The sequence below is a fragment of the Sulfitobacter sp. SBS6 genome (genome assembly GCF_048285585.1).
GTDB classification, from domain to species: domain Bacteria; phylum Pseudomonadota; class Alphaproteobacteria; order Rhodobacterales; family Rhodobacteraceae; genus Sulfitobacter; species Sulfitobacter pontiacus.
In genome coordinates this window covers 192,619-305,925 of sequence record NZ_JBLWBA010000008.1, presented here as the reverse complement: position 1 = coordinate 305,925, position 113,307 = coordinate 192,619, and the positions used below count along the sequence as shown (strand labels likewise).

105 protein-coding genes, 1 tRNA gene and 1 riboswitch (2 of these 107 cut by a window edge) are annotated in these 113,307 nt (G+C 61.7%); of the genes, 37 read left to right on the top strand and 69 right to left on the bottom strand.

Annotated features, from left to right (window positions below; genetic code table 11):
* On the top strand, positions 1-1,151 hold the 3' portion of the coding sequence (gene lpdA / locus ACNQ62_RS15195) for a dihydrolipoyl dehydrogenase (RefSeq protein ID WP_418095197.1). Its footprint begins 238 nt before the window's first position; the window shows 1,151 of its 1,389 coding nt (coding positions 239-1,389); its start codon lies off the left edge, out of view; the stop codon is at positions 1,149-1,151.
* Positions 1,152-1,259: 108 nt separating this feature from the next.
* Here the strand turns inward: lpdA and ACNQ62_RS15190 are convergent, their stop codons facing one another.
* Genes ACNQ62_RS15190 through ACNQ62_RS15180 form a run of 3 tightly spaced genes read right to left on the bottom strand, consistent with a single transcriptional unit; the run spans position 1,260 to position 3,570 of the window.
* Entirely contained in the window at positions 1,260-1,991 is a 732-nt protein-coding gene (locus ACNQ62_RS15190; RefSeq protein ID WP_132997166.1) for a lysophospholipid acyltransferase family protein, read from the bottom strand.
* Positions 1,991-2,896, bottom strand: coding sequence for a cell division protein FtsX (locus ACNQ62_RS15185; protein WP_005851493.1), 906 nt, complete (start codon positions 2,894-2,896; stop codon positions 1,991-1,993). The genes ACNQ62_RS15190 and ACNQ62_RS15185 overlap by 1 nt, the downstream gene beginning before the upstream one ends.
* On the bottom strand, positions 2,893-3,570 hold the full coding sequence (locus ACNQ62_RS15180) for a cell division ATP-binding protein FtsE (RefSeq protein ID WP_074636275.1): 678 nt from the start codon (positions 3,568-3,570) through the stop codon (positions 2,893-2,895). The genes ACNQ62_RS15185 and ACNQ62_RS15180 overlap by 4 nt, the downstream gene beginning before the upstream one ends.
* A gap of 165 nt (positions 3,571-3,735) precedes the next feature.
* On the opposite strand from ACNQ62_RS15180, the gene ACNQ62_RS15175 reads away from it, so the two are divergent.
* Complete coding sequence (locus ACNQ62_RS15175) at positions 3,736-4,644, top strand: zinc-ribbon domain-containing protein (RefSeq protein WP_418095196.1); 909 nt, start codon at positions 3,736-3,738, stop codon at positions 4,642-4,644.
* A gap of 52 nt (positions 4,645-4,696) precedes the next feature.
* Here the strand turns inward: ACNQ62_RS15175 and ACNQ62_RS15170 are convergent, their stop codons facing one another.
* The 5 genes from ACNQ62_RS15170 to argH all read right to left on the bottom strand — a co-directional run bounded on the left by ACNQ62_RS15170 (position 4,697) and on the right by argH (position 10,509).
* Positions 4,697-7,288 carry a TIGR02302 family protein gene (locus tag ACNQ62_RS15170; protein WP_418095195.1) on the bottom strand — a complete coding sequence of 864 codons (2,592 nt, stop codon included), beginning with the start codon at positions 7,286-7,288 and terminating at the stop codon, positions 4,697-4,699.
* 39 nt (positions 7,289-7,327) lie between these two features.
* Positions 7,328-8,593, bottom strand: coding sequence for a diaminopimelate decarboxylase (lysA, locus tag ACNQ62_RS15165; RefSeq protein WP_037943238.1), 1,266 nt, complete (start codon positions 8,591-8,593; stop codon positions 7,328-7,330).
* 148 nt (positions 8,594-8,741) lie between these two features.
* On the bottom strand, positions 8,742-8,945 hold the full coding sequence (locus ACNQ62_RS15160) for a hypothetical protein (RefSeq protein WP_005851483.1): 204 nt from the start codon (positions 8,943-8,945) through the stop codon (positions 8,742-8,744).
* Positions 8,942-9,121 (bottom strand): hypothetical protein, encoded by a 180-nt coding sequence (locus ACNQ62_RS15155; protein WP_005851482.1) that lies wholly within the window; start codon positions 9,119-9,121, stop codon positions 8,942-8,944. Before ACNQ62_RS15155 ends, ACNQ62_RS15160 begins: the two co-directional genes overlap by 4 nt.
* On the bottom strand, positions 9,118-10,509 hold the full coding sequence (gene argH, locus ACNQ62_RS15150; protein WP_243251207.1) for an argininosuccinate lyase: 1,392 nt from the start codon (positions 10,507-10,509) through the stop codon (positions 9,118-9,120). Before argH ends, ACNQ62_RS15155 begins: the two co-directional genes overlap by 4 nt.
* 22 nt (positions 10,510-10,531) lie before the next feature.
* Between argH and ACNQ62_RS15145 the strand changes: the two genes are divergently transcribed.
* The gene (locus ACNQ62_RS15145; protein ID WP_418095194.1) at positions 10,532-11,101 is read left to right on the top strand and encodes a TlpA disulfide reductase family protein; all 570 of its coding nucleotides are present in this window, start codon (positions 10,532-10,534) and stop codon (positions 11,099-11,101) included.
* A gap of 33 nt (positions 11,102-11,134) precedes the next feature.
* Here ACNQ62_RS15145 and ACNQ62_RS15140 read toward each other — a convergent pair whose 3' ends face one another.
* Positions 11,135-12,208 (bottom strand): Hint domain-containing protein, encoded by a 1,074-nt coding sequence (locus ACNQ62_RS15140; RefSeq protein ID WP_037943231.1) that lies wholly within the window; start codon positions 12,206-12,208, stop codon positions 11,135-11,137.
* 93 nt (positions 12,209-12,301) lie between these two features.
* Positions 12,302-13,219, bottom strand: a complete 918-nt coding sequence (locus tag ACNQ62_RS15135; RefSeq protein ID WP_418095193.1) for a lipid A-modifier LpxR family protein — start codon at positions 13,217-13,219, stop codon at positions 12,302-12,304.
* A 184-nt stretch (positions 13,220-13,403) separates the two neighbouring features.
* Here ACNQ62_RS15135 and ACNQ62_RS15130 point away from each other — a divergent pair, with 184 nt between their 5' ends.
* A complete protein-coding gene (locus tag ACNQ62_RS15130) occupies positions 13,404-13,928 on the top strand; it encodes a winged helix DNA-binding protein (RefSeq protein ID WP_174226595.1) in 525 nt (174 codons plus the stop codon).
* On the opposite strand, the gene eda is transcribed toward ACNQ62_RS15130, so the two are convergent.
* Positions 13,925-14,572 (bottom strand): bifunctional 4-hydroxy-2-oxoglutarate aldolase/2-dehydro-3-deoxy-phosphogluconate aldolase, encoded by a 648-nt coding sequence (gene eda, locus ACNQ62_RS15125; protein WP_005851466.1) that lies wholly within the window; start codon positions 14,570-14,572, stop codon positions 13,925-13,927. The genes ACNQ62_RS15130 and eda overlap by 4 nt on opposite strands.
* 21 nt (positions 14,573-14,593) lie before the next feature.
* Positions 14,594-16,396: a phosphogluconate dehydratase gene (gene edd, locus ACNQ62_RS15120; RefSeq protein ID WP_348002205.1), complete on the bottom strand. Its 1,803-nt coding sequence runs from the start codon at positions 16,394-16,396 to the stop codon at positions 14,594-14,596.
* 169 nt (positions 16,397-16,565) lie between these two features.
* Between edd and ACNQ62_RS15115 the strand changes: the two genes are divergently transcribed.
* Together ACNQ62_RS15115 and nagA are read left to right on the top strand one after the other, a co-directional pair.
* Positions 16,566-17,441 (top strand): BadF/BadG/BcrA/BcrD ATPase family protein, encoded by an 876-nt coding sequence (locus tag ACNQ62_RS15115; protein WP_005851462.1) that lies wholly within the window; start codon positions 16,566-16,568, stop codon positions 17,439-17,441.
* Complete coding sequence (gene nagA / locus ACNQ62_RS15110) at positions 17,438-18,568, top strand: N-acetylglucosamine-6-phosphate deacetylase (protein WP_418095192.1); 1,131 nt, start codon at positions 17,438-17,440, stop codon at positions 18,566-18,568. The genes ACNQ62_RS15115 and nagA overlap by 4 nt, the downstream gene beginning before the upstream one ends.
* A 71-nt stretch (positions 18,569-18,639) precedes the next feature.
* Here nagA and ACNQ62_RS15105 read toward each other — a convergent pair whose 3' ends face one another.
* The 10 genes from ACNQ62_RS15105 to ACNQ62_RS15060 form a co-directional block, all read right to left on the bottom strand.
* Entirely contained in the window at positions 18,640-19,161 is a 522-nt protein-coding gene (locus tag ACNQ62_RS15105; protein ID WP_258182285.1) for a UGSC family (seleno)protein, read from the bottom strand.
* A 24-nt stretch (positions 19,162-19,185) separates the two neighbouring features.
* Positions 19,186-20,775: a TlpA family protein disulfide reductase gene (locus tag ACNQ62_RS15100; RefSeq protein ID WP_418095191.1), complete on the bottom strand. Its 1,590-nt coding sequence runs from the start codon at positions 20,773-20,775 to the stop codon at positions 19,186-19,188.
* Positions 20,776-20,838: 63 nt separating this feature from the next.
* A tRNA-Sec gene (locus ACNQ62_RS15095) sits at positions 20,839-20,933 on the bottom strand.
* 41 nt (positions 20,934-20,974) lie between these two features.
* A complete protein-coding gene (gene selB, locus ACNQ62_RS15090; RefSeq protein ID WP_418095190.1) occupies positions 20,975-22,846 on the bottom strand; it encodes a selenocysteine-specific translation elongation factor in 1,872 nt (623 codons plus the stop codon).
* Positions 22,843-24,234 (bottom strand): L-seryl-tRNA(Sec) selenium transferase, encoded by a 1,392-nt coding sequence (selA, locus tag ACNQ62_RS15085; RefSeq protein WP_418095189.1) that lies wholly within the window; start codon positions 24,232-24,234, stop codon positions 22,843-22,845. Before selA ends, selB begins: the two co-directional genes overlap by 4 nt.
* Before the next feature lie 104 nt (positions 24,235-24,338).
* The gene (locus ACNQ62_RS15080) at positions 24,339-25,265 is read right to left on the bottom strand and encodes an MYG1 family protein (protein WP_418095188.1); all 927 of its coding nucleotides are present in this window, start codon (positions 25,263-25,265) and stop codon (positions 24,339-24,341) included.
* A gap of 332 nt (positions 25,266-25,597) precedes the next feature.
* Positions 25,598-27,205 (bottom strand): 5-guanidino-2-oxopentanoate decarboxylase, encoded by a 1,608-nt coding sequence (locus tag ACNQ62_RS15075; RefSeq protein WP_418095187.1) that lies wholly within the window; start codon positions 27,203-27,205, stop codon positions 25,598-25,600.
* Positions 27,202-28,389, bottom strand: coding sequence for a pyridoxal phosphate-dependent aminotransferase (locus tag ACNQ62_RS15070; RefSeq protein WP_418095186.1), 1,188 nt, complete (start codon positions 28,387-28,389; stop codon positions 27,202-27,204). The genes ACNQ62_RS15075 and ACNQ62_RS15070 overlap by 4 nt, the downstream gene beginning before the upstream one ends.
* On the bottom strand, positions 28,386-29,033 hold the full coding sequence (locus ACNQ62_RS15065) for a TetR/AcrR family transcriptional regulator (protein ID WP_418095185.1): 648 nt from the start codon (positions 29,031-29,033) through the stop codon (positions 28,386-28,388). The genes ACNQ62_RS15070 and ACNQ62_RS15065 overlap by 4 nt, the downstream gene beginning before the upstream one ends.
* Positions 29,034-29,268: 235 nt before the next feature.
* On the bottom strand, positions 29,269-30,216 hold the full coding sequence (locus tag ACNQ62_RS15060; protein WP_418095184.1) for a GlxA family transcriptional regulator: 948 nt from the start codon (positions 30,214-30,216) through the stop codon (positions 29,269-29,271).
* A gap of 73 nt (positions 30,217-30,289) precedes the next feature.
* Here ACNQ62_RS15060 and ACNQ62_RS15055 point away from each other — a divergent pair, with 73 nt between their 5' ends.
* The 6 genes from ACNQ62_RS15055 to ACNQ62_RS15030 all read left to right on the top strand — a co-directional run bounded on the left by ACNQ62_RS15055 (position 30,290) and on the right by ACNQ62_RS15030 (position 37,545).
* Positions 30,290-31,198: a 3-keto-5-aminohexanoate cleavage protein gene (locus ACNQ62_RS15055; protein ID WP_418095183.1), complete on the top strand. Its 909-nt coding sequence runs from the start codon at positions 30,290-30,292 to the stop codon at positions 31,196-31,198.
* Positions 31,195-32,613: a carnitine 3-dehydrogenase gene (locus tag ACNQ62_RS15050; RefSeq protein WP_418095182.1), complete on the top strand. Its 1,419-nt coding sequence runs from the start codon at positions 31,195-31,197 to the stop codon at positions 32,611-32,613. Before ACNQ62_RS15055 ends, ACNQ62_RS15050 begins: the two co-directional genes overlap by 4 nt.
* Positions 32,613-33,773: an acyl-CoA dehydrogenase family protein gene (locus ACNQ62_RS15045; protein WP_418095181.1), complete on the top strand. Its 1,161-nt coding sequence runs from the start codon at positions 32,613-32,615 to the stop codon at positions 33,771-33,773. The genes ACNQ62_RS15050 and ACNQ62_RS15045 overlap by 1 nt, the downstream gene beginning before the upstream one ends.
* Positions 33,774-33,783: 10 nt before the next feature.
* Positions 33,784-35,802 carry an acetate--CoA ligase family protein gene (locus ACNQ62_RS15040; protein WP_418095180.1) on the top strand — a complete coding sequence of 673 codons (2,019 nt, stop codon included), beginning with the start codon at positions 33,784-33,786 and terminating at the stop codon, positions 35,800-35,802.
* Complete coding sequence (locus ACNQ62_RS15035; RefSeq protein ID WP_418095179.1) at positions 35,799-36,581, top strand: carnitinyl-CoA dehydratase; 783 nt, start codon at positions 35,799-35,801, stop codon at positions 36,579-36,581. The genes ACNQ62_RS15040 and ACNQ62_RS15035 overlap by 4 nt, the downstream gene beginning before the upstream one ends.
* Positions 36,582-37,101: 520 nt before the next feature.
* A complete protein-coding gene (locus ACNQ62_RS15030) occupies positions 37,102-37,545 on the top strand; it encodes a class II aldolase/adducin family protein (protein WP_418095178.1) in 444 nt (147 codons plus the stop codon).
* A gap of 112 nt (positions 37,546-37,657) precedes the next feature.
* Here the strand turns inward: ACNQ62_RS15030 and ACNQ62_RS15025 are convergent, their stop codons facing one another.
* Positions 37,658-37,969 carry an ETC complex I subunit gene (locus ACNQ62_RS15025; RefSeq protein WP_005851432.1) on the bottom strand — a complete coding sequence of 104 codons (312 nt, stop codon included), beginning with the start codon at positions 37,967-37,969 and terminating at the stop codon, positions 37,658-37,660.
* Between the two features lie 140 nt (positions 37,970-38,109).
* Between ACNQ62_RS15025 and ACNQ62_RS15020 the strand changes: the two genes are divergently transcribed.
* Together ACNQ62_RS15020 and uvrB are read left to right on the top strand one after the other, a co-directional pair.
* The gene (locus ACNQ62_RS15020) at positions 38,110-38,394 is read left to right on the top strand and encodes an antifreeze protein (RefSeq protein ID WP_418095177.1); all 285 of its coding nucleotides are present in this window, start codon (positions 38,110-38,112) and stop codon (positions 38,392-38,394) included.
* A gap of 100 nt (positions 38,395-38,494) precedes the next feature.
* Positions 38,495-40,711, top strand: a complete 2,217-nt coding sequence (uvrB, locus tag ACNQ62_RS15015) for an excinuclease ABC subunit UvrB (RefSeq protein ID WP_037964938.1) — start codon at positions 38,495-38,497, stop codon at positions 40,709-40,711.
* Between the two features lie 9 nt (positions 40,712-40,720).
* Here the strand turns inward: uvrB and ACNQ62_RS15010 are convergent, their stop codons facing one another.
* Complete coding sequence (locus ACNQ62_RS15010; protein ID WP_005851426.1) at positions 40,721-40,906, bottom strand: DUF3008 family protein; 186 nt, start codon at positions 40,904-40,906, stop codon at positions 40,721-40,723.
* A 167-nt stretch (positions 40,907-41,073) separates the two neighbouring features.
* Between ACNQ62_RS15010 and ACNQ62_RS15005 the strand changes: the two genes are divergently transcribed.
* The gene (locus tag ACNQ62_RS15005; protein ID WP_005851424.1) at positions 41,074-41,328 is read left to right on the top strand and encodes a hypothetical protein; all 255 of its coding nucleotides are present in this window, start codon (positions 41,074-41,076) and stop codon (positions 41,326-41,328) included.
* Between the two features lie 97 nt (positions 41,329-41,425).
* Here ACNQ62_RS15005 and ACNQ62_RS15000 read toward each other — a convergent pair whose 3' ends face one another.
* Positions 41,426-41,704 (bottom strand): hypothetical protein, encoded by a 279-nt coding sequence (locus tag ACNQ62_RS15000; RefSeq protein ID WP_260004827.1) that lies wholly within the window; start codon positions 41,702-41,704, stop codon positions 41,426-41,428.
* 155 nt (positions 41,705-41,859) lie between these two features.
* Between ACNQ62_RS15000 and ACNQ62_RS14995 the strand changes: the two genes are divergently transcribed.
* Together ACNQ62_RS14995 and ACNQ62_RS14990 are read left to right on the top strand one after the other, a co-directional pair.
* Positions 41,860-42,045 carry a PLDc N-terminal domain-containing protein gene (locus tag ACNQ62_RS14995; RefSeq protein ID WP_005851419.1) on the top strand — a complete coding sequence of 62 codons (186 nt, stop codon included), beginning with the start codon at positions 41,860-41,862 and terminating at the stop codon, positions 42,043-42,045.
* A 125-nt stretch (positions 42,046-42,170) separates the two neighbouring features.
* Positions 42,171-42,845, top strand: a complete 675-nt coding sequence (locus tag ACNQ62_RS14990; protein ID WP_418095176.1) for a hypothetical protein — start codon at positions 42,171-42,173, stop codon at positions 42,843-42,845.
* Here the strand turns inward: ACNQ62_RS14990 and ACNQ62_RS14985 are convergent.
* From ACNQ62_RS14985 to ACNQ62_RS14975, 3 genes are all read right to left on the bottom strand, one after another.
* Positions 42,842-45,130 carry a glycosyl hydrolase family 28-related protein gene (locus ACNQ62_RS14985; protein WP_418095175.1) on the bottom strand — a complete coding sequence of 763 codons (2,289 nt, stop codon included), beginning with the start codon at positions 45,128-45,130 and terminating at the stop codon, positions 42,842-42,844. The two genes, ACNQ62_RS14990 and ACNQ62_RS14985, sit on opposite strands and share 4 nt — an antisense overlap.
* 160 nt (positions 45,131-45,290) lie before the next feature.
* Positions 45,291-45,704 carry a DUF4864 domain-containing protein gene (locus ACNQ62_RS14980; RefSeq protein ID WP_418095174.1) on the bottom strand — a complete coding sequence of 138 codons (414 nt, stop codon included), beginning with the start codon at positions 45,702-45,704 and terminating at the stop codon, positions 45,291-45,293.
* A 62-nt stretch (positions 45,705-45,766) separates the two neighbouring features.
* A complete protein-coding gene (locus tag ACNQ62_RS14975) occupies positions 45,767-47,347 on the bottom strand; it encodes a lysine--tRNA ligase (protein WP_418095173.1) in 1,581 nt (526 codons plus the stop codon).
* 119 nt (positions 47,348-47,466) lie between these two features.
* Between ACNQ62_RS14975 and ACNQ62_RS14970 the strand changes: the two genes are divergently transcribed.
* Positions 47,467-47,889 (top strand): tellurite resistance TerB family protein, encoded by a 423-nt coding sequence (locus tag ACNQ62_RS14970; RefSeq protein ID WP_037944901.1) that lies wholly within the window; start codon positions 47,467-47,469, stop codon positions 47,887-47,889.
* 15 nt (positions 47,890-47,904) lie between these two features.
* Here the strand turns inward: ACNQ62_RS14970 and ACNQ62_RS14965 are convergent, their stop codons facing one another.
* Complete coding sequence (locus tag ACNQ62_RS14965; protein WP_418095172.1) at positions 47,905-49,416, bottom strand: D-alanyl-D-alanine carboxypeptidase/D-alanyl-D-alanine-endopeptidase; 1,512 nt, start codon at positions 49,414-49,416, stop codon at positions 47,905-47,907.
* An 88-nt stretch (positions 49,417-49,504) separates the two neighbouring features.
* Here ACNQ62_RS14965 and ACNQ62_RS14960 point away from each other — a divergent pair, with 88 nt between their 5' ends.
* Entirely contained in the window at positions 49,505-50,329 is an 825-nt protein-coding gene (locus ACNQ62_RS14960; RefSeq protein ID WP_180828680.1) for a DMT family transporter, read from the top strand.
* On the opposite strand, the gene ACNQ62_RS14955 is transcribed toward ACNQ62_RS14960, so the two are convergent.
* The 3 genes from ACNQ62_RS14955 to ACNQ62_RS14945 form a co-directional block, all read right to left on the bottom strand.
* On the bottom strand, positions 50,294-50,923 hold the full coding sequence (locus ACNQ62_RS14955; protein WP_082896064.1) for a nicotinate-nucleotide adenylyltransferase: 630 nt from the start codon (positions 50,921-50,923) through the stop codon (positions 50,294-50,296). The two genes, ACNQ62_RS14960 and ACNQ62_RS14955, sit on opposite strands and share 36 nt — an antisense overlap.
* Positions 50,924-51,000: 77 nt before the next feature.
* Positions 51,001-52,554, bottom strand: a complete 1,554-nt coding sequence (locus ACNQ62_RS14950; protein WP_168592809.1) for an alanine/glycine:cation symporter family protein — start codon at positions 52,552-52,554, stop codon at positions 51,001-51,003.
* An 11-nt stretch (positions 52,555-52,565) separates the two neighbouring features.
* Positions 52,566-53,006 carry a universal stress protein gene (locus ACNQ62_RS14945; RefSeq protein ID WP_005851399.1) on the bottom strand — a complete coding sequence of 147 codons (441 nt, stop codon included), beginning with the start codon at positions 53,004-53,006 and terminating at the stop codon, positions 52,566-52,568.
* Positions 53,007-53,374: 368 nt separating this feature from the next.
* On the opposite strand from ACNQ62_RS14945, the gene ettA reads away from it, so the two are divergent.
* A complete protein-coding gene (ettA, locus tag ACNQ62_RS14940) occupies positions 53,375-55,030 on the top strand; it encodes an energy-dependent translational throttle protein EttA (protein ID WP_005851397.1) in 1,656 nt (551 codons plus the stop codon).
* Positions 55,031-55,129: 99 nt separating this feature from the next.
* Here ettA and ACNQ62_RS14935 read toward each other — a convergent pair whose 3' ends face one another.
* Positions 55,130-56,089 (bottom strand): response regulator, encoded by a 960-nt coding sequence (locus ACNQ62_RS14935; RefSeq protein WP_005851395.1) that lies wholly within the window; start codon positions 56,087-56,089, stop codon positions 55,130-55,132.
* Between the two features lie 395 nt (positions 56,090-56,484).
* Between ACNQ62_RS14935 and ACNQ62_RS14930 the strand changes: the two genes are divergently transcribed.
* Complete coding sequence (locus ACNQ62_RS14930) at positions 56,485-56,691, top strand: cold-shock protein (protein WP_005851393.1); 207 nt, start codon at positions 56,485-56,487, stop codon at positions 56,689-56,691.
* Positions 56,692-56,828: 137 nt separating this feature from the next.
* Complete coding sequence (locus ACNQ62_RS14925; protein ID WP_005851389.1) at positions 56,829-57,380, top strand: L,D-transpeptidase; 552 nt, start codon at positions 56,829-56,831, stop codon at positions 57,378-57,380.
* 102 nt (positions 57,381-57,482) lie between these two features.
* On the opposite strand, the gene ACNQ62_RS14920 is transcribed toward ACNQ62_RS14925, so the two are convergent.
* From ACNQ62_RS14920 to ACNQ62_RS14895, 6 genes are all read right to left on the bottom strand, one after another.
* Entirely contained in the window at positions 57,483-58,472 is a 990-nt protein-coding gene (locus tag ACNQ62_RS14920) for an ABC transporter substrate-binding protein (RefSeq protein ID WP_037964922.1), read from the bottom strand.
* Positions 58,473-58,519: 47 nt separating this feature from the next.
* Positions 58,520-59,359 (bottom strand): ABC transporter permease, encoded by an 840-nt coding sequence (locus ACNQ62_RS14915; protein WP_037943197.1) that lies wholly within the window; start codon positions 59,357-59,359, stop codon positions 58,520-58,522.
* Complete coding sequence (locus tag ACNQ62_RS14910) at positions 59,356-60,222, bottom strand: ABC transporter permease (protein WP_009826002.1); 867 nt, start codon at positions 60,220-60,222, stop codon at positions 59,356-59,358. Before ACNQ62_RS14910 ends, ACNQ62_RS14915 begins: the two co-directional genes overlap by 4 nt.
* A gap of 69 nt (positions 60,223-60,291) precedes the next feature.
* Positions 60,292-61,074, bottom strand: a complete 783-nt coding sequence (locus ACNQ62_RS14905) for an ABC transporter ATP-binding protein (protein WP_286697871.1) — start codon at positions 61,072-61,074, stop codon at positions 60,292-60,294.
* Between the two features lie 106 nt (positions 61,075-61,180).
* Positions 61,181-62,641, bottom strand: a complete 1,461-nt coding sequence (hydA, locus tag ACNQ62_RS14900; protein ID WP_037943194.1) for a dihydropyrimidinase — start codon at positions 62,639-62,641, stop codon at positions 61,181-61,183.
* A 93-nt stretch (positions 62,642-62,734) separates the two neighbouring features.
* Positions 62,735-63,985, bottom strand: a complete 1,251-nt coding sequence (locus ACNQ62_RS14895) for a Zn-dependent hydrolase (RefSeq protein WP_005851376.1) — start codon at positions 63,983-63,985, stop codon at positions 62,735-62,737.
* Positions 63,986-64,154: 169 nt separating this feature from the next.
* Between ACNQ62_RS14895 and ACNQ62_RS14890 the strand changes: the two genes are divergently transcribed.
* Positions 64,155-64,790, top strand: coding sequence for a TetR family transcriptional regulator C-terminal domain-containing protein (locus tag ACNQ62_RS14890; RefSeq protein WP_009825997.1), 636 nt, complete (start codon positions 64,155-64,157; stop codon positions 64,788-64,790).
* A 15-nt stretch (positions 64,791-64,805) separates the two neighbouring features.
* Here the strand turns inward: ACNQ62_RS14890 and preA are convergent, their stop codons facing one another.
* Entirely contained in the window at positions 64,806-66,110 is a 1,305-nt protein-coding gene (preA, locus tag ACNQ62_RS14885) for an NAD-dependent dihydropyrimidine dehydrogenase subunit PreA (RefSeq protein ID WP_005851372.1), read from the bottom strand.
* 20 nt (positions 66,111-66,130) lie between these two features.
* Positions 66,131-67,453: an NAD(P)-dependent oxidoreductase gene (locus ACNQ62_RS14880; protein WP_418095171.1), complete on the bottom strand. Its 1,323-nt coding sequence runs from the start codon at positions 67,451-67,453 to the stop codon at positions 66,131-66,133.
* Positions 67,454-67,737: 284 nt separating this feature from the next.
* On the opposite strand from ACNQ62_RS14880, the gene ACNQ62_RS14875 reads away from it, so the two are divergent.
* The gene (locus ACNQ62_RS14875; protein ID WP_005851368.1) at positions 67,738-67,944 is read left to right on the top strand and encodes a cold-shock protein; all 207 of its coding nucleotides are present in this window, start codon (positions 67,738-67,740) and stop codon (positions 67,942-67,944) included.
* A gap of 66 nt (positions 67,945-68,010) precedes the next feature.
* Here ACNQ62_RS14875 and ACNQ62_RS14870 read toward each other — a convergent pair whose 3' ends face one another.
* On the bottom strand, positions 68,011-68,661 hold the full coding sequence (locus ACNQ62_RS14870; protein WP_037964913.1) for an arylesterase: 651 nt from the start codon (positions 68,659-68,661) through the stop codon (positions 68,011-68,013).
* Positions 68,662-68,709: 48 nt separating this feature from the next.
* On the opposite strand from ACNQ62_RS14870, the gene ACNQ62_RS14865 reads away from it, so the two are divergent.
* From ACNQ62_RS14865 to ACNQ62_RS14855, 3 genes are read left to right on the top strand one after another with little or no spacing between them, the layout of a single operon-like run.
* Entirely contained in the window at positions 68,710-69,393 is a 684-nt protein-coding gene (locus ACNQ62_RS14865; RefSeq protein WP_289079867.1) for an ABC transporter ATP-binding protein, read from the top strand.
* Positions 69,390-71,918 carry an ABC transporter permease gene (locus ACNQ62_RS14860; RefSeq protein WP_418095170.1) on the top strand — a complete coding sequence of 843 codons (2,529 nt, stop codon included), beginning with the start codon at positions 69,390-69,392 and terminating at the stop codon, positions 71,916-71,918. The genes ACNQ62_RS14865 and ACNQ62_RS14860 overlap by 4 nt, the downstream gene beginning before the upstream one ends.
* A gap of 33 nt (positions 71,919-71,951) precedes the next feature.
* The gene (locus ACNQ62_RS14855; RefSeq protein ID WP_418095169.1) at positions 71,952-72,827 is read left to right on the top strand and encodes an inositol monophosphatase family protein; all 876 of its coding nucleotides are present in this window, start codon (positions 71,952-71,954) and stop codon (positions 72,825-72,827) included.
* A 66-nt stretch (positions 72,828-72,893) separates the two neighbouring features.
* On the opposite strand, the gene gcvP is transcribed toward ACNQ62_RS14855, so the two are convergent.
* The 3 genes from gcvP to gcvT all read right to left on the bottom strand — a co-directional run bounded on the left by gcvP (position 72,894) and on the right by gcvT (position 77,308).
* Positions 72,894-75,737, bottom strand: a complete 2,844-nt coding sequence (gene gcvP, locus ACNQ62_RS14850; RefSeq protein WP_418095168.1) for an aminomethyl-transferring glycine dehydrogenase — start codon at positions 75,735-75,737, stop codon at positions 72,894-72,896.
* A gap of 67 nt (positions 75,738-75,804) precedes the next feature.
* Complete coding sequence (gene gcvH / locus ACNQ62_RS14845; protein ID WP_037943184.1) at positions 75,805-76,164, bottom strand: glycine cleavage system protein GcvH; 360 nt, start codon at positions 76,162-76,164, stop codon at positions 75,805-75,807.
* Positions 76,165-76,183: 19 nt separating this feature from the next.
* A complete protein-coding gene (gcvT, locus tag ACNQ62_RS14840) occupies positions 76,184-77,308 on the bottom strand; it encodes a glycine cleavage system aminomethyltransferase GcvT (RefSeq protein WP_418095167.1) in 1,125 nt (374 codons plus the stop codon).
* 153 nt (positions 77,309-77,461) lie between these two features.
* A riboswitch (glycine riboswitch) is annotated at positions 77,462-77,548 on the bottom strand.
* 98 nt (positions 77,549-77,646) lie between these two features.
* Between gcvT and ACNQ62_RS14835 the strand changes: the two genes are divergently transcribed.
* Positions 77,647-78,255 carry a gamma-glutamylcyclotransferase family protein gene (locus tag ACNQ62_RS14835; RefSeq protein WP_009825989.1) on the top strand — a complete coding sequence of 203 codons (609 nt, stop codon included), beginning with the start codon at positions 77,647-77,649 and terminating at the stop codon, positions 78,253-78,255.
* Here ACNQ62_RS14835 and ACNQ62_RS14830 read toward each other — a convergent pair.
* The 3 genes from ACNQ62_RS14830 to ACNQ62_RS14820 all read right to left on the bottom strand — a co-directional run bounded on the left by ACNQ62_RS14830 (position 78,235) and on the right by ACNQ62_RS14820 (position 82,790).
* Positions 78,235-79,632 (bottom strand): MATE family efflux transporter, encoded by a 1,398-nt coding sequence (locus tag ACNQ62_RS14830; RefSeq protein ID WP_418095166.1) that lies wholly within the window; start codon positions 79,630-79,632, stop codon positions 78,235-78,237. The genes ACNQ62_RS14835 and ACNQ62_RS14830 overlap by 21 nt on opposite strands.
* A gap of 96 nt (positions 79,633-79,728) precedes the next feature.
* Positions 79,729-81,054, bottom strand: a complete 1,326-nt coding sequence (gltX, locus tag ACNQ62_RS14825; protein WP_005851347.1) for a glutamate--tRNA ligase — start codon at positions 81,052-81,054, stop codon at positions 79,729-79,731.
* A gap of 77 nt (positions 81,055-81,131) precedes the next feature.
* A complete protein-coding gene (locus ACNQ62_RS14820; RefSeq protein ID WP_418095165.1) occupies positions 81,132-82,790 on the bottom strand; it encodes an NAD+ synthase in 1,659 nt (552 codons plus the stop codon).
* 173 nt (positions 82,791-82,963) lie between these two features.
* On the opposite strand from ACNQ62_RS14820, the gene ACNQ62_RS14815 reads away from it, so the two are divergent.
* A complete protein-coding gene (locus tag ACNQ62_RS14815) occupies positions 82,964-84,487 on the top strand; it encodes an MORN repeat-containing protein (RefSeq protein WP_418095164.1) in 1,524 nt (507 codons plus the stop codon).
* Here ACNQ62_RS14815 and ACNQ62_RS14810 read toward each other — a convergent pair.
* Positions 84,484-86,013, bottom strand: a complete 1,530-nt coding sequence (locus tag ACNQ62_RS14810) for a cryptochrome/photolyase family protein (protein ID WP_418095163.1) — start codon at positions 86,011-86,013, stop codon at positions 84,484-84,486. The genes ACNQ62_RS14815 and ACNQ62_RS14810 overlap by 4 nt on opposite strands.
* Entirely contained in the window at positions 86,007-86,672 is a 666-nt protein-coding gene (locus ACNQ62_RS14805; RefSeq protein ID WP_418095162.1) for an SDR family NAD(P)-dependent oxidoreductase, read from the bottom strand. Before ACNQ62_RS14805 ends, ACNQ62_RS14810 begins: the two co-directional genes overlap by 7 nt.
* A 265-nt stretch (positions 86,673-86,937) precedes the next feature.
* Between ACNQ62_RS14805 and ACNQ62_RS14800 the strand changes: the two genes are divergently transcribed.
* Positions 86,938-88,509: a 2-isopropylmalate synthase gene (locus ACNQ62_RS14800; protein ID WP_418095161.1), complete on the top strand. Its 1,572-nt coding sequence runs from the start codon at positions 86,938-86,940 to the stop codon at positions 88,507-88,509.
* An 82-nt stretch (positions 88,510-88,591) separates the two neighbouring features.
* Here ACNQ62_RS14800 and ACNQ62_RS14795 read toward each other — a convergent pair whose 3' ends face one another.
* Both ACNQ62_RS14795 and ACNQ62_RS14790 read right to left on the bottom strand, forming a co-directional pair.
* The gene (locus tag ACNQ62_RS14795; protein WP_037943172.1) at positions 88,592-89,455 is read right to left on the bottom strand and encodes a porin; all 864 of its coding nucleotides are present in this window, start codon (positions 89,453-89,455) and stop codon (positions 88,592-88,594) included.
* 145 nt (positions 89,456-89,600) lie between these two features.
* A complete protein-coding gene (locus ACNQ62_RS14790) occupies positions 89,601-90,185 on the bottom strand; it encodes a VOC family protein (protein WP_418095160.1) in 585 nt (194 codons plus the stop codon).
* 174 nt (positions 90,186-90,359) lie between these two features.
* Between ACNQ62_RS14790 and ACNQ62_RS14785 the strand changes: the two genes are divergently transcribed.
* From ACNQ62_RS14785 to ACNQ62_RS14760, 6 genes are all read left to right on the top strand, one after another.
* Positions 90,360-91,406 carry a rod shape-determining protein gene (locus ACNQ62_RS14785; RefSeq protein WP_037944896.1) on the top strand — a complete coding sequence of 349 codons (1,047 nt, stop codon included), beginning with the start codon at positions 90,360-90,362 and terminating at the stop codon, positions 91,404-91,406.
* 69 nt (positions 91,407-91,475) lie between these two features.
* Entirely contained in the window at positions 91,476-92,381 is a 906-nt protein-coding gene (gene mreC / locus ACNQ62_RS14780) for a rod shape-determining protein MreC (RefSeq protein ID WP_009825979.1), read from the top strand.
* On the top strand, positions 92,378-93,013 hold the full coding sequence (locus tag ACNQ62_RS14775) for a hypothetical protein (RefSeq protein WP_005851327.1): 636 nt from the start codon (positions 92,378-92,380) through the stop codon (positions 93,011-93,013). The genes mreC and ACNQ62_RS14775 overlap by 4 nt, the downstream gene beginning before the upstream one ends.
* A gap of 10 nt (positions 93,014-93,023) precedes the next feature.
* Complete coding sequence (gene mrdA, locus ACNQ62_RS14770; protein ID WP_005851326.1) at positions 93,024-94,967, top strand: penicillin-binding protein 2; 1,944 nt, start codon at positions 93,024-93,026, stop codon at positions 94,965-94,967.
* Positions 94,964-96,103, top strand: a complete 1,140-nt coding sequence (gene rodA, locus ACNQ62_RS14765) for a rod shape-determining protein RodA (RefSeq protein ID WP_037943167.1) — start codon at positions 94,964-94,966, stop codon at positions 96,101-96,103. The genes mrdA and rodA overlap by 4 nt, the downstream gene beginning before the upstream one ends.
* Positions 96,104-96,110: 7 nt before the next feature.
* Positions 96,111-97,043 (top strand): 2-hydroxyacid dehydrogenase, encoded by a 933-nt coding sequence (locus ACNQ62_RS14760; RefSeq protein ID WP_418095159.1) that lies wholly within the window; start codon positions 96,111-96,113, stop codon positions 97,041-97,043.
* Between the two features lie 114 nt (positions 97,044-97,157).
* Here the strand turns inward: ACNQ62_RS14760 and ACNQ62_RS14755 are convergent, their stop codons facing one another.
* The 10 genes from ACNQ62_RS14755 to phnG all read right to left on the bottom strand — a co-directional run bounded on the left by ACNQ62_RS14755 (position 97,158) and on the right by phnG (position 106,688).
* Positions 97,158-99,173 carry a M3 family metallopeptidase gene (locus ACNQ62_RS14755; RefSeq protein ID WP_418095158.1) on the bottom strand — a complete coding sequence of 672 codons (2,016 nt, stop codon included), beginning with the start codon at positions 99,171-99,173 and terminating at the stop codon, positions 97,158-97,160.
* An 87-nt stretch (positions 99,174-99,260) separates the two neighbouring features.
* A complete protein-coding gene (locus tag ACNQ62_RS14750; protein WP_418095157.1) occupies positions 99,261-100,310 on the bottom strand; it encodes a HesA/MoeB/ThiF family protein in 1,050 nt (349 codons plus the stop codon).
* Positions 100,311-100,491: 181 nt separating this feature from the next.
* On the bottom strand, positions 100,492-101,634 hold the full coding sequence (locus tag ACNQ62_RS14745) for an alpha-D-ribose 1-methylphosphonate 5-triphosphate diphosphatase (RefSeq protein ID WP_418095156.1): 1,143 nt from the start codon (positions 101,632-101,634) through the stop codon (positions 100,492-100,494).
* Positions 101,631-102,206 carry a phosphonate metabolism protein/1,5-bisphosphokinase (PRPP-forming) PhnN gene (phnN, locus tag ACNQ62_RS14740; RefSeq protein ID WP_418095155.1) on the bottom strand — a complete coding sequence of 192 codons (576 nt, stop codon included), beginning with the start codon at positions 102,204-102,206 and terminating at the stop codon, positions 101,631-101,633. The genes ACNQ62_RS14745 and phnN overlap by 4 nt, the downstream gene beginning before the upstream one ends.
* A complete protein-coding gene (gene phnL / locus ACNQ62_RS14735) occupies positions 102,203-102,886 on the bottom strand; it encodes a phosphonate C-P lyase system protein PhnL (protein ID WP_418095154.1) in 684 nt (227 codons plus the stop codon). The genes phnN and phnL overlap by 4 nt, the downstream gene beginning before the upstream one ends.
* A gap of 5 nt (positions 102,887-102,891) precedes the next feature.
* Entirely contained in the window at positions 102,892-103,662 is a 771-nt protein-coding gene (gene phnK, locus ACNQ62_RS14730; RefSeq protein ID WP_005851310.1) for a phosphonate C-P lyase system protein PhnK, read from the bottom strand.
* Positions 103,659-104,528, bottom strand: a complete 870-nt coding sequence (locus ACNQ62_RS14725) for an alpha-D-ribose 1-methylphosphonate 5-phosphate C-P-lyase PhnJ (protein WP_005851308.1) — start codon at positions 104,526-104,528, stop codon at positions 103,659-103,661. Before ACNQ62_RS14725 ends, phnK begins: the two co-directional genes overlap by 4 nt.
* Complete coding sequence (locus ACNQ62_RS14720) at positions 104,525-105,673, bottom strand: carbon-phosphorus lyase complex subunit PhnI (RefSeq protein ID WP_418095153.1); 1,149 nt, start codon at positions 105,671-105,673, stop codon at positions 104,525-104,527. The genes ACNQ62_RS14725 and ACNQ62_RS14720 overlap by 4 nt, the downstream gene beginning before the upstream one ends.
* Positions 105,673-106,233, bottom strand: a complete 561-nt coding sequence (gene phnH / locus ACNQ62_RS14715; RefSeq protein WP_418095152.1) for a phosphonate C-P lyase system protein PhnH — start codon at positions 106,231-106,233, stop codon at positions 105,673-105,675. The genes ACNQ62_RS14720 and phnH overlap by 1 nt, the downstream gene beginning before the upstream one ends.
* The gene (phnG, locus tag ACNQ62_RS14710) at positions 106,233-106,688 is read right to left on the bottom strand and encodes a phosphonate C-P lyase system protein PhnG (protein WP_386170678.1); all 456 of its coding nucleotides are present in this window, start codon (positions 106,686-106,688) and stop codon (positions 106,233-106,235) included. The genes phnH and phnG overlap by 1 nt, the downstream gene beginning before the upstream one ends.
* A 102-nt stretch (positions 106,689-106,790) precedes the next feature.
* Between phnG and phnF the strand changes: the two genes are divergently transcribed.
* Positions 106,791-107,504 (top strand): phosphonate metabolism transcriptional regulator PhnF, encoded by a 714-nt coding sequence (gene phnF, locus ACNQ62_RS14705; RefSeq protein ID WP_418095151.1) that lies wholly within the window; start codon positions 106,791-106,793, stop codon positions 107,502-107,504.
* 12 nt (positions 107,505-107,516) lie between these two features.
* Here phnF and ACNQ62_RS14700 read toward each other — a convergent pair whose 3' ends face one another.
* The 7 genes from ACNQ62_RS14700 to coaBC all read right to left on the bottom strand — a co-directional run.
* Positions 107,517-108,131 (bottom strand): chloramphenicol acetyltransferase, encoded by a 615-nt coding sequence (locus ACNQ62_RS14700; protein ID WP_306285430.1) that lies wholly within the window; start codon positions 108,129-108,131, stop codon positions 107,517-107,519.
* Complete coding sequence (phnE, locus tag ACNQ62_RS14695; protein ID WP_418095150.1) at positions 108,131-109,429, bottom strand: phosphonate ABC transporter, permease protein PhnE; 1,299 nt, start codon at positions 109,427-109,429, stop codon at positions 108,131-108,133. The genes ACNQ62_RS14700 and phnE (ACNQ62_RS14695) overlap by 1 nt, the downstream gene beginning before the upstream one ends.
* Positions 109,426-110,310, bottom strand: a complete 885-nt coding sequence (gene phnE / locus ACNQ62_RS14690; RefSeq protein WP_005851294.1) for a phosphonate ABC transporter, permease protein PhnE — start codon at positions 110,308-110,310, stop codon at positions 109,426-109,428. The genes phnE (ACNQ62_RS14695) and phnE (ACNQ62_RS14690) overlap by 4 nt, the downstream gene beginning before the upstream one ends.
* A 71-nt stretch (positions 110,311-110,381) precedes the next feature.
* Complete coding sequence (phnD, locus tag ACNQ62_RS14685) at positions 110,382-111,293, bottom strand: phosphonate ABC transporter substrate-binding protein (RefSeq protein WP_037964867.1); 912 nt, start codon at positions 111,291-111,293, stop codon at positions 110,382-110,384.
* A gap of 67 nt (positions 111,294-111,360) precedes the next feature.
* The gene (gene phnC, locus ACNQ62_RS14680) at positions 111,361-112,170 is read right to left on the bottom strand and encodes a phosphonate ABC transporter ATP-binding protein (RefSeq protein WP_184583266.1); all 810 of its coding nucleotides are present in this window, start codon (positions 112,168-112,170) and stop codon (positions 111,361-111,363) included.
* A 99-nt stretch (positions 112,171-112,269) separates the two neighbouring features.
* Entirely contained in the window at positions 112,270-112,719 is a 450-nt protein-coding gene (gene dut / locus ACNQ62_RS14675) for a dUTP diphosphatase (protein ID WP_418095149.1), read from the bottom strand.
* A 64-nt stretch (positions 112,720-112,783) separates the two neighbouring features.
* Positions 112,784-113,307, bottom strand: the end of a protein-coding gene (gene coaBC / locus ACNQ62_RS14670; protein ID WP_064216354.1) for a bifunctional phosphopantothenoylcysteine decarboxylase/phosphopantothenate--cysteine ligase CoaBC. Its footprint extends 670 nt past the window's final position; the window shows 524 of its 1,194 coding nt (coding positions 671-1,194); its start codon lies beyond the right edge, outside the window; its stop codon occupies positions 112,784-112,786.

Here is a 113,307-nt window from a genome sequence, read left to right as displayed (position 1 = left end):
ATTGGGCGCAGATGCAGACCTACAAACAGAACACGATCGACACCAACACCAAGGGGATCGAGTTCCTGTTCAAGAAAAACAAGATCGACTGGATCAAAGGCTGGGCCACCATCCCCGAAGCTGGCAAGGTCAAGGTCGGTGACGAGGTCCACGAGGCCAAGAACATCATCATCGCCACAGGGTCCGAACCCTCTGCCCTTCCCGGTGTCGAGGTTGACGAAAAGGTCGTCGTCACCTCCACAGGCGCGCTGTCGCTGAACAAGATCCCGAAAAAGCTGGTCGTGATCGGCGCGGGTGTCATCGGGCTCGAACTCGGCTCTGTCTACGCGCGTCTGGGGGCCGAGGTGACGGTTGTCGAATATCTCGATGCGATCACCCCCGGCATGGATTGCGAAGTCCAAAAGAACTTTATGCGTATCCTGAAAAAGCAGGGCGTCAACTTTGTCATGGGTGCCGCCGTACAAGGCACCGAAGCCTCCAAGACCAAAGCCAAGGTGACCTACAAGCTGCGCAAGGATGACAGCGAACATACGCTGGACGCCGATGTTGTTCTCGTCTCCACCGGCCGCAAGCCGTTCCACGACGGTCTGGGCCTTGAAGGTCTGGGGGTCGAGCTGACCAAACGCGGCCAGATCGCGGTAAGCGACACCTGGGAAACCTCGGTCAAAGGCATCTACGCTATCGGCGACGTCATTGAAGGCCCGATGCTGGCGCATAAGGCCGAAGACGAAGGCATGGCCGCAGCAGAGGTCGTGGCAGGCAAACATGGCCACGTGAACTATGGCGTGATCCCCGGCGTGATCTACACCCACCCCGAGGTTGCCAATGTCGGTGCCACCGAAGAGCAGCTGAAAGAAGCGGGCCGCGCCTATAAGGTCGGCAAGTTCAGCTTTATGGGCAACGCCCGTGCCAAGGCCGTCTTCGCGGGCGAAGGCTTCGTCAAGCTGATCGCCGACAAGGAAACCGACCGCATCCTCGGCGCGCATATCATCGGCCCCGGTGCCGGCGATCTGATCCACGAGGTCTGCGTTGCGATGGAATTCGGTGCCTCTGCCGAGGATCTGGCGATGACCTGCCACGCGCACCCGACCTACTCCGAAGCGGTCCGCGAAGCGGCGCTGGCCTGTGGCGACGGCCCGATCCACATGTAAGGCAGCCGCCTGTATTGAAACGACAAAGGGTGGACCGTTTGGCCCACCCTTTTTTGTGTTCTAACCGTTGTGTTCTAACCGCGTGGCGTCGATCGGTATGGGCGGCGCCTATCTCGGTTGAGGGGCTTTGAACCCCGCCTCCGCCAAGAGCGCATCCGACCGTGTCTCGACCGTTTCTTCAAGCCGTTTCATGAAGGCGGCCCGCTCCAACCCCGGTGCGATGGGGGTCAGGAACTCGACCACTGCCACACCCGGACGCCGGTACAGCCCGCGCCGTGGCCAGAAGTAACCCGCGTTGGTGGCAACGGGGACGCAGGGCTGGTTCATCTGCTCGTAAAGTGCGGCAGTGCCTGCCTTATAGGGGACCGACAGGCCGGGCGCGACCCGTGTGCCCTGCGAATAGATGACAAGCTGGCCCGGTTCGGCCTCGCCCGCTTTGACATCGGCCAGCATCTTGGAAATCGCCGCACCACGTTTGCCACGGTTCACCGCGACCATCTGCATGCGCTTGGCATATTGCCCGATCACCGGCGTCATCAGGATCTCGCGTTTCATGATGAATTTCGCGCGTGGCAGAATGTGAAAGATCATCAGGATATCAAGGAAAGACTGGTGTTTGGCCGCGACCAACACGGCCCCGTCCGGCACGTCGCCCCGCACCTCGCACCGCAACCCGACGATGACCTTCGCCATCCACATGGTCCCCGCCGCATAGGCCTTGCACGCGGCATAGGCCCCCCGCCTCGAGAACATCGCCCAAGGCGCGTAAAGCAGCCCCAGAAGCGGCATATAGACCGTGGCCAGCACGATGAAGGTCAACGATCGTATCCACTGCAACATTATGCGAGTTCCTTTAATGTACGGCGCGCGGCCGCCCCTGTCGCCGCAAAGGCGACGCCACCGGACAGAAACGGGATCACCAGCGGCACAACCCAGTGCCAGCCCTGAAAGCCCAAACCCGTCAGAAAGCCCCCCGCGTCAGCGGTGCTTGGCAACAGCAGTATCGCCAGCAGCCCGACCCCCGTGCCTGCCGCAGCGCCGGTCAGCGCGCGCAGGGTGAAACGCCGGATAAAGGCCTGCGCGATATAGCTGTCGGTCGCGCCCACCAGACGCAAAACGGCAATGACCTGAGCGTTGGCCGACAGCGCCGCATTGGCGGCAAGTGTCACCATCGCGGCCAGCGTCGCGATGATCAGGATCATGGATACCCAGCCCAGAAGCTTTAGCCGCGACGCGGCCTTGACCAGCGGCGCGCGCCAGCGGCTGTGATTGTCCAGAACCGCCCCTGGCACCTCTGCCGCGAGGCGCAGGCGCAGGCCATCGGCGTCCATGCCGTCGTCCTCTTCGATGATCTCGATCAGGCGGGGCACCGGCAGGGCATCAATGGCCAGTTCCGGACCGAACCAGGGGGCCAGCAGGGATTGCTGCTCTTCATCCGTGAGGGCGCGGGCTGTGGCGACGCCTTTGGTCGTCTCGAGGATGCGCAAGGCGGCCTCGGTCTGGGCGCTGCGCTGGTCGATGGGGGCCACAACACGGATCGTCGCGGTACGTGCCAACTCTTGCCCCCAGATATTCGCCAACCGTCCCGAGGCCAGCGACAGCGCCAGCGCAAAGACCGCCAGAAACGCCATCGTTCCCGCGGCAAACAGGGTCAACTGCGCGGTAAACCCCGACGGCGGCACCACACGGTCCGCCTGACGGTCGCCGTTCCACAGCGCGGTCAGCGCAATGCGCAGCATCTTCATAAATCCGCCCCCGCCAACTGGATGCGCCGGTTGGCGATACGCAAGACGCGCGCCTGCACCTGCGCCTTGGTGGCACGGATCAGCCCCAGATCGTGGGTCGCGATCAACACGGTCTTGCCCATGCGGTTCAGCTCTACCAGCAGGCGAAGCAGACGCTGCGACATTTCCCAATCGACGTTGCCGGTGGGTTCATCCGCAAGCACCACATCGGGCGACATGATCACCGCACGGGCCAGCGCCGCACGCTGGCGCTCACCGCCCGACAGCTCTGGCGGCAGGGCCTCGGCGCGGCTGCTCAGCCCGACCCACGACAGCAGCTCTTGCAGATCGTCGCCGCCGGTTTCCGCATGGCGGCCCGACACGGTCAGCGGCAAACCGATGTTTTCGGCAACCGGCAAATGGTTCAGGAATTGGCAATCCTGGTGCACCACGCCCACACGTCGCCGGATCATCGCGATATCATCGCGGTCCATCGCACGCACGTCCTTGCCAAACAGCGATACATGCCCCGCCGTGGGCAGAAGCGCGCCATAGCAAAGCTTCATCAACGTGGTCTTGCCAGAGCCGGACGGACCCGTCAGAAAATGGAACGACCCCGGCGCCAGCTTGACCGAGATATCGGACAAAAGCTCGCCCCCGCCATAGCTGTAGGCCACGTTTTCAAACTCGATCACACGCATATCCCGCTTGGTTTGAACTGTTGTGCCCCAGCACCGCTTGGGTTTCAATGCACCCCGGCGCAGCCATTGCATGAAGATTGCACTTTTCCTACGGTTTTCTAGGACATAAGGTTGATCTGACGTGAAAACGAAGAGGTTTCCAATGGTTCGGGGCGCAACATGAGACTGATCTGTCCCAATTGCGATGCGCAGTACGAGGTCCCGGACGAGGTGATGCCCTCTTCCGGTCGCGATGTGCAATGTTCGAACTGTGGCCAGACCTGGTTCCAGCACCACCCCGATTTCCCCCCTCTCGATGAAGAGGATGACGGCAGGATCAGCACGGTTTCCGCCGCTCTGTCCGCGCGCGAGGATGCGGATGACGGCGTCGCGCGCGAAGGCGATGCAGATACGCCCGCCCCGGCAAGCACACCCGAGCCCGACGAAGACGCAGCGGAAGACCCCGACGCGGGCGAATCCGCGCATCCCGCCCCGCCACCGCGCAAGCAGCTTGACCCTTCGGTCGCGGATATTCTCCGGCAAGAGGCCGAGGCGGAACAAGAAGCCCGCCGTCGTCGTCAGGCTCAGACCCTTGAAAGCCAGCCTGATCTGGGGCTTGAAGAAGCAGACCAACCCAGCGAAAGCGACCGCGCGCAGCAGGCCAAGGCCCGCATGTCGCGTCTGCGCGGCGAAGAGCAGCACAGCGCTGCCGAGACCACAGCCGCCGCGGCGGCCGTTGCATCGCGCCGCGAATTGCTGCCCGATATCGAAGAGATCAACTCCACCCTGCGCACCGGATCAGAACGGCGCGTGATCCCGAACACAGGCGCAGACGCCGGGCGCGATACCCATGCGGACACGAAACAGCGTAGCGGGTTCAGCCGCGGGTTCGTGCTGATTGTCGCGCTCGCCTCTGTGCTGGTGCTGCTATACGTCTTTTCGCCGCAAATCTCGGAAGCGGTGCCCGCGCTGCGCCCCTATCTTGCGCTTTACGTCGCGCAGGTGGACAGCGCGCGACAATGGCTGGACGAGATGTTGCAATCAACGTTGCAATGGCTGGATGCACGGGCGTCGCAGTCGGGCAGCTAAAACGGATCGGGCCCGACCTTTTGGCGGTCCCGTCCTTTCGTCATCAATCCTATCAGAAGCGGTCCAGAAGACGGCGCAGGTAGTCGCGTTCGACCTCTGGCCGCGTCGCCTCGCCCGAGCGACGGCGGATCTCGTCCAGCAGTTCACGCGCGCGGCCATAGGCGTCATTATCCAGCGCCAGATCACCCTCTGACCCCTGCGCGCCATTCGCCCCCTGCTCGCGCCCTAAAGGGTCCGTGTTCTCGGTACGGCGGTTGCCCTGCGCGGTGCCTTGTCCGGGTTCGGACGCTTGCTGGTCCTGTTCCATCGCCTCGCCCAAGGCGCGCATACCCTCGCGCAGCGCTTCCATCGCCTGCGACTGGTTATCGATCGCTTCGGCCAGATCGTCGCGGCGCAAAGCCTCTTCGGCACCGTCCATCGCGCGGCCGGCACGGTCCAGCGCATCGCGCGCGGCGTCACCTTCGGGGGTGCCACTACCGGGCAGACGCCCTTCCTGACGGCGCAGCTCATCGCGCAGCGCTTGCTGACGGTCAGCGATCGATCCCTGTCCCAGCCCCGGTTCGCCCTGGCCGTTGTTCTGGCCCGGCTGCTGCCCCGGTTGGCCGGGCTGGTTGCCCTCCTGTTGCGGGCCGGGTTGCTGGCCCTGGTCCTGCCCCTGTTGCTGGCCATCATCGGCATTGGGGTTGAACCTGTCCTGCAAATCGCGGAACGCCTGATCGCTTAGCTCTTGCTGCTCACGCAGGCTATCGGCCAGCCCCTCCATCGCCTGTTCACCCTCGGATTGCCCACCTTCGCCCGGCTGGCCTTGGGTAACACGCATGTTCTCCATCATCTCTTGCAGCTCGCGCAACGCCTGTTCCGCCTCGGCCATGCGGCCCTGCTCCATCAGCTCCTGAATCCGGTCCATCATGCGTTGCAGGTCGTCCTGCGTCATCTGCATGGTCTCGCCCTGCTGGCCTTGCTGCTGGTCGCCGTTCTCACCTTCTTGCGCCTGTTGGCGTTGCAGCTGGCGCATATAGTCGTCGGTGGCGCGGCGCAGCTCTTCCATCAGCTCTGCGATCTCGGCGTCCGAGGCACCGTTCTTCATCGCCTCTTGCAAACGCTCCTGTGCGCGGCGCATCCGGTCCAGCGCATCGGCCAGCACGCCTTCCTCCAGCTCAATCGCTAGATCCCACAGATCATCCGCGATCTCGGCCTGCACCTCGTCGGACAAACCATAGCGGGCGCGAATTTCGATCCGTTCAATCAGCCGCCGCAAGCGCAGCGCCGCCGTGTCAGAGCGGAACACATCCTCCGGCCGATAGGACACCGCCCGCAAGACCTGCGCGAGGGTGTCGGCGTTGCCCTTGGCCCACAGCAGATCGCGCCGCTGTTCGACAACGGCCGCCGCCAGCGGATCGAAAAAGCGTCGTCCCGGCAGGGTCATCTGCGTCGGCGGGGTGGTCGCCTGTTGTTCCGACGCATCCAGCACGCTCAGCGTGACGGTGACCGGCAGGTTGGCCCAAGGATGTTTGGAAAAATCGTCGATCAGGTTCTCTTCGAAATCACGGCGGTCCCCGGCAATGGGCAGCGACAGCGGTACGATCACCTCGGCCCGCGGGTCAGGGTCAATCGCCAGCCCATAGCGGCGGTCCACAGCGGCCAGATCCAGATCAATCCGCGCCTCGCCCGCCTCGACGCCATAGTCGTCCCGCGCCACAAAGGGCAGTTGCATCTCGCCAAGGGCGGTCACCTCGGGCGGGCCTGCAATCTCGACCTGCGGTTTGGCATCGGGTAGCATCGTCACGTCCCACGCGCGCCCGTTCGGCCCGTCGATGGCGATCTGCCCGCTTTGGCTGACTTTGAAATCCTGCACGATGGCGGGGGTGTCCCCTTCTGGACGGGGCTGGCCCGAGACGGTCTCGGTCACCGACAGCGCCCCCAATTCGCCATACATGCGCAGGGTGATCAACGTGCCCGCAGGCAGGTTCAACGGCCCCTCCGCAAGATCAGAGAGATAGAGCGTCGGCTTGCCGGTATAGCGCGGCGGCTCCGCCCAGCCTTCCCAGACTGGCCCCGAGGCCAACGCCCCTCCGCCCGCCGTCAGACCCGCAACCGACCCGATGCGCAGCACCGACCCAAAGACCAGCGCCGTAACGAAAGCCAGCAGCGCGACATAGCGCAGGGCAAAGGGATCACGGCGCGCCACGCGCAAGTCCGCAGGCACCGCCTGCGCAGCGGCGGCACGGGCGGCCATGCGGCGCTGATGCGCCTGCCACACCGCAGCAGAGGCATCATCCCCCGTGCCGATCGCCTGCACATCCATCAGCGCCTGAATGGGGCGTCCGGGCAGGCTGGCGTCAAGGCGGGTCAGCGCCTCTATCCGGCGGGGGATGCGTAAATGGCGCAGCGCATAGACCAGCGCCCCGACAGCGGCCAGCGTCACAGCAACGACAGCGCCGGTCACGACGGACATCGGCACGGTATCGTGCAGCCCCAGCATCAGCACGGCCAGAACAGCCAGCACCAAGGCAATCAGCGGCCAGAACGCCTGCACCAACACCTCGGCCCAGATACCGGCCCAGGTCAGACGCAGGGGCCAACGGATCGACTTGAGACCCTGCTCGGGCGAGTGGTCGTCATCCTTGGCGGTGAAAAGCGTCATGCGGGCCCTGCTTTCAAAAGCCGGACACGCAAGGCGCGGTCACAGCCATTCAGGAATGGTATCGCGATTTATCATTTCGTCAAAGGTCGGGCGTCGGCGGATAACCGCAAATTGATCGCCATGGACCAGCACCTCGGGGATCAGCGCACGAGAGTTGTATTCGCTGGCCATCACCGCGCCATAGGCACCGGCACTGCGGAAGGCCACCAGATCGCCCGCGGCCAGCTTTGGCATCATGCGCTGCTTGGCAAAGGTATCACCGGATTCGCAGACCGGCCCGACGATGTCATAGGGCTGCTGCTCGGCCCCTGCTTCGGCTTCGACGACGGGGATGATATCGTGATGGGCTTCGTACATGGCGGGGCGGATCAGGTCGTTCATCGCACCGTCGATGATCAGGAAATCGCGGCCCTCGCCGGATTTGACATAGATCACCTCGCTCACCATGAGGCCGGCGTTGCCCGCGATCAGGCGGCCCGGCTCGATCTCAATCTCGCAGCCCAGATGACCAAGCGTCTTTTGCACCATTGCGCCGTAATCCGTGGGCAGTGGCGGGGCGGCATTGCTACGCTCGTAGGGGATTCCCAGCCCGCCGCCCAGATCCAGACGACGGATGGTATGCCCGTCGGCGCGCAGTTGTTCCGTCAGCTCCGCAACCTTCTGGTACGCCAGTTCGAACGGCGTCAAATCGGTCAGCTGGCTGCCGATGTGCACATCGATGCCCACGACCTCCAGGCCCGGCATCGCGGCGGCCATGCGATAGACCTCGCGGGCGCGGGCGATGGGGATACCGAATTTATTCTCGGACTTGCCCGTCGCGATCTTGGCATGGGTTTTGGCGTCGACATCGGGGTTCACGCGGATGGTGATCGGCGCGACCTTGTCCATCGACCGCGCGACGGCGTCCAGCACCTCCATCTCGGGTTCGGATTCGACGTTGAACTGGCGGATGCCGCCCTCAAGCGCGAGCCGGATTTCCGACACGGTCTTGCCCACGCCCGAGAACACGATCTTGTCGCCGGGCACGCCTGCCGCCTTGGCACGCAGGTATTCCCCCGCCGACACCACATCCATGCCCGCCCCCGCCTGCGCGAGCGTTTTCAGAACCGCTTGGTTCGAGTTCGCTTTCATCGCGTAGCAGACCAGATGATCCATCCCGTCCAGCGCATCGTCAAATGCCTTGAAATGGCGTAACAGCGTGGCGGTCGAATAGACGTAAAAGGGCGTGCCGACCGCGGCTGCGATCTCGGAGATGGCGACATCCTCGGCGAACAGCGCGCCATCGCGGTACAGGAAATGATCCATAGTTTCAGGCTCCTAAGCTTTTCCCGCCGAAAGCTGCCGGCGATCGTTTACGGGCGGCGGACCGCAGGGACAGGCATCGCGGCAGACCACAGCTTACCCCAATACCAAAGGCGGCGGGAATGGCAATCAGCGCCACCCGCCCCGGCGGTCAGAATGTCTTTGAAACGCCCACATCCACATGCCCCGAGATATGCACACCGGGTTCATAGTTGCTGCGATGCTTGCGGGTGGCGGTATCCGTCGCGGGGGGATAGGCGCGGCTGTCATGGGCAGACGGCGCATGGCGTTGCGCGCTGTCACAGCCCGCCAGCACCGCCAGTGCAACCACGGCCAGCACCGCCGCGCGGATCACAGCGCCGCCCCCAGACCCAGCCGGAACGGGCCGCGGCCAAGGGTGACGCCAGTGCCCACCGACATGCCCGACGACGACAGCGTCACCGTGCTATTGACCTGCGGCGGCACGGGTTCCCCGTCCACACCACAGGCGGCGAGAGTCAGCAACAAGGCAATAGCAGCAACGGGTTTCATCCGATGATCCCTTTCCAGCGGGCCACCTGCGCACGCACCTGTGCGGGCGCAGTGCCCCCGTAAGACATACGCGAATTGACGGAATTTTCCACGCCCAAAACGTCAAAGACATCTGCCGTGATGTCGCCATGGGCCGATTGCATCTGCTCCAGCGTCAGGTCCGGCAGGTCGCAGCCGTTCTGTTCGGCCAGCGCCACCAGCGATCCGGTGATGTGATGCGCATCGCGGAACGGCAGCCCCAGCACGCGGACCAGCCAATCGGCCAGATCGGTCGCGGTGGAAAAGCCCGATCCCGCCGCTGCGGCAAGACTTTCGCGGTTGGCGGACATATCCTTGACCATGCCTTCCATCGCGGCCAGCGCCAGCATCAGGTTGTCCGCGGCGTCAAAGACCTGTTCCTTGTCTTCCTGCATATCCTTGGAATAGGCCAGCGGCAGCCCCTTCATCACCATCATCAGGGCCACATTGGCCCCCATGATCCGGCCGATCTTGGCGCGGATCAACTCTGCCGCGTCGGGGTTCTTTTTCTGCGGCATGATGCTCGACCCGGTCGAGAAACGGTCCGACAGGGTCACAAAACGGAACTGCGCCGAGGACCAGATCACCAGCTCTTCGGCGAAACGGCTCAGGTGCATGGCGCAGATCGACGCAGCGCTCAGGAATTCAAGCGCGAAGTCACGGTCGCTGACCGCGTCCAGCGAATTGGCGGCCGGACGGTCAAAGCCAAGCGCCTGTGCGGTCATGTCGCGGTCGATCGGAAAGGACGTGCCCGCCAGCGCAGCCGCGCCCAAAGGCGATTCATTCATCCGCGCCCGTGCGTCGCGCATCCGGCTCAGATCGCGGCCAAACATCTCGACATAGGCCATCATGTGGTGGCCCCAAGTGACCGGCTGCGCGGTCTGCAAATGGGTGAAACCGGGCATGACCCAATCGGCTCCGGCCTCTGCCTGACCCAGCAAGGCCTTGATCAACGCCAACAATCCGGTTTCAGCGGCGTCGAACTGGTCGCGGGTCCACAGTTTGAAATCGGTCGCGACCTGATCGTTGCGCGACCGGCCCGTGTGCAGACGGCCTGCCGGTTCGCCGATCACCTCTTTCAGGCGCGCCTCGACGTTCATGTGGATGTCTTCCAGCGCGGTCGAATAGGCAAATGTCCCGCCCTCGATCTCTGACAACACCGTGAGCAACCCTTTCCGAATGGCGTCGGCATCGCTATCACTAATGATGTCTTGTGCAGCCAACATGGCAGCATGGGCACGCGACCCGGCAATGTCCTGGGCGGCCATACGCTGGTCAAACGAGATCGAGGCGTTGATCGCCTCCATGATCGCGTCTGGTCCGGCGGCAAAACGGCCACCCCACATTTTGTTCGAAGTCGTATCGGTCATCAGGCAACCCCTCGGAGGGAAAATGAAAAAGATTATGCTCGCGCTCGTTTATACGGCCCTTGCCCTTGGTGCAAACCCCAGCTTTGGGCAAAGCGCCGACATCAAGCCCCTGCGCGACGGTGATATGAAGAAACTGGTCGTGCACGATTCCCCCGTTGCCACCTCCTCTGTCGCGTTCCAGCTTGAGGATGACGGCGGCGAGACGACGCTTGAGGCGTGGCAGGGCAAATATGTAATGATCAACTTCTGGGCCACGTGGTGCGCGCCCTGCCGCAAGGAAATGCCGCAGCTGAACGCGTTGCAAAAGGAATTCGGCGGCGATGATTTCGAAGTGCTGACCATCGCCACGGGCCGCAACACGCCCGACGGGATCAAACGGTTCTTCGCGGATGCGGGCGTCGATAGCCTGCCACGCCACCAAGACCCGAAACAGGCGCTGGCCAGTCAGATGGGCATTTTCGGCCTGCCGATCACCGTGATCATGGACCCCGAGGGACGCGAAATCGCGCGTCTGCGCGGTGATGCGGATTGGTCAAGCGACAGCGCAAAAGCCATCGTGCAGGCATTGATCGCGGGCAAGGCAGACAGCTAGGCCCGCCCCAAGAAAGCAGGCGATCCGGCGGCGTCAGGCGGCGTGCGCGAGGATCGCCGCTTCGGACATCGACAGATTACGCCGCGCATAGCCGCCATAGGTATGCGGATCAAAGGCGATCTGCGGAAACTGGTCCAGCAGCCGCGCGCGGTCGGTCGCGTCCAATGTCTCTAGCGCGGCAGAGGCAGGGTGAAAGCTTTCCGTCTCTACGCCATTGGCCCAAAGCACCTCGTGGAAATCGAGCAGGAGGTGGATATAGGTCACCTCGCGCGCATGGGCATCGATGGTGACACTGCGCCCGTTCACCAGATCCCGCGCGGTGACAAGCACCTCGTCCGTGTTGAACAAGTCATGGGCGACACGCCCCTTTACCAGCATCCGGTGGCTGGGCGACACCAGCAGATCCGCGTCAGGCTGAGCATCCCCCAAAGCACCGGCGCGAAACCGGATGGGGCGCAGCTGCGGCATCGCGAACAATCGCGCCCCGCTCATCCGGCGGCTGCCGATCCAGCGCACGGGTTGCAGGCCGTTGTCTTTCGTCTGGACGTGATCGCCCTCGCGCAGTTGTTCGATCCGGCGCGCGCCATCGGCGGTGCGGATCATCGTGCCGGGGGTAAAGCAGATGACGCCGCTGCTGTATTGCGCCGCACGATCCGCCGCGGCGGTATTCAATGTATGCGCGACGACCCACAGATCGGTATTGCGCGGCGGCAGCGCGTCAAGGAACATCAGCAGCGGCTGGCTGCCCTGACCGACCTCGATCACTGTCACCAGATAGGTCTGCGCGCCGTCGGTCACGGTAAAGCTGTTGTCCATCAAAGGGGTGTCGCGGTCACTGGCGAAAGACCGGTGCGGCGGCGTGGTGCCGTCCAGCGCGGCCCCGACCAAACGATGCACCATCCGCGCAGCCCGTCTGCGCAGATCCCCTGCCTCGTCCGCCTGATCCAGCCGCAACACGTCATTCGGCCCGTCAACGCGAATTGAATCGCCCCGCCACGCCCAGGCTGCCCCCACCTTGAGGGATTGCACCGGTGCGGCGTCCAGCCCGTCTATTTCTGTCTGCGACCAGCTTATGACAAACGTGCCTCGAAAGCCCGTTTTGACCACTGTTCGTGCCTCGTCGTATTATTATTGCCCCAAGGCTATCAAAACCGTTCCCCGCTGGAAAGAACGAATCACCCTATGCACGGTGCCTGCGCGTCAGAAGTCGATCTTGATGCGTACAGAGCCGACAAGCTGGTGATCGGGCTGCGTCTCGTATTCCTTGCCCAGCCACGTCAGACCATAGAACGCCGAGGCCCGCTTGCCCTGCCAATGCACCCCGGCACGCACACGATCACGGCGCGGGGTCAGGTCATAGCCACGATCCGACGGCAGGAACACGCTGTCGCTGACGCGCGCGATATCGGCCCCAACGACAAAGCCAAAGCCCGTCGCGTCGCGGTTCTGCACCACGCGGTAACGCTGGCCGGTGGTGCTGTCGCGCACCAACATTTCCCCGCGTGTGATGTTGCCAAAGGTCAGGTCAAAGCCCGCGCGAACGAATGTCTCTATCCCCGCCTGCCCTTCGACAAAGGGGCGCAGGCTTGTCCGCGCGCCCATCGGAAAGCTGCGCCCGATCTCGACCAGAACCGTAGGGTGAAAGCCGTCTTCGATCTGGTTATCCAACACCCGATCAGAGGGCGAGGTCGCGTCGATGATGTCGTGAATGCCCCGTTGCAGGTCATCCAGATGGGTCTGCGGACCGGTGGCATAGATCGCCGCCCCGACCGAATATTCCACAGCATCGCGTTCGAAATGGGCGTGCATCCCGACGGACAGGGCACCGGCCCATGGGCGCGATCCGGCCTGCGGGCGACGCAGGTTCGCGGGGGAGAATACCTCTACCCCCAAACGCAGCTCGATCAACTGCCCAAAGCGGTCCGGCAAGCGCCCCGTCCACTCAGGCCCCCAGACGCGGGACGACACATAGGCGCCCGTGCGCTCGCGGTCGCGAAACTCTCCGATGGAATCATTGGAAATCAGACGGCCATAGCCAAGGCGTTCCCGCTCTGTCGCCTGCGCACCCACGGGCAAAAGCAAAAGCGCGGCCAATACCGGCACAAGAAATCGCAGCATCGTCACTCCTATCGCAATGGCTGTAAGGGTCGGCACCCGTTGCCCCTTTGCTACCGCGCCCTGCCGCGTCGCGCTATCCTTGGTACATTTTTCTCGGGCGGGCGTGTCCTTGGCGCACAGGCGGATTGCGCGATACCGACAATTCGCTAACATAACGACAGTGAAAACCAGCCTTGAGGCACTGATGTCAGACCCAAAATCGCACCCGTCCCGCCGTATCGTCTCGTCCCGTCACCTTGCCGAGGGCGAAGGATGGGAGGCGTCCGAGCTCGAATACGGGATGATCATCGCCTATAACGCCTTCTCGCGCTGGATGTCGCGCTGCATGGCGGCGGCGGGCAATGCCGACCTGACCCCGCTGGAAATTCTGGTCCTGCACAACACCAACCACCGCGACCGTGAAAAACGGCTGACGGACATCTGCTTTCTGCTGAATATCGAAGATACGCATACGGTGAACTACGCGCTGCGCAAACTGCTGAAATCCGGCCTGCTAGAGGCCGAGAAACGCGGAAAGGAGGTGTTCTATCGCACCTCCGCCAGCGGGGCCGAGCTGATAGAGACCTACCGCGCGGTGCGCAACACCTGCCTGATCGACAGCATGGGGCGCACCGATATCAAAGGCGACGACCTGCGCGAGATCGCGGCGCAGCTACGCGCGATCTCGGGTCAGTATGATCAGGCCAGCCGCGCGGCGGCGTCGCTTTAGCCGCGGCTGCCTAGGGTGCTGGCGGCGCGGGCCAACTCGGTGATCGCCGCCCAATCGCCCTTGCGCATCAGATTGTCCGGCGCGACCCAGCTGCCGCCCGCGCACACCACGTTGGGCAGCGACAGGTAGCTTTCCGCATTGGCAGGGCTCACGCCGCCCGTGGGGCAGAACCGCACCTGAGGCAGCGGCGAGGACAGCGATTTCAGGAAGGGCGCCCCACCCGCAGCTTCGGCTGGGAAGAACTTGAGCATATCATAGCCGCGTTCATAAAGACGCATCGCCTCTGACGCGGTGGCGGCACCGGGCAACATCGGCAGGCCCAGATCTTCCGCCGCTTGCAGCAGTTTATCCGTGGCACCGGGCGACACCCCAAAGGTCGCGCCCGCATCCACCGCACGTTTGACATCATCGGGGGTGAGCAACGTGCCCGCCCCGACAACGCCGCCTTCGACTTTGGCCATCTCGGCAATGACCTCAAGCGCGGCATCGGTGCGCAGCGTCACCTCTAGCGCGGGCAATCCGCCTGCGACCAAAGCTTCGGCCAGGGGGCGGGCGTGCAGCGCGTCATGCACCACCAGGACCGGCACGATGGGGGCACGTTTACAGATGGCATAGGCAGCGGCGCTGGCGTCTTGCGGGGTCATCGGATCATCCTCTGGTCAGGTTCAAATGCTGCTGGCGCCGGTATCAGCCGCGCCAACCGTGTTGCGGAAAGTGGCAAACAGCTCGCGCCCCTGCCCGTATTCATTGCCCGACAGATCAGCCGTGGCAACCGGGCGATCCATCGCGCCGGGGGTCAGGACCGTCAGCTGCCCGTCGCGGGCGTCGACGCGCACGATATCACCGTCTTGCAAACGTGCAATCGGCCCGCCGTCCACCGCTTCGGGACACACGTGGATCGCGCTCAATACCTTGCCCGAAGCACCGGACATGCGCCCGTCAGTGACCAGCGCCACCTTCAACCCGCGCGCCTGCAGGTTCGCCAGCACCGGCGTCAGGCTGTGCAATTCGGGCATGCCGTTGGCCTTGGGCCCCTGAAAACGCACGACGACGATGACATCCTCGTTGAACTCACCATTGCGATAGGCGTCTTTCACGCTTTCCTGGTCATGGAACACGCGGATCGGGGCTTCGACGATGTGATGCTCCGGCTTCACGGCAGAGACTTTGGTGACCGCATTGCCAAGGTTCCCTGCCAGACGTTTCAACCCGCCCGTGGGCTGGAACGGATCGCCAATGGGGCGCACGATCTTTTCGTTCAGCGTCTCGGTCGGGCCTGCGACCCATTCGATCGCGCCATCCTTGAGCTTGGGGTCTTGGGTATAGCGCGACAGCCCGTCGCCCGCGATGGTCTTGACCTCGTCATGCAGCAAGCCGCCCGCCATGAGCTGACCGATCATAAAGCCCAAGCCCCCAGCCGCGTGGAAGTGGTTCACATCGGCCAAGCCGTTCGGATAGACCCGCGCCAGCAGCGGCGTGACATCGGCAAGGTCAGAGAAATCCTGCCAGTCCAGCACGATCCCACCGGCCCGCGCCATCGCGACAAGGTGGATCAGCAGGTTGGTCGACCCGCCCGTCGCATGCAGGCCGACGATGCCGTTCACATAGGCTTTTTCGTCCAGCACATCGCAAACGGGTGTGTATTCATTGCCCAGATGGCTGATCGCCAGCGCCCGCTGCGTCCCCGCAACGGTCAGCGCATCACGCAGGGGCGTGTTGGGGTTCACAAAGGACGCGCCGGGCAGGTGCAGGCCCATGAACTCCATCAACATCTGGTTGGTGTTGGCGGTGCCATAGAAGGTGCAGGTGCCCGGCCCGTGGTAGGCCGCCATCTCCGACGCCATCAGCTCTTCGCGCGTGGCCTCGCCTGCGGCGAATTTCTGGCGCACGATCGCTTTCTCGTCGTTGGAGATGCCCGAGGTCATCGGCCCCGCAGGCAGGAACACCGCCGGCAGATGCCCGAAAGCCTGCGCCGCGATCACCAGACCGGGCACGATCTTGTCACAGACCCCCAGATAGATCGCGGAATCGAAAGTGTTGTGGCTAAGCCCGACACCCGCCGCCATGGCGATGATGTCACGCGAGAACAGGCTCAGCTCCATCCCCGGGGTGCCTTGGGTCACGCCGTCACACATCGCAGGCACGCCGCCTGCAACCTGTGCCGTCCCGCCCGCCGCGCGCGCGGTGTCGCGGATCAGGGTCGGAAAGCGTTCAAACGGCTGGTGCGCCGACAGCATGTCATTATAAGTCGTGATAATCCCGATATTGCCCGCCGATTGCGTCGCCAGCGCGGCTTGGTCTTGCCCCGCACCGGCATAGGCATGCGCCTGCCCGCTGCACGAAAGATGCGCCCGTGCCGGCCCTTCCTCGGCGGCGCGGCGCATCCGCGCCAGATAGGCCCCCCGGCTTGGCGCGCTGCGTTCGATGATCCGGTCGGTGACACGGGCTACGGTATCGTTCAACATCATGCTTTCCTTCGTGACGTGGGTGGGCCTAAGGGCCTTCCTACAAAGACGTGAGTATGTTAGCGCTAACTTATCACGCGCATGTGCCATTTGCAAACCCGTTGCGACCATGGGTAAAACGAATGGCGAAAATTGTCTTTCCCCGCCAAAACAGGTGCCCTAAACAATTCGGATGACACAAATAGACCCTCCTTTCCTGATCGGCGTTGACGGAGGCGGCACCGGTTGCCGCGCCGCTGTTGCCACCCCCGATGGCCGTATCCTTGCCGAAGGCAAAGGCGGGCGGGCGAATGTCAGCACCGATTGCGCCACCGCGATCGACAGCGTGCTGACCGCGACGCGCAACGCGATAGAGAGCGCCGGTCTGGATGTCGCCGACATGCCCCGTGCCGTGGCTCATCTGGGGCTTGCGGGATACACGGGGCCGGAAATGGGCCCGCGCGTGCAGGCGGGTCTGCCCTTTGCCAAATCCGTCGTGACCGAAGACACCACCACCACCATCGTCGGTGCCGTCGGAGAGCAGGACTGCCACCTGATCGCCCTTGGCACCGGCACCATCGTGGGCCGCCAAAAGGCCGGCGTGCAGACCTGTATCGGCGGCTGGTGTTATCAGGTCTCGGATCAGGCGTCGGGCGCGTGGCTGGGGCATGGCGTGCTAGAGCAGACCTTGCTCGTCGTTGACGGGATCACCCCCGCCAGCCCCCTGTCGCAGCAGATGCTGGATAAATTCGGCGGTGGCGCGGGCATCGTGCAGTTCAGCCTCAAGGCGCGGCCCGGCGATTTCGCCACCCTTGCCCCCGATGTGGTACAGGCCGCCGCGGCGGGCGACAGCATCGGACGGGCGCTGATGGCTAGCGGGGCCGATTACCTGACCCGCGCCCTGATCGCGCTCGACCACCAACCCGGCGGCCCGCTGTGCCTGACCGGCGGCGTCGGCCCCCACTACGCCGCCTATCTGCCCGACACGCAGACCGCCCATCTGGTCGAAACCAAAGGCCGTGCACTCGACGGGGCCGTCGCACTGGCCCTGCGCGCCGCGCGGGCATGACCGCACCCCTCACCGCCTATACCGGCGCGCGCATTTTTGACGGGCACGATCTGCTGACCGGTCACGCGCTTGTGGTGCACTCCGACGGCATCCCGCGCATCACCCCCCTGACCGCGCTACCGGTGGGGGCCAAAACCCGGAGGCTTAACGGGGGCATCCTCTCCCCCGGGTTTGTGGATCTGCAAGTGAACGGCGGGGGCGGCGTGATGCTCAATAGCGCGCCCGATCTGGACACGCTGCGCGCGATGGCTGCCGCGCATCGACGGCTTGGCACCCGCGCATTTCTTCCCACGTTGATCACCGACACCCCCGCCCATAGCCGCGCTGCCATCGCCGCCGTGGCAGAGGCGTTGCACCTGGGCATGCCCGGTATTGCGGGGCTCCACCTTGAAGGACCGCATCTGAGCGTTGCCCGCAAAGGTGCCCATGACGGCAGCCTGATCCGCCCCCTGTCTGACGATGATATGGCGATGCTGACCGATGCCGTGGCCCGGATCCCGAACCTGATGATGACCCTCGCCCCCGAAAACGCCACCCCCGATCAGATCGCGGCGCTGACGCAGGCGGGCGTGCTGGTGTCGCTGGGCCATAGTGATTGCGACTATGACACCGCCATGCGCGCCTTTGGCGCCGGTGCCCGCATGGCGACGCATCTGTTCAACGCCATGAGCCAGGCCAACGCGCGCAGCCCGGGGCTGGTGGGGGCGGCACTTGATCATCCGCGCGTGGCATCCGGCCTGATTGCCGACGGGGTGCATGTCCATCCGGCCATGATCCGCGCCGCACTTGCCGCCAACCGCGGCGCGGCAGAGGTGTTTCTGGTGACCGACGCGATGGCGACTGGCGGCTCTGATATCACCAGCTTCACCCTGAACGACCGCGAGATCCTGCGCCGCGACGGACGGTTGACGCTGGCCGACGGAACGCTGGCCGGGGCCGACCTGACCCTGCTGCAAGCCGTGCGCTATATGCACATCACCGTGGGCGAGCCGTTAGAGCGGGCACTGGCCCGTGCCACAGCAATCCCTGCGCAACTGCTGGCGCACCCACCCGAAGCGGACAGCGTCGATGCGATGATCTGGATCAACGACGACCTGTCAGAACTGCACTGGCTGACCGAGCTGTAACCCTCGTCCAACATCCGCCCACGAAAAAGGCGGCGCAGGTTTCCCGCGCCGCCCTATGTCTTTTGCGTCAGTCACGCATCGCGCAACGCCCCGATGATCTGGTCGAACGCCTCACGCGCCTTGGCGCGCATTTCGTCGTCCGTGGCATCCTGAATAGGATGCGGCACCAGCACATAGCGCGCGCCCTCCATGCCTAAGGCCTTGCGCTGCGTTTCAGCGGCTTGGCCAAACACGCTTGAAGCGATGGAAACAGACGGGATCCCCTGGATTTCAAACCAGACTGTATCGTGCATACTGCACGTGGTACATGATCCTCAGTCCGCCAGCCCTTCGACCAGAAAGTCGCATTCATCGCGGATCTGGTGGCGCAGCGTGTCGGGGCACGGTTTGGCGAAAGTCGGCTTGGTATAATGCCGGATCTCAACGCCGGGTGCGTTTTCGGTCAACAACCTGTCCAGTTCATCCAGCAGGATATTGCCGCGCGGCTTGCTGATGTTCAGCAGCCCGACAACCCCCTGCACCGAACCGGACCGTTCGCTGATCTGACGCGCGACGGGGACACGTTCGTCCGTCGGGTCAAGAATTATTGTCATTCACGTCCTCCTCTGCTGTGAAAGCTAGCCTAGATCGATCTTTCTGGAAACGGAAATCGACCCCACTTCGCCCGTGGCCCACCCGTGGAACGCGGACGAGAATTTGCCCGCATCGCCACCGGCCACGACGATATGGATATATTCCTTGCCCGCAAATTTAGGGGCCAACTGCGCCAGTTTTTCCGGCCCCATGCGTTCCGCGTCCGCCACGGGGATACCCGCGCCCGAATGGTCATCCTGCACCATCTCCGACAAGGGGCGCGCCGTGACCTCTTGGATACGGTCGCGCAGCCTGTCCTTGGAGTAGGGGCCATCGACGGTCAGCGTCTGGATATGCTCGGGGCAGACCACCAGCAGAGCGTCAATCGGCAGGTTGTGCATCTTCGGCAGGAACACCCCTTCAAGCCCCTGCCCCAATGACCCCGCGATCTGGTCCGGCCTGCGCGAGGTTTGGTCCACCAGATGCACCGGCCCGCCCGTCATGGCAAAGACGGTCACGACCGAATCTTCCGCCTTGAAGCCGCGTTCCACATGCAGCGGCTCCCACGGCGAGGCTGCTTCGTTCTCCGCAAAGCACATGGTGTATTTCATCGGATTACCCAGGACAGACCGTTCGACCCCGCCCGTGGTCGCCCCGCCGACATTGCGGATGATCAGCCGCAGCGCGCGCCCGATGGTGGCATTGGCACGGTTCCCCGCACCCAAAGCGCCCAAGCCGCCGTTCAGCCCGATCTTGTCCACGATCGGCCCGTTCACCACCATGACCGTCGCCGCGCCCATCGTCGTGGCAGTGACCCCGTGGACGTTGAATTCATCCGTGCAGACGGCTTCGACCGCTGCGATCACCACAGGCAGATATTCGGGTTTACACCCCGCCATCACCGCATTGATCGCGATCTTTTCGACCGTGGCGATGCCCATATTCGGCGGCACTGTGGCGATGACATCCTGCGGATCACGATGCGTCCCTTCCAACATGCGGATCACCCGTTCGGGCGTCGGCGGCACCAAGGGCAACCCGTCCGAGAACCCCTGATCGAACATGAATTCCGCCATGTCATCGCCGCTGGCGACCTCTACCTTGCGGGCGCGCAGACGGCTGCCTTCGGCTTCTGCCCGCAGCGCGTCGTAGACCTCGGGGTCAAAGTGTTTCGACCCGCATCCCGGACGCCAGGCGGGCAGGCTGTCCCAATCGATCTGCGCGGCAGCCTTGCCCGTCGCACGGGCCATCTGGTCGGACAATGCCTGCCAGTCATCGCGCACGAAGCCTTCAAAGTGGGTCACGACAGCGCCGCTTTCATCAATCCAGTAGAGCGCGGGCACAATCTCGAAATCCCAGTCGAACGAGGTCTTGCAGCCCGCATCCTCAAGCACCGGCATGGTCAGCCCGTGGCGCTGCGCGAAATCGCCGTTCTTCTCGCCGGATTGCCCCGGCACCAGAAACCGCACCGCATCGCCATAGGCCTGCGACAGCGCTTGCAGCACCGGCCCCGCAATATTGCAGGTCTCGCAATCCTCTTTCACGAAACAGACCAGCGCAGGGCCCGTGCCGTCAAAATGATGGGCCGCGCCTTGCAGATCCTTCAGGGTAAATTCCGGTTTCCGATCACTCATGTCGCCCCCTCCCAAGTATGCCGCTGCATACTGTGGGGGATCGTCAGGCATGTCCAGACAGCTTGGCGGAGACGGATGGGAATCGAACCCACCACACGCCGTATCGACGCGTCCATGGTTTTGAAGACCAGGGAAGCCACCAGACTCCGGTCGTCTCCGCGTTGCCACACCGTAGCCCTGCCGCCGGGCAAGCGAAAGCCTAATGCGTCTGCGGCGCGATCTGCCGCGTGTCACCAATCCGCAGGGTCATGCCTAGCGCATCCAGATGCTCAAGCAGCGGCACGATGAACTTGCGGGTGGTGCCCAAGGCGGTGCGCGCCTCGCTGGTGGTAAAGGCCACGGGCGGGGGGAAGATTGCCGCAAGGCTCCGCCGCGCTTGGCCGATGGTTGCCTCGTGAAACACGACCTGCTGTTTCAGCGCGATATTCGCCAAGGACACCAACCGCCCCTGCGCCACCATCAGCGCGATCAGATCCGCGTCATCAGGCGCATCGAACTGCCGCACATCAGGGGGGGAGGTGCCACCTGTGCGCATCCTCTCTTCGATCTCGGTCAGGCGGGCAAGCTGTTGCGGGGCAAGTGCTGCGAAGGGGTCATGCCGTGCGAGACTGACCAAACCGTCGCGCAAAACAACCTCTCCGCCCCTAAACAATTCGGCTTGGGCGAAAGGCACCAAACCCCGCAGCGGCGTCACCCGTTGCAGCATCGAAAGCGCCGCCCCCTGCTTGATCGGGTGGTCAGCGTGAAAGCGCTGCAAAGCCGCCACCACCGCCGTTTGCACCGTGACGAGGTCGTCGGCCAGCGCGATATGTTCCGGCGATAACCGCACAACGCCCGTGGGTAGCGCAGCCGTCGCATCGCAGCGCGCCAACCGGACAAGATCAGACCACAGCGCCACCCCGCGCCCCTGCGCACAAAGCGCTGCGGCAAGGGCGGTACCATCCTGCTGATGTGCCGCCTGCATCACCGCCAACCGCCGTCTGTCGCCCGCCCCGACTGCCGTGGCCTGCGGGTCAAGGATCACCGCACCCGCCAGCGTCGCCGCAGGGGAAAGCTGGCGCAGCACCGCCGCCTGCCCCGCGAACCCCACCACGGGGCGTTTGAAGCGCAACTGCCCCAGCCCCGCGCCCCCCGGCGCGATCTGGCCACCGCCTATCATCCGCAGGGTCGCGACCTCATGCGCCGTGCCCCACAGCACGCGCAAATCCTGCATGTGTTTGACCGGTCGCGGTGCCGTGTCAGAGACGGTCAACCACACATCCATACAAAGCGTCGCCCCCTGCCCGCCCGTACAGATCACATCGCCGCGGGCAATATCCTCTAACGCGATACCGCGCAGGTTCACCGCGACCCGCTCGCCCGCCGCGACCCTCTCCCGCGCCGCGCCGCGTGCTTGCAGGCCACGTACCACCGTGGCCGCACCGCTTGGCTGCACGGTCAACGCCGCGCCAACCGCCAACGCGCCACCAAGCAGCGTGCCCGTCACCACCGTTCCGCGTCCCGACAGTGTGAACGCGCGATCCACCGGCAGGAACGCCCCCATCGGCGCGGCCCGCGCGGGCAAAGCGGTGTACCGCCGCGCCAAGACCTGCCGCAGATGATCCGTCCCGCCAGCGGTCGTGGCTGAACAGGGCACCAGTTCGGCCCCGGTAACGCCTTGCGCGGCAAGGGCATCCGCAATTTCCACCAGACGGGCGGGCAATGCTGCCTCGGGGATCAAATCCACCTTGGTCACCGCGACCACCGCCACGGGCACCTGCAACAGTCTTGCGATCTGCACATGCTCGCGCGTTTGCGCCGCGACGCCCTCCACCGCCGAGACGACCAGCATCGCGCCCTGCGCGCCGCTCGCACCCGACACCATGGTGCGGATGAAATCCTCGTGCCCGGGCGCGTCAATCAGGTCAAGCGTCCCACCCGCCATCTCGCAATGGGCAAAGCCTAGCGCGATCGACAGGCCACGCGCTTTTTCCTCGGCCAGCCGGTCCGTCTCCATCCCCGTGAGGGCGCGCACCAGCGCCGTCTTGCCATGATCCACATGGCCGATCACGATCACGCAGGCCGATGTCATATGGCGGCAATCGCGCCCAGCGCCGCGACGATATCGGGTAGCTCGTCATCCGTTACCGTGCGCATGTCCAGCCACAGCTTGCCCTGATGGATACGCCCGACAATGGGCACCACCCCGCCCCGTAAACGATCCGCAAGGGTTTCAGCAGAGAGCGCGGCACAAGCCACGACGACACTGAAACTGTCCAGGTCCTGCTGCGGCAGCGACCCGCCGCCGACATAGGCGGCTGACGCCATCACCTCAACATCCACCCCCTTCACCTCTGCGAGGGAACCCGCGAGCCTTTGCGCCCGCGCCTCTACCTCTGCCAAAGGCTGCGAGAGCGCGCGCAAGACCGGCACCCGCGCCAGCGGATCATGGGGCGGCAGGTAAAGACGCAAGGTCGCCTCGAGTGCGGCGAGCGACAGCTTGTCGATGCGCAACGCCCGTAGCAACGGGTGCTTGCGTAGCACCGCGATAATATCCGCCCGTCCCGCGATGATCCCCGCCTGCGGCCCACCAAGCAGCTTGTCGCCCGAGAACATGACCAGATCGACACCCGCTTTGAGGATATCCGCCACCACGGGCTCATCGCGCAGCCCAAAGGGGGCAAGGTCAATCAGCACGCCGCTGCCCAGATCCTCCATCAGGATCAGATCCCGCTCCGCCGCCAGTTGCGCCAAATCATTGCGTGACGGGGCAGAGGTGAAGCCCACGATGCGAAAGTTGCTGGTGTGGCTTTTCAACAGAACCGCCGTATCCTCGTCCACCGCATCGGCATAATCACTAAGCCGCGTTTTATTGGTGGCACCGACCTCTTTCAGCTCTGCACCGCTTTGCGCGATCACATCGGGCAGACGGAAAGACCCGCCAATCTCGATCAGTTCCCCGCGCGATGCGATCACCTTGCGCCCCGCGGCGGTGCCCATCAGGGCCAAGACCACCGCCGCGGCACAGTTGTTCACGATCAGCGCCCCCTCTGCGCCGGTCAGTTGACAGATCAGCGCCTCGGCATGGTCATAGCGCGACCCGCGCTTGCCGGTTTTCAGGTTCAGCTCAAGGTTCGAAGGCCGCGCAGCGATCTGGTCCATCGCCTGCAGCGCCTCGGGGGCAAGACGGGCGCGGCCCAGATTGGTGTGGATGATGATACCCGTGGCATTGATAACAGGGCGCAGGTTCGGCTGACGGGCTGCCTTTATCCGGTCGGCAAGGCTATGGGCAAAGGGTTCACTGGCGAAATCGGGCAGATCGACCACCCCGCCGCCCCGAATATCACGTCGCAGCTGGTCGAGCGTTTCGCGCAGGGCGCGGCGCACCTCGTCGTGGCTGTAGGTCGCAACCAAAGACGCTACATGCGGTTGCTGCAACAGCGTATCGATCTGTGGCAAATGTCTAAGTTGGCTGTTCACGCGTCACGCCCCCCGATGGCTGAACGCGCAGTGTAATCGCGCGCGCCACGGGGGCAAGCCGTAACGCAGGCCACAGGCAGGCGACAAGAGGCCCGCCGCGCGGGTTACGCTGCCAGCGCTTCCTTCACCGCGATGTCGGCCATCTGCAAAATCGCCTCGCGGCTATCGGCGACGGCGATAAAGCGGCCGTTATGGCAGAACTTTGCCCCTTTGACGCCTGATGCTTCCTCAAGCGCGGCGTCTTTTTGACCCGCCCAAGCCACCGGAAGATCAGCGCGGTTCTCGAACGTATCATCCCCGGACCGGATCGTTGTCAGCGTCCATTCCTCGCCGCGCGGGTGGATGACGAACAACAGATGATCCGCCCCCGCCTTCAACACGGCCCCGCGAAACGGCATGCCCATGGGCAGGTCCAGCACATGCCCCTCGCCCGCGGCATCAATGGCGGTCATGACCATCGCTTCGGCGCGGAACTTGGCGGCTTTGCGACGGATCGACGCTTCGACAAAGGCGCGCGCAATGGGCAAGGCGGCGGCAAAGGCGCGGTCGTCCACGCCTTCCTCGCGGTCATCGAAGACGGGTTTCAGGCTTTCCAACAGCGCGGGCAAGGTCAGACCGGCAAACAGCGGCCCCGCCTCTGACGCGTTGACGGCACCATTATCCAGCAGGTCGATCGGCAGAACAAACCCGCGATCGAAACTGTCGTGGATGGCGTTCACATCCGCCTCGGGCACGTCGAGCGCGCGCAGATAATCATGCCCGTAATGCGCCCAGATCAGCCCGAAAGAGCTATAGGGCTGCCCGTCTTCACGCAGCGGATTGGGACGTTGATGGTGATCGAAAATCCCTGCCTCGGCATCAAAGTCACCGCCCACGTCGTAGATGATGCGCCCCTCGGCCGGCGTGATCAGCGCCTTGTCGCGGCTGCGCAGCACCGTGGCGTCTGGAAACAGCCGCGTCAGGATGACAGAGGATAGGAGTTCATCCGCATGAAAACCGCCTGAGTGGGTCACGAGTTGGGTGATCGTCATGTTTCTGTACCTTTGCGCATCTGTTCAGCAGGTCGAAATGAAAACGGGCGACCGTGCGAGGGGCCGCCCTGTGAATATGTATCGCTCACACCGCCCGTCACGGGCGTCGTACAAGAAAAGTAGAAAGAATTCGTAAAACTCCACCAAGTTTTTCTCAACGCAAGAACGCAGGTCGATAAAACACAGAACACGAACATCTAAAAGGCCGTTCCGCCTTGCCCCCTTTTTTTGGTGGTGCGGAAAAACCCACGCGGCAGAGCAAACATAAATTGAACCGTAGTTATGTGCAGCCCGTGACGGTGCGTGTGAACACATAGCCGGGGTCAATCATGTCATGCTCTTTCCTTCGCGGGCACGGGCGACGGCTGTGCTTGAATTTCAATCAAACTTGGCCCACCTGCCACCATGGCCGCTTGAAGCGCTTCGGCGACTCCCCCCGGTCGCGTGTCACAGCGCCAGAAAGGCAAGCCACAAGATTGTGCAACGGCAGCAAAGTCCGGCGGGGTCGGGTCGCATCCCACAACGCTCACCCCCGCGTCCACCATAGAAGTGGCGATTTCTTGATAGCCGTGGTTGTTCCAGATGAGGAAGCAAATCGGCAGTTTTTCTTGCACCGCGCACATCAGTTCCGGCAGGCTGAACTGCGCACCGCCGTCGCCAGCGATGCAGATCACTGGGGTGTCGGGTGCCGCCAACGCCGCCCCGATTGCGGCGGGGATGCCATAACCAAGCGCGCCAAAGCCAGTGGCGGCATTGAACCAGCCGCCCGGGCGGTCGTGATCGTAATAAAGGTTGCCTGCGTAGATCGGCTGGGCGGAATCGCCGACCATGATCGCCCCCGGAACGGCACCGCGCACCTCAGCAAGGGTATCGCAAAGCGCGCGCATCTCCCGACCAATTTCGTCAAAAGCATCCCGGCGAGCCTTGGCGGCCCGATCGGCACCGTTTGATGCCACATCCCCGTCGATTGCAGCATTCAGCGCGTCGATTGCAGAAGCAGCATCGCCGAGGATCGGGAGTTCAGTCGCATGGCGGGAAAGCTGTTCAGCACATATATCGACGCGAATAAGTCTTTGTATCTCGGGCATGGTGCCAGAGGCGTACATATCGTAATCCGTCGGGCCCAATTCGGTGCCCAAAGCCAGTACGACGTCCGACTGCGCGATCAGCGCGCGCACGGCTTGCAGGCTGGGGCTGGCCGGAACGCCTAGCGGATGATCAAACATAACGCCGCGTGCATTCACCGTTTGCACCACCGGCGCGCCAAGCTTCTCGGCAAGCGCGCGCAGGGCATCCCCCGCTTTGCGGACCCCGCCACCGGCAAGGATCAGGGGTGTCTTGCTCTGCGCCAATAACGCGGCTGCTTGTGATATCTGTTCGGCAGACAGTGCAGGCACTGCGGCGATAGACTGGGTGGGCGCTTCGGCGGTATAGGGCGCGCCGGCAACATCTAGCGGTATTTCAAGATGTGTGGGTCCAGGTCGACCGGACTGGAACGGGTCAAAGACGTGGTCGAGCATAGGGGCCAGGTCATCGGCGCTTTCAACACGTTCGGAGATCAGCGCGACGGTCCGTGCCATTGCCCGTTGATCCGGCAGCTCGTGCAGATGCCCCATGCGCTTGCCAAGGCTGGTCAGCGTATTGACGCCAGAGACCACCAGCATCGGCACCGAATCCGCGCGCGCTTGTCCCATTGCGGTCAACGTATTGGTCAGCCCCGGCCCGGTGATAACAAAGGCGACACCGGGTTTGCCCGATACCCGCGCATAGCCATCCGCCATAAAGCCTGCGCCCTGTTCGTGCCGGGGCGTTACATGGCGAATACCCGAGGCCGCCAAGCCACGGTAAAGCTCAATCGTATGTACGCCAGGGATGCCAAAGACACAGTCGACACCGCGATCTGAAAGCTGCGCGACCAGCGCCTCGCCGATACTGCTCATGCTGTTTCCAGTTCAAACTGTGCCGCGTGCCGGATGATCCGCTCACAGGCCGCATCGAAGGCCGCGTCGCCGGTCGTCAGCGCCACCCGTACCCAAGCATCAAGTGTTTGACCAAATGACGCACCGGGCATGACCGCGACGCCAGCGTGCTCAAGCAAATGCATGGCATAGTCGGTCCCGTTCATTCCGGTTGCCGAAACGTCGATCATAGCGAACATGCCGGCTTGTGGGCGGTGCACCCTCAACGGGCTCTCGTCAGACAGGCGGCGATACAAACGCTCTGATCGGCCGGCAAAGCGCTGCTTCATCCCACCCGCGACAGGTGATCCTTCGCGTACGGCTTTTTCGGTCATGTCAGCGATAAAAGGCTGGTTTCCAAAGAGCATTGTTTCCGACAGCGGCAAAAGTGCTTCGGTAAAAGCTTTCGGCCCAATGCACCACCCACTGCGAAAGCCCGGTGCTGCGTGGGACTTTGAGATCGAAGAAACAACGATAACGCGGTCAGCCAGCTCAGGACTCCGCAAGGGCGAGCAAAATTCAGACCCGTCAAAGGTCAGGTCTGCGTAGACCTCATCAGAGATAATCCAAAGATCATGGGCAAGTGCCAGTTCACCCACGGCGTCGATATCGGCGCGGGTCAGGACCGCGCCGGTAGGATTATGTGGCGTGGTCAGCAGGATTGCCGTGGTCTGCGGGGTGATCCTTGCGGCGATGTCATCCGCATGAAGGCGAAAGCCGTTTTTCGGGCGCAGCGGGACGGGCACCATCTCGGCACCGCTGGAGCGGATAACCCCTTCGTAAGTGGCATACATCGGATCGCCCACCAGAACCTGCTGACCCGCCTCGGCCACGCCCAATAGCACCGCATAAAGTGCCGTCTGCGTTCCGGGGAAACACATAACCTGATCCAAAGCAATCGGGCGGCCCGCGCTGCGCGAATAGCGCTCGGCCAATGCGGTGCGCAGCCCTATTTCGCCTCGACCGTCAGAATAGCCGGTACGACCACGGCGCATTGCATCAGCCGCGACCTCCACAAGCGTGTCGGGTGTGGGCACATCCGGCTCCCCGATGGTCAGCTCAATAATATCGCGGCCCTGTGCGGCAAGCTCGCGGGCCTTCAGATGAACTTCCCATTTAGCGCCGCCAAGCCCCGCCAGCCGTCGGGTTATATCTGTCTGTCTCATGTCTGTTGCCCTACGTTTGTGAGGTCTATCCCAAGGATTGCTCCGACGGATCGAACCCCGATTTCTGAAAGCTCGTCCGGCGCGAAAGCGCTCGGAAGAACACCGCCTTCCATCCACAATCCATCGATCACAGCGTTGCAAGCGATCGCCAGATGCCGCAGTTCGGGTGCCGAGCGTGGCTGACCTGTTTCGTTCAATACAGCCGCAATCAACGCCTCAAGGCGGTTGCGATATTTGTAGTAGGTCCGTTCATGACTATCGCGCATCTGCTCGTCATCATGGACCTTGGTCAGGAAACCCGCCCAAAGACTGACTGAACCGGCGTCCACAACCGGCGGTGTCAGACTGCCGACGACGAAAGCCGCCAACCGTGCCGCTGGCGCCCACCTGTCGGCATCCGCGAAGGCAGATGTCAAATCAGTAAGCCGGTCCATATGATGTTCATAGGCCGCGGTAATAAGGTCTTCTTTCGACGAAAAGTGATGCCGGATCATACCTTGTGACACATCCGCACGACCAGCAATCGCACGGACCGTCGCAGCCTGAACGCCTTTTTCGGCAATCACCAACAAGGTGGCCTTTATCAACGCCTCCCTACGGTGCTCTGCTGGCTCTCGTTTGAACTTGGGCGTGTGGTCCGACAAAAGCACTTTCCATCCTGCGCTATTATACACGTGTACAATAGCGCAGGATGCGCCATACTTCAAGGTTATACTTCGGCGGGATACCAAACGGCGGGTGCCTCGGCGGTATACGCGCAGGGCAACGGATGCGGCGGAATGGATTCACGACCTGGGTATTTTCTTCGATATCGCTTTACAGCGGCATCAGCGATTGGCCGGCCTTCACGCCTATTTGAAAGAAGATTAGAGGTGCCGATCAATCTGTTCGCGTGTTCATTGGCGTCGTGCCAAACTGACTTTTGAATGCGCGCGTCATAGAACTTGCGTTCTCGTACCCGCACCGCGCCGCGATCTCTGCGATGGATAGGTCGGTGCTTTCGGCCAAGCTTTTCGCGGCGATCAAACGTCTGTGGCGATAGACTTGCCCCGGCGTCGCATTCAAAATGCGCGCGAACCGCCTTTGCAGGCTTTTCAGCGAACAACCAAGACGACTTGCAATAATCGGGATCGGCACCGGTGCTTCGATATTCTCGTCCATCAGAACAAGTGCCCGCGAAACAAGTTTTGAACGCACAGATATGTTGTCGGCATCCCCAAACGGCTGATCGCCTTGATGTAGAAAAAAGGACGCGACATCAAGACGTGTGATCTCGCCGCAGTGCTCTCCTATTAACATCAGGGCCAGGTCAAAGGACGCCATGGCACCCCCACAGGTGATCCGGCTTCCGTCTATCACGAACCGCTCTTGCCGAGTATCTATCTGCGTAAAGGTCTCAGAAAAGCTTTCAAAAAGATGCGCATGGATGGTGGCGGACCTGTCGTCCAACAGCCCTGCAGCTGCCAGCAGCCAAGCCCCCATATCAAGCCCTACCAGACATTTCGCGTTGGCGCACAGGACCCGCAGCGCGGACAACACCTGACTACGACACAACGTAAGGTGGCCATAGCTGGCGGTCACCATAAGATAATCACACGGTGGTTTTGTGGCTGTGGCCTTTTCGGTTTGCACCAACATCCCACTTGAAGACCGCACGAGGCCACCATCAAGCGAAAGCAGTCGCCATTGAAAGGGCGACTGGCCGGTAATGGTGTTTGAGGCACGAAACGGCTCTAGCGTGTTGGCCAGACAATGATTCGAAAATCCATCGAAAAGCAGAAGATCGATTTTTACGGTCTGAGCCGGCGATTTTGCCTTTTTGTGCATATTTATGTCTAACACTGCACATTCCTATCGATCAATCCATGTACTCTACGGGCAAATCCTAAAGGAGACTAAAATGCCCCTGCACATGACCCGTGATGTCTTTATCACCTGCGCCGTCACCGGATCCGGCGGTAGCCAAGATCGCTCACCCCATGTTCCACGCAGTCCTGAACAGATTGCCAATTCGGCCATCGCCGCCGCTAAAGCAGGTGCGGCGATTGTGCATTGCCACGTGCGCGATCCTGAAACCGGCGTGCCCTCACGTGATCCGAAACTCTACCGCGAAGTGACAGAGCGCATCCGCGATGCAGATGTCGATGTGGTCTTGAACCTCACCGCTGGCATGGGCGGCGACATGGTATTTGGCCCGCCGTCCGCACCACTGCCGCTGAATGACGCCACCGACATGGTCAGCGCAGAGGAACGGCTAGCGCATATCGAAGACTGTATGCCCGAAATTTGCACCCTCGATTGCGGTACGATGAACTTTGCCGAAGCCGACTATGTGATGACCAACACGCCCGGCATGCTGACAACGATGGGCGCGCGCATGGAAGAGCTTGGCGTGAAGCCAGAGATTGAGGCCTTCGATACAGGCCACCTTTGGTATGCAAAACAACTGGTTAAAGACGGCGTATTGTCGTCGCCCGCCTTGGTACAACTGTGCATGGGCATTCCGTGGGGCGCACCCAATGACCTGAACACCTTTATGGCGATGGTCAACAATGTCCCTGCCGACTGGAACTGGTCCGCGTTTTCGATTGGTCGTGACGAGATGCCTTATGTGGCCGCATCTGTCTTGGCAGGCGGGAACGTGCGCGTTGGGCTTGAGGACAACCTGTGGCTTAGCAAGGGCGAGCTTGCCACCAATGAGGCGCTTGTTTCGCGTGCCGCGTCGATCATCGAAAACATGGGGGCAGCCATCATGGGCCCCGATGCCGTGCGCCAAAAACTTGGCCTGACAAAGCAGGCACCACGATGACCAAAACAGCAGCAATCATCGGCGGTGGAGTCATTGGCGGCGGTTGGGCCGCGCGGTTTGCGTTGTCTGGATGGGACGTCGCGATTTTTGACCCTGATCCCGAAGCCGAACGCAAAATCAGCGAAGTCATGGCTAACGCGCGACGGTCCCTGCCCGCCTTGTCCGAGGTCGCCTTGCCGCCTGAAGGTCTGGTGAAAATCGTTCCCACACTGGCCGAAGCCGTCGCAGAGGCCCACTGGATTCAGGAAAGCGCGCCGGAACGCCTAGAGATGAAGCACAAGATCTTCACCGAGATCCAGACCCACTGTCGCGAAGACGCGCTTATCGGGTCTTCGACGTCAGGGTTCAAACCGTCTGAGCTTCAGCAAGGGGCGTTGCGCCCAAGCCAGATTTTCGTCGCGCATCCCTTCAACCCTGTCTATCTGTTGCCGCTTATCGAACTGGTCGGTGACGATGCCACGACCACGCGCGCACATACCGTGCTCGCTGAAATCGGCATGAAACCACTGAAGGTGCGCAAGGAAATCGACGCCCATGTGGCCGATCGTTTTCTCGAAGCGGTCTGGCGCGAGGCGCTTTGGCTGATCAAGGACGGCATCGCCACAACCAAAGAAATTGATGACGCGATCCGGTTCGGCTTTGGCCTGCGTTGGGGGCAGATGGGTTTGTTCGAAACCTACCGCATTGCCGGCGGCGAGGCCGGGATGGCTCATTTCATCGAACAATTCGGCCCCTGCCTGCAATGGCCCTGGACCAAATTGATGGATGTGCCTGAGCTTACGGACGAACTGGTGCAGATGATCGCCAGCCAGTCGGATGAACAATCCGGCACCCATTCGATCCGCGAACTTGAACGCATTCGCGACGACAATCTGGTGTCAATGATGCGGTCCCTCAAGGGCCGTAATTGGGGTGCAGGGGCGTTGCTGAAGGCACATGACGCCCGCCTTGAGTCCCAAACCGACCCCGACTTTACCAAACCCATCATCAGTGTCGCCCGCGCCATTCCAATCGATTGGACAGATTATAACGGCCACATGAATGAAAGCCGCTATGGCCAACTGTGGTCAGATGCGGCCGATGCGGTCATGCGCATGATCGGAGCCGATGACGCCTATATCAAATCGGGCTTTAGTTACTTTACCGCCGATACCCACACCAAGTTCCGCAATGAATGCCATGCCGGTGACAACGTCACCGTTGTGACGGCCATTCTTGAAAGTGCGGGTAAAAAACTGCGGCTGTTCCACGAATTGAAAAACGCAGATGGGAATGTGGTGGCGACCTGCAACCAATTCCTGCTGCATGTCAGTCTGGAAACCCGCAAATCCTGCGACCCTGCGACGCATATCAGCGACAAACTCGCATCCATCCTCGCGGCCCAAGCCGCCCTGCCCAAACCGGAGCATAGCTGATGCATTTTGGATTGACCGAAGAACAAGATATGATCGTCTCTACCGTGCGGTCCTTCGTCGAAAACGAGATTTACCCCCACGAGGCCGAGGTAGAGCGCACAGGCGAGGTTCCCAATGACGTCGCGCAGGCAATCAAACAAAAGACGATCGATCTTGGATTTTATGCCTGCAACTTCCCCGAAAGCGTTGGCGGGGCCGGTTTGTCGCATCTTGAATTTGCGCTGGTTGAACGCGAACTGGGCCGCGGGTCTATGGCCTTGAACCACTTTTTCGGGCGGCCGCAAAATATCTTGATGGCCTGCAAAGAGGATCAGATTGAACGCTATCTTACCCCCGCCATTCGCGGCGAAAAGATGGATGCGCTGGCCATGACCGAACCCGATGCCGGGTCAGATGTGAGGGGCATGAAATGTACGGCCAAACGCGATGGCGGTGACTGGGTTCTGAACGGAACCAAGCATTTCATCTCTGGCGCGGATCATGCGGATTTCGTGATCGTCTTTGTGGCAACCGGCGAAGACGACACGCCGCGTGGCCCCAAAAAGCGTATCACGACCTTCTTGGTCGACCGCGGCACGCCCGGTTTCACGATCCGCGATGGCTACAAGTCCGTCTCGCACCGTGGCTACAAAAACATGATCCTTGAATTTGACAACTGCCGCCTCCCCGATGCTCAGGTTCTGGGCGAGGTCGATGGCGGCTTTGCGGTGATGAACGAATGGCTTTATGCCACGCGGATCACGGTCGCCACGATGTCTGTAGGGCGAGCACGACGTTGTTTTGACATGGCGTTGAACTACGCGGCTGAACGCAAACAGTTTGGTCAGCAGATTGGCAAATATCAGGGCATCAGCTTTCAGCTGGCCGACATGATAACCGAAATCGATGCGGCGGATCACCTGACATTAGCGGCGGCATGGCGGTTGGATCAGGGCCTGCCCGCGAACCGCGAAATCGCCAGCGCCAAGCTCTACGCCTCTGAAATGCTGGCGCGGGTGACGGATGCCACCTTGCAAATCTTTGGCGGCATGGGCTTGATGGATGACTTTCCGATCGAACGGTTCTGGCGGGATGCGCGGGTCGAACGGATTTGGGACGGGACATCTGAGATCCAGCGGCACATCATCAGCCGTGATCTATTGCGCCCCCTTGGCGCATAGGACCACGGGTATGAGTGATCTTGAGCGCCTCCTTCGTCCACGTTCCATCGCCGTCGTCGGCGGCGGCGCGTGGTGCAACTCCGTGATTGAGCAGAACCAGAAGATCGGCTTCAAGGGGCATATCTGGCCCGTGCATCCCCAAAAAGTCAGTGTCGGCGGGCTGCCGGCCTTCAAGACGCTTGCTGATCTACCAGACGCCCCCGATGCGGCATTTATCGGTGTGAACCGTAACGCAACCATCGGGCTGGTTGGCAAACTGAATGAGATGGGAGCCGGTGGCGCCGTATGTTTTGCCAGCGGGTTCAAAGAAACCGCCGACGGTGCCGTTTTGAACGATCAATTGCTAGCCGCAGCAGGGGGAATGCCCATTCTTGGGCCAAATTGCTACGGGGTTCTGAATGCCGTGGATCGAGTGGCGCTCTGGCCGGATCAACATGGGCTGGTGCCCGTTGAACGGGGCGTGGCGATCTTGGCGCAGTCCTCCAACATCGCGATCAACCTCACGATGCAGCAACGCGGGTTGCCCATTGCCTATACCATCACCGCGGGCAATCAGGCGCAACAAGGGCTTGCCAGCATCGCCCAAACTGTCATCCGCGACGACCGCGTGACCGCACTTGGCCTTTACATCGAAAGCTTTGGTGACATCGCGGCGTTTGAGGAATTGGCGCGGATGTCGCGCGCGCTAGGCAAACCGATTGTGGCATTGAAGGTCGGCCGTTCGCAGGAATCGCAACTGGCGACCATATCGCACACTGCCTCGCTCGCAGGCAGCAACGCGGGTTCAGATGCGGTATTGGCGCGGCTCGGCATTGCGCGGGTCAGCTCCCCCGGTGCGTTGCTTGAGGCGTTAAAGCTGTTCCACTGCCATGGCCGCTTGTCCAGCACCCGAGTTGCGTCGCTAAGCTGCTCGGGCGGCGAGGCGAGCGTCATGGCGGATACCGCCGCGCAATATGGCCTGACGTTTCCACCGCTGAAAACCAATCAAAAAGCGACGCTTTCACAGCACCTCAGTTCTATGGTCCATCTGGCAAATCCTTTGGACTACCACACGCAAATCTGGCGCGATAAGGCGGCCATGACGGCAGTATTTGCGGCCATGACGGGCGACGATATCGATCTGACGCTCGTGGTGCTTGATTTTCCAAGATTGGACAGTTGCACCGCCGATGACTGGATGGTCGCAATCGAGTCAATCGAGGACGCAGCGCATCGAACGGGCCGTCCTTTTGGCGTGGTTGGGTCAATCGTCGAAAACCTTCCCGAAGCGATTGCAAAACGTCTGTTTGGCGCGGGGATCGTGCCGCTGTGCGACTTTGGCACGACCTGCGAAGCGATCAGCGCTTGCCACATGCCGCCCACCCGAAATCACCACCCCCTGCTGCGCGCCCCCAGCTTTACAACCACCACCACCGTCACCGAAGGCGATGCCAAACGGACCCTTGCGGCATACGGCTTCGATGTCCCCAAAAGCCGTGCGGGCATCGCCCCTGCGGATGTGATCGCTTGCGCCGAAAAGATCGGTTTTCCCGTGGTCCTGAAGGGCGAAGGTGTCGCCCATAAAACCGACGTCGGCGCGATAAAGCTGAACCTAATAGACGCCGCACAAGTAAGCGCGGCGGCGCAAGAAATGCAGGCCTCGACCTTCCTTGTCGAAGAAATGATCACCGGCACCGTCGCGGAACTGCTGCTTGGCGTCGTTGCGGACGCCGCCCACGGGTTTGTCTTGACCTTGGCAGCGGGGGGTACGCTGACGGAAATTCTTGAGGATGGTCAATCCTTACTGCTGCCCACCACGGATACCGATATTCGCAACGCCTTGGGCCAGTTAAGAATACACCCCCTATTGATTGGATTTCGCGGTGGTGAACCGGCCAACATAGATGTCATTGTTGACGCGGTCCTAAAGCTACAGAACTTTGTCGCTGACCACGCCGACGAGATTGCCGAGATCGAAATCAATCCACTCATCTGTACAAAAGACCGCGCGATCGTCGCCGATACGCTTTTGTTGAAAGGAACAACATGACAAGCCCCGTGAAAACGCGCCGCGAAGGTGCTGTACTTGAAATCACACTGGATCGCCCAAAGGCCAATGCCATCGATCTGCAAACCAGCCGTATTCTGGGAGATACCTTTGCTGCATTTCGCGATGACCCTGATTTGCGCGTGGCGATCATCACAGGCGCGGGGCCGAAATTCTTCTGCCCGGGCTGGGATTTGAAGGCCGCCGCGGATGGCGACGAAGTGGATGGAAATTACGGTGTTGGCGGCTTTGGCGGCCTGCAGGAGTTGCGCGACATGAACAAGCCGATCATCGCTGCGGTGAACGGTATTTGTTGTGGCGGCGGGCTTGAACTGGCACTGTCTGCAGACGTTATCCTCGCGGCAGATCATGCAAGTTTCGCGCTCCCCGAAATCACGTCAGGCACCGTAGCCGATGCGGCGTCCATCAAATTGCCAAAGCGCATTCCCTATCACATCGCAATGGAGATGCTGTTCACAGGTCGCTGGCTTGACGCCGAAGAAGCCCACCGCTGGGGGTTTGTGAACCACATTCACGCGGCGGATGATCTGATGACACAGGCATGGAATATGGCACGCCTTTTGGCCTCTGGCCCCCCGTTGGTCTATGCCGCGATCAAGGAAATCGTGCGCGATGCCGAAGATAGCAATTTTCAGGATGCGATGAACCGGATCACCAAACGCCAGCTAAAGACTGTTGATGTCCTTTACGGGTCCGAGGATAACGCCGAAGGTGCGCGCGCCTTTGCTGAAAAGAGGGATCCGGTCTGGAAAGGGCGCTAAGATCGTCATCTCCGGGCATCACCCGACCGCGCGAGGCTATTGGTCCCGCGGATATCGACGGCCCAGTTGACGAACGATTGGGCCGCCGCTTTCCCGCCCTCCATTTCGGACGACGAGATAAAGTAGGCGGCCCCAATATCTGTGTCGCCGTCGGGCCACGACCCGAATGCGCCGTCCAACACCTGCTCTGTTGTGATGGACTTCTATCCCAGCATTAACCCGCGCCCATCCAGCGTGGCCTGACGATCAGCCAGCACATGCTGGATTTGGTAGACCTGCCCCAAGAGGTGCTGAATACCTATTTTCCCTCTTCTGCCGCTTCGGAAAGCTGTTGCAGGATGATAAATTCATCATGAAATTTACCCTCCAAGCGACGGAGTGTATCCGTCTTTGACAAACATCGGCTAGTACATGGCCGTGCCGCGTATTCCGCTACAAGCGGTGAACGTTATCTGAGCGGCACATATACAGACAGGGCGGCAATGCACCGGCCCCATCCCCATGGGTCGTACATGGGAGGTTGCACCGTGAAATCCCCGCCGCGCGCGTGATCCTGCACTGTCATTCGGCGTATGGAACGGCTTTGGCCAGCCTAGAAGAAACCACCCTGCTCCCGATCGATAACAACACCGCGCGGTTTTGGGGGCGGGTCGGATATAATCTGGAATTCAACCTAAATTCCGACAGCGCGTCAGAGGGAGCCCACCTTACGCAAGCGATGGGGGACAACACCGTTCTGGTCATGCGCAACCACGGCTTCACAGTGACACGCGCAACCCTCGCCGACCCATTCGAAGATCTCTACTTTTTTGAAAAAGCGGCCCAAACGCAGATGCTTGCGTTTTCATCGGGTAAGCCTTTGGCGGTACTCAGCGACGATATTGCAAAAGCCACAGCGGAAGGCTGGAAATCCTATCGCGGCATGGCGCAAACGCATTTCAACTCTCTTAAATCAGCGCTTTGAAGATCCTTCCGTCAAACCGCCAAAGCCCCCTGAGCCAGTCGTTCGACAGCGCAGGGATCAAAGCCTGGGGTGAAGGCGGGCGACATGCCTGCAATCATCCCTGTCGCAAGAGTTAATGCGTCCAGGCCCCGCGGCGCCCTGTGGCGAAATTCTCGCCATAGCCGCCGGCGCGGACATTTGCGCGGCGTTTGTTGGGGTCTTGCACCAGCGCGTCGATATTGTGATCGCGGGCGTATTCCACCGCTTCTTCCTTGGTGGCGAACTGCAAACGCACCTGCGTTTGCGTGTCCTTCGACGAGGTCCAGCCCATCAACGGGTCAATCTCGCGCGCGTGCTCTGGGTCGAATTCCAGCAACCAGACACGGGTTTTGGCCGTGCCAGAGGACATGGCAGTTCGGGAAGGCTGATAAATACGCGCGCGCATAGCTGAATCTCCGCTGTGATCAGGCGGTTTATCAGCCAAATACGGCCAAGGATCAAGGCATCACAGTGATTTGTGCCGAATTCGCGTTACATATGCTGCGGCGCAGCATAGACTAACCTTATGCAATCGGAGCACCTCTCATGAACCCCCTGACCCTGATGACGCTCAATGCCAACCTCGCCAAGCTGATGATCGACACCCAAGCCGTTATGACGCTTAGGCTTTTGGGGATGGCCGGTGCCCTTCCCCAGACCCGCGGAGAGAACGCCCGAATGGTGAATGAAAAAGGCCCCGCCATGACCAAAGCCTATCAGGCGGCCACCAAAGCCGCCTTTGCCGGGGGCACGCCCGACCAGATTTTTTCGGCCGCGATGGTGCCGGTCAGCAAAAAGGTCCGTGCCAACCGCAAGCGACTGACCAAATAAGCCTGCGACGAAAGCGACATATGCGCGTCGCGCAAGGCTGTGCCCCTTGAACCCGCGCGAAAACATGACACCTTAGGGAACACCCCCAAAGGACGATGTTATGGCCTACGCCCACTCTGACAGTCTGCCCGAGCGCAAAGACGCCTATCTTGCCAATCCCGCGCCCAACGTGCGCGAACGCCCCAAGCTCGAGGGCGGCAAGAAGTTCAAGCTGGCGACCGAATTCGAACCCGCAGGCGACCAGCCCACGGCGATCAAGGAACTGTCTGAAGGGGTGCGGTCGGGCGAACGCGATCAGGTGCTTTTGGGGGCCACGGGGACAGGCAAGACGTTCACGATGGCCAAGGTGATCGAGGAAACGCAGCGCCCCGCGATCATCCTCGCGCCGAACAAGACGCTGGCGGCGCAGCTATACGGCGAATTCAAAGGGTTCTTCCCCGACAACGCCGTGGAATATTTCGTCTCATACTACGACTACTACCAGCCAGAAGCTTATGTCGCGCGGTCCGATACCTTCATCGAGAAGGAAAGCCAGATCAACGAACAGATTGACCGGATGCGCCACTCTGCCACGCGGGCGCTGCTGGAACGCGATGACGTGATCATCATCGCGTCGGTGTCGTGCATCTACGGGATCGGCTCGGTCGAGACCTATGGCGCGATGACGCAGGACCTCAAGACCGGCAACAACTATGACCAACGCCAAGTGATCGCAGACCTGATCGCGCAGGCGTATAAACGCAATGACGCCGCCTTCCAGCGCGGCACCTTCCGCGTGCGCGGCGACAGCCTTGAAATCTTTCCGGCCCACCTTGAGGACCGCGCATGGCGTCTGTCCTTCTTTGGCGAAGAGCTGGAAAGCATTACCGAATTCGACCCTCTGACGGGTGAGAAGACCGGCACTTTCGACCAGATCCGCGTCTATGCGAACAGCCACTATGTAACGCCGAAACCAACGATGAACCAAGCGGTGATCGGCATCAAGAAAGAGCTGCGGATGCGGCTGGACCAGCTTGTCGCCGAAGGGAAACTGCTGGAAGCGCAACGGCTTGAACAGCGCTGCAACTTCGACATCGAGATGCTTGAAGCCACCGGCGTCTGCAACGGGATCGAGAACTATTCGCGCTATCTCACGGGCCGCGCCCCCGGAGAGCCGCCCCCCACGCTGTTCGAATTCATCCCCGACAACGCGATTGTCTTTGCAGACGAAAGCCACGTCTCCGTGCCGCAGATCGGCGGGATGTACAAAGGCGACTACCGACGCAAATTCACGCTGGCCGAACACGGGTTCCGCCTGCCCTCCTGTATGGACAACCGCCCCCTCAAGTTCGAGGAATGGGATGCCATGCGCCCGCAGTCGGTCTTTGTCTCGGCCACCCCCGCCGCGTGGGAAATCGAACAATCCGGCGGTGTGTTTACTGAACAGATCATTCGCCCCACCGGCTTGATCGACCCCAAGATCGAAATCCGTCCTGTCGAGATGCAGGTTGACGACTTGCTGGACGAGGTGCGCAAGGTCGCCGCCGACGGCTATCGCACGCTCTGCACCGTGCTGACCAAACGCATGGCCGAAGACCTGACCGAATACATGCACGAACAGGGCATCCGCGTGCGCTATATGCACAGCGATATCGACACGATCGAACGCATCGAAATCCTGCGCGACCTGCGACTTGGCGCTTTCGACGTGCTGATCGGGATCAACCTTCTGCGCGAAGGCTTGGACATTCCCGAATGTGGGCTGGTGGCGATTCTCGATGCGGATAAGGAAGGGTTCCTGCGCTCGGAAACCTCGCTGATCCAGACCATCGGGCGGGCCGCGCGGAACGCCGAAGGCCGCGTGATCATGTACGCCGACCGGATCACCGGCTCGATGGAGCGTGCGATTGGCGAAACCGACCGCCGTCGCGCCAAGCAGTTGGCCTATAACGAAGAACACGGGATCACGCCGACAACGGTCAAGAAGAACGTCGATGATATCCTCGCCGGTCTCTACAAAGGCGATGTGGACATGAGCCGCGTCACTGCCAAGATCGATAACCCGCTCGCAGGCGGCAACCTGCAAACCGTGCTCGACGGGCTACGCACCGATATGCGCAAAGCGGCCGAGAACCTCGAATTCGAGGAAGCCGCACGCCTGCGCGACGAGGTCAAACGGCTCGAGTCCGTCGATCTGGCCATCGCCGACGATCCGATGGCGCGTCAGTACGCTGTCGAAAAAGCCGTCGACGACGCGCAAAAGGCGTCGGGCCGATCAACCGGCGGTCGCGGCGGGATGCGCGGTGGCAAATCCCGCTACGGCGGCAAAAAGCGCTAGGCAGCGCGTCTAGTCATCCACCTCGTCCGGCAACCCATCATGGTCGGTCGAGGCCATCTCCTCCAGCTCGTCCTCCGACATGCTGTCGTACATATCTTTCGACGCGCCTTGCAGATCCTTGACCTTGGTCTCGCCCCGCTTGGCAGACAGGGCTGCACCGGCGGCGCGTTGTTGGGCTTTCGATTGGGCTTTCATCGCTGTCTCCTGTCAGTTGGATGTAGCGGCACAACCCGTCCACCCGCCCGCAGTTCCCCTGCTACGGCTTGGCGCATAATTATTTTCATGCGCCCGTTGCAAGGTGATTGCTTTGCACCCGCACCCACCCCACATTCGGAGTCTGCGCTTTATCCGGAGGATCCCAAATGCGCCTGATCGCCCTTGCTACACTGGGCCTGACCGCCCTCTCTGCCCCCGCCTTTGCCGATGAGACAACCGGCACGATCCTTGCTTATGACCGCCTTGCGAATATCATCGTCCTACAAGACAAATCATCCTGGACGCTGGATGCCAAAACCCTTGTCCCGTCCGACCTGATGGCCGGCGATAAAGTCACGCTGACCTTCGCCTCCGACGGCGACAACGGTGCGAAACCCGCGACCAAGCTGACCCGCAACTAAGCCCTATCCCATAACAAAAGCGCCCCCTGACCAAATCAGAGGGCGCTTTCTGCGTTCAAACGATCAAACGATCAAACGATCAAACGATCAAACGATATCAGTCATCTGCGGGCGGAGTAACCTCAACGCCGGGAACGGTGATCGTTTTCTCTTCGGTGGTCACTTCAACGTCCGGAACTTCAACGTCGACCTCTTCTTCAGTCACGGAAACCGAACCGGTCTGCGCATCAAACTCGGGCAGGTTGCCGCCTTCGACGGACACATCAACATCCGGCAGCGCGCCTTCTTCAGTCTGATCGATATCGATGAAAAAGATCGCGAATGCGATGACCAGAATTGCGGCAAGGCCTGCGATTACTGCTGTAGAGGTCTTCATAGTATTTCCTTCCAAATTCACTTGCCGTTCTAGGCGATGCAAGGGCAACTCGGCGAAACGGGAAATGGTTCCAGTAACATTTTCGGGAACATCTGGGCCGAACGGGAAGTTGTGACTCCAGACAGTAATGCAGATTACAACCCAGGAGCTTTACAATGGAATTCGGCCTTCTCGGACTCATTATCCTGATCGCAGACATCTACGCGATCTATCAAATCTTCACCTCCGGCGCTTCGGGGCTTGCGAAAATCCTCTGGATTCTCGGCGTCCTGATCTTCCCGGTCGTCGGCTTTATCGTATGGCTGATCGCTGGCCCACGCGGCGGCAGCGTCAACGTCTAAGCGACGCACACAGGATTTGACAAAGGCCCGTAGCATTGCTGCGGGCCTTTTCGCATGCCGCCCCCAAGTTCTGTAAGTAATTTGTTAAGCATGACGCGCCAAGCTACCCGCCGAAAGGGTATCCCATGCGCTACTGGCCGATCCTTCTGCTTGGCTTACTGCAGCTTCCCACCCCTGCACAGGGCGGCGCGTGGCTGCGCGAAAAGGGCACGGGCTTCACCTCCACCACGGTAAACGTCACACGCAACTACGACATCTCGGAAAGCACCTTCATGGAATATGGCGTGCGCGACGACCTGACCCTGGGGGCAGAGGTCGGCTTTCTCGCCAGTTCCATCGGCCTGCAATCGGGATTTGCGTCGGTTTTCCTGCGCCGCCCATTAGGCCGTCGCGACCGCCCTAACGTCTGGTCGGCAGAGCTGGGGTTCGGCGCGGCATGGGTGGGGGATGCGGTCTATCCCAATGTCAAAGCGGGGCTGTCTTGGGGCCGCGGCTATACGCTGGGGCAGAAACACGGCTGGGTGACCATCGACAGCTCCCTCGCGTGGGACATCTACCTGCAAGAGCATCTCGCCAAAGTCGACGGCACCATAGGCATCAACTTCGGCGACCGGTTTTCGGGAATGCTGCAAATCTACTATGCTTCGACCTCTGCCGCCGGTGCCACCTCTGTCACGCCCTCTATCGTCATGCGCCCGCTGAAAAGCCGCCCCGATATCCGCTTCCAGATCGGGGCAGAGACGTTGATCAACGACACCTCCAACCCCGCGCTAAAACTCTCGCTCTGGCGCGAGTTCTAGCGTTTATCCATGCGCGCCTGCATGAAGATCGATCCTTTGACGCTGGTGCTCCAGACCAGATGCAGCAGATCACGATCCGCCCCCTGATCCGTCAGCACATAGGGCACGCTGTATTGCGCCACATTCGATCCGTTGCGCACCGGCCCGTCCATCGTGATGCTATCCACCGCAATCGCCCACCCGCCGAACGGAAAGCGGTCGGCAATATCCACCACCCAGGTCTTGGCCAGACTGGCTTCGGTATGTTCAACCTGCACAGGGTTCGACACCGGATTGTGGATGCCGTGGAACGAATTGCCGGTCATCTCGATATTGCGCATGCGCGAGAAATCCATATCGGCAAAGCTGGTATCGATCCGTTCGACCCGATCAATGAACCCGTTGATGCTGCGGAAGCGGTTGTCGTTGATTGTCAGCCCGTTGATCACATGACCCGCCCCATGGGGCTTGATCACGATATAGCTGAACCACGGGGCCACCTCGCCCGACAGAAAGATATTGCCGCTGATCGACAGGGAGCTGAAAGAATACTCGCTGCTGTAGTCCGGCGCGGGGTCTTGTTCGTTGGTCCATTCGACAAAGCAATTGTCGATATAATTCCCGCTGACCACGCTCGCCGTGTGCTGCGCCGCAAGGATCAACCCGGCAGAGCGGACGCCGTTCTTGACCGTATCCCCCTGAAAGAAGTGGTTCCCCGTGACGATATTATTCTGCCCCGCCAGCAGCGCAAAATGCCGAAAGCGCGTGGCACGGTTGTCGCGAATCTTGACGTCATTGGCGTTGCAGTTGATCGCGATCGTGGTCCGGTCCGGCACGTCCAAGGCATCCTCGGCGGACAGGAACTGGCAACGGTCCACGAACATCCCCTGACAGCCCCCCCCGATCGACGTGATTCCCCGATCCTTCGGGCGCGAGATAAAGCAGTCCCGCACATGGAAAATCGTCCCCGATGGCGCAAGGTTGATGGCACTGGCCACGTTGTTGCACTGGAATTCGATGTCATCCAGAACGAATTTTCTCAGCTGGCTGTAGTTGCTGAAATCCAGCAGATACTGGAACCGCGTAAAGGTAAAATTCTGCGTCCCCGCCGCATCATACAAAGGCGCGTTCAGGGTAATCTCCTGCGTGGCGACGTTCTTGGCGCGCACATAAATCTCGCGCCCTACCCCATTGCCCGTGATCAGCGCCCCCACAGGCACATTCGCCACATTCACCACATTTGTCAGCTTGCGCGCATCCGAGGGCGAATAGCTGGCTTGCGAGGTCACCGTGACCGTATCCCAATCGCCATTCGTGGCCGCTTCAAACTGGCCGTTGCGGATCACCCGCCGCGTGGCATAGCTGCTGCGTTCGGGCGTCGCAGCCTGCATATCGATCGGGCCGGTCACGTTCACCTTGCGCCCACCCAGATCCAGCGATTCATGATCCGCATTGTTCAGCAACGCCTGAAACGCCTTGCGAAAGGCGATCTCTTCATTTCCGAACGCCTCGATATAGTTCGGCAGATCAAAGTTGCGGCGCAGCAGCAGGATCGCGCTGGCGGGCATGGTCACCGTCCCCTCAAACCGCGTCGGCGCGTCAAAGGTCACGTCCCCGTTCAGCAGATACGTCCCGCGCGGGATCAACACGCTGCGCCCCTGCGCATCCGCATTCGCCGCCACAAAGGCCGCCGTATCATCGGTGCTGCCATCCCCCACCGCGCCATAATCCCGCACGTCCACCTGTGCCAGCATGTCGCGCAGAAAGACGCTCGTCACATCCTCGATCTGCAAATCGTCAATGCGAACGACCCCGCCATTCTGCCCCGTCAGGTCCAGCCCGAAATGCCCATAGACCGGCGCGTTGCCCCAGACCATATCGACCCCGCCGCGCAGCCCCGACCCGACAATCGCGCTGACCTCGACCACCTCGCCATAGCTGGTCAGCGTCACAGCCGGACCGGCCTCGACCAGCCCGCCCGCGCGGCTGCCATTGCCAAGCGCCGGATACCCCGCGATCCGCACCGACGGTAGATTCCCACTGATCGCCTTCACCCGCGCCGTAATCCGCAGATAGCACCCCGGCAAAAGTGGCGTTTGCCCCATATATCGCAGCTTTTGTGTGGATTGCGTTTTTATCAGCTCAAGCGCCCCGCCAAAGTCCTGATCCGCAGGGATAAACGCCGCATTTATGGCATTGGCATAGGTATCAGACCCCGCCGTGCCATCCCCGCTTGAATACACATCCAAGCCTTGCGCAAATGCCGCAGGTGTCAGTAGCAGACCGTCCGTGATTGCCTTGTTCATCGTCATCCCCTTCGTCGGGTTGCGATGTCGCCCCCCATGAATTGCAAAACTCCGGCGCTTGGCCGGCAGGGGGAAAGATTTATGCACAAAGAGTTAACCACGCCTAACCGCAGCGTACGCCGCAGGCGGTCACATGAGCGTGCCAAAGATGTCGCGCCTGTCAGGCAGAAACGCTTGGCGCATCCAGCAGTTGAACGGCGGCAATACGCCAGCCCTCGGGCGTCTCAACCATCTGATAATCCAGCAAATAGGTAAATCCTTTCAGGTCCGTGACCTGAACCTTCTGCCACTGCGCACCGGCGATCTCGCGCAGATCCAGAAACCGCACCTCGGCATGTTTCCAGACCATCGGATAGCCCGTGGTCACCATACGTTTAAAATTCTCGGTAGATTGAAACATCATCTGCAGATTGGGGCTCGCATACGCGAAGGCACCCTCGAAATCATCTGCCTTGAAAGCGTCGAACTGGCCTGTGATCGTGCTTTCGATATCCGTCTGCTGCGCCATGGCACCAAACGCCGTCGCAAAGGTCAAAACCATTCCGAAAAAGGCCGAAAGAACCGCGCCACGCATGAGAATGCTCCCTATGATGTGTTGAACTTAACCTAAGCCACGCACATCATAGGGCAATAGTTTCACGCCGTGGTCAGCTTGCCCGCCAACGCGTCGTCGATCAGGGCGACCGTTTCATCCACGCCATACAGCGCGATGAACCCACCGAAACGCGGCCCTTGGCTGGCGCCCAGCAACACTTCGTAAAGCGCGGTGAACCAGTCGCGCAGCGGGTCGAAACGCTCTTTCCCGACGGCGAAAACCATCGTTTGCAATGCCTCGGCATCCAGACCGCCGTCCCATGTTTTCAGCTGGTCCCGCAGGTCTTCCAAGGCTTCCCGCTCGAGCTCGGAAGGGGCGCGGAACACTTTGGCGGGCTTCACGAAATCATTGTAATAGCGCACCGCATGCTCGGCCGCCGCATCCATACCGGGGTTGCCTTCGGGCGTCGCATCCGGCGCATACCGCTGGATAAAGCCCCACAGTTGCGACTTGTCCTCGGCCGAGGAGACCGACGCGAGGTTCAGCAACATCGAGAAGGGCACAACCATATCCGACTTGGGCACATCGCCCCCGTGGATATGCCAAACGGGGTTATTCAGCTTGCCCTTGTCGTCCTGCGTTTCATAGGCGCGCAGCTGCTGGTGGTATTCGTCGACCGCCTTGGGAATCACGTCGAAATACATGCGCTTGGCCGTCTTGGGCTTGAGATACATGAAATACGACAGCGATTCCGCGCTGGCATAGGTCAGCCATTCGTCGATGGTCAGACCATTGCCCGAAGATTTGGAGATCTTGTGCCCGTCCTGATCCAAGAACAGCTCATAGGTGAAATGCTCGGGTGGGCGGTTGCCCAGAATACGGCAGATCTTGTCGTAGATCGGCGTGTTGGTGCTGTGATCCTTGCCGTACATCTCAAAGTCGACATCAAGGGCGGCCCAACGGGCACCAAAGTCGGGCTTCCACTGCAACTTCACATTGCCACCGGTCAGCGGCAGGGTCATTTCGGTGCCGTCTTCATCGTCGAAGGTGATCGTGCCTTCCTTGGCGTTGACCGCTTTCATCGGCACATACATCACCCGCCCTGTTTCAGGGTGGATCGGCAGGAAGATCGAATAGGTCTGCCGACGCTCCTCGCGCAGCGACTTGAGCATCACTTCCATGATCTCGTCATACTTCTCGGCGGCGCGCAAAAGCACCTCGTCGAACTTGCCTGAGCCGTAGAATTCCGTGGCCGAGATAAACTCGTACTCGAACCCGAAGGTATCCAGAAAACGCCGCAGCATCGCGTTGTTATGCGCGCCAAAGCTGTCGTATTTGCCGAAAGGATCGGGCACCGATGTCAGCGGGCGCTGCAGTTGTTCTTCCAATGCGGCGGGGTCGGGCACGTTACCCGGCACCTTGCGCATCCCGTCCAGATCGTCCGAAAAGCACACCAGCCGCGTCGGAATGTCGCTGATCTGCTCAAATGCGCGGCGGATCATCGTCGTGCGCGCAACTTCGCCGAAGGTCCCGATATGCGGCAGACCCGACGGGCCATAGCCGGTCTCGAACAAGACGTACCCCTTCTCGGGGGCCTTGTTTGCATAGCGTTTCAACACCCGACGTGCTTCCTCGAACGGCCACGCTTTACTGGTTAGGGCTGCTTCACGCATCTGCGACATGTCATCAATTCCATCATTTTCACCCCGCACCCAATGCGCGCAGGCAGCCCGTACCTATTGCGTCCCCGTAGGCCCGTCAATAATCTGCAGATCAACGGAATGACCGAACGGAAATGCGCATGAATGACGACACCTCCCTCACCCTCAGCGCGCAGGATTGCCTTGTCGCCGTGATGATCGCGGTTTCCGCATCAGACGAGGACATCCGCACCACCGAATTGCTCAAGATCCAGACGGCTGTAAACATGCTCCCCGTCTTTTCCGGCTATGACGTGGACCGCATCAGCTCTGTCAGCTCGATGGTGTTCGACCTGTTCGAACAGGAAGACGGGCTGGATGCCCTGTTCGGCCTGATCAAGGGCGCGCTGCCCGACCGGCTGAACGAAACGGCCTATGCGCTGGCCTGCGATGTGGCCGCCGCCGACGGCACGTTGGACGAGGCCGAATTGCGTCTGCTGGAAGAAATCCGCTACGAGCTTGACCTCGACCGCCTGCACGCCGCCGCCATCGAACGCGGTGCCCGCGCCCGTCACGTCAAATAGGCCGCGTCACCGCGATCAAAGAGAGGCCGAATCCGCAGCCACATGGAACGCCCCCCAGCGTTCGATCAGCCCTTGCTGCAACCGTTTGGAGCGCCCGTTCCACGCCCGCCCCCCCTCGGGGCGTTCGCGCTGCGCGCGGGTCAGCGTAGCGCGACGTGGCATATCGGCGGTGAACACGGCAAAGGCCATCACCCGCCCGTCCGGTGCCGTCAGATACCCCGCCAAGGCCGAGACAAAGTTCAACGTGCCGGTCTTCGCCTCCACTTTGATCGGGTGATCCTGCACGGGCCGCCCCTTTGAATCGCGCAGGAAAATCGACTTGAGCAACGGTTTCAACGTGCCCGATCCATAGACCCGCACCAGCGCCGTCACCATATCCTGCGCGGTCACGCGGCTGTCTTCGCCCAACCCCGAATGGTCCACCAGCGCGGGTGCATCCATGCCCAGATTGGCCTTGGCCCACACGTTCATCTCTGCCGCGGACGCGCGCAGTGACGCGGGCGTGCCCGTGCGGTAAACCGTGGCGGACAGCCCCGCCATCTCTGCGATCAAGTTATTAGAATACTTCAACATATCGCGCAGGATATCGCGCAGCGGCGCGCTGGAACGGGTCACCAGCACCTCGCCCTCGGGCAAGCTGGTGATCAACGCCATGTCGCGCAGACGGATGCCCTGTGCCCCAGCCAACGTCTTAAAGATATCGCCCGCATACAGCCCCGGCTTGCGCACCGGCAGCCAGCGCGACCCACCGTTGCCCAAGGCACTTTTCGCGACGCTCCAGTCATCGCGGGTGCCTGCGTCACGATAGGCAAAGACCGGCGCACTGCGGTCGCTGATCTCCATCGCGGCCATCGCCACGTCAGGGCGATAAGACCCCGACCGCCCGTCCATCAGCACCGAATAGCTGCCGTTCTCGCGCTTCCATTCAAAGTGGACGCGGTTAAAGTTCAGCGCCAGCCCTGACACAGCGGGGTTATAGCCCACATGATCCGGCTGATCCGCATCAATCAACGGGAAGACCGGCAGGCTGCGTTCGTAAATCTTCAACCCGCCTTTGACGCCGATAATGCCCGCCGCCTTGAGGTCATCGGCCATTTTGGCCAGCCCGTCCGTATCCAGCGTCGGATCGCCCCCGCCCACAAGGATCAGATCGCCCTGCACTTCGCCATCCACAATGCCACCGGTCGCCATGATGCGCGTCTGGAACTGATGCGCCGCGCCCAGTGTATCCAGCGCGTAAAGCGCGGTAATCGCCTTGGTCACGCTCGCCGGGGGCATCCCGTCAAGCGGGCCGTTCTGTTCCAGCACCGCACCGGTTTCCGCATCCGCCAGACTAAAGGTCACAGCCCCGTTCAACCGCGCCTTGTCGATCAGCTCTTGCGCCGAGGGGATCGCCTGCCGGAACAAATCGTCCCCGCGCAACACGGGGCGCAGCGATTGAGTTGGCGGTGCCGCAAAGGCCGCCGGAGCCACAACAGCCGCCGCAGCGGTACTCAGAAACAAACGACGGGATAAAACAGTTTTCATGGGGCGACTTAAACCTGACAGGACAGAGCGACACAAGCGCTTGCAAATCACATTTTCATGGGCGGGGGCCCATGCTAACTGACAAGACATGCAACGCGTTATTTTGATCATGTTTGTCGCCATGTCACTGATTCCCGCAGGCGACAGCGCGGGCAAGATCCTGACCTCACAGCTTGGCGTGGCCCCCGTTTTTGTGGCGTGGTCGCGGTTTGCCATCGGGGCGCTGCTGCTTGTGCCCTTCGCCCCGCCGCAAACGCGCGCCCTGTTCGGCAACTGGCGCATCTGGGTCCGTGCCGCCATCCTGTGCGGCAGCATCACCTGCATCCAGACAGCACTCGTGACCGAGGACGTGGCCAATGTCTTTGCCGCCTTCTTTATCGGTCCGCTGCTCAGCTATGTGTTGGCCGCGCTCTTTCTGCGCGAGGCGATATCGCTTCAGCGCAGCGCGTTGATCGTGGCGGGGTTTCTGGGGGTGCTGGTCGTGGTCCGACCGGGGCTTGAACCCAGTGCGGGGCTGCTTTGGGCGCTGACCGCGGGGACGCTTTATGGCGTGTTCCTCACGATGTCGCGCTGGCTGTCGCATCTGGCCCCGCCCCTTGCGCTGACCTTCAGCCAGCTGGTGATCAGCGGGCTGCTGCTTTTGCCGCTGGGGCTGGTCTATTTCCCGCCGCTGACCGGCCCTGTCCTGGGGCTGAGCCTCGCAAGCGCGCTGTGTTCGATGCTGGGCAACCTGCTGATGTTATACGCTTATCGCATGGCCCCTGCGACCAAGGTAGCGCCGCTGGTGTATCTGCAACTGCTGTCCGCCGTGGGGCTGGGGTGGCTGGTGTTTGGCGCATGGCCCGACGCGCTGACATGGGCCGGCATGGCGATGATCCTAGGGGCGGGTATCGCCTCTGCCAGATTGCGCTGACCATTTGCCCGCGGCCCGGATCGCGCTTGAGCTGACATCGACCATCGGGACGTTCACGAAACACCACGCGGGGGCCGGTGCCTGCCCCAAGAGCTGGCTTTGCCGCCCCGAAATCCGGTAGGGGGCATAAAGCGTCGCGGCGTGGCTCATCCGTGCTGATATGCGCTGGCCGGGCCGTGCAAGCACCCCTAGGGGCACTGTTTCCATGATCTGCCGCCAGTCCTGCCACAGGTGGAACTGCGCCAGATTATCCGCCCCCATCAGCCAGACGAAGCGCACACCGGGATAGCGGGCCCGCAGCGCGGCAAGGGTTTGCGCGGTGTAGCGGGTGCCAAGATGGGCCTCGATATCGGTGACCTCGACCCGCGGGTGCTGCATCACCTCGCGCGCGCGGGTCAAACGGGACGCCATCGGGGCCGGCCCATGCGCCTTGAGCGGATTGCCCGGGCTGACCATCCACCACACCCGATCCAGCCCGAAACGCTTGATCGCCTCGCGGGTGATATGGGCGTGACCCTCGTGCGCCGGATCAAACGACCCGCCAAGCAGCCCGATCACCTGCCCCGGGGGCGCATATGGAAATGGATAACCCAACGAAAACGGCCCCCGATATACATCAGGGGCCGAAAGAAGGGCAGCAACGCCCCTTTGTCAATCGCGTTATCCGTGCGTTAATCGACGAACTTCTTGATCTCGCCGGATTTCAACCGCGCGAAATAGCTCTTCATCTCGCGCTTCACGATCGGCATCAGGAAGTACAGCGCCGTGATGTTCACAACCGCCATCGCAAAGATCATCGCATCAGAGAAGTCGATAACCGCGCCCAGATTGGCCGCCGCCCCCACGATGATGAACAGGCAGAAGATGACCTTGAACACGATCTCTTTGGTTTTGCCTTCACCGAACAGATAGGTCCACGCCTTCAGCCCGTAGTAGGACCAGCTGATCATGGTGGAGAAGGCGAACAGGATCACCGCCAGCGCCAGCACATAGGGGAACCAGCTGAACCCGGTCGCAAAGGCAGCCGATGTCAGTTGAACGCCGCTTGACCCGTCGATGGTCTGGATCGCGGTGCCTGCGTCATTCAGGATGAAGCGGCCCGTTTCGGGGTCCATCACCAGCACGCCAGAGATGGTGATCACCAGCGCGGTCATCGTACAGATGACAACGGTATCGATGAAGGGCTCCAACAGGGAAACGACGCCTTCGGTCACCGGCTCTTTGGTGCGCACGGCAGAGTGTGCGATCGCCGCCGAGCCGACACCCGCCTCGTTCGAGAACGCCGCCCGTTTAAAGCCCTGGATCAGCGCGCCAACCAGACCGCCTGCAACCCCCAGACCGCTGAACGCGCCTTCAAAGATCTGACCAAAGGCCCAACCGATCTTGTCGTATTCAACGATCAGGATGATCAGCGCGGCACCAACATAGATCACGCCCATCAACGGCACGATTTTCTCGGTGACATTGGCGATGGATTTGATCCCGCCGACGATGACCGCAAAGACCACTGCGGCAAAGACGATGCCCGTGATCCAGCCAGGGTAGTCACCGATGATACCGGACAGCTGTGCATGGGCCTGATTGGCCTGGAACATATTCCCGCCGCCCAAGGCACCACCGATGGTAAAGATCGAAAAGATCACCGCCAGCACCCCGCCCAAAGGCAGGCCGCGTTCCTTGAAGCCCTTTGTCATATAGTACATCGGACCACCGGAGACGGTGCCATCGGCGTATTCATTGCGGTATTTCACACCCAGCGTACATTCGGTGAACTTTGAGGCCATGCCCAGCAAACCGGCCAGGATCATCCAGAAGGTCGCCCCCGGACCGCCGATGCCCACGGCCACCGCGACGCCCGCGATATTGCCCAGACCGACAGTCCCCGACAGCGCCGTTGCAAGCGCCTGAAAGTGGCTCACCTCGCCCGCGTCATCGGGATCGGAATAATCGCCTTTGACCAGCGAGATCGCATGCCAGAACGCCTTGACCTGAATGAAGCCGAAATACAGCGTAAACACCGTCGCCGCGACCACCAGCCACAGCACGATCCAAGGGAAGTTGGTGCCGGGCAGCGACATGAAGATCAGATTGACGAACCAGCCCGTCGAACCCGCGAAGATATCATTGATGCGTTGATCCATGCCGACGGTTTCTTGTGCCGCGGCAACCATGGGCAAGGCAGAGACAGCAGCAGCCCCCGCACCCGTTGTCAGAAATTTTTTCATGATATGACCTTTCAAGGAATGATCGTCAGAGGCACGCGGGACGCCACAGCCAAGCGGCCGGTTACGCCGCCGAACATACGCTCTTTCAGGCCGCGCAGACCGACACGGCCCACCACGATCTGCTGTGCGCCGTGCTTCTTGGCCAGATCGTCCAGAATATCGGCCACATCGCCGTGTTTCACGATGCCCTGAACGGTGACGCCGTCTTCGCTGACTTTCTTGACCGCCGGATCGACGATACGTTCGCGGGCCAGTGCCAGTTCCTCTTCGCGCCGTTTGTGGCGCTGGTCATTCTCTTCCGAGGTCTGGAAGCTGAATGGAGACCATTCAATCACGTAAACGAGCTTGAGCTCGCAATCGCCAATCAATTTGGCCTGTTTCGTTGCGAAATCCAAAGCGCGCGCCCCGGCTTCCCCCCCGTCCAGTCCAACAACAATAGTGGATGCTGTCATGTATTTGTCCCTTTGTGTATGACGCGGTCTTTTTGCGGCCGCGTTGTACCGGGGCGCTGAACGCACCCGGATTAGGCGAATATAAACGAGGTCCAAAATTTTTTTCGACTGAATTTCGCGTAAAATTCGGTCATTCGTCCCCAGTTCACCGCTCGGAAACGGTAAAAAGGGATAGTTATCGGAAAAACAGCCTTTGCCGCCCGCGCGATCCGCGCTTTGTGCGTAACGCCCCTGCGCCCTGTGAATCGCCCGGGAACACACGGGCTTCAAAACCGCGGCACAGGCCTTATATATTGAATGTTTGCTCTTGCCCGCCTGTGGCGATATTGCACGTTCCAAACCGTATTCAGCTTATCCGAGGATTCTCAATGGCCGCCTATCAATATGTCTATCACATGTCCGGTGTCTCAAAGACCTACCCGGGCGGCAAAAAGTGTTTCGACAACATTAACCTGAACTTCCTGCCCGGTGTGAAAATCGGTGTGGTCGGCGTCAACGGTGCGGGTAAATCCACGCTGATGAAGATCATGGCCGGTAAGGACAAGGATTACTCGGGCGAAGCATGGGTCGCTGAAGGGGCCAAGGTCGGCTACCTGGAACAGGAACCCTATCTGGACCCCGCCCTGACCGTGCGCGAGAATGTCATGCTGGGCGTGAAAGCCAAGAAGGACATTCTGGACCGCTACAACGAACTGGCGATGAACTATTCCGACGAGACAGCCGACGAAATGGCCGCCTTGCAGGATCAGATCGACGCAGAGAACCTCTGGGATCTCGACAGCCAGATCGACGTCTCGATGGAAGCCCTGCGCTGCCCGCCAGACGATGCCGATGTGACCAAACTGTCCGGTGGTGAAGCCCGCCGCGTGGCGCTGTGCAAGCTGCTGCTTGAAGCGCCCGAAATGCTGCTGCTTGACGAACCGACCAACCACCTGGACGCGGAAACCATCGCCTGGCTGCAACAGCACCTGATCGACTATAAGGGCACGATCCTGATCGTCACCCACGACCGGTACTTCCTGGATAACATCACCAGCTGGATCCTTGAGCTCGACCGCGGCAATGGCATCCCCTACGAGGGGAACTATTCCAGCTGGATCGACCAGAAAGCCAAACGGCTTGAACAGGAAGCCCGCGAGGACAAGTCCAAGCAAAAGACACTGTCGCGCGAATTGGAATGGATGCGTCAGGGGGCCAAGGCCCGTCAGGCGAAATCCAAAGCGCGGATCAAGTCGTATAACGAAATGGCCGACAGCTCGGAGCGCGAACGCCTGACGCGCGCCCAGATCGTTATCCCCAACGGTCCCCGTCTGGGCAACAAGGTGCTTGAGGTCGAGGGCCTGTCCAAAGCCATGGGCGACAAGCTGTTGATCGAAAAGCTGGATTTCTCTCTGCCGCCAGGCGGGATCGTCGGCGTGATCGGCCCCAACGGCGCGGGTAAATCAACCCTGTTCAAGATGATCACCGGTCATGAACAACCCGATACCGGCACGATCGAACTCGGAAATACCGTTGATCTGTCCTATGTTGACCAGTCGCGCGATGACCTGAACCCTGATGACAACGTCTGGCAGGCCATTTCGGGCGGGGCCGAGATCATCAAGCTTGGCGATGCCGAAGTGAACTCCCGCGCCTATTGCGGCGCCTTCAACTTCAAGGGCGGTGACCAGCAGAAGAAAGTCGGCCTGCTGTCGGGCGGTGAACGCAACCGTGTGCATATGGCACGTCTGCTGAAAGAAGGCGGCAACGTGCTGCTGCTCGATGAACCTACCAACGATCTGGACGTTGAAACCCTGCGCGCACTCGAAGACGCGCTGGTCGATTTCGCGGGCTGCGCCGTGGTCATCTCGCACGACCGTTTCTTCCTTGACCGGATTTGTACGCACATCCTCGCCTTTGAAGGCGACGCGCATGTTGAATGGTTCGAAGGCGGCTTCTCTGACTACGAAGAGGACAAGAAGCGTCGTCTGGGCGAAGACGCCATGGAACCCAAGCGCATGAAACACAAGAAATTCTCGCGCTGATCTAGGCGAAAACTTTAAGAAAAAGGCCCCCGCAGGAAACTGCGGGGGCCTTTTTATGTGTCGGTCAACGCGCCGCCGAAACGCGGCTCGGGTCTCCCGTTACAGCCCGTCGGCCAGCTCGGCATAGCCATCGGTGCGGTCGGTGCTGGTGCTGTCGGGCACGGTTTCACGGCCCAGAAAATCGCGCAACGTGTTGCAGGCAGACAGCCCCGACCACAGCCGCTGGTTCGACACCAGCTTGACTGTGACATCGGCGCTGAAATCCCCGCCGATACGTGCGGCGGTGCCATCGTGGGACAGGATGTCTTCGATGTCTTTCTGTATCTCTTCGGGCTTGATCCGGTGGCGGCCCATCACGGTGCCCACGATGATCCCCTCGCCCGCATAGCCCATAAAGCATTTCTCATGCGCCAGCGCCGCGACCGTGGCCTGCGCGACCAAGCCCATCTGGCGACAGAACTCAGCCGGGCTTGCGGCCTCGAAGATATTGCGGATCTGCGGGAGTTTGACCGCAAAAAGGCTCATGGCATAGCAGCCTTCGGGCAGACGCAACATGTGGTTTTCGAACCCGTGCAGATCATCGACGCCGACAACGTTCAGATCAAAGCTTTCCTCGACCCGTACCTTCATCAGGCCCGACAGCTCCGCCAGCGTATGCGCGGCCTCGCGTTCACGGCGCAGACTGTCGCTGAGCATGCCCGCCATGTTGATACGCGCGCCCAGTTCGATCCCGTTCAAGGGCTTGAAGATGAAATCCGTCGCCCCGGCGCGGAAGGCGGTGTCCATCAGGTCATGTTTCCGGCTGCCGGTGATCATGATGATCGGCGCACTTTTATAGGCCTGCATATTGCGGATGTCGTCACATAGGGTGATCCCGTCAACGCCGGGCAGCATGATGTCCAGCAAGAAGCAGTCAAAGCTTGCCCCGTGTTCGTCGATCTTGGCCAACCCATCCTCGGCCGAGTCCGCACAGACCAGATCGAACCCCAGCGACGGCGTCAGACAGTCGCGCAACAGGTCAAGAATGGTGGGATCGTCATCTACGGCTAGGATTTTCATACGGTGGCTCACTCGTTGTCGTGTCGGCAGAAGGGGGACTGGTTAAATTCTCTTATGGCTCGGAGCAAAATCGCAGATGAATCTGTCAGCAGTTAGGCAATTTCGGCCAATCCGTTAACCCTTTGCCCCGCTGCCTCTGCCAATGCGCGTTAGGGTTTCGTCTTGCCTCTCCGAAGAATACGGCGCAAATGTGCCGGAATCAGCAAGGATCGGCCTGTTTTTCAAGGCCCATTGACAGCCCCTTGCGCGAATCCCCACGACCTGCCATATCCGAATGGCTAACGTTATTCTTTTTCGACCAACTGTCTCCCTCATACGGCGTTCAGACTTCGATCCAGACCGACAACGCCAAGCCATCGCACGACGCGGATGGCATACTAGAGGAGACTACGGATATGGCCACTGGCACCGTAAAATGGTTCAACACAACAAAAGGCTTCGGCTTTATCGCACCCGATGGCGGCAGCAAAGATGTATTCGTACACATCTCCGCTGTTGAGCGCGCAGGCCTGACCGGTCTGGCCGACAACCAGAAAGTGACATTCGACATCGAAGCTGGCCGTGACGGCCGCGAATCCGCGTCGAACATCGCACTGGCATAAGCCACGCAGGGCCTTAGGCCCGCAGGATGAATTTGCCGGCTGACCCTCACGGGACAGCCGGTTTTTTTATGTCCTCAGGGTTGCCAAACACAACCCAAGGGGCAAAATACCGTCATCACATCCTAAAGGAGCCCCCCATGCGCCGCCGTCAGTTTATCGCAGGTTCTTTGGCCGCCCTCGCCTTTCCCCACGCGCTGTTTGCCGCGGGTGCCGCCTATGACCCCACGCCGCAAATGGTGTCGATCAAACCACAATATGCCGTGGGCGAGCTGCTGATCCTGCCCCGCAGCCACTACCTGTATCTGGTGACCGCCCCCGGTCAGGCCATGCGATACGGTGTGGGCGTCGGCAAGGCGGGGCTGGAGTTTACCGGCACCGCGACGATCGACGTCAAAAAGGAATGGCCCACCTGGCGCCCCACGGACGAGATGATCGAACGGGAGCCCAAGACCTATGCGCGGTTCATCGGCAATACCGATGCACAACCCGGTGGCCCGTCCAATCCGCTGGGGGCGCGCGCGCTCTATCTGTTCCAGAACGGCCGCGATACATATTTCCGCATCCACGGCACCACCCAACCCAGCAGCATCGGGCGCTCTGTCTCGAACGGGTGTATCCGCATGCTGAACGAACACGTCAAAGACCTGTACCAACGTGTGCCCATCGGCACCAAGGTCACGGTGCTTTAACGCCGCTGGCTTTATTCACCACGCAAAAGGGGCTGGCATCGCTGCCAGCCCCTTCGCATTTCTGCACTGTATCGGGGACGTATCCCCTTAGTTCAGCGCGCCTTAGTTCAAGGCTTTGTCGGTGATCGCATGGGTCCATGCGCCCGACGGCTCTACCGTGATCACGGGGTCCGACCCACCGGACAGCAGCGATTGCACGGTCCGCTCGTAATCCGCCTCGTCCAGCGCGCCATTGCTGCCTGCGGTCAGCTTGGCCACTTCGCCCATCATGCGTTTCTGATGCTCTTCGGTTTGTGCACCGGAGGCATCGTTGTCCAACACGATTTCCGCCGCTTCATCGGGGTTTTCCTCGGCGTATTTCCAGCCCTTCATAGAGGCCCGCACAAAGCGCACCATCTTGTCCTCGAACGCCGGATCGGCAAGGTTCTCTTCCAGCGCGTAAAGCCCGTCTTCCAATGTGGCAACGCCCTGCTCTTCGTATTTGAACACGTTCAGATCATCCGGCGTCAGACCTGCGTCGATCACCTGCCAGTATTCATTATAGGTCATGGTCGACACGCAGGCGGCCTGATTTTGCAGCAGCGGATCCACGTTAAAGCCTTGTTTCAGCACGGTCACACCCTCCTCACCGCCTTCGGTGGGCAGCTCAAGCTTGCTCATCCAGCTGAGAAAGGGGAATTCATTGCCAAAAAACCAGACGCCCAACGTCTTGCCCTTGAAGTCATCCGTGGTCTCGATCCCGGCATCCTTGCGGCAGGTCAGCATCATGCCCGAGGATTTGAACGGCTGCGCGATGTTCACCATCGGCAGACCCTTCTCGCGCGCGGCCAATGCGGCGGGCATCCATTCAACGGCGACATCGGCACCACCACCGGCCAGCACCTGTGTCGGCGCAATGTCCGGACCGCCCGGCTTGATCGTGACGTTCAGGTCTTCTTCGTCATAGAACCCTTTGTCCTGCGCCACATAATAGCCCGCGAACTGCGCCTGCGTGACCCACTTCAGCTGAAGCGTCACATCATCCGCCGCTTGGGCCATGGTCCCCATCAGGCCCACAGCGGCCCCGGCGACATATGTTGATAGTTTTTTCATTTTTATATCTCCCTCTTGGTTGGTTGGTCGTCTTGGTTAGTTCCGCGTTAGTTCCGCTGGCTCGGGTGCCAAAAGGTCACCCGCCGTTCAAACAATGACATCGCGCCGTAGAATGCGGACCCGGCAATCGCCGCGACAACAATCTCGGCCCAGACCAGATCAAGCGCAAGCTGGCCCACCGAGGTAGAGATCCGAAACCCCATCCCCCGCACAGGAGAGCCGAAAAATTCAGCAACAATCGCCCCGATCAGGGCAAGGGTCGTGCCGATCTTCAGCCCATTGAACACGAAAGGCATCGCGGCAGGCAAGCGCAGCTTGAACAGCGTCGCCCAATAGCTGGCCGCATAGGTCCGCATCAGATCGCGCTGCATGGCGTCGGTGGCTTGCAAGCCCTGCACCGTGTTCACCAGCATCGGAAAGAACACCATGACCACGACCACGGCAGCCTTGGACTGCCAGTCAAAGCCGAACCACATCACCAGAATCGGGGCCATCCCGATCACGGGCAGCGCGGCCACAAAGTTCCCTACCGGCAAAAGCCCCCGTTGCAAGAAGGGGAAACGGTCAATCGCAACGGCGATCAGGAAGGCCGCACCACAGCCCAGCACATAGCCCGACAACGCGCCCTTCAGCACGGTCTGCACGAAATCCACCCAAAGGATATCAAGCGATGACACCAGCCGCAGGGCAATCAGCGACGGCGCAGGCAGCAAGACCTGCGAAATCTCTAGCCCGCGCACAATGCCTTCCCAGACAGCGATCAGCGTCGCGCCAAAAACCAAGGGCGCAGCAAGGGACACCCAGCGGGCCGGCCGCAATCGCGCCAACCGGATGTTGACCCACATGCCAAAGGCCCAGGCCACTGCGGCAAAAACCAGCCAGATCATCGTGCCATCCCCATCCGTTTCAATGTCACACGCTGGATCAAGCCGATGATCCCCACCAGCAACGCGGCCAGAGCCGCCGCCATGATCAACGCGCTCCAGATCTGGATCGTCTGGCCATAGTAGCTGCCAGCCAACAACCGCGCCCCCAGACCCGCAACGGCACCCGTTGGCAGCTCACCAATGATGGCCCCCACCAGCGACGCAGCCATCGCGATCTTGAGCGAAGTAAAGAAATACGGCATCGACGCAGGCAACCGCAGCTTCCAGAAGGTCTGGCCCGCACTGGCATGCCAGGTGCGCATCTGGTCCAGCTGCATCTGATCAGGGCTGCGCAAACCTTTCACCATGCCGACAACGACGGGGAAGAACGACAGATACATGCTGATCATCGCTTTCGGCAGCAGCCCCGACACGCCCACGGCGTTCAGCACCACAATGATCATCGGCGCAATCGCCAGAATGGGAATGGTCTGGCTGGCGATCACCCAAGGCATCACCGACATATCCATCACCCGGTTGAACACGATCCCCACCGCCAGCAAGACGCCCAGCAAGGTGCCCATGCCAAAGCCCAGCAGGGTCGCGCTGAGCGTGATCCAGGAATGATAGACCAAGGACCGCTTCGACGTGACTTTCTTCATCACCGTCGTGTCCCAGATCTCTGACGCGACCTGATGCGGCGCGGGCAGTTTGGGCTTTTTCTGCGCCCAGGTATCCGCAACCAAAGACGTGGCGGTCACCGTCTCTCCCGAGCGTGTGGCCTTGTCATAGGTCCAGTCCGCATTCAGCCAGACCGCCGCCGCATACCACAACGCAAACAAGACCCCGACTACAGTCAGGACAGGCAAGAAGCTCGACCTCATCGCGCGCCCCCCTGCTTCCAGATGGTCCGAAAATCCTCCCCGAAGGGCCGGGCGGCAGCAGGCGCGCGATCAATCATCCGCATGCCCCGCCCGCAATCCTTCCCGCACCCGATGCGCGATCTCCAGAAACTCGGGCGTTTCGCGAATGTCCAAGGGGCGCTCTTTCGGCAAAGGGCTGTCGATGACATCCGCAATCCGTCCGGGACGCGGGCTCATTACCACGATCTTGGTACTCAGATACACCGCCTCCGGGATCGAGTGGGTGACAAAGGCAATCGTCTTTTCGGTGCGCGCCCACAGGCGCAACAGCTGTTCATTCAAATGGTCGCGTACGATCTCGTCCAGCGCGCCAAAGGGTTCATCCATCAGCAAGATATCCGCATCAAACGCCAGCGCCCGCGCGATCGAGGCCCGTTGCTGCATGCCTCCCGACAGCTGCCAAGGGAACTTGCGCTCGAACCCTGCCAGCTCCACCAGCTCCAACACTTGGCGAACCCGCGCCGCCTGATCCGCCTTGGAATACCCCATGATTTCAAGTGGCAGCCGGATATTTCCGCCAATCGTCCGCCAGGGATAAAGCCCCGCCGCCTGAAACACATAGCCATAGGCCCGCGCCCGCCGGGCCTCGGCAGCACTGACGCCATTCACCGTGATCTCGCCCCCCGTGGGCTGCTCCAGGTCCGCCATACAGCGCAGGAACGTCGTCTTGCCGCAGCCCGACGGCCCAATAAAGCTGACGAAATCGCCTTTCTCGATATCAAGCGACACGTCTTTCAGCGCATGCACGGGGCCGTCGTTGGTTTCAAATGTCAGGGATAGGTTCTGGGCCGAGATCACGGGCGCGGTGCTCATAAGCTGCGTCCCTCTTCTGCCGTACAACGTGCTCGCATCTATGCTGGCCTCTTTCTTCTTCAGGGCAGCGCGGCGCAACCGCCGCGCTGCGTTGATAGTCCCGCGTTCAGATCCCCGCAGGGATGTTCAGCGGATCGCGTTTGATCAGTTTCGGCGCAGTCAACTCTTTCCACTTGCTCAGCGCAAGGTTGGCCGACGGGAAAGCAGGCCGCGGCACAAAGCGCCCGCGTCCGGGGTTGGGCTGCGAATTCTGCCCCCAGGCCCAGATGACCTCGCCACGGCTCAGGGTATAGCGCGCCTGTGCCTTCACCTCGAAGCCTTCAAAAACGTTGTAATCCAGAATGGAGTGGTGGTTCGCCGTCGAAATCGTCTTGCTGATCTTGGGATCCCACACCACGATATCCGCGTCGGCCCCTTCGACAATCGCGCCCTTGCGCGGATAGATATTCAGGATCTTCGCCACATTGGTCGAGGTGGCAGCGACGAATTCATTGGGCGTCAGACGGCCCGTCTCCACCCCTTCGGTCCAGAGCACCGCCAGACGTTCCTCCAACCCGTTGGACCCGTTGGGGATGATGCGGAAATCATCGCGGCCCGCGCGTTTCTGCTCGGTCGAAAACGCGGCGTGATCCGTGGCAACCACCTGCAACGACCCCGACTGCAAGCCCGCCCATAGACTGTCCTGATGGTCCTTGGACCGGAAGGGCGGCGACATGACACGGCGTGCGGCATGGTCCCAATCTTTGTTGAAATACTCGCTCTCGTCCAGGGTCAGGAACTGGATCAACGGCTCGCCATAGACCCGCATCCCCTTTTGCCGCGCACGGCGGATCGCTTCGTGGGTCTGCTCGCAAGAGACATGCACGATATAAAGCGGCACACCGGCGGCATCGGCAATGGTGATCGCGCGGTTGGCGGCCTCGCCCTCCAGCTCGGGCGGGCGGGAATAGGCATGCCCCTCCGGCCCCGTGATCCCCTGATTGAAATACTTCTCCTGCAGGGCCGCGACCAGATCGCCGTTCTCGGCATGGACCATCGGCAGCGCCCCCAGTTCGGCACAGCGCTGGAAGGATGCGAACATCTCGTCATCCTCGACCATCAAGGCCCCTTTATAGGCCATAAAGTGTTTGAACGAATTCACCCCCATGTCGACGGCGTCTTTCATCTCGTCAAAGACATTCTCGTTCCAGCCGGTGATCGCCATGTGATAGCCGACATCCGAACAGATCTGCGGCGCGGATTTGCGGTGCCATTCATTGATCGCGTTCTTGATCGACCCGTCCGCCCCCGGCAGACAGAAATCGACGATCATCGTGGTCCCGCCCACGGCCGCAGCCCAGGTGCCTGTCTCGAATGTCTCGGCCGCTGTGGTGCCCATAAAGGGCATCTCAAGATGGGTATGGGGATCGATCCCGCCGGGGATGACATAGGCCCCTTCGGCGTCGATATATTCGTCGCCCACCAGATCCTCGCCGATCTGTTTGATGATCTCGCCCTCGATCAACACGTCTGCTTTCCAGGTGCGATCTGCCGTGCAGACCATGCCGCCCTTGATAACCTTGCTCATCTGTCCTCTCCCCTATCTGTCTTCCAAATGGTCCAAATCCCGGGGGTCTGGGGGCTGGCCCTCAGGGCGCGCCCGCTCAGGCCCCCGACGGGTTCAGCCCACAATCTCTGCCGTTTCCAGCACCGCATGCAGCAAAACATCGGCACCGGCCTTGGCCCATTCCTTGGTGATCTCTTCGGCCTCGTTATGGCTCAGCCCATCCACGCAGGGGCACATGACCATTGCGGTCGGGGCCACCCCGTTGATCCAGCAGGCATCGTGACCCGCCCCCGAGATGACGTCCATATGGCTATATCCCAACCGCTCTGCCGCGGAACGGATGGCCGAGACGCAGCCTTCGTCAAAGGCGACGGGATCAAAGCCACCGACCTTTTCAAAAGCGACCTCAAGCCCCATGTCATCGGCGATCTTCTGACCCTCGACGCGAAGGCGCTTTTCCATATCCTCGATCACGCTCAGATCGGGCGACCGGAAATCGACGGTAAAGATCACCTGCCCCGGGATCACATTGCGCGAGTTCGGGTACACCTCGATATGCCCCGCGGCACCAACCGCATGCGGCGCATGCGACCATGCGATCTGGTCCACCGCTTCAAGCATACGCGCCATGCCGAGGCCTGCGTTCTTGCGCATCGGCATCGGCGTTGATCCGGTATGCGCATCCTTGCCGGTCACGGTGACTTGGGTCCACGACAGCCCCTGCCCGTGGGTCACGACGCCGATGTCCTTGCCTTCGGCCTCCAGGATCGGGCCCTGTTCGATGTGCAGCTCGAAAAACGCATGCATCTTGCGCGCGCCGACCTCTTCGTCGCCCTGCCAGCCGATCCGCTTGAGCTCGTCGCCAAAGCGCAAGCCCTCGGCGTCGGTCTTGGCATAGGCCCATTCCTGCGTGTGGATGCCGGCAAAAACGCCAGACGACAGCATCGCGGGGGCATAGCGGGTGCCCTCTTCGTTGGTCCAGTTGGTCACGACCACGGGGTGTTTCGTCTTGATCCCCAGATCGTTCATCGTGCGCAGCAGTTCCAGCCCACCCAGCACACCCAGCACGCCGTCATACTTGCCGCCCGTGGGCTGCGTATCCAGATGCGACCCGACGTAGACCGGCAGCGCATCGGGGTCGGTGCCATCGCGCTGCGCGAACATGTTGCCCATCGTATCCAGGCCCATGGTGCAGCCCGCCTCCTCGCACCATTTCTGGAACAGGGCGCGACCTTCGGCGTCTTCGTCGGTCAGCGTCTGGCGGTTGTTACCCCCCGCCACACCGGGGCCGATCTTGGCCATCTCCATCAGACTGTCCCACAAACGATCCGGGTTGATCTTCAGGTTTTCACCGGGCGCGGCCATAGCGGTTTCCTTTGCGTTTTCTACCTTGTGCAAGGCGTAAATTTTTACCATTTGGTAAATCCACGATTGCGGCTAGGGTTAAGTCTGTCAAGAAATGCTTTCCCATAGGGCCACCCGTCCGAAGTGGGGTGCCGCATTTTCAGGCACTTACACCGAAAGGGGACGCGCCATGCCCGAGACAACCGCCAAGAAAAAGCCCAGCCGAATCCAAAGGCGCAACCGCCGTGTGATCCTGGATGCGGCGCTTGATGTGTTTTCGACCTACGGGTTTCGCGGCGCCACGCTGGATCAGATCGCCAGCGAGGCAGGGCTGAGCAAACCGAATATATTGTATTATTTCAGCGGGAAGGAAGAAATCCACACGACCCTGCTGAGCCAGCTGATGGAGACATGGCTCGACCCGCTGGTAGAGCTCGACGCCGATGGTGACCCGCGCACAGAGCTGTTGGATTATGTGCAGCGCAAACTGGATATGGCGCGGGATCTGCCCCGTGAAAGCCGCTTGTTTGCTGGTGAAATTTTACGCGGTGCGCCCCATATGGAGCCGCGTTTGCAAAGCGATCTGAAACCGCTGTTCGACGAGAAATGCGCCGTTATTTCCGATTGGATGGCGGCGGGAAAGATCGCGCGGATGGACCCGCGCCATCTGATTTTCTCGATCTGGTCGACCACGCAACACTATGCCGATTTCGCGCCGCAAGTCGCGCTGCTGCTGGACGGCGATGCCGATCAGCACCAGCAGGCGTCGGACCATCTGCGACTGATGTTCTCGACGTTGTTGACCCCCGCCGCGCCGCAACAGTAGCGGCGGGGGCAAGGGTCACTCGGCCGCAGTGGCGGAGGGGTTGTTGGGGTGCGTCGTCCAGTTGGCGTAATTCGGATCGACGGGCTTGCCCGTGCGCGGGTCCGTGGTGCCGGGGGCCAGCTCCACCATCGAGATACAATCCTCGACCGGGCAAACGTTGACGCAGAGGTTGCACGCCACACATTCGTCGTCGATCACGCTGAAGGTGCGATCTTCGGACATGGCAATCGCCTGATGCGAGGTGTCTTCGCAGGCGGCAAAGCAGCGCCCGCAGGAGATACACAGATCCTGATCGATCTTGGCCTTGGCGACATAGTTCAGGTTCAGCTGGTTCCAGTCGGTCACATTCGGCACCGCACGGCGCACCAGTTGATCGACCGAAGTCATCCCCTTGTCGTCCATATATTCCGACAGGCCCGAGATCATCTCTTGCACAACCTTGAAACCATAGGTCATCGCCGCCGTGCAGACCTGCACATTGCCCGCGCCAAGGGCCAGAAACTCTGCCGCGTCGCGCCATGTGGTCACGCCGCCGATGCCACTGATCGGCATATCCGCCGTCTCGGGGTTGCGCGCGATTTCCGCCACCATGTTCAACGCAATCGGCTTTACCGCCGGGCCGCAATAGCCGCCGTGGGTGCCTTTCCCGTCGATCATCGGTTCAGGCGCGAACAGGTCCAGATCGACCGAGGTGATGGAGTTGATCGTGTTGATCAGGCTCACCGCATCCGCGCCGCCACGTTTCGCGGCCTCGGCTGGATACAGCACATTGGTGATGTTCGGCGTCAGCTTCACGATCACCGGCATGCGCGTGTATTGCTTGCACCAGCGGGTGACCATTTCGATGTATTCCGGCACCTGCCCCACAGCCGATCCCATGCCGCGTTCCGCCATGCCATGTGGGCAGCCGAAGTTCAGCTCGATCCCGTCGGCACCGGTTTCCTCCACATGCGGCAGGATCGCTTTCCACGCTTCCTCCTCGCACGGGACCATGATCGACGCGATCAGCGCGCGGTCAGGGTAGTCGCGTTTCACCGCTTTCATCTCGCGCAGGTTCACCTCCAGCGGGCGATCGGTGATCAGCTCGATGTTATTGAGCCCCAGCAGCCGCCGGTCCGCGCCCCAGATCGCGCCGTAGCGCGGGCCGTTGACGTTGACGACGGGCGGACCCTCCATGCCGAGGGTCTTCCACACGACACCGCCCCAGCCTGCCTCGTAGGCGCGGCGGACGTTGTATTCCTTGTCCGTGGGTGGCGCGGATGCCAGCCAGAACGGGTTGGGGCTTTTGATGCCCACGAAGTCGCTTCTTAGATCAGCCATTTGCGTTCTCCTGTAGGGGCTTAGCCCATCAATACCATGTGAATGTCCATCGCCGCGTCGCGCCCTTCGGCGACAGCGGTCACGGTCAGGTCATCGCCGCCGCTCGCACAATCACCACCGGCCCAGACCCCGTCGACACTGGTGCGTCCGGTGCCATCCACCTTGATCTTGCGCGCCTCCAGCGTGGGCAGCGCGTCACCTTGAAGGGTCTGGCCGATGGCCTTGAACACTTGATCCGCAGCGAGGCGCAGGGTCTGACCCGTGCCCTGCATCTGGTCATCCACATACTCGAACTCGATCTCGCGCACTGCACCGTTGCCGATCACCGCGACCGGCGTGGCATGGGTCACGATCCGCACGCCCTTGGAGGCCGCGAGATCCTGCTCGAACACGCTGGCGTTCATCCGGTCGCGCCCGCGACGATAGACCAGCGTCACATTGAGCGCGCCCAGCAGTTTCGCCTGAATGGCGGCATCGATCGCGGTCATCCCGCCGCCGATCACCACCACGTCACGACCGATCGGGACCGCAGCCACATCGCTCGCCTGACGCAGGTGAGAGATGAAGTCGACCGCATCCAGCACGCCGGTCTTATCCTCGCCCTCGGCTCCCAAGGCGTTCACACCGCCAAGGCCCATACCAAGGAACACGGCGTGATAGTCGGCCCGCAAACTGTCCAGCGTCATCGCCGTCCCAAGGGCTGCGTTGTTCTGCACGGTGATGCCGCCGATCTTGAGCAGCCAGTCCACCTCTGCCTGCGCGAAGCCGTCGGGTGTCTTGTAGGTAGCGATCCCGTATTCGTTCAGACCGCCGGGTTTGGGCCGCGCGTCAAAAACGGTGACATCATGCCCCATCATCGCCAAACGGTGCGCACAAGACAGCCCCGCCGGACCTGCACCGACCACGGCCACGCGCTTGCCCGTCAAGGCCGCGCGTTCAAACGGATGCGCGCCCTGTGCTTGCAGATGGTCGGTGGCATAGCGCTGAAGCTCGCCGATCTTGACCGGCTTGCCCTCGGCCACTTCGCGCACACAGGCCTGTTCACAAAGCTGTTCGGTCGGGCAAACGCGGGCACACATCCCGCCCATGATATTCTGGCTCAGGATCGTTTTGGCGGCGGCATCCGGTGTGCCCGTGGCGATCTGCCGAATGAACAGCGGAATATCGATATCCGTCGGGCAGGCCGTGATGCACGGCGCGTCGTGACAGAAGTAGCATCGGTCCGCCGCGACAAGCGCTTCGTGCACATCCAGTGGCGGGTGCAAATCGGAAAACTGCGCGGCATAGGCGTCGGCGTCCAGCCGTCCGGCAGCCACCCCCGGTTCAAAGATTTTCTGCGACATTTTTTTATCCCTGCTGTCACTATTTATGCTGAAACGCTCCCACGGAATGATTTTTTTATCAACTGGTAAAATTATTTCATAACTGTGAAATTTCTTGCGCAAATGCCCGCCGGTTACGCGTTTCGGGGCAAAAACTCTTGATTTTGTCCTATTTGGCGCCAAAGTCAGAGGTGCGACGCGAAAGACTTTCGACCCCTCAGCCCTCCGGCGCTGGTGCGATCAAGTTCTGACCGAGCCACGCTGCCGCATAATGTGGGCAGGACAAACACGAGGAGAAACGGGGCATGGCGACTGGCACCGTAAAATGGTTCAATACCACAAAGGGATACGGCTTTATCGCGCCTGATGGTGGCGGCAAAGATATCTTTGTTCACATCTCGGCGGTTGAACGCGCTGGCCTGACCGGGCTTGCCGACAACCAGAAGGTGACATTCGACGTAGAAGCGGGCCGTGATGGCCGCGAAAGCGCCGCGAATATCGCATTGGCCTAACCGGCCCAAAACCGGTTCATAATATTTTTGACGACGGGCGCTTCGGTGCCCGTTTTTTGTGCAAAACTACTCGTTTTCGTTGATCTGATCGATCAGCGTCAGCACTTTCGGGCCCAAAGCGTCGACGATTCTCGTGACGCCTTGCGCGTTCGGATGCACCCCGTCGGCCTGGAAAAACCCGCGTGCCTGCGCCAGATCTGGCGTCTCGCCATTGTCGGACAGGCCGTCAAAGAAGCTGCCCATCAGGCTCGCGTCATATTGCGCGGCAAGATCGGGATAGATGCTGTCAAAGGCGGTTTTATAGTCAGGGCCAAAGTTTCCCGGCGCGGTCATGCCGACCAGCAGCACCTCTACCTCGGCGTCTTGGGCGGCCTTCATGATTCCATCCAGATTGGCGCGGCTGACCGCGGGGTCGATCCCGCGCAACAGGTCATTCCCGCCAAGGGTCACGATCATGCCATCGACCTCGGGCGTCATGGTCCAGGCGACCCGCGCCAACCCGCCAGCGGTCGTGTCACCAGACACGCCTGCGTTGATCACCGTCACATCTGCACCGTTCTGATCCAGCCAGTTTTGCAACTGTGGCACGAACCCGTCCTCGGCGGGCAGGCCGTAGCCCTGCGTCAGACTGTCGCCCAATGCTGCAATAACAAGCGGTTCCGCCAGTGCGGGGCCTGATAATACCAGAACAAGTGCCGTCGTAACCTTGCGCATCATGGTCGAACCTCCATATCCAACAGGGACCGTATTTCAAAAGGCAGCCCTATGACCGACCCGGTGTTCCAGCTTCAAGATGCATCCCTGAAACTGAATGGCAACGCCGGAAAGGTCGACATCCTACATGGGATCACCCTGGACGTCGCACAAGGAGAGACGGTCGCCTTTACCGGCCCGTCGGGGTCGGGCAAGTCGTCGCTGCTGATGGTCATGGGCGGGCTGGAGCGTGCGACCGGCGGATCGGTGCGCGCCTTGGGCGAAGACCTGAGCACCCTGTCCGAAGATGGGCTGGCCAAATTCCGCCGCGGGCGGATGGGCATCGTGTTCCAGTCCTTCCACCTCATCCCTACCATGACCGCGCTGGAAAACGTCGCCACCCCGCTGGAACTGAACGGCGTCGCGGACGCCTTTGACCGGGCCGAGGCAGAATTGCACGCGGTGGGTCTGGGGCACCGGCTCAACCACTATCCCGCACAGATGTCGGGCGGCGAACAGCAGCGGGTTGCATTGGCCCGTGCCTCTGCCCCGCGTCCGGCGATCCTTTTGGCGGATGAGCCGACAGGGAACCTCGACAGTACCAATGGTGCCGCGATCATGGATCTGTTGTTCGATTTGCGCGAAAAACATGGCGCGACTTTGGTGTTGGTGACCCACGCCGATGAATTGGCCGCGCGCTGTGACCGGATCGTCACCCTGACCGACGGGCGGATCGTCAGCGGGACGGGCGCATGAGCCTGCGTCTGGCCGGCCGCTTTGCCCGCCGCGAGATGCGCGGGGGGCTGCGGGGGTTCCGTCTGTTTCTGGCCTGCCTCGCCCTTGGCGTCGCGGCAATCGCTGCCGTCGGCTCTGTCCGCTCTGCGATCGAGGGTGGCTTGCAGCGCGAAGGTGCGGCCCTGCTTGGTGGCGCGGCAGAGATTGATTTCACCTATCGTTTCGCCACCGATGCCGAACGCGACTGGATCGAGAGCCAAGCCAGCGCCGTCTCCGAGGTTGTCGAGTTCCGATCTATGGCTGTCGCGGGCGACGGGGCCGCCGCTGACCGTGCGCTGACGCAGGTGAAGGCGGTCGATGACCTTTATCCGCTGGTGGGAGAGATGGTGCTGGAACCGGCGATGCCGCTGGAACAGGCGCTCGGGCTGGAAAACGGCCTGTCCGGCGCGGTGATGGAGCGCGCCTTGTCCGACCGTCTGGGCCTGTCCCCCGGCGACACCTTCAAGCTTGGCGTCAAGGAATTCCGCCTCTCCGCCCTGATCGTGCGCGAACCCGACAGCGCCGCCAGCGGCTTTGCCCTTGGGCCGCGTACCCTGCTCCGGACCGAGGCGCTGGACGGGGCCGGCCTGCTGGCGGAAGGGACGCTGTTCAACTCCAAATACCGGATGTTGCTGCCCGCCGATACCGACCTTGATCAACTGCGCTCTGCCGCCCGTGCGCGGTTCGAAAACAGCGGGATGCGCTGGACCGATGCGCGCAACGGGGCACCGGGGGTGTCGCGCTTTGTCGAACGGTTGACGGCGTTTCTGATCCTTGTAGGCCTATCCGGTCTGGCTGTGGGCGGTGTGGGCGTATCGGCTGCGGTGCGATCTTACCTCACCGGCAAGACCGAAGTCATCGCCGTGCTTCGCGCGCTAGGGGCAGACCGCGCGACGATCTTCCAGACATATTTCATTCAGATTGGTGCCCTATCGCTTCTGGGCGTCGCCATCGGCGTGGTGCTTGGGGCGGTGGCCCCGCTGGTCTTTGCGCCGCTGATCTCTGCGCGGCTGCCGATCCCTGCGGCCTTTGCCATCTATCCGGCACCCTTGGCCGAGGCAGCGATTTACGGGTTGCTGACCGCCTTTGCCTTCACGCTGTGGCCGCTGGCCCGCAGCGAGAATATCCGCGCAGCGACCCTGTTTCGCGATGCATGGGACGGGGCCGCGCGTTTTCCGGCACCGCGCTATGTGGCGATTATCGTGATGACCGTGGCGCTGCTGGTCGCGCTGGCGGGGTGGTTCAATGGCAGTTGGTGGCTGACGCTCTGGACTTTGGGCGGCATCGCAGGCGCGCTCGGGATACTCACGCTGGCGGCGCTGCTGGTGCGGTTCCTCGCACAACGCGCCGCGGTTCTGGCACGCGGGCGACCGCGGCTGCGTTGGGCCCTGGCCGCGATTGGCGGCAGTGGCGAAGGTGCCGGGGCCGTGGTGCTCTCGCTGGGGCTCGGCCTGTCGGTGCTGGCCGCCGTGGGGCAGATCGACGGCAACCTGCGGCAGGCGATCTCGGGCAACCTGCCCGATGTGGCCCCGTCGTATTTCTTTGTCGACATCCAGAAAGACCAGATCGACGGCTATACCAAACGGCTGACCGACGACCCCGCCGTGCGCCGCATCGACAGCGCGCCGATGCTGCGCGGCGTCGTGACCCAGATCAACGGCAGGCCCGCCAAAGAGGTCGCGGGCGATCACTGGGTGGTGCGCGGCGACCGCGGGCTGACCTATGCCGAGGCACCCGACGACGACACGGTGATCACCGCGGGCGAATGGTGGGCGCCTGATTACGCGGGCCCGCCGCTCATTAGCTTTGCCGCCGAAGAGGCCGAGGAGATCGGGCTAAAGCTTGGCGATACGCTGACCATCAACGTGCTGGGGCGCGACATCACCGGCACCATCGCCAGCTTCCAAGAGGTCGACTTCTCGACCGCGGGGATCGGGTTTATCCTGACCATGAACCCCGCCGCCCTGACCGGCGCGCCGCATACCTATATCTCGACCGTCTACGCCGACGCAGAGGCCGAGGCACCGATCCTGCGCGATCTGGCCACCGCCTACCCCAACATCACCGCGATCCGCGTGCGCGATGCGATCGACCGCGTGGCGGCGGTGCTTAGCGGGTTGGCAGCAGCGACATCCTACGGCGCGGCGGCTACTCTTCTGACCGGCTTTCTGGTATTGATCGGGGCAGCCGCCGCCGGGGCGGATGCCCGTCGCTATGAAGCCGCCTTGCTGAAAACGCTGGGGGCCTCGCGCCGCAGCATCGCCGCCAGCTTTCTGATGCGTGCCGCTCTGCTGGGGCTCTTCGCCGGTGCCGTTGCCCTGCTGGCAGGTATCTTGGGCGGATGGGCCGTGAGCCGCTTTGTGATGGACACCAGCTTTGCCGTGGTATGGCCTTCGGCGCTGCTGATCGTCACTGGGGGCGCGCTGGCGTCGATCCTTGCCTCGCTTGGCTTTGCGATCAAAGCCTTGAACGCCAGACCCGCACAGGTGCTGCGCGCCCGCGAATAGATGGAACCGATAGACCGAAAGAGGGATATAACAATGACGCAGACCACCCAGACACTGCCCGCCCCCCTGCCACCCGTTCTGACGGCAGCCCAGCAAACGCATGTGGTGAATGTCCTGCGCCGTGCCGCACGGGCCGAAGTGCTGCCGCGTTTTCGCAACCTCGCCCCCGCTGACATCGACACCAAATCCGGCCCCCATGATCTGGTGACCGCTGCCGATCTGGCTGCCGAGGCAATGATCACCCGCGCCCTCGCCACGGCCTATCCGGAGGCGCTGATCATCGGCGAAGAGGCCGTATCGGCCGACCCCGCCCTGCAGGACAAGATCGCCGACGCCCCGCTGGCCTTTATCCTTGATCCCATCGACGGCACATCGAATTTCGCCCACGGGCTGTCCACCTTCGGCATGATCCTTGCGGTCACGCGCTTTGGCAAACCGGCCTTCGGCGTCATCTATGACCCGGTCAATGACGACTGGGTGATCAGCGATGACACCAGCACCCCGCGCTTTGAACGCGCCCTTGGGCAGTCGCGCCCGCTGCGGGTCAGCATGGGCAAACAGATTGAGGACCTCAGCGGTTTCGTCCCGCTGGGGAACTTCAGCAAAGAGCTGCGGGTCAAAGTCGCGGCCACCCTGCCCAGCTTTGCCAAGGTGAACTCGCTTCGTTGCTCGGCGCATGAATACCGTACTGTCGCCCAAGGGCATGCCGATTTCGTGCTCAGCGGGACGCTGCACCCTTGGGACCACGCTGCCGGCGCGTTGTTCTGCGCCCAAGCCGGTGCCCATGTCGAGATGCTGTCGGGCGGCCCCTATGACGCGACGCTGCGCACAGGGCATATTCTGGTGGCACCGGACAAAACGACATGGAACCGCCTGCGCAAGGTCTTTGCCTTCCTCGCCGACGACTGAGCCCGCAATGCAAAACGGGCGCGAGGTTTCCCCCGCGCCCGTTCGATCACATATATAGGGAACAGCTTACTCAGCCGCCTCTGCGTATTCCTCCATCGGGGGGCAGGTGCAGATCAGGTTGCGGTCGCCATGCACGTTGTCGACACGGTTGACCGGAGGCCAGTATTTGTCGACGCGGAACGCGCCGGGGGGGAAGCAGCCCTGCTCGCGCGTGTAGGGACGATCCCACTCGCCAACCAGATCCTCGACCGTGTGCGGCGCGTTCTTCAGCGCGTTGTTCTCGCGCGGCATATCGCCGTTCTCGATTGCGCGGATCTCGTCACGGATCGCGAGCATCGCGTCGCAGAAACGGTCCAGCTCGGCCTTGGTTTCCGACTCGGTCGGTTCCACCATCAGCGTGCCTGCGACAGGGAAGCTCATCGTCGGCGCATGGAAGCCGGCGTCGATCAGACGTTTCGCGATGTCATCCACCGTCACGCCTGCGCTATCCTCGAACGGGCGCACGTCAAAGATGCATTCATGGGCGACACGTCCCGTCGGCCCCTTGTACAGCACCTCGAACGCCCCTTCGAGCCGCTTGGCAATGTAGTTGGCGTTCAGGATCGCCACCCGCGTCGCCTGCGTCAGCCCGTCACCGCCCATCATCAAGCAATACGACCACGAGATCGGCAGCAACGATGGCGACCCGTAGGGTGCCGCCGAAACGGCACCCTCACCGCCGTTCGGATGGCCGGGCACATGCGGGATGAGATGTGATTTCACGCCGATCGGCCCCATGCCGGGGCCACCGCCCCCATGCGGGATGCAGAAGGTCTTGTGCAGGTTCAGGTGGCTGACATCCCCGCCCACATCGCCCGGACGCGCCAGACCGACCATCGCGTTCATATTCGCCCCGTCGATATAGACCTGCCCACCGTGGTCATGGGTGATCTTGGTCACCTCGGTCACGGTTTCCTCGAATACGCCGTGGGTCGAGGGATAGGTGATCATGCAACCGGCAAGGTTCTCGCTGTGCTTTTCCGCCTTCGCGCGGAAGTCGTCCAGGTCGATGTCACCATTGGCCGCTGTCTTGATCACGACCACCTTCCAGCCGACCATATTGGCGCTGGCGGGGTTGGTGCCATGGGCCGACATGGGGATCAGGCAGATGTTGCGATGCCCCTGCCCGTTGGCACGGTGATAGGACGCAATCGCCAGCAGACCCGCATATTCCCCCTGCGCGCCGGAATTCGGCTGCATGGAAATCGCGTCATACCCGGTGATGTCACAAAGCTTGGCCGACAGGTCGTCGATCATATGCTTATAGCCAAGCGCCTGATCCTGCGGCACAAACGGGTGGATCATCGAGAACTCGCGCCAGCTAACGGGCATCATCTCCGCAGCCGAGTTCAGCTTCATCGTGCAGGACCCCAGTGGGATCATCGCGCGGTCCAGCGCCAGATCACGGTCGGCCAGACGGCGCATGTAGCGCATCATCTCGGTCTCGGCGCGGTTCATGTGGAAGATCGGATGGGTGAGATAGGCGCTTTCACGCAGCATATCATCGGGGAACCGATACTGCGCCTCGAATGTCTCGTCGCTGCGGCGGATGCCAAAGGCGCGCCAGACGGCTTCGATCGTCTCGGGCACCGTACGTTCGTCCAGCGTGATGCCGACACGTGTTTCACCGACGCGGCGCAGGTTGATGCCTTCGTCCACCGCAGATTTCATGACTGCGGCCTGCAAGGGGCCGACATCAACCGTCACCGTGTCGAAGAAGGATTTGGGATCGACCTTAAAGCCGGCCTCCTCCAGCCCGTTCGCCAGACGCACCGCCTTGCGATGGATGCGCTGCGCGATAGCCTTCAGCCCCTCGGGCCCGTGGAACACCGCATACATGGACGCCATCACCGCCAGCAAAGCCTGCGCCGTGCACACGTTAGAGGTCGCCTTTTCGCGGCGGATGTGCTGCTCGCGGGTCTGCAGGGACAGACGGTAGGCGCGGTTGCCGTGCGCATCAATCGAGACACCCACAATCCGCCCCGGCATTGCGCGCTTATAGGCATCCTTGCATGCCATATAGGCCGCATGAGGGCCGCCATAGCCTTCGGGCACGCCAAACCGCTGGGTGGACCCGACGGCGATATCGGCCCCCATGGCACCGGGCTCTTTCAACAGCGTCAGCGCCATAGGATCGGCCGAGACAACGCCCAAGGCACCGGCCTCATGCAGCGCGGCCATATGGTCGGTAAAGTCGCGCACATGGCCGTAGGTGCCAGGGTACTGGAACAGCGCCCCGAAGACGGCGCTCGCGTCCATCTTGTCAGGGTCGCCGATGATCACCTCGATATCCAGCGGGGCTGCGCGGGTCTGGATCACGGCGATGTTCTGGGGGTGGCAATCGCGGTCGACAAAGAACGCCTTGGCCTTTGATTTCGACAGGCGCAGCGCCATGGTCATCGCCTCGGCACAAGCCGTCGCCTCGTCGAGAAGGGACGCATTGGCGACCTCAAGACCGGTCAGATCGCTGACCATGGTCTGGAAGTTCAGCAATGCCTCAAGACGCCCCTGGCTGATCTCGGGCTGGTAGGGGGTGTAGGCCGTGTACCATGCGGGGTTTTCAAAAATATTGCGCTGGATCGCAGGCGGCGTCACCGTGCCGTGATAGCCCTGCCCGATCAGCGAGGTGAGCACCTTGTTCTTGCCCGCCACCACGCGCATGTATTCCAGCACTTCGCGCTCTGACATGGGCTTGCCGAAATCCAGCGGCTCTTTCTGGCGGATCTGCGCGGGCATCGTGTCATCGATCAACGCGCCAAGGCTTTGTGCGCCGACGGTTTTCAACATGTCCGACATCTCTGCCGGGGACGGCCCGATATGTCTGCGATTGGCAAAATCATACGGCAAATATTCGGTCGGTTTGAAAACCATGGCGCGGGGCCCCTCTTCCAAATGGTATAAAAATCCCCGCCGGAGGCTCCGACGGGGGCAGCGGGATTTACCCGATGAACTTCTGATAGGCGGCTTCGTCCATGAACTCGTCCATCTGGCTTGGATCGGACGCCTTCATCTTGAAGAACCACGCATCGCCCTGCGGATCGTCATTCACCATCGCGGGGTTGTCGGACAGCGTGCTGTTGACCTCGATGATCTCTCCATCGATCGGTGCCAGAATGTCGGACGCGGCCTTGACGGATTCGATCACGACGACCTCGTCGTCCTTGCTGACGGTCGTGCCTTCGTCGGGCAGCTCGACAAACACCACGTCGCCCAGTTGTTCGGCGGCGTGGATGGTGATGCCAACGACGATCTCGTCGCCTTCAACCCGCAGCCATTCGTGCTCTTCGGTAAACTTCATTCTTTCATCCTTCGCTAGATTATCTTTTAAAATTCGCCGCAACAAAGGGCAGCTTGGCAACGGTCACCGGCAGACGCTTGCCACGGACTTCGCCCCACAGCATCGTATCAATACCCGCCTGCGCCTCACTGACATAGCCCATTGCGACAGGCCCGCCTACCGTCGGCCCGAAACTGCCCGAGGTGACCTCGCCCACCTGCGTGCCCCCTGTCGCCGCGTCAAACAGCGGTGTCCCGTCGCGCATCGGCGCACGGCCTTCGGGGGCCAGACCGACACGCTTGCGGCCGACACCATCGTCAAACGCCGCTTGAACGGCCTCGGCACCGGGGTAGCCGCCCGCGCGTTCACCACCGGCGCGGCGCGCTTTCTGGATCGCCCAAGTCAGGCTGGCCTCTACCGGATTGGTGCCCGCGTCGATGTCATTGCCATAAAGACACAAGCCCGCCTCAAGCCGCAGCGAATCCCGCGCGCCCAGACCAATGGGTTCCACACCCTCGATCTCCAGCAATCGGCGGACCAGCGCTTCGGCGTGGGCCTCCGGCACCGAAATCTCGAAGCCATCCTCGCCGGTATAGCCCGACCGCGAGGCCCAGACCTCTACGCCGTCCAGCGTCAATGTGCCGAAATCCATGAACCGCATTCCGTCCGCAGCGGCATCAAGCGACGCCACAGCCGCCCCCGCCGCAGGGCCCTGCACCGCCACCAGCGCGCGGTCGGTGATCGGGGTCACGGTGATCTCTGGCTCCAACGCCGCCTTCATGCGTGCGATATCGGCATCCTTGCAGGCGGCGTTGACCACGACGAACAGGTCATCCCCACGGCGCGCGAACATCAGGTCATCCTCAATCCCGCCGGCGTCATTGGTGAAAAACCCATAGCGCTGCCGCCCGTCTTCCAGCCCCAGCACATTCATCGGCACCAATGTCTCGAACGCCAACGCCACAGCGTCCCACGACGGGCCGGTCACCATCACCTGCCCCATGTGGCTGACATCAAAGACGCCCGCTGCGGCGCGGGTGTGCAGGTGCTCTTTCATCACGCCCATCGGATACTGCACAGGCATGGAATAGCCCGCAAAGGGCACCATCTTGCCCCCCAGTTCCAGATGAAGATCGTATAGCGGTGTCTGTTGCAAATCGCTCATGGTCACGCGGCCTTTCCCTATCCAGAAGGCCATCGACCATACTGGCACCCAGCAGACCGCGGGAATGCAGCCTGTCAAATGCCCCCTCTGTCCTTTCGCCTGAGATCGTTATCCCTTCGGCGGACGCTGTCGCGTCACTCTCCAGAGTTGTTAGGTCCCGTTGCGGTCCTTTGGCCTGAGAGTTTCCGGGGCGGTTGCTCCTTCGGCACCGGCTTGCGCCGGTTCTCCCGTAACGGTGTGGGCAAGTGCTATGCCGGAACGCGGCGCTGCGTCAAGCAAAGTTGACAGGGCGGCGCGAAAACTTTCATCCGGCGCCGCGATATTGGGCAGCACGTCGGGTGCTGCGCGTGCAAGATGTGGACATCATCGCGCAGCGGCGCCAAAACACCCGCATGACACCATATTTCTTCGGCTACGGCAGCCTCGTAAACCGCAATACCCACGCCTATCCAGACGCCCGTCCGGCGCAGCTTCGCGGCTGGCACCGGCTTTGGGTGCGCATCGAAGGTGCCGCGCATGTGTTCCTGAGCGTGCTGCCCGAAGAGGGCACCGTGATCGACGGGTTGATCGCGGCGGTCCCCGGTGCCGACTGGGTGGCGCTGGATACGCGCGAAACCAATTATGATCGCATCGGATCGAACGGGGCGGTGGTGCATGACATCATCCCGGCCCCCGATATGGCGCATTATTCCGTGCCCACCGACACCCATGTGACATCGGGCGACCATACCATCTTGCTCAGCTATCTTGATGTAGTGGTACAGGGGTTCCTGCGCGAATATGGCATCGACGGGGTGCAGCGTTTCTTTGACACGACGCGGGGCTGGGATACGCCGATCCTGAACGACCGCGCCGCTCCGAAATACCCGCGCGCGCAAGAGCTTACCGCGCAGGAAACCGCGCTGGTCGACCAGCATCTGACCCGCCTATCGGCGCAGGTGCAGTAGCGACATCAACCGCCCGTCGCGGGCGAAAGCTTCGGGCTTGGCGCGTTTGCGCTGCCCCCCTTGCGCGATCATCCCCCGCGCGAGCACCCAGGCCAGCGCCCCGAACAGCACCCCCGCCGCCGCCTGCCCGATCAGCACACCGGGGGCCCCGAACAGCAGGCTGCCACCCCAGACCAGCGGGATCATCCCCAGCGTGTTGCGACCCCAGTTGGTCACGGTCGAATAATAGGGGTGTCCCATATTGTTGAACGCCGCATTCGACACGAACAACACGCCGTTGAAAAAGAACGCCAGGGATAGCGGCCCGCAGAACAGATAGATCAACGTCAAGGTGATCCCCTGCGCATCAAACATCGCCGCCAGCGGCGCGCGGAACGCAAACAGCGCGGCCGAGATGACGACGATCACCAAAGCGGCAAAGCTGACCCCCGCGGCATAGGTCCGCTTGACCCGCCCCAGATCGCCCGCGCCAAAGTTTTGTCCGATGATCGGCCCTACCGCCCCTGACAGGGCAAAGATCACGGCAAAGGCAACGGGCATCATGCGGCTGACAATCGCCATGCCTGCGACAGCATCCTCGCCATAGGCCGCCATTGCACGGGTCACATAGGCCTGCCCCACCGGCGTGGCGACCTGCGTCAGAATGGCGGGCACCGCGATGGCCAACACAGGCATCAGATCGCGCCATAGCCCCGCGGGGCGCGGCATCGCGATCCCGCCATAGTGGCGCACAATCGGCATCAGGGCGGTATAGGCAATCACCACCCGCGCCACGAAAGACGCCCAAGCCGCACCGGTCAGGCCCAGATCAAAGGTAAAGATCAGGATCGGATCGAGGATGGCATTCACGATGCCCCCCGCGATGGTCGCCATCATCGCCCGCCGCGCATCCCCATGGGCCCGCAGGATCGCGCTGCCCATCATACCAACCATCAGAAATGGCACCGACGGCACGACGATCTGCAGGAAATCCACCGCCAGCGCCGCCGTCTCACCGCCTGCGCCGACCCAGCCGACCAGCACATCCAGCGACAGGAACACACAAAGCGCAAAGATCACGCCAAAAACCGCGCCATAGCACAGCGCATGGGTCGTCCTCTCCCGTGCGAGTTGCGCGTTGTCCTGCCCCAAGGCCCGCGCGACCAAGGCCCCCGCCGCGATGCCCAACCCGATCCCGAAGGAGGTGGTGAAAAACAAGATCGCACCGGCATAGCCGATGGCCGCCGCCAGCTCTGCCTTGCCCAACATAGAGATGAAAATCATGTCGACGAAATCGACAAGAAACACCGCCACTAGCCCGACGGAGGCCAGCAAAGACATATTGGCGACATGGCCGAACAGATTGCCCGACAAAAATTTGGCGCGCCCATCAACCATGATGGACGCGCCCTATGTCAGCCGACAGCGGCTTCATTTTGCCAGATAAACTCTCGCCGAAGGCTCCCGAACTTGCGCCCGTGAACCCGGCCCGTTTCACCCGCGTGCCTTCACGACTTGCAGCAACGGCAGCACCGCGCCCATGTCGGGGCCGTGGGGTTTGCCAGTCAGCGCCAGACGCAGCGGCATGAACAGCCCCTTGCCCTTGCGGCCGGTCTGCTCTTTCACGGCGGCCGTCCATGTGCCCCAGGTGCTTTCGTCAAACTCGCCCTCGGGCAGAAGCGCCAGGGCTTCGGCGACGAATTCTTTATCCTCGTCCGCGATCACAGGCTCTGCGCCTTCGCTGAACATCTGCCACCAACCTTTTAGATCGTGCAGCGTGGTGATGTTTTCGCGGGTGACCTGCCAGAACAGCGCGGCTTTATCCTCGGGCACACCGAGGGCTGCGATGTCGCTTGCGACAGCCTCAAGCGGGAGGGTCTGCAGATAGCGGCCGGTCATGGGGAACAGGTCCTCGACGTCGAATTTGGTCGGCGCTGAGCCAAATCGTTCGATGTCGAAACCGTCGATCAGGCTCTCCATATCGGTGCGCAGTTCAATCGGGTCCGAAGAGCCCAAGCGCGCCATTGTCGACAGCAGCGCAAAAGGATGCACACCGCGTTCGCGCAGGTCGCGCAGCGCCAGAACGCCCAGACGTTTCGACAGCGCCTCGCCCTGCGGACCGGTGAGCAGCGAATGGTGCGCAAAGGTCGGAACAGTGCCGCCAAGCGCTTGCATGATCTGGATTTGTGTCGCCGTGTTGGTCACATGGTCGGACCCGCGGACAACATTTGTCACGCCCATTTCCGTGTCATCGACCACAGACGCCAGCGTGTACAAAATCTGCCCGTCACCCCGGATCAACACAGGGTCGGACACCGATGCCGCATCGATCGAGATATCGCCCAGGATACCGTCTTTCCACTCGATCCGTTCCTGATCCAGCTTGAAACGCCACACGCCGGGGCCGCGTTCGTCGCGCAGCTTGGCTTTTTCCGCATCCGACAGGTTCAACGCGGCGCGGTCATAGACCGGCGGCTTGCCCATGTTGAGCTGTTTCTTGCGCTTGAGGTCCAACTCGGTCGGGGTTTCCCAGGCTTCATAGAAACGTCCGATCTTGCGCAGCTCGTCCGCGGCGGCGTGGTATTTGTCCAACCGTTCGGACTGACGCTCAACGCGGTCCCAATGCAGGCCCAGCCATGTCAGGTCTTCTTTCAGACCGTCGACGTATTCTTCCTTGCTGCGCACCGGATCGGTGTCGTCGATCCGCAGGATGAACTCTCCGCCGTTCTTGCGGGCGATCAGATAGTTCATCAGCGCCGTGCGCAGGTTGCCTACGTGGATATAGCCGGTCGGGGACGGGGCGAAGCGGGTGATGGTCATTGGGTTCTCCTGATTGGCCGCTGGCTTGTCACAGCGCGGCGCCATTGTCTAGATAACGTGCAGCGTCGCCCGCGCGGTCAACTGGGGTCGCGCCAGCGGTTCACGAGGGGATAGCGGCGGTCCAACCAGAACGCGCCCTTGGTCAAACGCGGACCGGGGGCGGACTGGAACCGTTTGTATTCACTGATATAGAGCAGGTGTTCGACCTTTTTGGCAACCTCGCGGTCAAAGCCCGCTGCCACGCAATCGGCGATGGACCCGTCGTCATCCACAAGGATCGTCAACATCGCGTCCAGATCGGGATAGTCGGGCAGGCTGTCGCTGTCTTTCTGATCCTCGCGCAGCTCGGCCGAGGGCGGCTTGTCGATGATGCGCGGCGCGATCACTTCTCCCTCCGGGCCCTTCATCCAGTCGCGGTGGTTCTCGTTGCGCCAGCGGCAGCTGTCGAAGACGCGGGTTTTATACATATCCTTGATGGGGTTATAGCCCCCCGCCATGTCGCCATAGATCGTGGCATAGCCCACCGCCACCTCTGACTTGTTGCCCGTGGTCAAAAGCATCTCGCCGAACTTGTTGCTGACCGCCATCAAGAGCAAACCGCGCAGGCGCGACTGGATGTTTTCCTCGGTCAGGTCTGGGGTGGTGCCCTCGAAGAGCGGGGCCAGCGTGTCGGTGATCGCGGCACGGCCCTGCGCGATCGGCACATAGTCGTAGCGGCATCCAAGCGCCTTGGCGACGGATTCAGCATCATCCAGCGAGGCTTGGGAGGTATATTCGGACGGCAGCATCACACAGCGCACATTGTCAGCGCCAAGCGCATCTACCGCGATCGTCGCGACAATCGCCGAATCGATCCCGCCCGACAGACCCAGCAACACTTTCTTGAACCCGGTCTTGCCCATGTAGTCGCGCAAGCCCTGCACCATGACGCGGTAATCCTGCTCAAGGTCCGACGGCATATGCGCCTTCTCGCCCTCGACCACGCGCCAGCCTTCGGGGGTCTGTTCAAGATCGACATGCGCGATCTGCGCGTCAAAGGCGGGCATCTGGAACGCCAGCTTGCCGCCGGGATTCAGCGCAAAGCTCGCCCCGTCAAAGACCTGATCATCCTGACCGCCCACCATATTGAGGTAGATCAGCGGCAGTTCAGTTTCGACCACGCGGGCAACCATATGGTTCAACCGCGTCTCGAATTTGCCGCGATAATAGGGCGACCCGTTGGGCACCAACAGAAACTCCGCCCCGGTTTCGGCCAGCGTTTCGGCCACATCGGGGTGCCATGCGTCTTCGCAGATCGGGCTGCCGATGCGGGTATCGCCAACGGCGTACGGCCCACCCAAAGGCGCGCTGTCAAAAATGCGCACCTCGTCGAACACGGTCTCGTTCGGCAGGTTGTGCTTGAAGACACGGCTGGCGATCTTGCCGTTTCTGAGGATCAGATAGGCGTTATAGAGCTTGGCCCCTTCGACCCAGGGCGCACCGATGGCCAGCGCGGGCCCATCAGCACAATCAGCCGCCAGCGCTTCGAGGTGGGTCATCACGTCCAGTTGGAACGCCTGCTTCATCACCAGATCTTGCGCGTTATACCCGGCCAGGAACATCTCGGGCAAAGCAACCAGATCGGCACCTGCCTCTTTGCCCTGCGCCCAGGCCTCCCGCGCGAGGTCTGCGTTTCCGGCCAGATCCCCGACGGTGGGGTTCAACTGGCCAAGCGTGATGCGAAAACGCGATGTCATAGGGCGGTCCTTCGATAATCTACGCAAGTGATGTAGCAGATCACGCGCCGAGTGAAAGGCCAAGGCGCACCGCCGGTCAAAAGACGATTGCCCCCTTGCAGGCCATTGAATAGGCTAAGCGTTAACAAACTCGCCCGCCGCTCTTGGCCGCACTCTCTTTTGAAAGTTGCTGTATGACGAAATTGACCCTGACCCCGCTGATCCTTTGCCTTGGGCTACTGCCCTTCCCCGCGCTTGCGCAGGACGGCGAGGTTCAAAGCAAGCAATACGACGATGGCGGCGTCTATGAGGGGACGTTCAAGGACGGCGTACAGCACGGGACCGGCACCTATACGCTGCCCAACGGCTATGAATACGAAGGTGCCTGGGTGGACGGAGAGATCAAGGGCAAAGGCGTCGCGCGTTTCCCCAACGGGTCCGTCTACGAGGGCAACTTTGAAAAGGGCAAACCGGACGGTTTCGGCAAGATCACCTTTGCCGATGGCGGCACCTATGAGGGCGAATGGGAGGCCGGTGCGATCACCGGTCAGGGCATCGCGCTTTATGCCAACGGGGTGCGCTACGAAGGGTCGTTCCGCAATGCGAACCACCACGGCAAGGGCGTCATGCAATCCCCCGGCGGGTATGAATATCAGGGCGACTGGGTCGATGGCGTCAAGCAGGGCGTGGGCAAGATCACCTATCCCGATGGCGCGCTCTATGACGGTGACATCGCCGATGGCGAACGCAATGGCACGGGCACGCTGACCATGCCCGACGGGCTGACCTATACCGGCCAGTGGAAAGACGGGCAGATCGACGGCACCGGCACGCTGACCCAACCCAATGGCGATGTCTACGAAGGCGATCTGGTCGCCGGTCAGCGCCAGGGCACGGGCAAGGTGACCTATGCCAATGGCGACACCTACGAGGGCGGCTTCGAGGACGACCGCCGCGAGGGTCAGGGCACGTTCACCGGCACAGATGGCTATGTCTACACCGGATCATGGGTTGCCGGGCAGATCGAAGGCACAGGCAAGGTGACCTACCCCGACGGCTCTGTCTACGAGGGCAGTTTCCGCGATGATCTGGCCGATGGGGAGGGCAAGATCACCTATCCCGACGGATCAACCTACGAAGGGTCATGGGTCGCGGGCGTGATCGAAGGCGAAGGCCGCGCGACCTATCCCAACGGCATCGTCTACGAGGGCGGATTCAAGAACGCGCGCAACGACGGTCAGGGCGTGATGACCTATGCCGACGGCTATAAGTATGACGGCAGCTGGAAAGACGGCCAACGCAACGGCATGGGCACCGCGACCTATCCCGATGGCACCGTCTACACCGGCAGCTTTGTCGACGGGCTACGCGACGGCACGGGCAAGATCACCATGCCCGATGGTTTCACCTATGACGGCCAGTGGTCCGGCGGAGAGATCGAAGGCACCGGCACCGCCACCTACCCCAACGGCGATATCTACGAAGGCGCGTTCGAGGGCGGCAAACGTCAGGGTCAGGGCACCATGCGCTATAAAACGGGCGAGGAAGTCTCGGGCCAGTGGGTCAACGGCGCGCTGCAAGAAGCGGGCACAGCCCCTGCCGAAGATGCTGGTGCGGTGCCCACGCCTGACGCCACGGATGAGGCACCGACAGACGCCGACACTCCGTCAGAGGCACCCGCCGACAGTACGGACGAGGCTGAAAGCAACGACGGCTAGATCACCTCGCCCGCGTCCAGACGGGCGAGCAAGGCATCCCCTTCGGCCAGAACTGTATTGCGTTTGTCGGCGTCCATCCCGTCCCACGTGCGGTACATATTGCCCATGCGCGGATTGTTCGAGAACCGGTCGCGATGGCGGTCCAGAAAGTGCCAGTAAAGCAGGTTGAACGGGCAAGCGGTGTCACCCGTCTTTGCGCTGACTGAATAGTGGCAGCTTTTGCAGTGATCCGACATACGGTTGATATAGGCCCCGGACGAGACATAGGGCTTGGACGCGATAACGCCGCCGTCGGCGAATTGGCTCATGCCGATGGTATTGGGAGCCTCTACCCATTCAAAGGCGTCGGCATAGACCGCCAGATACCATTCATGCACCTGCGCCGGATCAATCCCGGCCAACAGGGCAAAGTTGCCCGTCACCATCAGCCGCTGGATATGATGCGCATAGGCTTGGGTCCTGGTCTGCCGCACGGCCTTGGCCACACAGTTCATCCGCGTTTCGCCACCCCAGTAGAACCACGGCAGGTCGCGGTCGTGCCCCAGAATATTGCGGGCGGTATAGTCCGGCCCCTCGAGGAAATAGATGCCCCGCACATACTCGCGCCAGCCGATGATCTGCCGGATGAACCCTTCGGCGGCGTTGATCGGCGCATGACCTGCGGCATAGGCGTCGGCAGCGGCCTCGCAAATCTCGGTCACATTCAGCAACCCGATGTTGAGGTAGGGCGACAGGATCGCGTGATACAGGAATTCATTCCCGTTCAGCATCGCGTCTTGATAGTCCCCAAACCGCGGCAGGGCATTCGCGATGAAATGGTCCAGCGCTTGCAGCGCCTCGGCGCGGGTGGTGGCGAACCAGAAAGGCTCTAACGCGCCGAAGTTATCGCCGAAACGCGCTTGTACCAGTTCCAGCACTTCGCGCGTCCTGGCATCGGGGTCGAACCGCAGAGGGCCATCTACGGTGACATCCTCGGGCGCGGCTTTGCGGTTGTCGTGGTCGAAGTTCCACTTACCGCCAGCGGGTTGGTCCCCTTCCATCAGCAGGCCGGTCTTGCGGCGCATCTCGCGATAGAAATACTCCATCCGCAACGCTTTGCGGCCTTCGGCCCATGCCTCGAATTCGGCATGAGTGGCAAGAAATCGGTCGTCGGGCAGCAGATGCACCTTCAGCGGGGCGTATTTCAGCTTGTCGATCAAGCGCCACTCCCCCGGCTCTGTCGCCAGCACCTCGCTTGCCCCCGTCTGCGCTGCGCGGCGCAGCAATTCCCCCACGATAGAGCCCGCGTTATCCGTATCGTCCAGTTGCGTATAGGCGACCGTCCAGCCATCCTGTTCCAGCGCATGGGCAAACTTGCGCATCGCGGCAAAGATCAGGGCGATCTTCTTGGGGTGATGCCGGACATAGGCCGCCTCGTCCGCAACCTCGGCCATCACGACGGTATCGCGCGCCTTATCCGCCTGCGCCAAGGCGCTGAGCGTTTCTGTCAGCTGGTCGCCCAGAACCAGCACCAAGCGCCCTACCATGGCACCGGCTTTCCGGCCCAGTCAAAGAACTGGCCTGTGTCCGCAGGCGTCAGCCCGTCGATCACAGCCAGCAGATTTTCCGCCGCCTCCGACGGTGCGACAGCGGGATGACGGGCAAGGTATTTCGCGGTAAAGGCGGTCTTGACCGTGCCGGGGTGCAGGGCGACGCAGATGCTGTTCTTGTGACTGCGCGTCAGTTCAATCGCGGCCGTGTGCACGATCTGGTTCACCGCCGCCTTGGCGCTGCGGTAGCTGATCCAGCCGCCGATGCGGTTGTCGCCGATCGACCCCACCCGCGCAGAGAATACGGCAAAGACGCAAGGCGCGTCCCGCCGTAGCAGGTCGCCCGCGTGGCGCAGCACCAGTGCAGGGCCCACGGCGTTCAACGCGAATTGGTCCAACATCGCCTTTTGGCTGATCGATTTGATCGTCTTTTCCGGTGCGGCGCCGTCAATCTCAAGCGCGCCTGTGGCCACCAGCACCACATCAAACGGCCCGTTCAGCGCAGTCAAGTGCTGGTCCACACTGCATTCGTCCGTGATGTCGAACCCGTCCACCGACCGTGACAGCCGCGTGACCGTATCGCCACGCCCCTCGTAAGCGGCGGCCAAGGCGGCACCCACACCGCCCGACGCCCCGATGATCAAAACCTGTTTCATGCAAGGGGAGGTAGCGGAAAACAGCCCCCCTTCAAGCGCGGAAAAAAGGGCGCAGAAAAACCCTTCCCATTTGCGAATGCACGGGTATAACTTGTCGCCATGACACACGCCGATCATATTGCGATCCTGCCGCGCCGCTGCGCGACTTTCCTGCGTGCCAACCTACTGCTGCTAATCCGCCTCTGAGCGTGCCATCCGGCGCGCCCGCTCAGAGGGATGTGCCGCGCGCCACGGATTTATACAGCAGAATGAAAGAACCCAAACGATGACAGATACCACACAACAAGACCGCGTCTTGATTTTCGACACGACATTGCGCGACGGCGAACAATCCCCCGGCGCCACCATGACCCACGCCGAAAAGATCGAGATCGCGGGTCTGCTGGACGAGATGGGCGTCGACATTATCGAGGCCGGCTTCCCTATCGCCTCCGAAGGGGATTTCGCCGCCGTCAGCGAAATCGCGAAACTGTCGAAGAACTCGGTCATCTGCGGTTTGGCCCGCGCACAATTGGGCGACATTGATCGTTGCTACGAGGCGATCAAACACGCGGCCCAGCCCCGCATTCACACATTTATCGGCACCTCGCCGCTGCACCGTGCCATTCCGAACCTCACGATGGACGAAATGGCCGACCGCATCCACGAAACGGTGACCCATGCGCGCAACCTGTGCGACAATGTGCAATGGTCGCCGATGGACGCCACGCGGACCGAGCTTGATTACCTCTACCGTGTCGTCGAAATCGCGATCAAGGCGGGGGCGACCACGATCAACATCCCCGATACCGTCGGCTATACCGCGCCGCGCGAAAGCGCCGATCTGATCCGCAAGCTCTTGGAAAACGTGCCCGGCGCGGACGAGATCGTCTTTGCCACCCATTGTCACAACGATCTTGGCATGGCGACCGCCAACAGCCTTGCCGCCGTCGAAGCGGGCGCGCGCCAGATCGAATGCACGATCAACGGCTTGGGCGAACGCGCGGGCAACACCGCGTTGGAAGAGGTCGTGATGGCGCTGAAAGTGCGCAATGACATCATGCCGTTCCAGACCAAGATCGACAGCACCAAGATCATGAATATCTCGCGCCGCGTTGCCGCTGTTTCGGGCTTCGCCGTGCAGTTCAACAAGGCCATCGTCGGCAAGAACGCCTTTGCGCATGAAAGCGGCATCCATCAGGACGGCATGCTCAAGAACGCCGAAACATTTGAGATCATGCGCCCCGAAGACGTGGGCCTGACCGAGACCAACATCGTGATGGGCAAACACTCGGGCCGTGCGGCGTTGCGCTCGAAGCTGGAAAACCTCGGCTATGAATTGGGGGATAACCAGCTCAAGGATGTGTTTGTCCGTTTCAAGGAACTGGCCGACCGCAAGAAAGAGATCTACGACGACGATCTGATCGCCTTGATGCGCACCGCCACCGACCCTGAAAGCGACCGCATTGTGCTGGGTAGCATGACCGTCGTCTGTGGCACCGAAGGCCCGCAGAAGGCAGAAATGTCGCTGACGGTGGATGGTGCGGAAACCTCTACCTCGCAAACCGGTGACGGGCCTGTGGATGCCTCGTTCAACTGCATCAAGGCACTGGTCGATCACAGCGCGCGCTTGCAATTGTATCAGGTGCACGCCGTGACCGAAGGCACCGACGCGCAGGCCACCGTTTCTGTCCGGCTTGAGGAAGACGGGCGCATCGTGACCGGTCAGTCGGCGGACACAGACACCGTGGTCGCATCGGTCCGCGCCTATATTCACGCGCTCAACCGTCTGTTGGTGCGCCGCGAGAAGGGCGGCACCGACAAGCGCGAGATCAGCTATAAAGACGTGGTGGGCTAACCCGCCCGCTCTTCCCCCACGAACGCAAAAAGGCCCCCGAAGTCGGGGGCCTTTTCTGTATCCGGTGGCCTGTCAGCGCAGATTAGAAATCTGTCAGACCCGCAAAAGTACCGGTCGCACTTGAAAAGATGTTACCCAGCGAACGACGCTTGGAGGTACGGCGACCCAGTTCATAATTCACGCCGAAAGTCAGCTGGTCCACGTCCTCGCCACTGTCAAAGTCCAGACGGCCCAAGGCCAGTTCTACATTCGCACCGGGGGTGAATTCATACTGACCGCCGATGGTGATCGACCGGACGTCTTCGGGGCCCAGATCCAGGAACCCGACAGAGCCGATAGCAGAGAAGCCGTTGGCGAATTCATAGCCGCCTGCGACAGCGACAACGCTCAGATCATCCAGTTTTAGCAGGTCTGCCTGTACGTTGTATTGCGCGACATCATAATCGGCATAGGCGGCGTAAAGCGTCTCGTCTTCGATGTGAACGAGATCCAGACCGACGGTGCCGGTGGGGGTAACATCCCAAGCGGCGAAGATGCTGAAGGTCATGTCGTCCAGATCGGAGGAATCACCGATTGCGGCACCAAAGGTATGCGCGCCGGACTGATACGACCCGAACAGGCTGGTGACATCCGCGTCGAAACCTTCGATGTCAAAACGCGAATAGTCGAGGCCGATGTTAAAGCCGTTGGCCAGAGCGTATTCGACGCCCACTGTGCCCAGATCGATATCGACACCCTCGATAGAGATGTTCGACAGCTCTCCCGAGAAGATGAAGTTGTCGTAGCGGTATTCGATGCCGCCGCCAAAGGATTTCACGTCGATCGTGCCTGCGCCGTCAACGTCGAAGTCGTGGAATTTCGCGAAAGCCGTGCCATAGGTCAGTTCGGCAGCAGCTGCGGTTGCGGTCACGCTCAGAAGCGAGGCGACAAAAATATTACGGATCATGCTGGTTCCTTCGCACAATTTACGGTTGCTCGTACCATGGCTCTTAGGCGCAGCGGAATCCGCCCGCAACACCCAAGCGAAACCGCCGCTACGATCCGTTTACTTGTGGTATTTTTGACCCGCCTGAACCGGTGCCCGCCGCCCCTTAGCGATAGGGGGCCTTGGGGCTGCGATCCTCTGACAGCGACCGTTGCGAGCGTTCGACGATCATCACTGTGGCATCGGCCAGATGCTGGCGTTCGATGTGATGATCTCCGCGCGCGACGCGCAGCTTATGGGCCTCTAGCATCACTTCCGCGTGGGACGATCCGCGCGGCGGGATGAAGGTGTAGCAGGCCAGTTCGATCAGGAACCCCAGCGGATCCTTGAAGTAGATCGAATGCATGAACCCGCGATCCTTCACACCCGAATTGCCGATCCCCCGCTCCTTGAGCCGGTCGAGCACTTGATCAAACATGGCGCGGTCGACCTCGAACGCGAGGTGATGCACGCAGCCCGCATCCGTCGGCGTGCGACTGTAGACGGGTTTGCGGTTTTCATTGGTAAAAATGGTGATCAACCGGCCGTCGCCGGGATCGAAATACAGGTGCCCTTCGTCGGGATCGTCCAGATTTGGCTGGTCGAAGATGAACGGCATGCCCAGCAGACCCTCCCAAAAGTCGATACTGGTCTGACGGTCCGCGCCCATCAGCGTGATGTGATGCACACCAATAACTTGAATCTTCTGCATTTCTCTCTCCCCCTATTGTCCGGCTTGCCGCAAACCATAGCGCGGTGGCGGCATCATGCCACCACAAAGGTCAACCCCCCTTTCGTCTTTGACCTCATCGGCCTATAAGCCGTTTAGCCCGTGACTTGTCAGAGTCGACGGGCCAAAATGAATTTTTGCAAGGTCCTGCTGCCCATGTCCGTTTTTGATCAATTCCGTGGTTTGTTCTCGTCCGATATGGCCATCGACCTCGGGACCGCGAACACCTTGGTTTATGTCAAAGGCAAGGGCATCGTCCTGTCCGAACCTTCGGTTGTCGCCTATCACGTCAAGGATGGCGTCAAAAAGGTGCTGGCCGTGGGCGAAGACGCAAAGTTGATGCTGGGCCGGACCCCCGGCAGCATCGAAGCGATCCGCCCCATGCGCGAGGGCGTGATTGCCGACTTTGACACCGCCGAAGAGATGATCAAGCATTTCATCCGCAAGGTGCACAAACGGTCGACCTTCTCGAAGCCCAAGATCATCGTCTGCGTGCCGCATGGGGCGACGCCTGTTGAAAAACGCGCGATCCGTCAGTCGGTGCTGTCTGCGGGCGCACGCCGCGCCGGCCTGATTGCCGAACCGATTGCAGCGGCCATCGGGGCGGGCATGCCGATCACCGATCCGACCGGGAACATGGTTGTCGATATAGGTGGTGGCACAACCGAGGTCGCGGTGCTGTCCTTGGGCGATATCGTCTATGCACGCTCTGTCCGCGTGGGCGGCGACCGTATGGACGAGGCGATCATCAGCTACCTGCGTCGCCAGCAGAACCTGCTGATCGGTGAAACAACCGCCGAGCGGGTGAAAACCTCTATCGGGACCGCACGGATGCCCGACGACGGGCGCGGCACCTCGATGCAGATCCGCGGGCGCGACCTGCTGAATGGTGTCCCCAAAGAGATCGAAGTGACCCAGGCGCAGATCGCCGAAGCGCTGGCCGAGCCTGTGCAGCAGATCTGCGAGGCGGTGATGACCGCGCTGGAAACCACCCCGCCCGATCTGGCGGCTGACATCGTGGACCGTGGCGTCATGCTGACCGGTGGCGGTGCCTTGCTGGGCGATCTGGATCTGGCGCTGCGCGAACAGACCGGGCTGGCCATTTCCGTGGCGGATGAACCGTTGAACTGCGTGGCCTTGGGCACCGGCAAAGCGCTGGAGTATGAAAAGCAGCTGCGCCACGCCATCGACTACGACAGCTAATCAGCGCAGCTAGAACAGCCCGCGATGCGGCAGGACGGCGCTGCCCTCGCGGTGGGAAACGTATAACGCATGGCCATCGACCGATCCTCTTCGAACGATTTTGGGCGCCCGCTGCGCCGCTTGCTGCTGGCCGTCATCGTGCTGGTGCTGGCGGGCATCTTTCTGCTGTGGCGGATCGACAGCCCCCGTGTCGAACGGTTTCGCGCGCAGATCACCGACCGGATCGTCCCCAATCTGGATTGGGCGATGACCCCTGTTACCGGCACGGTGAACCTGTTCCGCGATTTCCAAAGCTATCAACGTCTGACCGTGCAGAACCAGGAACTGCGGTCCGAGCTGCGCAAGATGCAGACCTGGAAAGAGGCCGCGCTACAGCTTGAACAGGAAAACGCCCGTTTGCTGGACCTGAACAAGGTGCGGCTTGATCCGCGTTTGACCCATATTACCGGTGTGGTGCAGGCGGACTCCGGGTCGCCCTTCCGCCAATCTGTACTGCTGAACGTCGGGGCCCGTGACGGCATTGTCGATGGCTGGGCCACGGTGGACGGCATCGGGCTGGTCGGGCGTATTTCCGGCGTGGGCGAAAACACCGCGCGCGTCATTCTGGTGACCGATACCTCTAGCCGCATACCTGCGGTGATCCAGCCGTCGGGACAACGAGCAATTATTGCGGGCGACAACTCCGCCGCGCCACCGATTGATTTTCTCGAGAACCCCGACCTCGTGCGTCCCGGTGATCGGGTCAGCAGCTCTGGCGATGGCGGCGTGTTTCCTGCGGGTATCCTGATCGGTCAGGTCGCCGCCGACCCCGGCGGGCGGCTGCGCGTGCGTCTTGCGGCGGATTTCGAGCGGCTCGAGTTCCTGCGCGTGCTGCGCCACCATGGCTCCGAAAAAGTGAACGAGGATGCGGCCGTGGTGCGGGATGACGCCACGGGCATGATCGCGCCCCTGCCCTTTGATCCTGCGACCGAATGATGGACGAACTGTCGCCCCTGCGATTGTGGCTGATGCGCGCGGCGTTTCTGGCGCTGACGGTGGTGCTGCTGTTCTTCCATCTGCTGCCGCTTGATACCCAGCCGATCGCGCTCTTCGCGCCCGAGCTGTCGCCCCCACTGGCCACCATCGACCCGGCAGAGGCGCGTTTGCGTGCCCTCCTGGACCAAGGCAGCGACCGCATCTGGATCGCCCCCGACCTGCTGATCGCCTTTGCGCTGGCGTGGTCTGTGCGGCGGCCCGACTATGTCCCCGCCCTGCTGCTCGCCGTCGCCTTCCTGCTGACGGACCTATTGCTGCAACGCCCGCCCGGCCTCTGGGCGCTGCTGGCGTTGCTGGCATGCGAGAATATGAAAACCCGTGGCCGCACCCTGCGCGACAGCACCTTTGGCGCGGAATGGCTGGCGGTCTCCGTATGGCTGATCGCTATTTTGATGCTGAACCGGATCGTGCTATCGTTGCTGCTGGTCCCACCGCCACAATGGTCGCTGAGCCTGTTTGAACTGGCCGTCACGATCCTGACCTATCCGGCTGTGGTGTTTGTGACCCATGCGCTGATGGGCGTGCGCAAATCCGCCCCCGGCGATCTGGACAGTATGGGCAACCGCTCATGAGGAGACCAAGATGAGACGCAGCAGGGCCGATAGCGAAGCCAGCCACTCCAAGCTCAGCCGCCGCGCTGTTTTGCTGGGCAGCGCGCAGCTGCTGTTCATGGGCGGTCTGGCCGCGCGGATGAATTACCTGCAGGTCGATCAGGCTGACCAGTTCCGCCTGCTGGCCGAAGAGAACCGGATCAACATCCGGTTGATCCCGCCTGCACGAGGCGAAATCTTTGACCGCAACGGCGTGCGGCTGGCGCAGAACGTGCCGTCGTACCGGATCGTGATCGTGCGCGAGGATGCCGATGATGTGGATGCGGTGATGGACCGGCTGGGCAAGGTCATCGACCTTGATCCCGAAATGCGCGACCGCGCGATGGCCGAAATCAAACGCTCCGCCCCGTTCCTGCCGGTGACCGTCGCCGATGATGTGACATGGGACGAGGTAAGCCGCGTGTCGGTCAACGCCCCCGCCCTACCCGGTGTCAGCCCCGAGGTCGGCCTGACCCGTGTCTATCCCCGTGGGTCGGACTTTGCGCATATCGTCGGCCGTGTGGGCCGCGTGAGCCAAGCCGATCTGGATGCTCTGGAAAACCCCGATGCGGTGCTGCGCATCCCCCGATTCCAGATCGGCAAGATCAACGTAGAGGCCCGACAGGAATCCCTGTTGCGCGGCTCTGCCGGCACCAAACAGGTCGAGGTCAACGCCACCGGCCGTGTGATGCGCGAACTAGCCCGCCGCGAAGGGCAATCGGGTGCGGATCTACAGCTTACCATCGATTCCAAGCTGCAGAACTTTGTGCAGGCCCGTCTGGGAAGCGAAAGCGCCGCCGTCGTGATCATGGATTGCGAGAACGGCGATCTGGTCGCCAATGCCTCTTCGCCCAGCTACGACCCGAACCTGTTCATCGGGGGGATATCCTCGGCCGATTATAATCCGCTGCTGCAATCGGAATACCGCCCGCTGGTCAACAAGACCGTGCAGGGCACCTACCCGCCCGGATCGACCTACAAGATGGTCGTGGCCATGGCCGCCCTCGAAGAGGGTATCGTCGGCCCCGAAGAAACCGTCTATTGCCCCGGCCACCTAGAGGTCGGCGGTCGCCGTTTCCACTGCTGGAAACGCGCAGGTCACGGCTGGATCGACCTTGAGAACTCGCTCAAGCAATCCTGCGACGTCTATTACTATGATCTGGCGATGAAAGTCGGGATCGAGAAAATCTCGGCCATGGCAAACCGCTTTGGTCTGGGCTGGAAACACGACCTGCCGCTGTCCTCGGTCGCCGCCGGTCTGGCCCCCACGAAAGAGTGGAAGCAGGCGACCAAGGGCGATTCATGGGTGATCGGCGACACGGTCAATGCCTCTATCGGGCAAGGCTTCACCCTCAGTTCGCCGCTGCAACTGGCGGTGATGACCGCGCGGATCGCCACCAACCGCGCCGTGGTCCCGCGGCTGATCAAATCTATTGACGGTGTCGAACAACCCAGCGGCGCGGGCGAGCCTTTGGGCATGAACGAAAACAACATGCGGCAAGTGCGCAAGGGCATGTATTCGGTGGTAAACGACCGACGCGGCACCGGCTACCGGTCGCGCGTTATTGCCGAGGGTGTGCGCATGGCCGGCAAAAGCGGCACCAGCCAGGTGCGCAACATCACCGCGGCCGAACGCGCGCGCGGGGTCAGCCGCAACGAGGACCTGCCCTGGGAACGCCGCGACCACGCGCTGTTTGTCGCCTTCGCCCCCTATGACAAGCCACGCTATGCGGTATCGGTGCTGGTGGAACACGGCGGCGGCGGATCGACCGCGGCGGCCCCCATCGCCCGCGATGTCATACTGCAAGCGATCTATGGCGGCGAACCGCCGCTAGAGGCCTACCCCACCGCCGACCGCGGCCGCATCGCCGAGCAGCAAAAAGCCCTGCGCGCGATCCAGCCCCAAGCGGACTTCAGCGGGAAAGACCAAGCATGAGCTACCTTGAATATACGGTCAAACATGTCCCCACGGGCTTTGCCAAGATCCTGCACCTGAACTGGCCGCTGACCATCCTGCTGGCCGCTGTTTCGGGGGTGGGGTTCCTGATGCTCTACTCCGTGGCCGGTGGCAGCTTTACCCCCTGGGCCGAACCGCAGATGAAACGCTTTGCCCTTGGTATCGCGCTGATGATCGCCGCGGGGATGGTGCCGATCTGGCTTTGGCGAAACCTTGCAGGCGTGGCCTATTTCGGGACCGTAATCCTGCTGATCGGGGTAGAGCTTTTCGGCGCTGTCGGTATGGGCGCGCAGCGCTGGATCGAGCTCGGATCGTTCCGCCTGCAACCCTCCGAGCTGATGAAGATCACGCTGGTGATGATGCTGGCCGCCTATTACGACTGGCTCCCGCCCAAGAAAACCTCGCGCCCGCTTTGGGTGCTGCTGCCGGTCCTGCTGATCCTGATCCCCACGGCACTGGTGCTGAAACAGCCCGACCTGGGCACCGCGATCCTGCTGATGGCAGCGGGCGGCGGGCTGATGTTTCTGGCCGGTGTGCACTGGGGCTATTTCGCCGTGGTCATCACCGGCGCCGTCGGACTGGTGACGGCGGTGTTCCAGTCCCGCGGCACGCCGTGGCAGCTGATCAAGGATTACCAGTTCCGGCGCATCGACACGTTTATCGATCCCAGCACCGACCCGTTGGGCGCAGGGTATCACATCACGCAATCCAAGATCGCGCTCGGCTCCGGCGGCTGGACGGGGCGCGGGTTCATGCAAGGCACCCAGTCGCGCCTGAACTTCCTGCCCGAGAAACACACCGACTTCATCTTTACCACCCTGGCGGAAGAGTTCGGCTTTGTCGGCGGGTTCTCCCTGCTGGGTCTCTATGCGCTGATCATCGTCTTCTGCGTCGCGGCGGCGCTGATCAACAAGGACCGTTTCTCGTCGCTGCTGACCCTTGGCATCGCGCTGAACTTCTTTTTGTTTTTCGCGGTGAACATGTCGATGGTAATGGGGCTGGCACCCGTTGTCGGGGTCCCCTTGCCGCTGGTCAGCTACGGCGGGTCGGCGATGCTGGTGTTGCTGCTGGCTTTTGGCCTTGTACAATCGGCCCATGTCCACCGCCCCAGATAGGAAGCCCATGCCCCTCAATATCCTTTTCGCCGCGCGCCCCGAACGCTGGGTGACGTATGAAACGCCGCTGCGCCAAGCGCTTGATGCCGCGGGGATCGCGGCTCACCTATCAACGGATATCGCCCCGCAGGACGTGGACTACATCGTCTATGCCCCCAACAGCCCCTTGCAGGATTTCACGCCCTACACGCGGGCCAAGGCGGTGCTGAACCTCTGGGCGGGGGTGGAAAACATCACCAATAACGAGACACTGAAAATTCCTCTGGCGCGGATGGTGGACCCGGGGCTGACCAAGGGGATGGTGGAATGGGTCACGGGCCATGTGATGCGCTATCATCTGGGGTTGGACGCGGACATTCGCAAAACGGACAGCGATTGGACCCCGCGCACCCCACCGCTGGCACAGGAACGACAGGTCACCATTCTGGGGCTGGGGGCCTTGGGCGCGGCGGTGGCGGAAACTCTGGTCTATCTGGGGTTCAACGTCACCGGCTGGTCGCGCAGCCCCAAGGACATCGCGGGCGTCACCTGTCTGCATGGGGACGCCGGGCGCGCAGACGCCCTGCACCGTGCCGAGATCGCGGTGCTGCTGCTGCCCAACACGCCCGATACCGAAAACACGCTGAATGCCGAGACGCTGGCGCAAATGCCCGCTGGTGCCAGTATCATTAACCCGGGCCGCGGCGCGCTTATCGATGACGACGCGCTGCTGGCAGCGCTCGACAGCGGCCAGATCGCCCATGCCACGCTGGATGTGTTCCGTGTCGAGCCCCTGCCCGCAGACCACCCCTATTGGGCGCATCCCAAGGTCACCGTCACGCCCCACATCGCTGCCGAGACCCGCGCGACAACTGCCGCGCAGGCCATCGTCGAAAACATCCGCCGCGGCGAAGCAGGCGAGGATTTCCTGCATCTGGTGGATCGCGCCAAAGGTTACTGACCCGCCCTGTATCGAGGGCGGGATTTGAGTTTATTTGGCAAAATGAAGCTGCAGCCGCGCGCCCCTTCATTTTGCCTCTTAAACTCTCGCCGAAGGCAGGCCGGCCGCGGGCGCTCAGCCTGCTGTCAGGCCGCGCCCCTTCAGCAAAGCCTCTACCCCCGGCAACCGGCCACGGAACGCCTTGTACAGTTCCGCCGCGTCCTGACTGCCGCCGGTGGACAGGATGTGCTGCTCTAGCGCGGCGGCGCGGTCGGGATCAAAGGCGCTGCCGGCCTCCTCAAAGGCGGCGAAGGCGTCTGCGTCCATCACCTCGGACCACATGTAGCTGTAGTAGCCACTGGAATAGCCGTCGCCCGAAAAGACATGGGCAAACTGCGGCGTGGCGTGGCGCATGGTGATTGCTGGCGGCATGCCCAGATCGGCCAACACCTGCGCCTGTTTCTCCATCGGATCGGCAGGTGCCGCACCGTCGTGGAATTCGAGATCGACCAGCGCAGAGGCGACATATTCGACCGTGGCGAACCCCATGTCGAAATTCGCGGCCCCCAGCACCTTTTCCAACATCTCGGGCGGCATGGGGTCGCCTGTTTTGGCATGGGTGGCAAATTGGCTGAGTACCTCGGGCACTTCGAGCCAATGTTCGAACAACTGGCTGGGCAGTTCGACAAAATCACGCGCGACCGATGTGCCGCTCACGGATTCGTAGGTCACATCCGACAGCATCTGGTGCAGCGCATGGCCAAATTCGTGAAACAGCGTGCGCGCATCGTCATAGGACAGCAGCGCGGGCGCGGCTTTGGCAAAGTTGCACACGTTGATCACGATGGGCGACTGAACGTCGGGGAATTTCGCCTGAGACCGCATGGCGCTGCACCACGCGCCCGACCGTTTCGATCCGCGTGCAAAGTAGTCACCGATGAACACGGCCACATGTTCGCCGTTGCGGGTCACTTCCCACGCGCGACAATCGGGGTGATAGAGCGGCACGTCGAGGGGCTTGAATTCGAGAGCGAACAATCGCGTAGCGCAGTCGAAGGCGGCGTCGATCATCCGGTCCAGCTGGAAATACGGTTTCAACGCGGCTTCATCCAGATCATGCTCTGCCACGCGCCGTTTCTGCGCATAGTAGCGCCAGTCCCACGGGGCCAGATCGGCGTTCACGCCATCGTCATGCATCATACGGGTCAGCACCTCGGCGTCTGCTTGCGCTTGGCGCTTTGCCGGTGTCCAGACATCCATCAGCAGCTGGCGCACCGCTTTGGGCGTTTTCGCCATCTCTGTTTCCAGCTTGTAAGCCGCGAAATTTTGATAGCCCAGAAGCTTGGCCCGTTCCTCGCGCAGGGCGAGGATCTCGGCAGCGATGGCGCGGTTATCGGTCTCGCCGCCATTGGCCCCACGGGACTGCCAGGCGAGAAACGCCTTTTCGCGCAGATCGCGGCGCGGCGAGAATTGCAGGAACGGTGTGATCAAGGACCGCGAAAGGGTAATGACCGGCCCGCCTGCCTCTTTCTCCTCGCCCGCCGCACGGGCGGCATCGATGACAAAGTCGGGCAGCCCTTCCAGATCGGATTCCTCCAATGGCATGAACCAGCTGCGTTCATCCGCCAGCAGGTTCTGGGTGAACTGTGTCCCCAGCACCGCCAGCCGGTTCTTGATCTCTTTCATCCGCGCATCATCCGCTCCCTCCAGCGCCGCGCCTGCGCGCACAAAGCCACGGTGGGTCAGCATCAACACCCGTGCCTGTTCGGGCGTCAGATCGAAGCTGTCGCGATTTTCCCAGACGGAGGCCACGCGCGCAAACAGCGCCTTGTTGCTTGAGATGTCAGAGAAATGCGCGGACAGCAGCGGCGAGAATTTGCGCTGCAGGTCTTCGCGCGTGGGGTTGCTGTCGGCCCCTGCGACGGTGAAGAACACGCCCAACACGCGGTCCAGCTGGCTGCCTGCTTCCTCGAGCGCCTCGATCGTGTTGGAAAACGTCGGATCGTATTCGCAGTCGGCGATGGCGTCGATCTCCATCCGGTGCGTCTGCAGGGCCTCGTCCAGCGCAGGGGCGAAATCATCGTCGGAAATCTTGTCGAAAGGGGCGATCTGAAACGGGGTGTCCCAATCCTGTAGCAAAGGGTTTGTCATGGCGGTCTCCTTTACGGATCAAGCTATGCACTGCGGCGGGGCAATACAATCGCAATACCCGCGCGGAAAGCCACCATGACGGGTCGTCTAGTCGCCCGCGTTCCCGCAGATCGGACAGTCGTCCCGTTTGGAGACGCCGATCACGCGGTTCTCGCCGTAGAGCGCATCATACATCAGCATTTGCCCACGCAGCGGGGCACCGGCACCGGTGATCAGCTTGATCGCCTCGGATGCCATCATCGCGCCGATCACGCCGGGCAAGGGGCCGATCACCCCGGCTTGCGCACAGTTGGGGGCAAGATGGGCCGCCGGGGCCTGCGGGAAAATGCACTGGTAGCATGGCGCGCCCTTGGACGGGTCAAAGATGCTCAGCTGTCCTTCCCATTGCGACAGCGCCCCCGAGATCAGCGGCAAGCCGGCCGCGACACATGTGCGGTTCACCAGATAGCGCGTGTCGAAATTATCCGTGCCGTCCAGCACCAGATCGTAGTCGGCGAAAAGCTCTGCCGCGATGTCTTCTGTAAGGCGGCGGTGATAGGGGCGCACGGTGACAAATGGGTTCTGCGCCTCCATCTCGGCCTGCGCTGAAAACACCTTGGGCGTGCCGATGGCGCTGTCTTTGTGGATCACTTGTCGTTGCAGATTGGCATTCTCGACCACATCGTCATCGATCACCCCAATCGTGCCGACACCGGCCGCCGTCAGGTATTGCAGCACCGGCGCACCAAGCCCACCCGCGCCAATGACCAGCACCCGCGCCTGCTTTAGCGCCTTTTGGCCCGGTCCACCAACCTCGCGCAGCACGATGTGGCGGGCATAGCGGTTCAGCTCTGTTTCCGAGAATGTGCCAGTTTGCGCGGCGGGCGTCGGTACGGCCACCGGTTCGGCGCGGGCGCGCAGGCGGTTCAACACCCAGCTATAGCCAAAGATCAGCAGCAGAAATACCGTCAGCAGCAGCCACGGGGCTGCCGAGCCACCCGTCGCCACGCGCAAGGGGTGCGCTTGGGGCAACAAGAGGTTCAACCCGATCACCAGACCAAACAGCATGCCCAACACCACGACGCGCCGTTCGCGCGGCTGGCCGAACGCAGCCCCCGCGCCCCAGATCAACGCGGCCAGTCCCAGCACCAACAGCATCAGACGCCTCCGCCTGTGATATGGGGATGTGGTTGCATGAATGATTGGCGCATAAGGCCCCCGCTTTGTTTCCGGGTGTTCAGACCCTAAAGCGGCAACCTAAGCATTTTTCCGCCGACACCAACCCCAAAGCTACGCCCCGCCCGCCAGAGCGCCGCAAGCGTCGCGCCGCTGCATCAGGTCAAAAGACGCGCTGCCCTTCGACCCATGTCTCGCGCAGGATCGGCAAGCCGTCGAGCCGCGCAAACCGGATCACATCGCCGCGTGCGCCGACCTTGATCGTGCCGCGGTCCGTTAGCCCGACGCTTTGTGCAGGCGCGTGGGTAACCGTCGCCAGCCCGCGCGCCAGATCCCCCCACAGATCCCCCAGTTGCAATGCCGCGATCAACAGGCCCGCGGGCACGTAGTCGGACGACAGGATATCCAGCCGGTCCGCCTTCGCCAGATCAAGGGCGGCGACATTGCCCGAATGCGACCCGCCGCGAATGACGTTGGGCGCGCCCATGATGGTCGCGATCCCATTGGCATGACAGCTATGCGCCGCCTCGATCGTGGTGGGAAACTCGGCAAGCCGGACGCCGTAGCGGTGGCTCGTCTCGACCTGCTCTGCGGTGGTGTCGTCGTGGCTGGCAAGCGCTGCGCCATATCGGGTGGCTGCCGCAACGGTCGCGGCCTCGTGGGTTTTGCCATATTGCTTTTGCACATCGTACAGAGTGTCTACATGACGCTGGAAGGCGGCGGCATCAAAGCTGTGTTTGCCGCGCACGTAAGCCTCGAATTTCGACAGATCGCGGAACTGTCGCTGACCCGGCGTGTGGTCCATCATCGAGACGATGCCAACGCGATCCTCTGGGCCGAATTCGGCCAGCTCTTCGGCCAGCGTTTCCGAACAGATCTCGGCCCGCAGGTGGATGTGGTGGCTGATCCGCAGGGCTCCGGCGGCGCGCATCGCCAGAATGGTATCGACCATGCCGCGCGCATATCTCTGGTACTGGTGCTCGGCCGAGATCATCGACCCGACGCGGATCGCATCGAACACGGTGGTGATGCCGGTGCCCACCAGTTCACGGTCATGGGCGAGGATGGCCGCGCGGTGCGGCCAGTCGACCTTGGGGCGCGGCGACATATGCCGTTCCAGATTATCGGTGTGCAGTTCGACCAGACCGGGCGCGATGTAGTCGCCCTGCATGTCCTGCGCGCCTTTGGGCACGGCGGTGCCGAAATCGATGTCGGTGATTACCCCGTCTGCGATGCGGAGCGTTCCGGTCTCGACGCGATCCCGCAGGATCAGGCGGGCGTTGGCGAAAATTATCTCTTGGGTCATGGCATCATCTTCTGATTGGAGTGGCCAGCGTCGCAGGCTGTCTGGGAAAGGTGCTGGCGTATCGTGGCAATGGTCTGCGCCAAGGGGCCGCTGTTGTCGATCACCTGATGGGGAATACCGAGGGGCATGGCGAAATCCGCACGGGCCAGGCGGCGCTCTATCTCGGCGGCGTCCTCGCGGTTGCGCGCCGTCAGACGGGCGGCGAGGATGTCATGATCCGCTCGCAGCAAGATCACGCAAAACCGCGCAAAGAGGGCCTGTGCCTGTGGCAGGACGGCCCGTGACAGGTTCACCAGCACATCGCGCCCCTGCGCCACCTCAAGCGCGACGGACTGCGGGATGCCGTAGTGCCAACCATGCGCATGCCAGCTGAGGATAAACGCACCGTCATCCTCTGCCTTCCTGAAGGCACGTTCCGACACGCCGTCGAATGCTTCTCCGCCAAGGGTTGCGGGCCGCGAGATCACGCGCCGCGCAAGGCAAAGCGTCGGGTCCGCCGCGGCCAGCCCCTCCATCACGCTGTCTTTCCCCACACCAGAAGGCCCGACGACTGCAATAAACCGCCCCATCATGCGGCCATCCCCGGGGTGAACCGGGTCACGTCAAACTGCCGGTCGCAAATTTCGTCGCGCGCGGCGTGGTCGTGAAAAATCCCGATGATGGCAGCGCCACGCGCCTTCGCCTCGGCGATCATCTTTAGCACGGTGGCGCGGTTCACGGGATCAAGGCTGGCGGTCGGTTCGTCCAGCAATAGCGCGGGATAGGGGTAGGCAAAACCGCGTGCGATATTGACGCGCTGCTGCTCTCCGCCCGAGAAGGTCGTGGGGCTCAGCTGCCACAGACGTTCGGGTATATTCAGTCTCTGCAACAGGGTTTTCGCCTGCGTTTCGGCAGTGGCGCGGTCCGATCCGGTGGCCATCAGCGGCTCTGCCACCACGTCCAGCGTCGATACCCGCGGCACAACCCGCAGGAACTGGCTGACATAGCCCAATGTGGTGCGGCGCACCTGGATCACCTGCCTTGGTGCCGCGGTCACGATATCCAGATCGCCCACCATAATGCGCCCCGACTGGGTCAGGTAATTGCCGTAAATCATCCGCATCAGGGTCGATTTACCTGCGCCTGAGGCCCCGACCAAAGCGATACACTCCCCCTGTGCCACCGACAACGACGCCCCCGCCATAACAGAGATTTCGGCAGCCCCCTGATTGTGCAACACAAAAGATTTCGACACGTTTTCAACAGTAATCATCGGGTTCATACCTGTAGGACAGAGGAAACAAGAAGCTGCGTATAGGCATGCTGCGGATCGTCGAGCACCTGATCGGTCAGCCCGCTTTCGATCACATGGCCGTCTTTCATGACCATCAGCCGGTCGGCCAGCAAACGCACCACAGCCAGATCATGGGTGACGATTATGGCGCTCAGCCCCATCTCGCGCACGAGACCCCGCAGCAGATCCAGCAACCGCGCCTGCACGCTGACATCCAGACCCCCCGTGGGTTCATCCATGAACACCAACCGCGGGCCTGTCACCAGATTGCGCGCGATCTGCAAGCGCTGTTGCATCCCGCCAGAGAACGCCGTGGGCCGGTCATCAATCCGGTCGGCGCTGATCTCGACGCGGCCCAGCCAGTCGATCGCCTTGTCGCGGATGTCGCCATAATGGCGCGCGTTCACGGCCATCAGCCGCTCGCCCACATTGCCGCCTGCGCTGACATTCATACGCAGCCCGTCGCGGGCATGCTGATGCACAAAGGCCCAGTCGGTGCGCGACAACATGCGGCGTTCAGGCTCGCTCATCGTGACCGTATCGCGCAAGCCCTCGGCGCGGGTGTCGAAACGGACGGCCCCGGCGTCGGGCTGCAAATGCCCAGCCAGACAGTTCAGAAGCGTCGACTTGCCCGACCCGCTTTCCCCGACGATGCCCATCACCTCGCCCGGATAAAGATCAAACGACACGTCGGTGCAGCCGATCCGCGCGCCATACATCTTGGCGATGCCTTCCACTTGCAACAAAGGGGTCATGCCGCGTCCTCCGCCAAGGGGGCACCCTGCGCACCCAGATGCCCCGCCGCACGCCGCGCGCCGCAGTAATCCGTATCCGAACACATGAACATCCGCCCGCCGGCGTCATCCATGATCAGCTCGTCCAGATAGCTGTCCGTCGCGCCGCATAGGTCACAGGCATGATCCGCCTTGGTCGGCTCGAACGGATAATCGTCAAAGTCCAGACTGACCACCTGCGTATAGGGCGGCACCGCATAGATGCGCTGTTCACGGCCTGCGCCGAACAGTTGGATACCGGCCATCTCGAGCTTGGGGTTATCGAACTTGGGGATCGGGGACGGGTCCATGACATAGCGCCCTTCGACCTTCACCGGATAGGCATAGGCCGTGGCAATCGCGCCGTGCTGGCTGATGTCTTCGTAAAGTTTCACGTGCATCAATCCGTATTCCTCAAGGCTGTGCATCTTGCGTGTCTCGACCTCTGACGGTTCAAGAAACCGCAGGGGTTCGGGGATCGGCACCTGATAGACAAGGATCTGGTCTTCGCGCAGGGGTGTTTCGGGGATGCGGTGACGGGTCTGTATGACGCTGGCCTCTGTGGTGGCCTCGGTCACGGCGACACCCGCCGTTTTCTCGAAAAACCGCCTGATAGAGACTGCATTGGTCGTATCGTCGGCCCCCTGATCGATCACCTTGAACCGGTCCTCGGGCGTCAGTACCGCTGCCGAAACCTGCACACCGCCCGTGCCCCAGCCGTAGGGCATCGGCATCTCGCGGCTGGCAAAAGGCACCTGATACCCCGGTATCGCCAATCCTTTCAGTATAGCGCGGCGGATCATGCGCTTGGTCTGCTCGTCCAGATAGGCGAAGTTATAGTCGCTCATGACGCCACCCCTTCCTTCATTTTGCCCTTTAAACTCCCCCCGGAGGGGCCCTCCCCCTCGGCCTGTCCCGCCGCTTGCTCTGATGCCTGTGCCTCGCGGCGTAGTTTGCGGATCAGCTCCAGTTCGGATTGGAAGTCGACGTAGTGGGGCAGTTTGATATGCTCCAGAAACCCCGTCGCCTGGATGTTGTCGGCGTGATACAGCACGAATTCCTCGTCCTGCGCGGGGGCACCTAGGTTATCCTCGCCCAGTTCTTTCCAGCGCAACGCGCGGTCGACCAGCGCCATAGAGATCGCCTTGCGCTCGGTCATCCCGAAGACCAGCCCGTAGCCGCGCGTGAATTGCGGCGGTTCGGTTTTCGAGCCTTTGAACTGGTTGACGGTTTCGCATTCGGTCAGGGTGATCTCGCCGATGTCGATGGCAAAGCCGAGCTCGGGAATCTCCATCTCGACCGCGACCGCACCGATGCGCAGCTCTGCCACAAAGGCGTGGTTGCGCGCATAGCCCCGTTGGGTGGAATAGGCCATGCCAAGGATAAACCCCTCATCCCCCCGTGTAAGAGCCTGCAAACGCAGGGCACGGCTCGCCGGAAGCTCCAGCGGGCTGCGGGTCAGATCGTCCGGTGTGTCCGCTCCTGCGGGTTCCGACTGGATCAGATCCTCGCGATCAAGGAACCCCATGATATGCGGCGTTTCGCCTGCATTAGGCTCTGTTTGCGGCATCTCGCCAAGCGCGCCATCGGCGGCGAGTTTGAAGTCCAGCAGACGGTGGGTGTAGTCAAATGTTGGCCCCAGCACTTGCCCACCGGGTGCATCCTTGAACGTGGCAGACACGCGGCGGTCGCAGGCCATGGTGGCCGTATCCACCGGGTTAGAGCCGCCAAAACGCGGCAGCGTGGTACGGTAGGCGCGGATCAGAAAGATCGCCTCTATCAGATCGCCGCGCGATTGTTTGATCGCCAGCGCGGCAAGGTCGGGATCATACAGCGACCCTTCCGCCATCACCCGATTAACGGCGAGCGCCATCTGCTCGCGGATCTGGTCTACCCCCAGTTCCGCCACATCACGGTCCCCGCGCCGTTCCTCGGCCAGCCAAGCATGGGCGTTGTCGATGGCGCGTTCGCCCCCTTTGACAGCAACATACATCAGCGGACCCTCGTCGTGCGCGGCAGCGCGGCAAGCCGGTTTGCGCAGGTGAAAATGAAATCCAGCCCCAGCGGGAACAGCGCGGCATTTCGTTGGAACGCGGCAGTATCCGGCAGCGACAGGTTGGCGGTATCCTTGATGCCCGGCCCGCTTAGGGTCGCACCCAGAGACGTAAGGTCAGGCATCTCGACAACCACCGTCGCTGACCGGTCGGGATATTCGGCGGTGCCGATGGCAAATTCGCAAAGCGGGAGCTCCTCCCACGCCCCGACGGCAAACATCGCCTGTGCGGGCGGCACAAAGGGCGCGCCGGTCTGAAAGGTGATCCAATCGCGCACGTCTTGGGTGTCAAAAGCGGTGCCGAGATAAATTGGCGTATCGGGATCACACAACGTCAGGATTGCGGTGCCTGCCGCCGCGCCAAGCGGGGCGGGCGGTGTGGCCCCTGAGACGTCACAGATCGTCCCCGGGCGCGCCATCGCGGTCATCAGCCCGCGAAAGGCGCGGGCGGCGTCGATCGGGGCGTCGGTAAAGCCGCCCTCCAAAGCATGGGTCTGCATCAGTCTTCCCCTCGTACCATCGTAAAGAAATCCACCTTGGTCGCCGCCGCCTTGGCCGCGCGGGTGGCCTTGGCCGTGTCACGCCCCTTGCGCAGGGGCGCGAGGATCGCGGCCTCTACCTGCGCCGCCGCGTCGGTTTGCATCAGCGCGTCAATCAGCGCCGTCTGCAGCGCGTGGTCCTTGCTGCGGCCCTGCACATAGCCGTGACCCACTGTACCGCAGCCCAGTTTGACTGACGCACGGGTGACGGACATTTCGCCAAGGTTGAACGCGGCACCGACGGCCCCTGCCCGACCGCGCACCATTACGCCGCCGATTTCCGGCGCGCGCAGAATGCTGTGATCAGGGTGGGTGCCATAGGCAGCCCAAAGGCGCGCGACCTCGGCGGCGGGGGATTTGGCAAGCAGACCCAACCATGCCTTACGAGGCGCATGAGGGTCGATTTCTGAGTTCATCATATTCATCTAGACACCTTTTCGAGTTGTCTATACAACTAGACAACTACTACCTGTAGCACCGATCAGCGCCAAGCCCTCCTTTTGCGAAATATTTGTGACATGCCTCAACGCACCCCGATTTGGACCGCCATCGCCCATAGCCTGCGCAGCGACATCGCAGCGGGTGTCTATGGCCCCGACGACAAGCTGCCGACCGAAAGCGCGCTGGCGGCGCGGTTCGGGGTGAACCGGCATACGGTGCGGCACGCGATCAAGGCGCTGGCGGGCGAAGGGCTGGTGTTGCCGCGGCGCGGTGCGGGGGTGTTCGTGACCTCGACGCCCACCGATTACCCCATCGGCCGCCGCGTGCGGTTTCACCAGAACCTGTCGGCGCAGGGGCGGATGCCAAGCAAGGAGTTCCTGACGTTGGAAACCCGCACCGCGCGCTCCGAAGAAAGCGACGCACTTGCGCTGGCGCAGAACGCACAGGTGCAGGTCTGCGAGGGGCTGTCCTTTGCCGACGGTCAGGTGATCGCGCTGTTTCGCAGCGTCTTCTCTGCCGCGCGCTTCCCCGACATGCTGGCCCATCTTGAACAGGCGCAATCGGTGACGGCGGCGCTGCGGCTCGGGGGCGTGACGGATTATACCCGCGCATCAACCCGCATCAACGCCAAGCTCGCCAGCGCCACCCAGGCGCTGCATCTGCGCGTGGCCGAGGGCGCGCCGATCTTGCGCACGATCAACCTGAATGTGGATGATCAGGGGCAACCGCTGGAATACGGGCGCACGTGGTTTGCGGGGGACAAGGTGACCCTGACACTGGCAGATACCTGAAATCCCGTGGCGTTATTCGTAGCGCTCCAGAAATGCCTCGGCTGACAGCGCGCGGAAATCATCCAGCGCGCGGTGCAAGGCGTCATGGGGCCAGTCCCACCATGCCAACGCCATCATCCGGTCAGCGATGCCCGCGCTGAACCGCGCCCGCAGCGGCACCGCTGGAATACCCGCGACGATCATATAGGGGGCGACATCCTTGGTCACGATGGCCCCACCCGCGACGACCGCGCCGTGGCCGATCGTTACCTCTGGCCGCACCTGTGCGCCATTGCCAAGCCATGTGTCATGGCCAAGGGTAACGCGCCGGCTGCGACGGTGTGCGAACCAAGCGTCATCGTCAGCCGCGCCGTCAAAGTAGTCGCCCGCGCGGTAGTGAAAGTGATGCAGGCTGGCTTTTTCCATCGGGTGGTCTGTGGCCCCGATCCGCACATAGGCCGCGATGTTCGAGAATTTACCCACGGTGGTGTTGGCAATGTCGGCGTAGCGGTCGCAATAGCTGTAATCGCCAAGCTGGCTGTGGGCGATCCGCGACCCGCGCCCGACCTCTGTATAGGCTCCGAATGTAGCATCTTTGATCTCGCAGTCGGGGTGGATGAAGGGGCTGTCGGCAGTCAGGCGCGGCATCAGTGACCGCCCTCGTCACCGTTGATCAGCTTGCGGCGCAGCCAGCCCGAGAAACTGTCCATCGCCATGACCATGAGCACGATCAGCACGATATAATAGGTCACCTCTTCCCAGTCCTTCTGGGTGGCAATCGCCTGCGTCAGCAGCAGACCGATGCCGCCGCCGGTGATTGCCCCGATGATCGTCGCAGAGCGGGTGTTGGATTCAAGGAAATAGAGGACCTGGCTCAGCAGCACGGGCACGATCTGCGGCAGCACCCCAAAACGGTAGCGTTGCAGCGGCTTGGCCCCGGTAGAGGCTATACCTTCGATCTGTTTGCCGTCCACATTCTCCAGCGCTTCCGAGAACATCTTGCCGAAAGACCCCGTATCGGTCAGCAGGATCGCCAAGGCTCCGGTCAGCGGCCCCGGCCCGAAGGCGCGCGACAGGACGATGGTCCAGATCAGCCCGTCGACACCGCGCAGGAAATCGAACATCCGCCGCGCGGCAAAGCGCAAGGACCGCAGCGGGGTAAAGTTCTTGGCCGCAAGGAACCCCAGCGGGAGGGCGATGATCGCCGCGCCGAATGTGCCCAGAAAGGCCATCAGCAAAGTCTCGTAAAGCGCCCAGGCCACATCACTGTGCCGCCACATGCGGTTGGTCCAGAAGTCATGGAAGATCGCGCCCGCTTCACCGCTGAACGCGCGGCCCATCAGCGCGACCGGGCCCAGCCCGTGATAGGGGCTGTCGAGCGTGAAAAAGAACAGCTCCCACCCGTAGTCGTATTTGAACACCTCGGTCCGGTTGCGGGTGATCGTCAGCCGCCCTGCCTCGGTGTTGATCATCACGCGGTTCTTGGACGCGCTGATATAGTCGGGGATGTCGCCGGGCGGGAATGTCGCTTGAACGCCGCGCTGCCCCGGCTCGGCTACGATCGTGCCATAGCCCGGGATGTCATAGCTGACCTGCGGGCCAAAGGTCACGATATGCCCGCCCCCCAGATCCGCGACAGGGCGATCCCCCAACGTGACCCAATCGGGGGCCGTGCCGGCTTCATATGCGCCCTTACGCTCGCCCTCGATCGCGACGGAAAACGCGCCGTCGCGGTTGTCCTGCGTGACATGGGTCTTGTAGCTATAGGCATCGGCCACCAGCGTGCGGGCATTGCCTACGTTGATCCGATCCCCCAGCCCCGGAATATCGAAGGCAAAGAAGATATAGGCGAAATAGGCCAGAACGATCACGGGCAGCGCCAGCGCAGCCATCCGCTTGCGCGAGAAATGGACCATCGTCTGGGTGTGAAGGGCGGTCGCGGTCATAGGGTCACCTTTGCGCTCGGCAGGCCGTGGGTCAGACGGTTACGGAAAACAGAAGAAAGCTGGTCGACGATCACAATCGTCAGGAACAGCAGCAGGAAGATGGCAGCGGCCTCGTCGAATTTGCCCTGCCCCCAGCTCATGGTGTTGCGCAGGTCATAGCCGATGCCCCCTGCCCCGACGAAGCCAAGGATCGCAGAGGCGCGGATGTTGATCTCGAACCGCAGGAGCGCATAGCTGATGTAGTTCGGGGCCACCTGCGGGATCACGCCAAGCCACATGCGCTGGCTCCACCCCGCCCCGACAGAGGCAAGCCCCTCTACCGGTTTGAGCGATGCGTTTTCATTCACTTCCGAGAACAACTTGCCCAAGGCACCGATGGTATGCAGCGCGATGGCGATCATCGCAGGCACCGGCCCGCCCCCCAGCAGAAAGATCAGCACCAGCGCGATGACAATCTCGGGTATGGCGCGCAGCAGATCCAATACGCGGCGCAAAGGGCCCACGAGCCACGGCACCGGGGCCAACCCGCGCGTGACCATCAGCGACAAGAACAGCCCGACCATCGCCCCCAGCAGGGTCGAGGCAGCGGCGATATTCACCGTCTCGATCAGCGATGGCAGGTATTTCGCCATATAGCCGGGCAGCAGGTGCCCGCGTTCTATCGCTTCGCCGATCACATCGGCGGGGAAATCCAGAATATTCGGCAAGCCGTCCCAGAACCCGCCCGCATTGCGGTTGCCTGCGGTGTTAAATCCACCCACCAGCAGCGCTACGAAAAGGATCAGCAGCACCAGATTCATCCAGCGCTTTGATCGGGCCAGTGCCAGATAGTTTTCCTGGATCCCTGCCAGGTCGGGGTCGGTTTGCGATGTCGCGGTCATGGGAAGCCCTTACGTAAAAATGCTGGCCCCGATGCGGATCGGAGCCAGCGACAGTGCTTAAATCACTTGGATCAATTCGATTTTGCCTTGCGGGCTTCGATGATCGACACATAGGCGTCATGGGTAATCGGATCGAACCCAAGGCTGTCGCCCGCCGCCACGCCATAGGCGCAGTCGGGGTCGTTCTCGTACAGGTTGTCGACCAGCGCGGTCATCTTGTCTTTGACGTCCTGAGGCAGGCTGGTGCGCAGCACGACGGGGCCTTCAGGGATCGGCTTGGAGCGCCAGATTTCCACCAGATCGTTCATATCGACCAGGCCTGCGTCCACGGCCTTGCGCAGCGCGCCGGAGTTGTAGCCGTCTTCCCAGTTGCCCTGACCATCAGCCCAGGTCACGCCTGCATCGATGTCGCCATTGTTGACCGCAACGATGGTCTGCTCGTGACCGCCGGTGAACTTGACTTCGCCAAAATATGCGCCGGAGTCCATGGTGATCTCTTCGCCCATCTGGGGGATCTCGATCGACGGGATCAGATAGCCCGAGGTGGAGTTCGGGTCACCGAAACCAAAGACCTTGCCCTTGACGTCTTCAAGCTTGGTGATGCCGCTGTCGGCGCGGGCAAACCCGATGGAGTGGTAGCCATAGGACCCGTCCACGTTGATTTTCACCAGCACAGGCTCGACCGCTTCGGCGTCTTGCAGATACACTGCCGCATAGGAGGAAGCACCCAACCATGCCATGTCCAGCGTGCCACCCAGCAGACCCTGGATAACGCCGTTATAATCGGCAGGGGCGAACAGCTTGGTCGGGACGCCCAAGGCATCCTCGGTCATGGCGCGCATACATTCGTTCGAATTCATCCGGTCCTGCGCGTTCTCGCCGCCCAGAATACCGATGCGGAATTCGGAAATGGCTTCGGTTTGGGCCACAGCACCCGTCGCAAGGGCGGTCGTCGCGAAAGCAGCAGCAAGTAGTTTGTTCATCGGTCGTCTCTCTTTTTGCAGATAGGCCCCCGAGGATCGGAGGCTGGGGATGAAAAGATAATTGGGGTTATTGCGCCGCCACCGTTTCGGGACGGGCGGACAGCGTTTCGATCTGGGTCGATGTCGTCGCTTCGGAAAAGCTGGCATCCGCCCCGTAAATGTCGCGCGCCACACCGGTGGTCAGCTGCGCGGGCGTGCCGTCAAACACGATCCGCCCCTGCCGCATGCCGATCACGCGGTCGCAATAGCGACGTGCGGTGTCCAGCGTGTGCAGGTTCGCGATCACCATGCGCCCGTCCTGTTCGTGGATATCCCGCAGCGCCTGCATCACCAGCTGTGCGTTCATCGGATCAAGCGAGGCAATGGGTTCATCGGCCAGAATAATCGTGGGGTCCTGCATCAGTGCGCGCGCGATGGCGACACGTTGCTGCTGCCCGCCCGACAGGGCCTCGGCGCGTTTGGGCGCGTGCTCGGCAATGCCCAGACGGTCCAGAATATCGATGGCGCGGATGATGTCGCCTTCGGGGTAGAGGTTGAACATCGTCGCCAATGTCGACCGGCGGTTCAACGTGCCGTGCAGTACGTTCGACACCACATCCAGACGCGGCACCAGATTGAACTGCTGAAAGATCATCGCGCAATGGGATTGCCAGTCGCGCTTCTCGGCCCCGCGCAGCTTGGTGATGTCGCGCCCGTTGACCAGAATCTCGCCGGAACTGGCAGGGGTCAGGCAATTCATCATCCGCAGCAGCGTCGACTTACCGGCACCGGAACTGCCAATGATGCCAATCATCATCGGGCGGTCGACGGAAAAGCTCGCTGCGTGAACGGCTGTATTCGCGCCAAATTTTTTTGTGACGGCTTGAAGCTGAAGCATTCGGTTCCCCTTTTTTCGGGGAACCTAGGGCGGCATTAATTCACATTCGTTTCAGCTTTATGAAAGTTTCACGACAGCGGAACCTTTCACGATCCTCGTCTATTTCAGGCCGGTAGAGCCGAACCCGCCGTCCCCGCGCGTGGTATCGGACAAGGCATCGACCTCGAGACAGACGTATTGTTGAACCTGCGCAATAACAGCCTGCGCGATCCTATCCCCGTGCCGGATAACGAAAGGCGCATCCCCTACATAGTACAGCCCGACCATCACCACGCCGCGGTAATCCTCATCCACCGTGCCGGGCGCATTGGGAATCAGAAACCCGTGCTTCAACGCCAGGCCCGACCGTGGCCGGATCTGCATCTCTGTCCCGCGCGGCAGCTCGACCGAGAACCCGATAGAGATCAGACTGATCTGCCCTTTCACAAATTCCATCGGCCCGTCGGGCAGAAAGGCCCGCAAATCCATCCCCGCCGCCCCGGCAGTGGCATAGGACGGCAGCGGCAGATCATCATTGCCGCTGACCCGTTTGAATTTGATCTCGCTCATCATCCGCTCCACCGCACGCGTGCTTTCCAAATGGTTTTAAATCCTCGCCGAAGGCAAGAAAACTCTAGCTCAACGCCTCTGCAATGCGCGCGGCCAACTGCTGTGCCACCTGATCCTTGCCCATGCGCGGCCAGCTTTCGGCACCCGCATCCGTGATCAGGGTCACAGCATTTTCCGCCCCGCCCATAATGCCTGTCCCCGGTGAGACATCATTCGCAACGATCCAGTCGCAGCCTTTGCGCAGCCGTTTCGCCGTGGCGTTTTCAACGACGTCATTCGTCTCCGCAGCAAAGCCCACGACCAGCTTGGGCCGCCGCACCCCCGCCGCGCTGACGGTTTTCAGAATATCGGGATTTTCCGCAAAGCTCAGTACCGGCAGCCCGTCTTTCGATTTCTTGAGCTTTCGATCACTGGCACTGGCCATGCGCCAATCCGCCACCGCCGCGGCGAATACGCCTGCGTCGACGGGCAAGGCGGCCTCTACCGCCTCCTGCATCTGCTGCGCCGTTTGCACGCGGATCACCTCTACCCCGTCGGGCGGGGGCACGTCGGCAGGGCCAGTGACAAAGATCACCTGAGCCCCCAACG

Excerpts from the sequence above, each read along its gene's own strand:
- ACNQ62_RS15190 (WP_132997166.1), bottom strand. The coding sequence starts at position 1,991 with ATGTTGCAGTGGATACGATCGTTGACCTTCATCGTGCTGGCCACGGTC.
- ACNQ62_RS15185 (WP_005851493.1), bottom strand. The coding sequence starts at position 2,896 with ATGAAGATGCTGCGCATTGCGCTGACCGCGCTGTGGAACGGCGACCGT.
- ACNQ62_RS15175 (WP_418095196.1), top strand. The coding sequence starts at position 3,736 with ATGAGACTGATCTGTCCCAATTGCGATGCGCAGTACGAGGTCCCGGAC.
- ACNQ62_RS15170 (WP_418095195.1), bottom strand. The coding sequence starts at position 7,288 with ATGACGCTTTTCACCGCCAAGGATGACGACCACTCGCCCGAGCAGGGT.
- lysA (WP_037943238.1), bottom strand. The coding sequence starts at position 8,593 with ATGGATCATTTCCTGTACCGCGATGGCGCGCTGTTCGCCGAGGATGTC.
- ACNQ62_RS15155 (WP_005851482.1), bottom strand. The coding sequence starts at position 9,121 with ATGAAACCCGTTGCTGCTATTGCCTTGTTGCTGACTCTCGCCGCCTGT.
- argH (WP_243251207.1), bottom strand. The coding sequence starts at position 10,509 with ATGACCGATACGACTTCGAACAAAATGTGGGGTGGCCGTTTTGCCGCC.
- ACNQ62_RS15145 (WP_418095194.1), top strand. The coding sequence starts at position 10,532 with ATGAAAAAGATTATGCTCGCGCTCGTTTATACGGCCCTTGCCCTTGGT.
- ACNQ62_RS15135 (WP_418095193.1), bottom strand. The coding sequence starts at position 13,219 with ATGCTGCGATTTCTTGTGCCGGTATTGGCCGCGCTTTTGCTTTTGCCC.
- ACNQ62_RS15130 (WP_174226595.1), top strand. The coding sequence starts at position 13,404 with ATGTCAGACCCAAAATCGCACCCGTCCCGCCGTATCGTCTCGTCCCGT.
- eda (WP_005851466.1), bottom strand. The coding sequence starts at position 14,572 with ATGACCCCGCAAGACGCCAGCGCCGCTGCCTATGCCATCTGTAAACGT.
- edd (WP_348002205.1), bottom strand. The coding sequence starts at position 16,396 with ATGATGTTGAACGATACCGTAGCCCGTGTCACCGACCGGATCATCGAA.
- ACNQ62_RS15115 (WP_005851462.1), top strand. The coding sequence starts at position 16,566 with ATGACACAAATAGACCCTCCTTTCCTGATCGGCGTTGACGGAGGCGGC.
- nagA (WP_418095192.1), top strand. The coding sequence starts at position 17,438 with ATGACCGCACCCCTCACCGCCTATACCGGCGCGCGCATTTTTGACGGG.
- ACNQ62_RS15100 (WP_418095191.1), bottom strand. The coding sequence starts at position 20,775 with ATGAGTGATCGGAAACCGGAATTTACCCTGAAGGATCTGCAAGGCGCG.
- selB (WP_418095190.1), bottom strand. The coding sequence starts at position 22,846 with ATGACATCGGCCTGCGTGATCGTGATCGGCCATGTGGATCATGGCAAG.
- ACNQ62_RS15080 (WP_418095188.1), bottom strand. The coding sequence starts at position 25,265 with ATGACGATCACCCAACTCGTGACCCACTCAGGCGGTTTTCATGCGGAT.
- ACNQ62_RS15075 (WP_418095187.1), bottom strand. The coding sequence starts at position 27,205 with ATGAGCAGTATCGGCGAGGCGCTGGTCGCGCAGCTTTCAGATCGCGGT.
- ACNQ62_RS15070 (WP_418095186.1), bottom strand. The coding sequence starts at position 28,389 with ATGAGACAGACAGATATAACCCGACGGCTGGCGGGGCTTGGCGGCGCT.
- ACNQ62_RS15060 (WP_418095184.1), bottom strand. The coding sequence starts at position 30,216 with ATGCACAAAAAGGCAAAATCGCCGGCTCAGACCGTAAAAATCGATCTT.
- ACNQ62_RS15055 (WP_418095183.1), top strand. The coding sequence starts at position 30,290 with ATGCCCCTGCACATGACCCGTGATGTCTTTATCACCTGCGCCGTCACC.
- ACNQ62_RS15050 (WP_418095182.1), top strand. The coding sequence starts at position 31,195 with ATGACCAAAACAGCAGCAATCATCGGCGGTGGAGTCATTGGCGGCGGT.
- ACNQ62_RS15045 (WP_418095181.1), top strand. The coding sequence starts at position 32,613 with ATGCATTTTGGATTGACCGAAGAACAAGATATGATCGTCTCTACCGTG.
- ACNQ62_RS15040 (WP_418095180.1), top strand. The coding sequence starts at position 33,784 with ATGAGTGATCTTGAGCGCCTCCTTCGTCCACGTTCCATCGCCGTCGTC.
- ACNQ62_RS15035 (WP_418095179.1), top strand. The coding sequence starts at position 35,799 with ATGACAAGCCCCGTGAAAACGCGCCGCGAAGGTGCTGTACTTGAAATC.
- ACNQ62_RS15025 (WP_005851432.1), bottom strand. The coding sequence starts at position 37,969 with ATGCGCGCGCGTATTTATCAGCCTTCCCGAACTGCCATGTCCTCTGGC.
- ACNQ62_RS15020 (WP_418095177.1), top strand. The coding sequence starts at position 38,110 with ATGAACCCCCTGACCCTGATGACGCTCAATGCCAACCTCGCCAAGCTG.
- uvrB (WP_037964938.1), top strand. The coding sequence starts at position 38,495 with ATGGCCTACGCCCACTCTGACAGTCTGCCCGAGCGCAAAGACGCCTAT.
- ACNQ62_RS15010 (WP_005851426.1), bottom strand. The coding sequence starts at position 40,906 with ATGAAAGCCCAATCGAAAGCCCAACAACGCGCCGCCGGTGCAGCCCTG.
- ACNQ62_RS15005 (WP_005851424.1), top strand. The coding sequence starts at position 41,074 with ATGCGCCTGATCGCCCTTGCTACACTGGGCCTGACCGCCCTCTCTGCC.
- ACNQ62_RS15000 (WP_260004827.1), bottom strand. The coding sequence starts at position 41,704 with ATGAAGACCTCTACAGCAGTAATCGCAGGCCTTGCCGCAATTCTGGTC.
- ACNQ62_RS14995 (WP_005851419.1), top strand. The coding sequence starts at position 41,860 with ATGGAATTCGGCCTTCTCGGACTCATTATCCTGATCGCAGACATCTAC.
- ACNQ62_RS14990 (WP_418095176.1), top strand. The coding sequence starts at position 42,171 with ATGCGCTACTGGCCGATCCTTCTGCTTGGCTTACTGCAGCTTCCCACC.
- ACNQ62_RS14985 (WP_418095175.1), bottom strand. The coding sequence starts at position 45,130 with ATGAACAAGGCAATCACGGACGGTCTGCTACTGACACCTGCGGCATTT.
- ACNQ62_RS14980 (WP_418095174.1), bottom strand. The coding sequence starts at position 45,704 with ATGCGTGGCGCGGTTCTTTCGGCCTTTTTCGGAATGGTTTTGACCTTT.
- ACNQ62_RS14975 (WP_418095173.1), bottom strand. The coding sequence starts at position 47,347 with ATGTCGCAGATGCGTGAAGCAGCCCTAACCAGTAAAGCGTGGCCGTTC.
- ACNQ62_RS14970 (WP_037944901.1), top strand. The coding sequence starts at position 47,467 with ATGAATGACGACACCTCCCTCACCCTCAGCGCGCAGGATTGCCTTGTC.
- ACNQ62_RS14965 (WP_418095172.1), bottom strand. The coding sequence starts at position 49,416 with ATGAAAACTGTTTTATCCCGTCGTTTGTTTCTGAGTACCGCTGCGGCG.
- ACNQ62_RS14960 (WP_180828680.1), top strand. The coding sequence starts at position 49,505 with ATGCAACGCGTTATTTTGATCATGTTTGTCGCCATGTCACTGATTCCC.
- ACNQ62_RS14950 (WP_168592809.1), bottom strand. The coding sequence starts at position 52,554 with ATGAAAAAATTTCTGACAACGGGTGCGGGGGCTGCTGCTGTCTCTGCC.
- ACNQ62_RS14945 (WP_005851399.1), bottom strand. The coding sequence starts at position 53,006 with ATGACAGCATCCACTATTGTTGTTGGACTGGACGGGGGGGAAGCCGGG.
- ettA (WP_005851397.1), top strand. The coding sequence starts at position 53,375 with ATGGCCGCCTATCAATATGTCTATCACATGTCCGGTGTCTCAAAGACC.
- ACNQ62_RS14935 (WP_005851395.1), bottom strand. The coding sequence starts at position 56,089 with ATGAAAATCCTAGCCGTAGATGACGATCCCACCATTCTTGACCTGTTG.
- ACNQ62_RS14930 (WP_005851393.1), top strand. The coding sequence starts at position 56,485 with ATGGCCACTGGCACCGTAAAATGGTTCAACACAACAAAAGGCTTCGGC.
- ACNQ62_RS14925 (WP_005851389.1), top strand. The coding sequence starts at position 56,829 with ATGCGCCGCCGTCAGTTTATCGCAGGTTCTTTGGCCGCCCTCGCCTTT.
- ACNQ62_RS14920 (WP_037964922.1), bottom strand. The coding sequence starts at position 58,472 with ATGAAAAAACTATCAACATATGTCGCCGGGGCCGCTGTGGGCCTGATG.
- ACNQ62_RS14915 (WP_037943197.1), bottom strand. The coding sequence starts at position 59,359 with ATGATCTGGCTGGTTTTTGCCGCAGTGGCCTGGGCCTTTGGCATGTGG.
- ACNQ62_RS14910 (WP_009826002.1), bottom strand. The coding sequence starts at position 60,222 with ATGAGGTCGAGCTTCTTGCCTGTCCTGACTGTAGTCGGGGTCTTGTTT.
- ACNQ62_RS14905 (WP_286697871.1), bottom strand. The coding sequence starts at position 61,074 with ATGAGCACCGCGCCCGTGATCTCGGCCCAGAACCTATCCCTGACATTT.
- hydA (WP_037943194.1), bottom strand. The coding sequence starts at position 62,641 with ATGAGCAAGGTTATCAAGGGCGGCATGGTCTGCACGGCAGATCGCACC.
- ACNQ62_RS14895 (WP_005851376.1), bottom strand. The coding sequence starts at position 63,985 with ATGGCCGCGCCCGGTGAAAACCTGAAGATCAACCCGGATCGTTTGTGG.
- ACNQ62_RS14890 (WP_009825997.1), top strand. The coding sequence starts at position 64,155 with ATGCCCGAGACAACCGCCAAGAAAAAGCCCAGCCGAATCCAAAGGCGC.
- preA (WP_005851372.1), bottom strand. The coding sequence starts at position 66,110 with ATGGCTGATCTAAGAAGCGACTTCGTGGGCATCAAAAGCCCCAACCCG.
- ACNQ62_RS14880 (WP_418095171.1), bottom strand. The coding sequence starts at position 67,453 with ATGTCGCAGAAAATCTTTGAACCGGGGGTGGCTGCCGGACGGCTGGAC.
- ACNQ62_RS14875 (WP_005851368.1), top strand. The coding sequence starts at position 67,738 with ATGGCGACTGGCACCGTAAAATGGTTCAATACCACAAAGGGATACGGC.
- ACNQ62_RS14870 (WP_037964913.1), bottom strand. The coding sequence starts at position 68,661 with ATGATGCGCAAGGTTACGACGGCACTTGTTCTGGTATTATCAGGCCCC.
- ACNQ62_RS14865 (WP_289079867.1), top strand. The coding sequence starts at position 68,710 with ATGACCGACCCGGTGTTCCAGCTTCAAGATGCATCCCTGAAACTGAAT.
- ACNQ62_RS14860 (WP_418095170.1), top strand. The coding sequence starts at position 69,390 with ATGAGCCTGCGTCTGGCCGGCCGCTTTGCCCGCCGCGAGATGCGCGGG.
- ACNQ62_RS14855 (WP_418095169.1), top strand. The coding sequence starts at position 71,952 with ATGACGCAGACCACCCAGACACTGCCCGCCCCCCTGCCACCCGTTCTG.
- gcvP (WP_418095168.1), bottom strand. The coding sequence starts at position 75,737 with ATGGTTTTCAAACCGACCGAATATTTGCCGTATGATTTTGCCAATCGC.
- gcvH (WP_037943184.1), bottom strand. The coding sequence starts at position 76,164 with ATGAAGTTTACCGAAGAGCACGAATGGCTGCGGGTTGAAGGCGACGAG.
- gcvT (WP_418095167.1), bottom strand. The coding sequence starts at position 77,308 with ATGAGCGATTTGCAACAGACACCGCTATACGATCTTCATCTGGAACTG.
- ACNQ62_RS14830 (WP_418095166.1), bottom strand. The coding sequence starts at position 79,632 with ATGGTTGATGGGCGCGCCAAATTTTTGTCGGGCAATCTGTTCGGCCAT.
- gltX (WP_005851347.1), bottom strand. The coding sequence starts at position 81,054 with ATGACCATCACCCGCTTCGCCCCGTCCCCGACCGGCTATATCCACGTA.
- ACNQ62_RS14820 (WP_418095165.1), bottom strand. The coding sequence starts at position 82,790 with ATGACATCGCGTTTTCGCATCACGCTTGGCCAGTTGAACCCCACCGTC.
- ACNQ62_RS14815 (WP_418095164.1), top strand. The coding sequence starts at position 82,964 with ATGACGAAATTGACCCTGACCCCGCTGATCCTTTGCCTTGGGCTACTG.
- ACNQ62_RS14810 (WP_418095163.1), bottom strand. The coding sequence starts at position 86,013 with ATGGTAGGGCGCTTGGTGCTGGTTCTGGGCGACCAGCTGACAGAAACG.
- ACNQ62_RS14805 (WP_418095162.1), bottom strand. The coding sequence starts at position 86,672 with ATGAAACAGGTTTTGATCATCGGGGCGTCGGGCGGTGTGGGTGCCGCC.
- ACNQ62_RS14800 (WP_418095161.1), top strand. The coding sequence starts at position 86,938 with ATGACAGATACCACACAACAAGACCGCGTCTTGATTTTCGACACGACA.
- ACNQ62_RS14795 (WP_037943172.1), bottom strand. The coding sequence starts at position 89,455 with ATGATCCGTAATATTTTTGTCGCCTCGCTTCTGAGCGTGACCGCAACC.
- ACNQ62_RS14790 (WP_418095160.1), bottom strand. The coding sequence starts at position 90,185 with ATGCAGAAGATTCAAGTTATTGGTGTGCATCACATCACGCTGATGGGC.
- ACNQ62_RS14785 (WP_037944896.1), top strand. The coding sequence starts at position 90,360 with ATGTCCGTTTTTGATCAATTCCGTGGTTTGTTCTCGTCCGATATGGCC.
- mreC (WP_009825979.1), top strand. The coding sequence starts at position 91,476 with ATGGCCATCGACCGATCCTCTTCGAACGATTTTGGGCGCCCGCTGCGC.
- ACNQ62_RS14775 (WP_005851327.1), top strand. The coding sequence starts at position 92,378 with ATGATGGACGAACTGTCGCCCCTGCGATTGTGGCTGATGCGCGCGGCG.
- mrdA (WP_005851326.1), top strand. The coding sequence starts at position 93,024 with ATGAGACGCAGCAGGGCCGATAGCGAAGCCAGCCACTCCAAGCTCAGC.
- rodA (WP_037943167.1), top strand. The coding sequence starts at position 94,964 with ATGAGCTACCTTGAATATACGGTCAAACATGTCCCCACGGGCTTTGCC.
- ACNQ62_RS14760 (WP_418095159.1), top strand. The coding sequence starts at position 96,111 with ATGCCCCTCAATATCCTTTTCGCCGCGCGCCCCGAACGCTGGGTGACG.
- ACNQ62_RS14755 (WP_418095158.1), bottom strand. The coding sequence starts at position 99,173 with ATGACAAACCCTTTGCTACAGGATTGGGACACCCCGTTTCAGATCGCC.
- ACNQ62_RS14750 (WP_418095157.1), bottom strand. The coding sequence starts at position 100,310 with ATGCTGTTGGTGCTGGGACTGGCCGCGTTGATCTGGGGCGCGGGGGCT.
- ACNQ62_RS14745 (WP_418095156.1), bottom strand. The coding sequence starts at position 101,634 with ATGACCCAAGAGATAATTTTCGCCAACGCCCGCCTGATCCTGCGGGAT.
- phnN (WP_418095155.1), bottom strand. The coding sequence starts at position 102,206 with ATGATGGGGCGGTTTATTGCAGTCGTCGGGCCTTCTGGTGTGGGGAAA.
- phnL (WP_418095154.1), bottom strand. The coding sequence starts at position 102,886 with ATGATTACTGTTGAAAACGTGTCGAAATCTTTTGTGTTGCACAATCAG.
- phnK (WP_005851310.1), bottom strand. The coding sequence starts at position 103,662 with ATGACCCCTTTGTTGCAAGTGGAAGGCATCGCCAAGATGTATGGCGCG.
- ACNQ62_RS14725 (WP_005851308.1), bottom strand. The coding sequence starts at position 104,528 with ATGAGCGACTATAACTTCGCCTATCTGGACGAGCAGACCAAGCGCATG.
- ACNQ62_RS14720 (WP_418095153.1), bottom strand. The coding sequence starts at position 105,673 with ATGTATGTTGCTGTCAAAGGGGGCGAACGCGCCATCGACAACGCCCAT.
- phnH (WP_418095152.1), bottom strand. The coding sequence starts at position 106,233 with ATGCAGACCCATGCTTTGGAGGGCGGCTTTACCGACGCCCCGATCGAC.
- phnG (WP_386170678.1), bottom strand. The coding sequence starts at position 106,688 with ATGAACTCAGAAATCGACCCTCATGCGCCTCGTAAGGCATGGTTGGGT.
- phnF (WP_418095151.1), top strand. The coding sequence starts at position 106,791 with ATGCCTCAACGCACCCCGATTTGGACCGCCATCGCCCATAGCCTGCGC.
- ACNQ62_RS14700 (WP_306285430.1), bottom strand. The coding sequence starts at position 108,131 with ATGCCGCGCCTGACTGCCGACAGCCCCTTCATCCACCCCGACTGCGAG.
- phnE (WP_418095150.1), bottom strand. The coding sequence starts at position 109,429 with ATGACCGCGACCGCCCTTCACACCCAGACGATGGTCCATTTCTCGCGC.
- phnE (WP_005851294.1), bottom strand. The coding sequence starts at position 110,310 with ATGACCGCGACATCGCAAACCGACCCCGACCTGGCAGGGATCCAGGAA.
- phnD (WP_037964867.1), bottom strand. The coding sequence starts at position 111,293 with ATGAACAAACTACTTGCTGCTGCTTTCGCGACGACCGCCCTTGCGACG.
- phnC (WP_184583266.1), bottom strand. The coding sequence starts at position 112,170 with ATGCTTCAGCTTCAAGCCGTCACAAAAAAATTTGGCGCGAATACAGCC.
- dut (WP_418095149.1), bottom strand. The coding sequence starts at position 112,719 with ATGAGCGAGATCAAATTCAAACGGGTCAGCGGCAATGATGATCTGCCG.